This is a genomic window from Polynucleobacter sp. HIN9 (assembly GCF_030297635.1).
Lineage (GTDB): Bacteria > Pseudomonadota > Gammaproteobacteria > Burkholderiales > Burkholderiaceae > Polynucleobacter.
This window is the reverse complement of the sequence record NZ_AP028140.1, coordinates 172,069-285,393: the sequence shown is the minus strand read 5'-3', so window position 1 is coordinate 285,393 and position 113,325 is coordinate 172,069. Positions and strand designations below refer to the sequence as shown.

Annotated in this window: 118 protein-coding genes, 1 tRNA gene and 4 pseudogenes (2 of these 123 cut by a window edge); 51 read left to right on the top strand and 72 right to left on the bottom strand. The window is 48.1% G+C overall.

The annotated features are described in order from the left end of the window. From QUE62_RS01550 to QUE62_RS01525, 6 genes are all read right to left on the bottom strand, one after another. Positions 1-616, bottom strand: the 5' portion of a protein-coding gene (locus QUE62_RS01550; RefSeq protein WP_286261850.1) for a glycosyltransferase family A protein. The gene continues 275 nt to the left of window position 1, outside the view; the window shows 616 of its 891 coding nt (coding positions 1-616); it begins with the start codon at positions 614-616; its stop codon lies off the left edge, out of view. Positions 617-661: 45 nt separating this feature from the next. Further along, entirely contained in the window at positions 662-1,954 is a 1,293-nt protein-coding gene (locus tag QUE62_RS01545) for a flippase (protein ID WP_286261848.1), read from the bottom strand. Positions 1,955-1,986: 32 nt separating this feature from the next. Continuing rightward, positions 1,987-3,396 carry an O-antigen ligase family protein gene (locus tag QUE62_RS01540; RefSeq protein WP_286261845.1) on the bottom strand — a complete coding sequence of 470 codons (1,410 nt, stop codon included), beginning with the start codon at positions 3,394-3,396 and terminating at the stop codon, positions 1,987-1,989. An 8-nt stretch (positions 3,397-3,404) separates the two neighbouring features. Next, positions 3,405-4,379, bottom strand: coding sequence for a GDP-L-fucose synthase (gene fcl / locus QUE62_RS01535; protein ID WP_286261843.1), 975 nt, complete (start codon positions 4,377-4,379; stop codon positions 3,405-3,407). A 93-nt stretch (positions 4,380-4,472) separates the two neighbouring features. After that, positions 4,473-5,606 carry a GDP-mannose 4,6-dehydratase gene (gmd, locus tag QUE62_RS01530; RefSeq protein ID WP_286261841.1) on the bottom strand — a complete coding sequence of 378 codons (1,134 nt, stop codon included), beginning with the start codon at positions 5,604-5,606 and terminating at the stop codon, positions 4,473-4,475. A gap of 35 nt (positions 5,607-5,641) precedes the next feature. Beyond that, a complete protein-coding gene (locus tag QUE62_RS01525) occupies positions 5,642-7,141 on the bottom strand; it encodes a mannose-1-phosphate guanylyltransferase/mannose-6-phosphate isomerase (protein ID WP_286261839.1) in 1,500 nt (499 codons plus the stop codon). A gap of 158 nt (positions 7,142-7,299) precedes the next feature. Here QUE62_RS01525 and QUE62_RS01520 point away from each other — a divergent pair, with 158 nt between their 5' ends. Beyond that, a complete protein-coding gene (locus QUE62_RS01520) occupies positions 7,300-8,265 on the top strand; it encodes a GDP-mannose 4,6-dehydratase (protein WP_286261838.1) in 966 nt (321 codons plus the stop codon). Positions 8,266-8,313: 48 nt separating this feature from the next. Here the strand turns inward: QUE62_RS01520 and waaC are convergent, their stop codons facing one another. From waaC to QUE62_RS01490, 6 genes are all read right to left on the bottom strand, one after another. Further along, positions 8,314-9,453 carry a lipopolysaccharide heptosyltransferase I gene (gene waaC, locus QUE62_RS01515; protein WP_286261836.1) on the bottom strand — a complete coding sequence of 380 codons (1,140 nt, stop codon included), beginning with the start codon at positions 9,451-9,453 and terminating at the stop codon, positions 8,314-8,316. A gap of 75 nt (positions 9,454-9,528) precedes the next feature. After that, positions 9,529-10,101 carry a dTDP-4-dehydrorhamnose 3,5-epimerase gene (gene rfbC, locus QUE62_RS01510; RefSeq protein ID WP_286261834.1) on the bottom strand — a complete coding sequence of 191 codons (573 nt, stop codon included), beginning with the start codon at positions 10,099-10,101 and terminating at the stop codon, positions 9,529-9,531. After that, the gene (gene rfbA, locus QUE62_RS01505) at positions 10,098-11,027 is read right to left on the bottom strand and encodes a glucose-1-phosphate thymidylyltransferase RfbA (RefSeq protein WP_286261833.1); all 930 of its coding nucleotides are present in this window, start codon (positions 11,025-11,027) and stop codon (positions 10,098-10,100) included. The genes rfbC and rfbA overlap by 4 nt, the downstream gene beginning before the upstream one ends. 38 nt (positions 11,028-11,065) lie before the next feature. Then, a complete protein-coding gene (gene rfbD, locus QUE62_RS01500) occupies positions 11,066-12,031 on the bottom strand; it encodes a dTDP-4-dehydrorhamnose reductase (RefSeq protein WP_286261832.1) in 966 nt (321 codons plus the stop codon). Positions 12,032-12,052: 21 nt separating this feature from the next. Then, on the bottom strand, positions 12,053-13,111 hold the full coding sequence (rfbB, locus tag QUE62_RS01495) for a dTDP-glucose 4,6-dehydratase (RefSeq protein WP_286261830.1): 1,059 nt from the start codon (positions 13,109-13,111) through the stop codon (positions 12,053-12,055). Positions 13,112-13,142: 31 nt separating this feature from the next. Then, positions 13,143-14,081, bottom strand: coding sequence for a glycosyltransferase family protein (locus QUE62_RS01490; RefSeq protein WP_286261828.1), 939 nt, complete (start codon positions 14,079-14,081; stop codon positions 13,143-13,145). 2 nt (positions 14,082-14,083) lie between these two features. Between QUE62_RS01490 and QUE62_RS01485 the strand changes: the two genes are divergently transcribed. Then, positions 14,084-15,097, top strand: coding sequence for a glycosyltransferase family 10 domain-containing protein (locus tag QUE62_RS01485; protein WP_286261826.1), 1,014 nt, complete (start codon positions 14,084-14,086; stop codon positions 15,095-15,097). Next, entirely contained in the window at positions 15,094-16,140 is a 1,047-nt protein-coding gene (locus tag QUE62_RS01480; protein ID WP_286261824.1) for a hypothetical protein, read from the top strand. The genes QUE62_RS01485 and QUE62_RS01480 overlap by 4 nt, the downstream gene beginning before the upstream one ends. On the opposite strand, the gene QUE62_RS01475 is transcribed toward QUE62_RS01480, so the two are convergent. The 3 genes from QUE62_RS01475 to QUE62_RS01465 are packed head-to-tail and all read right to left on the bottom strand — an operon-like array spanning position 16,102 to position 19,280. After that, positions 16,102-17,028 (bottom strand): glycosyltransferase family 2 protein, encoded by a 927-nt coding sequence (locus QUE62_RS01475; protein ID WP_286261822.1) that lies wholly within the window; start codon positions 17,026-17,028, stop codon positions 16,102-16,104. The two genes, QUE62_RS01480 and QUE62_RS01475, sit on opposite strands and share 39 nt — an antisense overlap. Then, positions 17,028-17,927: a DUF6492 family protein gene (locus tag QUE62_RS01470; RefSeq protein WP_286261820.1), complete on the bottom strand. Its 900-nt coding sequence runs from the start codon at positions 17,925-17,927 to the stop codon at positions 17,028-17,030. The genes QUE62_RS01475 and QUE62_RS01470 overlap by 1 nt, the downstream gene beginning before the upstream one ends. 12 nt (positions 17,928-17,939) lie before the next feature. Beyond that, the gene (locus tag QUE62_RS01465) at positions 17,940-19,280 is read right to left on the bottom strand and encodes a glycosyltransferase family protein (RefSeq protein ID WP_286261818.1); all 1,341 of its coding nucleotides are present in this window, start codon (positions 19,278-19,280) and stop codon (positions 17,940-17,942) included. Positions 19,281-19,405: 125 nt separating this feature from the next. Between QUE62_RS01465 and QUE62_RS01460 the strand changes: the two genes are divergently transcribed. Continuing rightward, positions 19,406-20,329, top strand: coding sequence for a glycosyltransferase family 61 protein (locus tag QUE62_RS01460; RefSeq protein WP_286261817.1), 924 nt, complete (start codon positions 19,406-19,408; stop codon positions 20,327-20,329). Here the strand turns inward: QUE62_RS01460 and QUE62_RS01455 are convergent. Further along, positions 20,309-21,253 carry an aspartate carbamoyltransferase catalytic subunit gene (locus QUE62_RS01455; RefSeq protein WP_286261815.1) on the bottom strand — a complete coding sequence of 315 codons (945 nt, stop codon included), beginning with the start codon at positions 21,251-21,253 and terminating at the stop codon, positions 20,309-20,311. The genes QUE62_RS01460 and QUE62_RS01455 overlap by 21 nt on opposite strands. Before the next feature lie 2 nt (positions 21,254-21,255). After that, positions 21,256-21,768, bottom strand: a complete 513-nt coding sequence (gene pyrR / locus QUE62_RS01450; protein WP_286261813.1) for a bifunctional pyr operon transcriptional regulator/uracil phosphoribosyltransferase PyrR — start codon at positions 21,766-21,768, stop codon at positions 21,256-21,258. A gap of 384 nt (positions 21,769-22,152) precedes the next feature. Here pyrR and QUE62_RS01445 point away from each other — a divergent pair, with 384 nt between their 5' ends. Further along, positions 22,153-22,590: a rubrerythrin family protein gene (locus QUE62_RS01445; protein ID WP_108507821.1), complete on the top strand. Its 438-nt coding sequence runs from the start codon at positions 22,153-22,155 to the stop codon at positions 22,588-22,590. Between the two features lie 117 nt (positions 22,591-22,707). Here QUE62_RS01445 and QUE62_RS01440 read toward each other — a convergent pair whose 3' ends face one another. The 6 genes from QUE62_RS01440 to QUE62_RS01415 form a co-directional block, all read right to left on the bottom strand. Beyond that, positions 22,708-23,019, bottom strand: a complete 312-nt coding sequence (locus QUE62_RS01440; RefSeq protein ID WP_286261811.1) for a high-potential iron-sulfur protein — start codon at positions 23,017-23,019, stop codon at positions 22,708-22,710. Between the two features lie 133 nt (positions 23,020-23,152). Beyond that, entirely contained in the window at positions 23,153-23,917 is a 765-nt protein-coding gene (gene folE / locus QUE62_RS01435) for a GTP cyclohydrolase I (protein ID WP_286261810.1), read from the bottom strand. A 27-nt stretch (positions 23,918-23,944) separates the two neighbouring features. Further along, the gene (locus QUE62_RS01430; RefSeq protein ID WP_286261808.1) at positions 23,945-24,334 is read right to left on the bottom strand and encodes an MAPEG family protein; all 390 of its coding nucleotides are present in this window, start codon (positions 24,332-24,334) and stop codon (positions 23,945-23,947) included. Between the two features lie 9 nt (positions 24,335-24,343). Further along, entirely contained in the window at positions 24,344-24,961 is a 618-nt protein-coding gene (plsY, locus tag QUE62_RS01425; RefSeq protein ID WP_286261805.1) for a glycerol-3-phosphate 1-O-acyltransferase PlsY, read from the bottom strand. 22 nt (positions 24,962-24,983) lie between these two features. Then, positions 24,984-25,889: a site-specific tyrosine recombinase XerD gene (xerD, locus tag QUE62_RS01420; protein WP_286261803.1), complete on the bottom strand. Its 906-nt coding sequence runs from the start codon at positions 25,887-25,889 to the stop codon at positions 24,984-24,986. 3 nt (positions 25,890-25,892) lie between these two features. Then, positions 25,893-26,378 (bottom strand): YajQ family cyclic di-GMP-binding protein, encoded by a 486-nt coding sequence (locus tag QUE62_RS01415; RefSeq protein ID WP_286226946.1) that lies wholly within the window; start codon positions 26,376-26,378, stop codon positions 25,893-25,895. 91 nt (positions 26,379-26,469) lie between these two features. Here QUE62_RS01415 and murB point away from each other — a divergent pair, with 91 nt between their 5' ends. The 3 genes from murB (at position 26,470) to QUE62_RS01400 (ending at position 28,314) form a co-directional block, all read left to right on the top strand. Next, complete coding sequence (murB, locus tag QUE62_RS01410; protein ID WP_286261801.1) at positions 26,470-27,498, top strand: UDP-N-acetylmuramate dehydrogenase; 1,029 nt, start codon at positions 26,470-26,472, stop codon at positions 27,496-27,498. Between the two features lie 67 nt (positions 27,499-27,565). Further along, the gene (locus QUE62_RS01405) at positions 27,566-27,853 is read left to right on the top strand and encodes a type II toxin-antitoxin system HigB family toxin (RefSeq protein ID WP_286226944.1); all 288 of its coding nucleotides are present in this window, start codon (positions 27,566-27,568) and stop codon (positions 27,851-27,853) included. After that, positions 27,850-28,314, top strand: a complete 465-nt coding sequence (locus QUE62_RS01400) for a helix-turn-helix domain-containing protein (protein ID WP_286226943.1) — start codon at positions 27,850-27,852, stop codon at positions 28,312-28,314. The genes QUE62_RS01405 and QUE62_RS01400 overlap by 4 nt, the downstream gene beginning before the upstream one ends. A gap of 235 nt (positions 28,315-28,549) precedes the next feature. On the opposite strand, the gene xseA is transcribed toward QUE62_RS01400, so the two are convergent. Beyond that, the gene (xseA, locus tag QUE62_RS01395) at positions 28,550-29,740 is read right to left on the bottom strand and encodes an exodeoxyribonuclease VII large subunit (protein WP_286261799.1); all 1,191 of its coding nucleotides are present in this window, start codon (positions 29,738-29,740) and stop codon (positions 28,550-28,552) included. Positions 29,741-30,092: 352 nt separating this feature from the next. On the opposite strand from xseA, the gene QUE62_RS01390 reads away from it, so the two are divergent. The 6 genes from QUE62_RS01390 (at position 30,093) to adk (ending at position 34,077) form a co-directional block, all read left to right on the top strand. Beyond that, positions 30,093-30,761 (top strand): MotA/TolQ/ExbB proton channel family protein, encoded by a 669-nt coding sequence (locus QUE62_RS01390; protein WP_286261796.1) that lies wholly within the window; start codon positions 30,093-30,095, stop codon positions 30,759-30,761. After that, positions 30,758-31,222, top strand: a complete 465-nt coding sequence (locus QUE62_RS01385) for an ExbD/TolR family protein (protein ID WP_286223953.1) — start codon at positions 30,758-30,760, stop codon at positions 31,220-31,222. Before QUE62_RS01390 ends, QUE62_RS01385 begins: the two co-directional genes overlap by 4 nt. Next, entirely contained in the window at positions 31,222-32,337 is a 1,116-nt protein-coding gene (gene lpxK / locus QUE62_RS01380; RefSeq protein WP_286261794.1) for a tetraacyldisaccharide 4'-kinase, read from the top strand. Before QUE62_RS01385 ends, lpxK begins: the two co-directional genes overlap by 1 nt. Before the next feature lie 53 nt (positions 32,338-32,390). Further along, a complete protein-coding gene (locus QUE62_RS01375) occupies positions 32,391-32,582 on the top strand; it encodes a Trm112 family protein (protein ID WP_286224699.1) in 192 nt (63 codons plus the stop codon). Between the two features lie 9 nt (positions 32,583-32,591). Beyond that, positions 32,592-33,320, top strand: a complete 729-nt coding sequence (kdsB, locus tag QUE62_RS01370) for a 3-deoxy-manno-octulosonate cytidylyltransferase (RefSeq protein WP_286261792.1) — start codon at positions 32,592-32,594, stop codon at positions 33,318-33,320. Positions 33,321-33,414: 94 nt separating this feature from the next. Beyond that, positions 33,415-34,077, top strand: a complete 663-nt coding sequence (gene adk, locus QUE62_RS01365) for an adenylate kinase (protein ID WP_286261789.1) — start codon at positions 33,415-33,417, stop codon at positions 34,075-34,077. Between the two features lie 5 nt (positions 34,078-34,082). Here the strand turns inward: adk and nrdR are convergent, their stop codons facing one another. Together nrdR and glyA are read right to left on the bottom strand one after the other, a co-directional pair. Next, the gene (nrdR, locus tag QUE62_RS01360) at positions 34,083-34,529 is read right to left on the bottom strand and encodes a transcriptional regulator NrdR (RefSeq protein WP_108507803.1); all 447 of its coding nucleotides are present in this window, start codon (positions 34,527-34,529) and stop codon (positions 34,083-34,085) included. Between the two features lie 5 nt (positions 34,530-34,534). Continuing rightward, the gene (gene glyA, locus QUE62_RS01355) at positions 34,535-35,782 is read right to left on the bottom strand and encodes a serine hydroxymethyltransferase (protein ID WP_286223949.1); all 1,248 of its coding nucleotides are present in this window, start codon (positions 35,780-35,782) and stop codon (positions 34,535-34,537) included. Positions 35,783-35,886: 104 nt separating this feature from the next. On the opposite strand from glyA, the gene tolQ reads away from it, so the two are divergent. The 7 genes from tolQ (at position 35,887) to queC (ending at position 41,214) form a co-directional block, all read left to right on the top strand. Continuing rightward, positions 35,887-36,561 carry a protein TolQ gene (gene tolQ / locus QUE62_RS01350; RefSeq protein ID WP_286261788.1) on the top strand — a complete coding sequence of 225 codons (675 nt, stop codon included), beginning with the start codon at positions 35,887-35,889 and terminating at the stop codon, positions 36,559-36,561. Positions 36,562-36,566: 5 nt separating this feature from the next. Next, complete coding sequence (tolR, locus tag QUE62_RS01345) at positions 36,567-36,989, top strand: protein TolR (protein WP_286223947.1); 423 nt, start codon at positions 36,567-36,569, stop codon at positions 36,987-36,989. A gap of 12 nt (positions 36,990-37,001) precedes the next feature. Further along, a complete protein-coding gene (gene tolA, locus QUE62_RS01340; protein ID WP_286261786.1) occupies positions 37,002-37,778 on the top strand; it encodes a cell envelope integrity protein TolA in 777 nt (258 codons plus the stop codon). A 35-nt stretch (positions 37,779-37,813) separates the two neighbouring features. Then, entirely contained in the window at positions 37,814-39,112 is a 1,299-nt protein-coding gene (tolB, locus tag QUE62_RS01335; RefSeq protein WP_458574688.1) for a Tol-Pal system beta propeller repeat protein TolB, read from the top strand. Positions 39,113-39,205: 93 nt separating this feature from the next. Continuing rightward, complete coding sequence (gene pal, locus QUE62_RS01330; RefSeq protein WP_286223945.1) at positions 39,206-39,715, top strand: peptidoglycan-associated lipoprotein Pal; 510 nt, start codon at positions 39,206-39,208, stop codon at positions 39,713-39,715. A gap of 11 nt (positions 39,716-39,726) precedes the next feature. Next, positions 39,727-40,446: a tol-pal system protein YbgF gene (gene ybgF, locus QUE62_RS01325; protein ID WP_286261784.1), complete on the top strand. Its 720-nt coding sequence runs from the start codon at positions 39,727-39,729 to the stop codon at positions 40,444-40,446. 90 nt (positions 40,447-40,536) lie between these two features. Continuing rightward, entirely contained in the window at positions 40,537-41,214 is a 678-nt protein-coding gene (gene queC / locus QUE62_RS01320; RefSeq protein ID WP_286262526.1) for a 7-cyano-7-deazaguanine synthase QueC, read from the top strand. Here the strand turns inward: queC and QUE62_RS01315 are convergent. From QUE62_RS01315 to QUE62_RS01290, 6 genes are read right to left on the bottom strand one after another with little or no spacing between them, the layout of a single operon-like run. Further along, positions 41,211-41,831 carry a riboflavin synthase gene (locus tag QUE62_RS01315; RefSeq protein ID WP_286223942.1) on the bottom strand — a complete coding sequence of 207 codons (621 nt, stop codon included), beginning with the start codon at positions 41,829-41,831 and terminating at the stop codon, positions 41,211-41,213. The genes queC and QUE62_RS01315 overlap by 4 nt on opposite strands. A 34-nt stretch (positions 41,832-41,865) precedes the next feature. Beyond that, positions 41,866-42,987 carry a bifunctional diaminohydroxyphosphoribosylaminopyrimidine deaminase/5-amino-6-(5-phosphoribosylamino)uracil reductase RibD gene (gene ribD / locus QUE62_RS01310; RefSeq protein ID WP_286261782.1) on the bottom strand — a complete coding sequence of 374 codons (1,122 nt, stop codon included), beginning with the start codon at positions 42,985-42,987 and terminating at the stop codon, positions 41,866-41,868. Between the two features lie 39 nt (positions 42,988-43,026). Then, the gene (locus tag QUE62_RS01305) at positions 43,027-43,608 is read right to left on the bottom strand and encodes a GspH/FimT family pseudopilin (protein WP_286261780.1); all 582 of its coding nucleotides are present in this window, start codon (positions 43,606-43,608) and stop codon (positions 43,027-43,029) included. Next, on the bottom strand, positions 43,601-43,990 hold the full coding sequence (locus tag QUE62_RS01300; RefSeq protein ID WP_286261777.1) for a hypothetical protein: 390 nt from the start codon (positions 43,988-43,990) through the stop codon (positions 43,601-43,603). Before QUE62_RS01300 ends, QUE62_RS01305 begins: the two co-directional genes overlap by 8 nt. A 14-nt stretch (positions 43,991-44,004) precedes the next feature. Then, on the bottom strand, positions 44,005-44,655 hold the full coding sequence (locus QUE62_RS01295; RefSeq protein ID WP_286261775.1) for a hypothetical protein: 651 nt from the start codon (positions 44,653-44,655) through the stop codon (positions 44,005-44,007). Beyond that, a complete protein-coding gene (locus QUE62_RS01290; protein ID WP_286225575.1) occupies positions 44,652-44,894 on the bottom strand; it encodes a hypothetical protein in 243 nt (80 codons plus the stop codon). The genes QUE62_RS01295 and QUE62_RS01290 overlap by 4 nt, the downstream gene beginning before the upstream one ends. Positions 44,895-45,039: 145 nt before the next feature. Here QUE62_RS01290 and ribBA point away from each other — a divergent pair, with 145 nt between their 5' ends. Genes ribBA through nusB form a run of 3 tightly spaced genes read left to right on the top strand, consistent with a single transcriptional unit; the run spans position 45,040 to position 47,204 of the window. After that, a complete protein-coding gene (gene ribBA / locus QUE62_RS01285) occupies positions 45,040-46,218 on the top strand; it encodes a bifunctional 3,4-dihydroxy-2-butanone-4-phosphate synthase/GTP cyclohydrolase II (RefSeq protein WP_286226933.1) in 1,179 nt (392 codons plus the stop codon). 10 nt (positions 46,219-46,228) lie between these two features. Next, positions 46,229-46,714 carry a 6,7-dimethyl-8-ribityllumazine synthase gene (ribH, locus tag QUE62_RS01280; protein ID WP_286223935.1) on the top strand — a complete coding sequence of 162 codons (486 nt, stop codon included), beginning with the start codon at positions 46,229-46,231 and terminating at the stop codon, positions 46,712-46,714. A gap of 4 nt (positions 46,715-46,718) precedes the next feature. Then, complete coding sequence (gene nusB / locus QUE62_RS01275) at positions 46,719-47,204, top strand: transcription antitermination factor NusB (RefSeq protein ID WP_286224696.1); 486 nt, start codon at positions 46,719-46,721, stop codon at positions 47,202-47,204. Here nusB and QUE62_RS01270 read toward each other — a convergent pair. Continuing rightward, entirely contained in the window at positions 47,201-48,025 is an 825-nt protein-coding gene (locus QUE62_RS01270; protein WP_286223934.1) for a lytic transglycosylase domain-containing protein, read from the bottom strand. The two genes, nusB and QUE62_RS01270, sit on opposite strands and share 4 nt — an antisense overlap. A gap of 520 nt (positions 48,026-48,545) precedes the next feature. Between QUE62_RS01270 and QUE62_RS01265 the strand changes: the two genes are divergently transcribed. Then, entirely contained in the window at positions 48,546-50,036 is a 1,491-nt protein-coding gene (locus QUE62_RS01265; protein ID WP_286223933.1) for an NAD-dependent succinate-semialdehyde dehydrogenase, read from the top strand. Here QUE62_RS01265 and trmB read toward each other — a convergent pair. From trmB to QUE62_RS01245, 4 genes are read right to left on the bottom strand one after another with little or no spacing between them, the layout of a single operon-like run. Further along, positions 50,033-50,833 carry a tRNA (guanosine(46)-N7)-methyltransferase TrmB gene (gene trmB, locus QUE62_RS01260; RefSeq protein ID WP_286223932.1) on the bottom strand — a complete coding sequence of 267 codons (801 nt, stop codon included), beginning with the start codon at positions 50,831-50,833 and terminating at the stop codon, positions 50,033-50,035. The genes QUE62_RS01265 and trmB overlap by 4 nt on opposite strands. A gap of 6 nt (positions 50,834-50,839) precedes the next feature. Further along, positions 50,840-51,787, bottom strand: coding sequence for a UDP-glucuronic acid decarboxylase family protein (locus tag QUE62_RS01255; protein ID WP_286261773.1), 948 nt, complete (start codon positions 51,785-51,787; stop codon positions 50,840-50,842). 41 nt (positions 51,788-51,828) lie between these two features. Then, complete coding sequence (locus QUE62_RS01250) at positions 51,829-52,311, bottom strand: DUF2721 domain-containing protein (RefSeq protein ID WP_286225568.1); 483 nt, start codon at positions 52,309-52,311, stop codon at positions 51,829-51,831. Between the two features lie 18 nt (positions 52,312-52,329). Next, positions 52,330-53,175 carry an undecaprenyl-diphosphate phosphatase gene (locus tag QUE62_RS01245; RefSeq protein WP_286223929.1) on the bottom strand — a complete coding sequence of 282 codons (846 nt, stop codon included), beginning with the start codon at positions 53,173-53,175 and terminating at the stop codon, positions 52,330-52,332. 77 nt (positions 53,176-53,252) lie between these two features. On the opposite strand from QUE62_RS01245, the gene QUE62_RS01240 reads away from it, so the two are divergent. After that, on the top strand, positions 53,253-54,839 hold the full coding sequence (locus tag QUE62_RS01240) for a TolC family protein (RefSeq protein WP_286261771.1): 1,587 nt from the start codon (positions 53,253-53,255) through the stop codon (positions 54,837-54,839). A 14-nt stretch (positions 54,840-54,853) separates the two neighbouring features. Here QUE62_RS01240 and ruvX read toward each other — a convergent pair whose 3' ends face one another. The 3 genes from ruvX to QUE62_RS01225 form a co-directional block, all read right to left on the bottom strand. Then, positions 54,854-55,267: a Holliday junction resolvase RuvX gene (gene ruvX, locus QUE62_RS01235; protein ID WP_286261769.1), complete on the bottom strand. Its 414-nt coding sequence runs from the start codon at positions 55,265-55,267 to the stop codon at positions 54,854-54,856. After that, entirely contained in the window at positions 55,260-55,799 is a 540-nt protein-coding gene (locus QUE62_RS01230) for a YqgE/AlgH family protein (protein ID WP_286262525.1), read from the bottom strand. The genes ruvX and QUE62_RS01230 overlap by 8 nt, the downstream gene beginning before the upstream one ends. An 86-nt stretch (positions 55,800-55,885) precedes the next feature. Next, entirely contained in the window at positions 55,886-56,713 is an 828-nt protein-coding gene (locus QUE62_RS01225) for a YdcF family protein (protein WP_286261767.1), read from the bottom strand. Positions 56,714-56,758: 45 nt separating this feature from the next. Between QUE62_RS01225 and QUE62_RS01220 the strand changes: the two genes are divergently transcribed. Together QUE62_RS01220 and QUE62_RS01215 are read left to right on the top strand one after the other, a co-directional pair. Further along, a complete protein-coding gene (locus tag QUE62_RS01220) occupies positions 56,759-58,228 on the top strand; it encodes a cryptochrome/photolyase family protein (protein WP_286261765.1) in 1,470 nt (489 codons plus the stop codon). Positions 58,229-58,231: 3 nt separating this feature from the next. Continuing rightward, entirely contained in the window at positions 58,232-59,101 is an 870-nt protein-coding gene (locus QUE62_RS01215) for a symmetrical bis(5'-nucleosyl)-tetraphosphatase (protein ID WP_286261763.1), read from the top strand. 5 nt (positions 59,102-59,106) lie between these two features. On the opposite strand, the gene hemL is transcribed toward QUE62_RS01215, so the two are convergent. The 10 genes from hemL to QUE62_RS01165 form a co-directional block, all read right to left on the bottom strand. Further along, positions 59,107-60,399: a glutamate-1-semialdehyde 2,1-aminomutase gene (gene hemL, locus QUE62_RS01210; RefSeq protein ID WP_286261762.1), complete on the bottom strand. Its 1,293-nt coding sequence runs from the start codon at positions 60,397-60,399 to the stop codon at positions 59,107-59,109. A gap of 25 nt (positions 60,400-60,424) precedes the next feature. Next, positions 60,425-60,595, bottom strand: coding sequence for a rubredoxin (locus QUE62_RS01205; protein WP_108507762.1), 171 nt, complete (start codon positions 60,593-60,595; stop codon positions 60,425-60,427). A 30-nt stretch (positions 60,596-60,625) separates the two neighbouring features. Further along, positions 60,626-62,008, bottom strand: coding sequence for a THUMP domain-containing class I SAM-dependent RNA methyltransferase (locus QUE62_RS01200; RefSeq protein ID WP_286261760.1), 1,383 nt, complete (start codon positions 62,006-62,008; stop codon positions 60,626-60,628). Positions 62,009-62,016: 8 nt separating this feature from the next. Further along, on the bottom strand, positions 62,017-62,445 hold the full coding sequence (locus QUE62_RS01195) for a CopD family protein (protein WP_286223921.1): 429 nt from the start codon (positions 62,443-62,445) through the stop codon (positions 62,017-62,019). Between the two features lie 18 nt (positions 62,446-62,463). Beyond that, positions 62,464-63,741 carry a glutamate-5-semialdehyde dehydrogenase gene (locus QUE62_RS01190; protein ID WP_286227459.1) on the bottom strand — a complete coding sequence of 426 codons (1,278 nt, stop codon included), beginning with the start codon at positions 63,739-63,741 and terminating at the stop codon, positions 62,464-62,466. 22 nt (positions 63,742-63,763) lie between these two features. After that, entirely contained in the window at positions 63,764-64,819 is a 1,056-nt protein-coding gene (gene holA, locus QUE62_RS01185) for a DNA polymerase III subunit delta (protein WP_286223920.1), read from the bottom strand. Between the two features lie 22 nt (positions 64,820-64,841). Then, positions 64,842-65,294 carry an LPS-assembly lipoprotein LptE gene (locus QUE62_RS01180; protein ID WP_286223919.1) on the bottom strand — a complete coding sequence of 151 codons (453 nt, stop codon included), beginning with the start codon at positions 65,292-65,294 and terminating at the stop codon, positions 64,842-64,844. Positions 65,295-65,373: 79 nt separating this feature from the next. Next, positions 65,374-68,040: a leucine--tRNA ligase gene (leuS, locus tag QUE62_RS01175; protein ID WP_286261758.1), complete on the bottom strand. Its 2,667-nt coding sequence runs from the start codon at positions 68,038-68,040 to the stop codon at positions 65,374-65,376. A gap of 27 nt (positions 68,041-68,067) precedes the next feature. Beyond that, complete coding sequence (dapB, locus tag QUE62_RS01170; protein ID WP_286262524.1) at positions 68,068-68,865, bottom strand: 4-hydroxy-tetrahydrodipicolinate reductase; 798 nt, start codon at positions 68,863-68,865, stop codon at positions 68,068-68,070. 20 nt (positions 68,866-68,885) lie between these two features. Beyond that, positions 68,886-69,482, bottom strand: coding sequence for an outer membrane protein assembly factor BamE (locus tag QUE62_RS01165; RefSeq protein ID WP_286225556.1), 597 nt, complete (start codon positions 69,480-69,482; stop codon positions 68,886-68,888). 70 nt (positions 69,483-69,552) lie between these two features. Between QUE62_RS01165 and fur the strand changes: the two genes are divergently transcribed. Both fur and QUE62_RS01155 read left to right on the top strand, forming a co-directional pair. Continuing rightward, a complete protein-coding gene (fur, locus tag QUE62_RS01160; protein ID WP_286225554.1) occupies positions 69,553-70,002 on the top strand; it encodes a ferric iron uptake transcriptional regulator in 450 nt (149 codons plus the stop codon). 26 nt (positions 70,003-70,028) lie between these two features. Further along, positions 70,029-70,781 carry a 16S rRNA (uracil(1498)-N(3))-methyltransferase gene (locus QUE62_RS01155; protein WP_286223915.1) on the top strand — a complete coding sequence of 251 codons (753 nt, stop codon included), beginning with the start codon at positions 70,029-70,031 and terminating at the stop codon, positions 70,779-70,781. Here QUE62_RS01155 and QUE62_RS01150 read toward each other — a convergent pair. After that, positions 70,778-71,398, bottom strand: coding sequence for a barstar family protein (locus QUE62_RS01150; RefSeq protein WP_108509280.1), 621 nt, complete (start codon positions 71,396-71,398; stop codon positions 70,778-70,780). The genes QUE62_RS01155 and QUE62_RS01150 overlap by 4 nt on opposite strands. Positions 71,399-71,523: 125 nt before the next feature. Continuing rightward, on the bottom strand, positions 71,524-73,860 hold the full coding sequence (locus QUE62_RS01145) for an NADP-dependent malic enzyme (RefSeq protein WP_286261756.1): 2,337 nt from the start codon (positions 73,858-73,860) through the stop codon (positions 71,524-71,526). Positions 73,861-74,014: 154 nt separating this feature from the next. Between QUE62_RS01145 and thiL the strand changes: the two genes are divergently transcribed. From thiL to QUE62_RS01130, 3 genes are read left to right on the top strand one after another with little or no spacing between them, the layout of a single operon-like run. Continuing rightward, a complete protein-coding gene (thiL, locus tag QUE62_RS01140; protein WP_286261754.1) occupies positions 74,015-75,070 on the top strand; it encodes a thiamine-phosphate kinase in 1,056 nt (351 codons plus the stop codon). A gap of 6 nt (positions 75,071-75,076) precedes the next feature. Then, positions 75,077-75,619, top strand: coding sequence for a phosphatidylglycerophosphatase A family protein (locus tag QUE62_RS01135; RefSeq protein ID WP_286261752.1), 543 nt, complete (start codon positions 75,077-75,079; stop codon positions 75,617-75,619). Then, positions 75,616-76,125: a CinA family protein gene (locus tag QUE62_RS01130; RefSeq protein ID WP_286261750.1), complete on the top strand. Its 510-nt coding sequence runs from the start codon at positions 75,616-75,618 to the stop codon at positions 76,123-76,125. The genes QUE62_RS01135 and QUE62_RS01130 overlap by 4 nt, the downstream gene beginning before the upstream one ends. On the opposite strand, the gene corA is transcribed toward QUE62_RS01130, so the two are convergent. Beyond that, entirely contained in the window at positions 76,122-77,093 is a 972-nt protein-coding gene (gene corA, locus QUE62_RS01125; RefSeq protein ID WP_286223909.1) for a magnesium/cobalt transporter CorA, read from the bottom strand. The two genes, QUE62_RS01130 and corA, sit on opposite strands and share 4 nt — an antisense overlap. Positions 77,094-77,133: 40 nt before the next feature. Here corA and pyrF point away from each other — a divergent pair, with 40 nt between their 5' ends. Next, a complete protein-coding gene (gene pyrF / locus QUE62_RS01120; protein ID WP_286261748.1) occupies positions 77,134-77,991 on the top strand; it encodes an orotidine-5'-phosphate decarboxylase in 858 nt (285 codons plus the stop codon). Between the two features lie 17 nt (positions 77,992-78,008). Here the strand turns inward: pyrF and mtgA are convergent, their stop codons facing one another. From mtgA to mpl, 6 genes are read right to left on the bottom strand one after another with little or no spacing between them, the layout of a single operon-like run. Continuing rightward, a complete protein-coding gene (gene mtgA / locus QUE62_RS01115) occupies positions 78,009-78,716 on the bottom strand; it encodes a monofunctional biosynthetic peptidoglycan transglycosylase (protein ID WP_353506833.1) in 708 nt (235 codons plus the stop codon). A gap of 3 nt (positions 78,717-78,719) precedes the next feature. After that, positions 78,720-79,616, bottom strand: coding sequence for a shikimate dehydrogenase (aroE, locus tag QUE62_RS01110; RefSeq protein ID WP_286261746.1), 897 nt, complete (start codon positions 79,614-79,616; stop codon positions 78,720-78,722). Next, a complete protein-coding gene (locus QUE62_RS01105; RefSeq protein WP_286261744.1) occupies positions 79,613-80,476 on the bottom strand; it encodes an energy transducer TonB family protein in 864 nt (287 codons plus the stop codon). The genes aroE and QUE62_RS01105 overlap by 4 nt, the downstream gene beginning before the upstream one ends. Beyond that, complete coding sequence (locus QUE62_RS01100) at positions 80,473-82,467, bottom strand: ribonuclease catalytic domain-containing protein (protein WP_286261742.1); 1,995 nt, start codon at positions 82,465-82,467, stop codon at positions 80,473-80,475. The genes QUE62_RS01105 and QUE62_RS01100 overlap by 4 nt, the downstream gene beginning before the upstream one ends. Further along, positions 82,467-83,195, bottom strand: a complete 729-nt coding sequence (gene fabG / locus QUE62_RS01095; protein ID WP_286225544.1) for a 3-oxoacyl-ACP reductase FabG — start codon at positions 83,193-83,195, stop codon at positions 82,467-82,469. The genes QUE62_RS01100 and fabG overlap by 1 nt, the downstream gene beginning before the upstream one ends. Positions 83,196-83,209: 14 nt before the next feature. Further along, positions 83,210-84,619, bottom strand: coding sequence for a UDP-N-acetylmuramate:L-alanyl-gamma-D-glutamyl-meso-diaminopimelate ligase (gene mpl / locus QUE62_RS01090; protein ID WP_286261740.1), 1,410 nt, complete (start codon positions 84,617-84,619; stop codon positions 83,210-83,212). Between the two features lie 25 nt (positions 84,620-84,644). On the opposite strand from mpl, the gene QUE62_RS01085 reads away from it, so the two are divergent. The 7 genes and pseudogenes from QUE62_RS01085 to QUE62_RS01055 all read left to right on the top strand — a co-directional run bounded on the left by QUE62_RS01085 (position 84,645) and on the right by QUE62_RS01055 (position 90,251). Then, positions 84,645-85,172: a TlpA family protein disulfide reductase gene (locus QUE62_RS01085; RefSeq protein ID WP_286225542.1), complete on the top strand. Its 528-nt coding sequence runs from the start codon at positions 84,645-84,647 to the stop codon at positions 85,170-85,172. 181 nt (positions 85,173-85,353) lie between these two features. Then, entirely contained in the window at positions 85,354-85,815 is a 462-nt protein-coding gene (gene aroQ / locus QUE62_RS01080; protein WP_286225541.1) for a type II 3-dehydroquinate dehydratase, read from the top strand. A 23-nt stretch (positions 85,816-85,838) separates the two neighbouring features. Next, on the top strand, positions 85,839-86,309 hold the full coding sequence (gene accB, locus QUE62_RS01075; protein ID WP_286225540.1) for an acetyl-CoA carboxylase biotin carboxyl carrier protein: 471 nt from the start codon (positions 85,839-85,841) through the stop codon (positions 86,307-86,309). 5 nt (positions 86,310-86,314) lie between these two features. Next, positions 86,315-87,682, top strand: a complete 1,368-nt coding sequence (gene accC, locus QUE62_RS01070; RefSeq protein ID WP_286223898.1) for an acetyl-CoA carboxylase biotin carboxylase subunit — start codon at positions 86,315-86,317, stop codon at positions 87,680-87,682. Between the two features lie 14 nt (positions 87,683-87,696). Next, positions 87,697-88,623, top strand: a pseudogene (gene prmA, locus QUE62_RS01065) (50S ribosomal protein L11 methyltransferase); the annotation flags it as partial. Between the two features lie 72 nt (positions 88,624-88,695). Next, positions 88,696-89,286: a DUF3426 domain-containing protein gene (locus QUE62_RS01060; RefSeq protein WP_353506048.1), complete on the top strand. Its 591-nt coding sequence runs from the start codon at positions 88,696-88,698 to the stop codon at positions 89,284-89,286. Positions 89,287-89,294: 8 nt separating this feature from the next. Next, positions 89,295-90,251, top strand: coding sequence for a carbohydrate kinase family protein (locus tag QUE62_RS01055; protein ID WP_286225539.1), 957 nt, complete (start codon positions 89,295-89,297; stop codon positions 90,249-90,251). Between the two features lie 61 nt (positions 90,252-90,312). On the opposite strand, the pseudogene QUE62_RS01050 reads toward QUE62_RS01055, so the two are convergent. From QUE62_RS01050 to QUE62_RS01030, 5 genes and pseudogenes are all read right to left on the bottom strand, one after another. After that, positions 90,313-90,696: pseudogene (locus QUE62_RS01050) on the bottom strand (histone); the annotation flags it as partial. A 343-nt stretch (positions 90,697-91,039) separates the two neighbouring features. Continuing rightward, a complete protein-coding gene (locus QUE62_RS01045) occupies positions 91,040-92,224 on the bottom strand; it encodes a ribonucleotide-diphosphate reductase subunit beta (RefSeq protein ID WP_286261738.1) in 1,185 nt (394 codons plus the stop codon). Positions 92,225-92,267: 43 nt separating this feature from the next. Next, entirely contained in the window at positions 92,268-95,216 is a 2,949-nt protein-coding gene (locus QUE62_RS01040) for a ribonucleoside-diphosphate reductase subunit alpha (protein ID WP_286261737.1), read from the bottom strand. Positions 95,217-95,438: 222 nt separating this feature from the next. Then, positions 95,439-96,236 carry a 1,6-anhydro-N-acetylmuramyl-L-alanine amidase AmpD gene (gene ampD, locus QUE62_RS01035; protein ID WP_286225537.1) on the bottom strand — a complete coding sequence of 266 codons (798 nt, stop codon included), beginning with the start codon at positions 96,234-96,236 and terminating at the stop codon, positions 95,439-95,441. A gap of 2 nt (positions 96,237-96,238) precedes the next feature. Then, positions 96,239-97,084, bottom strand: a complete 846-nt coding sequence (locus tag QUE62_RS01030; protein WP_286225536.1) for a cytochrome C assembly family protein — start codon at positions 97,082-97,084, stop codon at positions 96,239-96,241. A gap of 20 nt (positions 97,085-97,104) precedes the next feature. Between QUE62_RS01030 and ffh the strand changes: the two genes are divergently transcribed. Then, complete coding sequence (ffh, locus tag QUE62_RS01025; RefSeq protein WP_286225535.1) at positions 97,105-98,487, top strand: signal recognition particle protein; 1,383 nt, start codon at positions 97,105-97,107, stop codon at positions 98,485-98,487. Between the two features lie 3 nt (positions 98,488-98,490). Here ffh and QUE62_RS01020 read toward each other — a convergent pair whose 3' ends face one another. Then, positions 98,491-100,233, bottom strand: a complete 1,743-nt coding sequence (locus QUE62_RS01020; RefSeq protein ID WP_286261734.1) for a proline--tRNA ligase — start codon at positions 100,231-100,233, stop codon at positions 98,491-98,493. 63 nt (positions 100,234-100,296) lie between these two features. On the opposite strand from QUE62_RS01020, the pseudogene QUE62_RS01015 reads away from it, so the two are divergent. Both QUE62_RS01015 and QUE62_RS01010 read left to right on the top strand, forming a co-directional pair. Next, positions 100,297-100,821, top strand: a pseudogene (locus QUE62_RS01015) (RNA pyrophosphohydrolase); the annotation flags it as partial. Positions 100,822-100,838: 17 nt separating this feature from the next. Then, the gene (locus QUE62_RS01010; protein ID WP_286223890.1) at positions 100,839-101,402 is read left to right on the top strand and encodes a CNP1-like family protein; all 564 of its coding nucleotides are present in this window, start codon (positions 100,839-100,841) and stop codon (positions 101,400-101,402) included. 12 nt (positions 101,403-101,414) lie between these two features. Here the strand turns inward: QUE62_RS01010 and proB are convergent. From proB to rplU, 4 genes and pseudogenes are all read right to left on the bottom strand, one after another. After that, a pseudogene (gene proB, locus QUE62_RS01005) lies at positions 101,415-102,191 on the bottom strand (glutamate 5-kinase); the annotation flags it as partial. Positions 102,192-102,196: 5 nt separating this feature from the next. After that, on the bottom strand, positions 102,197-103,264 hold the full coding sequence (gene cgtA / locus QUE62_RS01000; protein ID WP_286261732.1) for an Obg family GTPase CgtA: 1,068 nt from the start codon (positions 103,262-103,264) through the stop codon (positions 102,197-102,199). Between the two features lie 57 nt (positions 103,265-103,321). Continuing rightward, a complete protein-coding gene (rpmA, locus tag QUE62_RS00995) occupies positions 103,322-103,591 on the bottom strand; it encodes a 50S ribosomal protein L27 (protein WP_286223888.1) in 270 nt (89 codons plus the stop codon). A gap of 14 nt (positions 103,592-103,605) precedes the next feature. Beyond that, a complete protein-coding gene (gene rplU / locus QUE62_RS00990) occupies positions 103,606-103,917 on the bottom strand; it encodes a 50S ribosomal protein L21 (protein ID WP_286223887.1) in 312 nt (103 codons plus the stop codon). A 126-nt stretch (positions 103,918-104,043) separates the two neighbouring features. Here rplU and QUE62_RS00985 point away from each other — a divergent pair, with 126 nt between their 5' ends. Beyond that, positions 104,044-105,048, top strand: a complete 1,005-nt coding sequence (locus tag QUE62_RS00985) for a polyprenyl synthetase family protein (RefSeq protein WP_286261730.1) — start codon at positions 104,044-104,046, stop codon at positions 105,046-105,048. A gap of 11 nt (positions 105,049-105,059) precedes the next feature. Continuing rightward, a tRNA-Pro gene (locus QUE62_RS00980) sits at positions 105,060-105,136 on the top strand. Here the strand turns inward: QUE62_RS00980 and QUE62_RS00975 are convergent. Further along, positions 105,137-106,063 carry a glycine/sarcosine/betaine reductase selenoprotein B family protein gene (locus tag QUE62_RS00975; RefSeq protein WP_286261728.1) on the bottom strand — a complete coding sequence of 309 codons (927 nt, stop codon included), beginning with the start codon at positions 106,061-106,063 and terminating at the stop codon, positions 105,137-105,139. Positions 106,064-106,128: 65 nt separating this feature from the next. Between QUE62_RS00975 and QUE62_RS00970 the strand changes: the two genes are divergently transcribed. Beyond that, positions 106,129-106,896 carry a fumarylacetoacetate hydrolase family protein gene (locus tag QUE62_RS00970; protein ID WP_286226906.1) on the top strand — a complete coding sequence of 256 codons (768 nt, stop codon included), beginning with the start codon at positions 106,129-106,131 and terminating at the stop codon, positions 106,894-106,896. Here the strand turns inward: QUE62_RS00970 and QUE62_RS00965 are convergent, their stop codons facing one another. Next, positions 106,897-107,916, bottom strand: a complete 1,020-nt coding sequence (locus tag QUE62_RS00965) for a 2-dehydropantoate 2-reductase (protein WP_286261726.1) — start codon at positions 107,914-107,916, stop codon at positions 106,897-106,899. Positions 107,917-108,287: 371 nt separating this feature from the next. On the opposite strand from QUE62_RS00965, the gene QUE62_RS00960 reads away from it, so the two are divergent. Further along, positions 108,288-109,727 (top strand): high affinity choline transporter 1, encoded by a 1,440-nt coding sequence (locus QUE62_RS00960; protein WP_286226904.1) that lies wholly within the window; start codon positions 108,288-108,290, stop codon positions 109,725-109,727. A gap of 32 nt (positions 109,728-109,759) precedes the next feature. After that, the gene (locus QUE62_RS00955) at positions 109,760-110,710 is read left to right on the top strand and encodes a phytoene/squalene synthase family protein (protein ID WP_286261723.1); all 951 of its coding nucleotides are present in this window, start codon (positions 109,760-109,762) and stop codon (positions 110,708-110,710) included. Here QUE62_RS00955 and QUE62_RS00950 read toward each other — a convergent pair. Further along, positions 110,707-111,213: a methylated-DNA--[protein]-cysteine S-methyltransferase gene (locus tag QUE62_RS00950; protein ID WP_286225525.1), complete on the bottom strand. Its 507-nt coding sequence runs from the start codon at positions 111,211-111,213 to the stop codon at positions 110,707-110,709. The genes QUE62_RS00955 and QUE62_RS00950 overlap by 4 nt on opposite strands. Positions 111,214-111,310: 97 nt before the next feature. Here QUE62_RS00950 and QUE62_RS00945 point away from each other — a divergent pair, with 97 nt between their 5' ends. Together QUE62_RS00945 and QUE62_RS00940 are read left to right on the top strand one after the other, a co-directional pair. Next, positions 111,311-112,612 (top strand): HlyC/CorC family transporter, encoded by a 1,302-nt coding sequence (locus tag QUE62_RS00945; RefSeq protein WP_286223879.1) that lies wholly within the window; start codon positions 111,311-111,313, stop codon positions 112,610-112,612. Beyond that, positions 112,609-113,325 carry the 5' portion of a GspE/PulE family protein gene (locus tag QUE62_RS00940; protein ID WP_286261721.1) on the top strand. 384 nt of this gene lie beyond the right edge of the window, so 717 of the gene's 1,101 nt are visible here — the first part of the coding sequence; its start codon is at positions 112,609-112,611; the stop codon falls past the right edge of the window. The genes QUE62_RS00945 and QUE62_RS00940 overlap by 4 nt, the downstream gene beginning before the upstream one ends.

Below are 113,325 nucleotides of genomic sequence, written 5' to 3'. Positions count from 1 at the left end.
AGAGCATAAAGCTAACCTGATAATCCCATGTATCAATCTCATGGCCAACCACCCGATCAAAGTGGGTTTCATTAGTTTTTCGAAGCTTTGGATTACAAGTTAATGCAGAAACGTCTTGCCGATAAATCTCCCACAACCTGAGATCTGCATCGTAATACTTCCAAACCCTTCGCCAGCTCGCCCAGCCCCAGATGGATGGATAGCGCGTAAACAAATAATCCTCTTTACCCCTAACCAACTGTTGCTTGCGCAAATCCCCAAAAGCGGTTCCTGAAATTAGTCCAATGCGTTGATCGTCTCGATACCTTTCCAACAATTCATCGCAATATGAAAAAAAATCAGGATGTGGTAGGCAATCATCTTCCAAAATAATTCCCTCGGTTTCAGCTGCAAAAAACCAATCGAGAGCCTGCGAGACCGCTAATTTGCAGCCTAAATTTTTTTCATGCACGAGAGAATATACTTTACATGGCCAATCAACCTTGGAAACAATTTTTTGCACAGCCTTGCACTGATCGATTTCACCGGGCTTGCCGATGCGCGGCCCATCCAGAGAAAGATACAATCGCGACGGGCGAGCATTCCGAATTGCATCAAATACCCGTTGCGTCTGCATGGGGCGATTAAATGCCAAAAAAAGAATTGGACTACGCATGTCTGCTTATTTTTTCGAAGTAAGGCCCATTTGCATCATAAATAATTCCCTAGCAAAGATACCATTTACGAAAAAACAGGAAACAGTTTGTGCAAGGACTGCGGTTACTGCTGCTCCCTTTATACCCCAGATTGGCAAAAGAACGAGATTGCCTACAACCGATATGACAGCACCAGAGAAGGTTTGAATAATTGCCAAGTCCGATCGGCGCTGATTTAAAAGCCAAAGGCCTTGCGCCACCCCCATGAATACGGGGATAGAAGTTAGTACATAAATATTCAAAACCGGGATGGCACTGAGGTAGGTATCCCCATATAGATACTCCACCAAATAAGAAGAAAGACACCAAGTCAGCACAATGGTCACACAAGACAATAACCAAAATAGCCTAAAGACTAAAACAAGGGCTCGATTAAATAGCTTGGTTTCCTCCACTTTCTTTTGCGCAATAAAAGGTGCAATACTTGTGCAAATAATTACGGGGATCATATTCCAAATATTAGAAATCGGAATAATCGACGCATAAATTCCCAGCTCACTCTCTCCCAGCATATTTTTAATCATGAGTTGATCAACTCGCATGTAAATCACAATCGATAGGCCAGAAACTAGATAGGGCCAAGATTCTTTGAGTAGATTTTTCGCCACTTGATAATTCTGATTCCACTGACCATCACAGGGAAAGCGTTTGTAGGAGAAATATAAGGCTAGCGCAGTGAAGGCGGCCTCTAATGCAATCACACCAGCAAATGCCGCCATGGGTGCATGATTCAAAATAAGAATAATACGCAGGCTATTTGAAATAAGGTAAGAAAATGCTTTCGCAACTACCGTTCTTTTGCTTTGACTAGTTCCCTGAAACCAGAGATCAACCACATCGGCAGCCTGAAAAATTAGGCTCATACCCACTAGTCCTAAGATGGTTAATCCCTCACTATTAACCCCATGGCTCATGCAAAAAATTAGCATGGAAAGGACCCAGCACGTCAAGCCCACAATGAAGCGCAATCGAAAAATGGTGCCTAATATAAGATTTGCCTCGTAAGGGCGGCTAGAAACATCCCTAACAGCGATGCCATCTAAGCCAAGATTAGTAACTGATTGAAAAATAGCAATAAAGGCAATGTAATACGTTAGTTCGCCGAATTCAGAGGGTCCAAGGTATCGCGCAACCCATGCACCGACCAACAATCCGATGAGAGCACGCAGCACCTTATCCAAAAATAGCCAACCGCTATTTTTGAGCGCTGCTAAAACCCTTACTCTTCCGTTTAGTTTGTTACGAAGTAAAGAAGGCAAAAACCTCAACCAAAAAGGATTGGGCTGATTGTTCACTTGGTTACTCTATCCCGACCAGGAAATGAATCATCACTAATTCCAAAGGGGATCCGCAATGCCGCTAAGAGTGCCATTGCAAAGAAAAGCACTTCAATGGCATGTCCTCGACTTAACTCACCAATGGCATATAGCAGCATTAACATGAGCGATAAACTTACAATGAATACACCAAACCGTTGGCTAGGTGCGATGATCGTAAGAACCAGGATGCATACCAATGCTCCAAATAGAAATATAAATCCAGGCACCCCAAATGCAAGTGCTAATTCAATCCAGGCGCTGTGAGTTGACCCAGGGGTGGCGCCTGGAAATTTTTCTTGCAATAATCGATTAAATGGCTGGTTTAGTACGCCAATGCCAAATGGATTGGCTGGGATTAAGTGGATTCCGGCAATTCCCCATGCTACGCGCTCGTACGTATTACCAGCGACCGCCTTACCCGACTCAGCTATCGGATATCCGTAGCGCCCTGGGTTTTGCCAGTTCGGATATTTTTCAATTTGGGCAGCAATTTTTACATCCTCAATCATCGTTGACCAGCCAGTGTTAAATCGAGTCTGCTGATACGTGAGCGCAGCCAAGATCGTCACAGCGAGTGTCGTCAAGAGGATAGCACCCTTAAACTTCTGAACCAGTTGTTGCCGATTCGTTTGACCTAAAAACCAAAAAAATCCATACAATGCCCATCCAACAACACATAAAACTGCGATACCAACACCATTACGAGTATCGAATATAAAAACATACGCATAAATGGTAAGCACCATGCCAATTAAAGGCAAAAAGGTATTGCTAAAGCGAATAGCAAAACCTGAAACGCGAAGATGATCAATCCAAGCGGCGCCTAAGCCACAAAATAATAGGCTTCCCATTAAAACCCCATTAATCTTGCCAATATAGATGTAATAGCCACCGTACCAATCAACAACAAATATATTTTTTTCTAGAATGGCTCGAGATAAATACTGATAAAAGAGATAGGTAAAACTCAAGCCAATACCTAGCCAAAGTAAATTTATGGAATTGACCTTCTTGTGTAATGCAAATCCTGTAGCCATCCCCAGAACCATGGCCAAAAATGCTCTAAACCAAGTACTCTTTAGCTCTTGCAATTGGACTTCTGGAAAGGGACTCAGAATAAAGTAATGAGCAATGACCCAAACAAACAGGAGTCCCATCAAAAGAAAAGGAAGCCAGTTATATAAACGGATGTTGTCTAATAACCCCCGCTGGTAAAGACGCCACAAATAGATCAAACTGAAAATGGTGCCAACTACTAATAGGATATTTCGTAATGCAATCGTATCTTTAATGGCCCAAATACCTAAAAGGGTTGAACTCAGCAGGATTAAAGCGGACTCAAACCAACTTTGCCTAGACTTTAATTGACCAAAAAGCACCATCGTTGCTTTTAGCTCAAACGCTCAAGAAACTCTCGATAGGCAATCGCTAAGCCCTGCTCCAACCCAACTTTAGGGCTCCACCCTAGACGGTTTAATCGTTTAGAGTCCATGAGTTTGCGTGGCGATCCATCCGGTTTTGTCGGATCGAAAGTGATTTGACCTTGATAGCCAGTCGCTTTGGCAATCGCATCGGCTAATTGTGCAATGGTGATATCGCTACCAAAACCCACATTGATATGGCTTTGCATGGGCTCAGTTTGTGCCTCATAGGCTACTGGATCAAGCTGCATGACAAACACGCTGGCAGCAGCCATATCATCGACATATAAAAATTCACGCTTAGGAGCACCAGTTCCCCAAATCGTGACCTCAGGTGAGCGATTGATCTTTGCCTCATGAAAACGCCGAATGAGTGCCGGAATCACGTGACTATTTTCAGGATGGTAATTGTCCCCAGGACCATACAAATTGGTGGGCATCACCGAGCGATAGTCCACCCCATGGCTTTTGCCATACTGACGGTTGTAGCTCTCGCACATTTTGATCCCCGCAATTTTGGCAATCGCATAAGGTTCATTGGTAGGCTCGAGCTTCCCAGTCAAGAGTGCATCCTCCGCCATGGGTTGCGGGGCTAACTTGGGATAAATGCAGCTTGACCCTAAAAACAAGAGTTTTTTAACGCCGCTCATAAACGCCTGATGAATTACGTTGTTTTGCACCATCAGGTTCTCATAAATAAATTGCGCAGGATAGGTGTTATTGGCATAAATCCCGCCTACCTTGGCTGCGGCTAAATACACCTGATCGGGTTTTTCGGTCTCAAAAAAATCACGAACCGCCGCTTGATTGGTAAGATCCAATTCTTGGTGCGTGCGATAAATCAGATTGGTATACCCTTGGCGCTCTAACTCCCGCACAATGGCTGATCCCACCATCCCCCGGTGGCCCGCGATGTAGATTTTTTGCTGAAGATCGTTTGCCAAGAAGAGTCCTAAATTCGTTACGAGAGCGTTAAGTGAGTTTTTCTGATCGGTTACTTTCGCTTACTTCTCTATTACTACTCGCTTACTTTTCAATTACTTTTCCTTGCCCACTGCCACCGCATAGCCATGCTTTTTCAATAGCGCATGCTGCTTGGCTTTTTCGAGGTCATGGGTAACCATTTCTTGAATCATTTGATCCAAAGTAATTTCAGGGACCCAACCGAGCTTCTCTTTGGCCTTGGTGGGATCGCCCAGAAGAGTCTCGACTTCGGTGGGACGGTAGTAATGGGGATCGATTTGCACAATCACATCACCCACTTTCAGTGCAGGTGCCTTATCCCCCTCAATCTTTGCTACGATCGCCTTCTCGGCCTCCGCTTTGCCTTCAAATCTGAGTGTGATTCCTAACTCGTTGGCGCTCTTTTGAATGAACTCACGCACCGTATATTGCACGCCAGTCGCAATCACAAAATCATCGGGCCTCTCTTGTTGGAGCATCAACCACTGCATACGTACGTAGTCTTTGGCATGACCCCAATCGCGCAGCGCATCGATATTGCCCATGTAGAGGCATTTCTCTAAGCCTTGGGCGATATTGGCAAGGCCCCGGGTGACTTTGCGCGTGACAAAGGTTTCGCCGCGGCGTTTGGATTCATGGTTAAAGAGAATGCCATTACACGCATACATGCCGTAGGCTTCCCGGTAGTTCACGGTAATCCAGTAGGCATAGAGTTTAGCGACCGCATAAGGACTTCTTGGATAAAAGGGGGTCGTTTCCTTTTGCGGGATCTCTTGCACTAGGCCATAGAGCTCAGAGGTCGATGCTTGGTAAAAGCGGGTTTTCTTCTCTAAGCCCAAAATACGAATCGCTTCGAGCATGCGTAGCGCCCCAATCGCATCCACATCCGCCGTGTATTCGGGGGACTCAAAGGAGACCGCCACATGGCTTTGCGCACCCAGGTTATAAATTTCATCGGGCTGGGTTTGTTGGATGATCCGCACCAAATTACTAGTGTCCGTGAGATCCCCATAGTGGAGAATCAGATGAGGGTGATTGACATGCGGATCTTCGTAGAGGTGGTCAATACGCTCGGTATTAAAGAGTGAAGCGCGGCGTTTAATGCCATGCACCACATAGCCCTTCTCTAATAAAAATTCTGCAAGGTAAGAGCCGTCTTGACCAGTGATTCCGGTAATTAAAGCAACTTTGGCTTGATTCGTACTCATGGCTTCCCTCTTAACTTCATTATTCGTGTTTGAGCTTATTGTCGCCCATAGGTGTCTTCAAAGCGCACAATATCATCCTCACCCAAGTAAGAACCGGATTGAACCTCAATAATCTCCAAAGGCTCTGTGCCGGGATTGGCTAAGCGGTGGGTTTGTCCTTGGGGGATGAAAGTGCTTTGATTTTCATGCAAGGTCAAGATCTGATCACCATTGGTAATCTCGGCAATACCCTTAACCACAATCCAATGCTCAGCGCGGTGATGATGCATTTGCAGCGATAAACTCGCTCCGGGTTTAACTTGAATGCGCTTGACTTTAAAGCGCTCGCCCTCATCAACACTGTCATACCAACCCCAGGGGCGATTGACTTTGCGATGCAGGTTTTTCTCCTCACGCCCTGCTTTCTCTAAGCGACTCACAATCGCCTTGACCTCTTGGCTATTGGCGCGATTCGCTACTAAGACCGCATCGGCAGTCTCCACAATCACGAGATCGTTCACGCCCACTGCGCTTACTAAGCGCGTGCTTGAATACACCAGACTATTAGTGGTTTGATCCAAAACGGTATCGCCCCGTGTGACATTACCGGCATTATCTGGAGCGCCGACTTGCCAGACCGCATCCCAAGCACCCAGGTCATTCCAACCTGCATCCAATGGCACCATTTGAATGGGAAATCGACTACCCGGGCATTGCTCAATCACCGCATAATCAATCGACTCACTCGGAATCGCTTCAAACAAGGCCTTGTCCGGACGAATAAATACGGTACCATCGTGCGCGTCGCTGGTTTTACCATCCCATGCTTGAGTGCTTGCTTCCAAGATATCTGGGCGAAATGCCTCGAGGGCTGCAAGCCATACGCTGGCCTTGAGCACAAACATGCCACCATTCCAATAGTAGCCACCCTCCTTTAAATACTGGGTCGCGGTTGCCATATCGGGCTTTTCAACAAAACGCTCAACGGTCATACCAATATCAACTACTGCTTGAGCATTGACCTTGGCCTTGATGTACCCGTAGCCAGTCTCTGGACCAGTTGGTGTGACGCCCAAGATGGCGATTGCCCCGGATTGCGCGATCTGCAATGCGGAGTGCATCGCCAGCTCAAAAGCAGGTTGATTGGCAATCGTTTGGTCGGCTGGGGTAATGAGCAAAATGGGATCATCGCCTTGCGCCTGTGCACACAATGCTGCCAGCGTAAGCGCCGGGGCAGTGTTACGTGCTACCGGCTCGAGTAGCAACGTTGCCTTTACATCCTTTAACTCACGCAATTGATCGAGTACTAAAAACCGATGCTCTTCATTGGTGACTATTAAGGCTGGCTCTGGTTTGGCATACGACCCAATGGCTTTTTGAGCACGGCTTAGGGCTTGCTGAAAAAGGCTATGCTGGTCTTCATTACTTGAAAGAACAAGAAATTGCTTGGGAAATCCCGAGCGTGATAAGGGCCACAAACGCGTGCCCGAGCCGCCACAAAGAATGACAGGGATCACTTTAGAGCTTAGATTAGGATTGGACACAATTCGTATCATTTTTCAGAATAATCCTATTGTAAAGGGGGAAAGGGGGAAGCAAAGGCTCCCATAAGGCATCTAAGCTGCCATCCTCTGCCCCTGACTCCGAACTCTGCATGGATCCTCATGAAAACCCAGTACTGCTCGCGCTTTGGAAAAGTTCGTATCATTAGCATATGAGCAAAAAAGCCCTCATTATTGGCATCACCGGCCAAGACGGCGCCTACCTAGCGCAATACCTCTTAGGCAAAGGCTATACCGTGACCGGTTCATCGCGCGATGTGATGGCCTCCTCTTTTCATAATTTGAATATTTTGGGGATTCGCGAACAAGTCAAACTTCTTTCGGTCTCCATTAATGATTTTCGTAGCGTTTTTAATGCCATTCAAAGCTGCGATCCCGATGAGATCTACAACCTGGCTGGACAAACCTCGGTGGGGCTCTCGTTTGAACAGCCGGTCGAAGCGATCGAGAGCATCGCGATTGGCACGCTCAACATCCTAGAAGTCATTCGAGTATTAGGAAAGTCTGTGCGTTTTTACAATGCGGGCTCCAGCGAGTGTTTTGGTGATACTGGCACGACCCCCGCCAATGAAGCCACACCCTTTGCACCCCGTAGCCCCTATGCTGTTGCGAAATCAACCGCCAAGTGGCTGATTAACAGTTACCGCGAGTCTTATGCCTTATATGCTTGCACGGGGATTCTGTTTAACCACGAATCACCCTTGCGTCCAGAGCGCTTTGTCACCCAAAAAATCATTGTGGGGGCTAGCAAAATTAAAGCGGGGCTACTTCAAAAGATCCAACTGGGTAATTTAGAGATCTGCCGGGATTGGGGCTGGGCCCCAGAGTATATAGAAGCCATGTGGCTCATGATGCAGCAAGATAAGCCTGATGATTTTGTAATCGCTACGGGCCGCATGGAATCACTCACCTACTTTGTCGCTAAGGCCTTTGAGTATTTTGATTTGGATTGGCAACAGCACGTGGAAATCAATCCTGCGTTTTTCCGACCCAATGAAATTCAATACAGTGTGGGTAACCCCGAGCGCGCCATTGAACAACTGAAGTGGAAAAAGCCCACCGATATTGATGGGGTGATTGAGCGCATGTGCGCTGCTCAAGCGCAAAAGCTCGCTTAGTACGCTTGGTACGCTTGGTAGACAGTAGCCTCTCGTTACTCCGATGGATCAGATCGTTGATTGCGTGATTAATCGCTGACAAGCCGCAAGCACCTCAGCCACTTCAGGCGGATGCCCCACATCGCCGTGATTGGAAATACGCTCTGACCAATAGCCTTCGGTTTTCCACCTCGGGGAGTCGCAATAAATCTCGACCGTGGGTTTACCCAAAATAGCGGCCACATGGGTTAAACCGGTATCCACACCCACAATGAGTGTGGCGTGGGCAATGAGCGAATATGCCTCCTCAATCGAGATGGCTCTTGGAACGATTGCCCCGGGGATGTGACTTGCGATGAATTCACTCACCTGCCTTTCGCTCGTGTTCCCCCAAGGCAGTACTAATCGGTAGCCCTCTTTAGCCAATGATTTTCCTAAATCAATCCAGGACTCATTGGCCCAGCGCTTGGCGGCGCGCGCCGTGGAATGAAAACACAGCACATACTTCGCGATGGGGTCATTAGCCGCGCTCGAAAGACTCTCGAGGGATAGGGTTGGAAGATGCTTTACAAAGTCATGGGGATAAAACTGCGGTGGTTCGGCCTCGCGTTTAATGAGTGGCCAGTCCATCGCCGAACACATCACCCAACGTGCGCGATCAACCGCGTGGCACTGTTTAGGCACCTGCACTGCTTGGGTATAAAAAAAGCGTGCCAACGGCTCATAGCCTGAGTACTCGGTGGCATTCCCCAGGCCTGCAACCACCGCATGAGCTGATTTTTTTGCAAGTGCGCACACCAGCGCCGATTTGATTAAGCCTTGCGTTTCAAGAATCACATCGTAGGTCCTGGCTTGCAGTAATTGGCGCATCGCTAAAAACTCATGCCAAGTACTCCGGCTCCAAAGGCTTTTGCGCCAGCGCCGAAACGCAAGCGGAATAATTCGATCAATACCTCTAAATGTGCTCGTGGTTTCTAGGGGTTTGAGTAATGGGACATAGGCCTCTTCCACAATCCAATCGATTTGCGCATGGGGTAAGCGCTTGCGCAAATCCCAAACAATGGGCAAGGTATGGAGCACATCGCCTAAGGACGAGAGCTTGACGATCAAGATTTTGGGGCCATCCCCCTCTTGAGTGATCGATCCTACCCCATCAATCTCATGGATGGATGCGCGCTGTGACCGTTGCGTCTGCGATGAACTAGCCATGGCTCGATTATCGTATGGTTTAGTGATGGGCCTTGCTCATTTCCTTTGACACTCAGAGCGACTCGATGGATACCACTAAAACTTGGGGGCCTGCTCCCAGGATAGACCTGCCGCATCTTTAGTATTGAGCGAAACTTCTACGCCCGCTGGAATGGGCCATTGGATCGCGATGGTGGGGTCGCACCATGACAAACACACTTCACTTTTTGGATCGTAGTAATCGGTGGTTTTGTATAAAAACTCTGTGGTATCGGATAACACTAAAAAACCATGCGCAAAGCCCGGTGGAATCCACAGTTGGCGATGGTTTTGGGCACTTAATATTTCACCCACCCAGTGACCATAGGTCGCCGAGTTTTTGCGTAAGTCCACAGCCACGTCAAAGACCGAACCTGCCACCACTCGCACCAGTTTGCCTTGCGTGTGTTCGAGTTGGTAATGCATCCCTCGCAGTGTCCACTGCCGTGAGAAAGAATGGTTATCTTGCACAAACTCGACCTGAAGTCCAGTCGCGTTTGCAAAATCCTTGGCATTATAGGATTCAGTAAACCAACCGCGCTGATCCCCAAAGACCTTAGGCTCGACTATCAAGACCTCCGGGATCGCGGTGGGCTTGACGCGCAATTTCGGATTGGTATCGATGGTCATGACTTTGCTTTGGCAGACAAACCAATCGGTTGTGCACTGGTATTTAACTCATGAAGTATTTTGGATAGATACTGACCATAACTGCTTTTACTGAGTTGATTGGCTACCTTCTCCACAGCCTCTTGGCTAATCCAACCCTGTCGGTAAGCGATCTCTTCGGGGCAAGCGACCATCAAGCCTTGACGTTTTTGCAAAGTAGCAATAAAGCCCGCAGCATCCAAAAGCGAATCGTGCGTACCCGTATCGAGCCAAGCATAGCCGCGCCCCATGATTTCAACACTCAAGGCATTGTTATTGAGATAAGCACGGTTCACATCCGTAATCTCCAGCTCACCCCTGGCACTGGGTTTAATCGAAGCAGCAATATCGCATACCTGATGATCGTAAAAATAAAGGCCAGTTACCGCGTAACTACTGCGGGGCTTTACAGGTTTCTCTTCAATCGAGAGTGCCTTGTAATCTTTGTCAAACTCCACCACACCATAACGCTCGGGGTCATTGACGTGATAGGCAAATACCGTTGCCCCATCGGTTTGGGCACTCGCCCGTTGGAGCTGGTCCACGAGCTCATGTCCATAAAAAATATTGTCACCCAGCACCAAGGCACTCGGCTGATGACCGACAAAGGATTTACCCAAAATAAAGGCCTGGGCTAAACCATCGGGTGAAGGTTGGACGCAGTAAGTGATGTTCAACCCCCACTGTGAACCATCGCCTAATAGCTCTGTAAAGCGCGGCGTGTCGTGCGGAGTGGAAATCAACAAAATATCGTGAATACCAGCGAGCATCAGGGTTGATAGCGGGTAATAGACCATCGGCTTGTCATAGACGGGCATGAGTTGCTTCGAGACCGCTTGCGTGACGGGATACAAACGCGTGCCCGAGCCACCAGCCAAGATAATGCCCTTGCGATTTTTTGAATTCATCGAATTTACTGTCATCGGGAAATGCCTCTAGGAAGTCCTTAGCTGCGTTTGTGAAGCACTAAATCTTGAACATAGTCAGCGACTGGCTCTTGCCATGATTGTTGCCATTGTTGCCATTTTGTCACATCACTGCCTTTAGAGATCTGGTTCATGAGAGCATCTAAAGCAGATCGCGCCAGACGTGAGTTCATCGGTCGCGGTGCTGGTAAGGGGTACTCTGAAGCAGGGATGGCAATGATCCGATCAGGACGCAGTTTTAGATCCGCACCGGCATCTAAGGCAACCTGCACTGAAAAACAGGCCAATTCGTACCAGGTGGTTTCTCCTTGGGGGATGGCGTGGTAAAGCCCCGAGGGAAAGGATCGCAGTTGGTGGTTCTCATCAAGCACCATCGCTAGGCTAATACTCGCTAACCAAGGTGCGCTGGTGGGTACCCCATATTGATTGGCAATGACTTTGAGACTCTCACGCTCTCTAGCGAGCCGCAAAATCGTACGAATAAAGTTACCCCCATCGCCATAGACCCAACTGGTTCGCAAAATCGCAAATTGCGCTTGGGGGTTTGGATGGGCTGCAAATACTTTTTCTATTGCCTCTTCACCGGCCGCCTTGCTTTTACCGTAGACCCCCAAGGGATTGCGCGCATCACTCTCAAAGTAGGCTGTGGTTTTCGTTCCATCAAAGACGTAATCGGTGGAGTAGTGCAATAAGGTTGCGCCCTCTTTCACAGCGTATTGCGCCAGGATGGCTGGGGCATTGGCATTGATTGCATAGGCTAAATCGATTTCTTGTTCAGCCTGATCCACCGCTGTATACGCCGCGGCATTGATGATGAGGTTTGGTTTCGTTTCTCGCAAAAGGTTGGTTATGGCATCGGCGTTGCTTAAGTCACATTGCGCACGCCCCACGTAGTGAATGCGATGCTCGCCGAGCTTCTGATCTGTAAGGACGCTTTGAAAGGCTTTACCTAATTGGCCATCTTTACCAAAAACCAGAATGTTCATCGGATCAAGTGTTGATGAATGTTAGTTGTATTGCTTTTGCAGCCAATCACGATAGGCGCTACTTACCACCCCTTCCACCCAGGATGGATTCTCGAGATACCACTGGACCGTTTTACGAATCCCCGTATCAAAGGTTTCCGCGGGTCGCCAACCAAGCTCGCGCTCAATTTTGCGCGCATCAATCGCGTAGCGCCGATCGTGGCCAGGGCGGTCTTTCACAAAGGTGATTTGCTCGGCATAAGACTGTCCATCGGCTCTCGGTCTTAACTCATCCAAAATCTGGCAAATGGTTTGCACGACACTGAGATTGGTTTTCTCATTCCAACCACCAATGTTGTACGTTTCTCCAAGCGTACCGTGAGCGAGCACCGTACGAATCGCTGAGCAATGATCACTGACATAGAGCCAATCGCGCACTTGCTGACCATCACCATAAATCGGGAGAGCCTTACCATTGATCGCATTGAGAATCACCAAAGGAATCAGTTTTTCGGGGAAATGGAAGGGGCCATAGTTGTTCGAGCAATTGGTGGTCACTACTGGAAACCCATAGGTATGAAACCAGGCTCTTACCAAATGGTCGGACGCCGCTTTGGAGGCCGAATACGGGCTATTAGGCTCATAAGGATGGGTCTCTGTAAACGCTCGCGCGGTAGGCGCAAGTGAGCCATAGACCTCGTCGGTGGAGACATGATGAAAACGCAACGTTCGTTTTGCATCGTCTGGTAAGCCACTCCAGTACTCGCGCGCGCACTCGAGAAGATTAAAGGTACCCACAATATTGGTCTCAATAAAATCGGCTGGCCCATGAATTGAGCGATCCACGTGACTCTCAGCCGCAAAGTTCACAATGGCGCGCGGTTGATGCTCTTTTAAAAGTTGCGCGACCAGAGCGCGATCGCCAATATCCCCATGCACAAAAACATGACGCGAATCGTTTTTTAGCGAATCAAGTGTGGCTAAATTACCGGCATAGGTTAATTTATCGAGATTAATGATGGCTTCCGCACGGGGGTCCTTGAGCCAATCAAGCACAAAGTTGCCACCAATAAAGCCTGCTCCGCCAGTAACCAGAATCATCGCTTATTTCTATTGCTCAAAAGTTGCAAACCTAGGGTGACTTCATAAGGTCTAGGTATTTGTTAAAGCGTTTTTTGCCAAAGAGCATCTGCCCCAAGCGCTGAACTAGTTTAAGCACCCCTTTGGGTGCTTGGGGTAGTGGCGGTTCGACGGCATCGGGGTATTGCGCGCAATTAATGAGTGCGCAATTGATGTAAATCTTATAGCCTTTTTGGCGCAAGTCTTCATGAAAGGGGATGTGGTCCGCCACATCAAAGCCACCTTGGCGATCCGTGCCCGCATAGCGCCCTGCGAGAAACGCCTCACGGCGATAAATCGCCAAACCTCCAAAGGCGGAATCGACTTCAATCAACCCTGCGCGCGGATCCAGAGTCACTTGCCGCGCGGTTACTGCTAAATGTTCAGCCGGTCGATCGCCAATCACTGCTTCAAGCGCGGTTTTTTGCTGCCAACAGTCGGTCGGGCACCAATCGCGATGGCGTAGCGCCCAAATGTCATAGTACGGTCCCAATTGATTGGCGGTGATCACATCCCAGTTCTCAGGCACGCTCCAGCACTGGGCAATTTTTTCCGGGGTGATGAGGTGATTCATGCCATCCATATCCGCCATGGCAATGTAATCAATCTGCGCGTACTCTGGGTTTTGCGCTACCGCATCGATAATCGCATTACGACACAGGGCAATCCGATCAGTTCGTCTGGGATATTGCTTACTGAGCTGCCCCATACTGACGTACGAAAACTGGGGCATGGTCTTGGACAATTGCTCCAATTGCCAAACGGTCGCATCGCTCGAGTCACTCTCAATCACGAGGCACGCGCTCGTTTTAAAGTTCGCCAAACTCGCCATCAGGGTCTTAACTTCGCGCTCAATGGTGGCGGCGACATTGCGCACGGGGCCTGCCAATAAAATGGAAGACTCGGAGATAGGCTGGTGGCGAGCGCCTTGTGAGCGGTATAGTGTCATCAATAATGAAATTTGCGAATTATTATCAACCGGATCGGGTAAAAAACGCCTCGTTTGAGGTCATTGATCAACATCATACCTATAACCCGACCTTTACCAATCGGCTTTTGCGCTCCGAGTTTTTGGCGCACGGCGTGGAACTGAATAACCCCGATGTGAACCTGGGGCGAGCCATTGCCTTTCACCTGCTGCATGACGGACAAGCCATTGCCAATCTACCTGCTCCCAAATACCTCATTGCCACTGAAAATCCGATCATTTGCCCCTTCAATCGCGATCCTACCTACTTGGCCCAATTTAATGCCTTCTTTACCTGGAATCGCGATCTTTTGCACTTACCCAATGCCGTGCCGCTTCTGATTCCCAATCAAATTCACTATGAGGCAACTCCCCACTTTGACGAGCGCCCCATCTTTAGTTGCATCATTAATGCCAATAAAGCCTTTCCACCCGGCATCCCCGGGGATCTGTACCGCGAGCGTATAGCGGTGATTCGTTGGTACGAAACGCATGCGCGGGCTGATTTTGCGCTCTATGGCTTAGGCTGGGGAAAGCCCAGCCCCGCCTTTGATCGCATGGGAAAAATCAAGCGCCGCGCGCAGCGCATCGCTTCCCAACTGGTTGGCTACAAACCCTTTCCCAGCTACGCCGGTGAGATCGAAGATAAATCGGTGGTCTACCGCAAAACCAAATTTGCCTATTGCTATGAGAATGTGGCAGATTTACCCGATTACATTACTGAAAAAATCTTTGATTGCTTTTTTGCGGGTTGCGTACCGGTGTACTGGGGGTCGCAGACGATTGGTGAGCGCATACCGAGTGAGTGCTTTATTGATCGCCGGCAGTTTGCAAGCACCGCCGATGTGCATCGTTACTTAAAATCCATCGATGCCAAAACCTACGCGCGCTACCAAGAGCACATTGCCGACTTTTTAAAAAGCCCAGCCGCCATGGCCTTTGACACCACGCGCTACGTATCGATCATTCGCACTCGCATTTTGAGTGATCTCGGACAATGAATCAGCGCTACTTCATTGACTACGACAATCCCGATGCAGGGATTGGTCACTCACTCGGGTTTATTAACCGCGGCATCAAAATTGCCACGCGCCATCAATTGCAATTTGCCTATGCCAAAGAGCAACTGCGTAAATCGTCCAATACCGATTGGCGCTGGCGTCTTCGGCAAGGGCTTCGCCGGCTCCGAGGCGCTCGCGCCCATGAAACCCACAATCTTGGCGATGATCTCAATCGCATGCTAGGTCTCGCAAGCATTCTTCCGAGTCGCAGTGCGATTGAAGAGCGCATTCGCCAGGGTGAACTCAAGGTAATCGATCTTCCCCCGTTTGAAATGCACATTCCATCAAATGCGCAAATCGATGATGAAGTCTATCGCCCAGTCGATGAGTTTATTCAAGCTCACCCAGAACCCAATATCGTGTTTCGGGTGAGCAACAATCGCTTTGGCGATTACGAGTACGCGAGTACGCGGGGGTGGTTTCGTGAACTCTATGACAAGGCACGTCAAGCCGATCCGATTGCGCTTTCTTATGAGCCCGAGCGCTTTAATATTGCTCTCCACATTCGCCGCGGTGATTTATTACCGGGTCGGCAGTTCTCCGATCTCGCCACGCGCATGCTGCCCGACTCCTGGTACCTCGCTATTTTGGATCTCATTGTGAGAACGACGCATCGCCCCCTTGCGATCCACATCTTTAGTGAAGGCAAACAGGGTGTTTACCAGTCGGAGAAGGGAGAACCCTTTTCTTGGACCCAATACTTTGCCCATCGTGGTCACTCAGTGACCGAGCACATCGATACGCCCTTTTTAGAGACCTTTCACCATCTACTCTATGCCGATCTCTTCATTGGTTCCAAAAGCGGGATGTCGCACTTAGCTGGGATGCTGGGTAGCGCCGTCAAACTCGTACCAAAGCTCTGGCACTCGTATCGCGGTGCGCAGCAACTCTTCGAAGTTCCCGATGCGATTGATAGAGCGAGTGAAGAGGCGATTGCCGAATTCTTAGCGCTTAACCCACCAGGCCGCGAACGCACGCTCTAAACGGGTCAAGGGTGTCCAAAGCCCTGAACGGCGATACTGAAAGCGCGCATAAATTTCACCGCAGGCCCGATACGACATCCCTGGAAAGCGCCCTTTTAAGGCGCAAAGCAAGGTGAGCGCTGCCGGCCAACGCTCTCGCCACGGCAGCGGCTCGGGGCGCAGACTTGCATCGATTCCTAGGAGCGTCAAGTAGCGCTTTTGCACTTCAATCGTGGAGCGCTTAAATTTTTCCAGATGCACCGAGCTCGTTTGCGCAGGGTATTGCCGATAGGTCACCAGGCGCTCTCGCAAATTCAAAAAGCGAGCACCGGCAGCGGCCATTTGCACCCATAGGTAATAGTCTTCGGAGGTCAAAATCGTGGTGTCGTATTTGAAGCGTTTAAAAAGTTCAGCCCGCCCCGTCACCGCAGAGTTGCACAAGGTGCAGTAGATGGCGAGAAGCGCGCGCAAATCCGCGTCCGTAAATTTGTCTTTGGATTTTTTAACCTGTTGCGTTGCATCATCCAAGACCCACTGGGCACTGCCGCACACATCGCACCCGTTACTCTCTAACACGCGCAGCTGCGCTTCAAGCCGCATGGGGTCTGCAATATCGTCCGCGTCCATGAGTGCAATGTATTTACCCTTGGCTAAATCAATGAGGGCATTGCGGGCATAAACCACGCCGTGATTTTGGTCCGAGAGTACCTTGATGATGCGTGGATCGGTATAGCGATTAATGACCGATCGGGTTTGATCGGGGGAGCCATCCTCAAAAATTAGGAGTTCCAGATGCGTATGGGTTTGCGCGAGGATGCTCTCAATCGCTTGACCAATGTATTTCTCACTCTTAAAGGCCGGCATGATGACGCTCACGAGCGGCGTGGTCATCGCAGCTTGCGTGCTCATTAGATGAAGCTTTGCAAATAGCGCCCCACGCGCTTGATTTTTTTCAAGGCGCGCGAGAAGATCGATTTGTTGCTCGGACCAAGATCGAGGCTCAAATCCCAACTCGATTGGTAGATGACACCCAGGTAGTTTTCCTTGAGCTTCGGAATAGACTCGCCCAAGCGGCGCAAGATAAAGTAATGCCAATCGTAGTAATACACCCGAAACAATTGCTCAATGGGGTGAAGAGTAATCGCCCGAAAGTTCAAAAGCGCTTCGAGGTAAATCAAGGTCTCGGGGTGCTCGCGCGTGCACAGATCCCACAAGGTTTGTCCTCGGGGTTCTAAATAATTGGTATCGAGCGATTGCCACACGGCAGCCGACCAAATAAAGGGTGGGCAGGGGCAATAGTAGTTGGGGCCCGTGCGTCCAAAAATAGCCTTGACACGCTCGGCTTCGCTTTGCAAGTGTCGTGGCGCTTTGGCGTAGTTTCGGTTGATCGCTAGCTGGTGGTATTCCTTATTTTGGTAGATCACCGTATAGGGATTACCGTCGCTCGCGATAAAGTCGCTTTTTTGAAAGTCTTGAATAAAAATGCAATCCGAGTCCAAGCACACGTAATTCTTTGCCAGACCCAAGCGCCAAAATTCGGATTTGATGACCTGCTGCGCAAGGCCCCCCGACTTCGTCTTATCAATACCCAATGGCGCTCGTGGGTTAGCGCGCACAATCGATTCGTCGGAGACCCATTGATAGCCCTGAACGCCAATTTGACGTTCGAGCTCAGCGCGCTCGCTCTCCGAGGTGGAAATGTAAAAATCGAGCTGGTCTTTGTTGTATTGCTCAATCGATGCCAATAAATTGCGCAGACGCAAAAAGTCCTTGGAGTAGGACTTGCAATACAAAACGATGTCTTTCAAAGGCGCGCCCGCTTAGTTGTAAAGGTGACTCAAAATGGTGTGAACCGCTTGATCCACCCCAATTGGATTGTAAATCGGGGTAATGAGTTGCTGACTCTTCCAATCAAGCCAAATGCGCTCGAGCGTCATGGCAATGCCTACCGCATCGCCATCCGCGCTCAGATAGGATCCTCGCTCCGTGAGCATCTGATCGAGCTGCGGATTGCGGTGCGTGATACCCCAAATGGGGCGGCCCGCCCAGAGGTAGTCATAAAACTTCGATGGGATGTATTCCGCACACCACTCATCGTTGCCATGCAAGAGAAGAAGGATATCGGCCTGTTGCATCTTTTGCGCTACGCGTTCACGCCCCGATTGACCGGTTACCGGATCGCGCTCAAGACGACCGTGCGCCACCAAGAGATCGGAGTAATCGTATTGCTTGATTGCCTCCACGGTTAATGAATCCAAGGGTGCGCCATAAGCATGCACTTTGATAAGCTCTCGGGCCTCTGGGTATTTAGCGACTAAGGTATGCACCGCCCGCAAAATCATGGAGAGCGAGCGATCATTGGCCAAAGAACCAAAGTGGCATAGATTCAAGTAGTTGCCATAGTGGTGAGGGGTGCGCTCTGCAGCAATCGGTGGATTGGCCCCTGGCATCACCACAAAACCACGAGCATTGCCTGGGGTATTTAAATTTGGATTACGAATCTTGGCGTAATGAAGCGCCCCATCGGTAAACCACCAAACATCATCGGAATACTTGCACAATTGTTGCTCTAGATAATGGCGAAAGCGCGCATCGCGATTTTTGGGTTTTTCCATCCCAAGATCATTGGGACCTTTACGAATCACCAAGGGATCATGCACCTCGGAAATCAGTGGCAAGCCCGTAGCGCGTTTTAACCACACGCCTGCTAAGTGAGCCGACCATGCACTGCCAATCGAATAAATCACATCGACTTTGCCAGATTTGATAAGCCAATAACCACGAAGAAATGCAGGGATCGCCCAGGACCATTGACTCGAGTAACCCAAGAGGAGTTTTTCAATCGCAATGAAGGGGGCTAGGAGCACCGAAACCGTTCGAGTTGTCAGTTTATAAAACCACCCCCGTCCGTATTGATTGGCAATCCAATGGCGAAAGTCAAAGCGAAAGGCTGACGGGCCCCAGGCCAAGAACTGCTGATGAGGAAAGCGCGTATCGTGAATACCGGTAATGGCGCTCAGCACAATCGGCTGCACCCCGGCCTCTAAAAAATAAGGGATCTTATCGGTGATGGTCAGGCTCGCCGCCCGGCCGTCCATATTAAATGCATGGGTGAGCAGTAGCCAACGGCGTTGCGTGGGTGGAACGGATATTTTTTTCAACGGACTCTCTAAAAAGATCCCCTAATACCAATTGTTCTTGATGAAGTCCTTGTAAGGACTTTGAATACGAGCGAACGACTCGATTATAGTAGGCTTACTCGCTAGTCAATTCTTCAATCAACGAGATGCCTAATCTTCACCGACTCCTTGACTTTTTTCGTCCGCGCGAACGGATCTCAGCGCCCTATGTTCTACATGATCATCGACTCTATACCAAAGCACCCATTGCCATCAAGCACGATCGGATTCGCTTTGTTCGCAAAGCATTTCGTAAAGGCCCCGAACTCCAGGTCGTTGACCTACAAGGCGAATCGTTTTATTTGCTATTGATTCACGTTGATAACATCGCGCACTTTTTTCATGACGTCTTCTTTCCGCTCTACTATGTCTGGCGCACGAACAAAAAACGAATTTGCGTCTCGATTGATGGTGATCGCTTTCAACAAGAGTTTCTTGAATCGGTGATTGGTAAAGACTATTTGGTTTTTCTCGATCGCTCTCGCGTTTACCAATTTTCCGATCTGATTCTCACTCCGGAAGGTCGAGATCTCAAAATCTATCCCGACTACCTCTCGATCTGCGAGGAGATTAAAGCGATTTGTTTTGCGCGCAATGGCATTACTGAACAACGCACTAAAAATCTGCTCTACGGTCGCAATGAACTGAGTCGCAAAAATTTACTCGATATTGATCCCAAGTTTTTAAACGATCACCACATTGAGCTTGTCTACTTATCAAAACTCAGCTTTAAAGACTATTTGCAAACCTTGGCTTCGGCTAAAACCTTTACTTACATGGTAGGTGCCGGAGTCTTTAATCTATTATTTCTTGATCGCGATGTTCGCGTGCTCGAAATTAATCCACATCGCAATAACTCCTGGGCACAGATGTTTGGGCTTAGTTCACTGGTGGATTTTCAAGTGATTATCGGTCAGCGCCTCAAACCATCCTCAGCTGCAACCCAAGATGAGGCAATTCTTGACAGTCACGTCTATTTTGATGAGAGTATCGCAGCCGCAATCGCAGCTTTAGTTGCCCGCCACGATTGACATCACCGCCATCCGGACAGCAATCCCAAAAGTAACCTGTTTGAGGATGACTGATTGAGCACCATCGGCTACCGCTGAATCAATTTCAACCCCGCGATTCATGGGACCGGGATGCATCACAATCGCATCGGGTTTGGCGAGTGCTAAACGCGCAGGGGTGAGTCCAAACTGAGCAAAAAATGCAGCGCCTTCAGGAACCTTACCGGCTTCCATGCGCTCCTTTTGAATGCGTAGCGTCATCACCACATCAACGCCGCGCAGACCCTCCTCCATGCTATGAAATACTTTCACGCCCAGCAAATCCAAATCATTAGGGAGCAAACTCTCGGGGCCAATGGCGCGAATGTCGGTGCAACCCAAGGCCGTTAGTGCATGAATATTCGATTTCGCGACGCGGCTATGCACAATGTCTCCCACAATCGCGACTTTGAGTTTGGTGAAGTCCTTCTTAAAGTGGCGCATGGTGTACATGTCGAGTAAGCCCTGCGTGGGATGCTGATGGCTTCCATCACCCGCATTAATCACATGCACATAAGGTGGTACGTGATTCGCAATTTCAATCGGGGCGCGCGAGACACTGTGACGCACCACAAAAATATCGGCCTGCATCGCAATGAGATTGTCGATGGTATCCATGAGACTCTCGCCCTTGGCGGTTGATGAGGTCGAGATATCCAGATTAATCACATCCGCCGAGAGGCGCTTGGCGGCAATCTCGAAGGTTGTGCGGGTACGCGTGGAGTTTTCAAAAAAAAGATTAAAGACGCTCTTGCCCCGCAGTAGCGGCACTTTTTTCACTTCACGGGCAGGGTCGGTCACGCTCACAAACTGCTGCGCAGTATCCAAAATGTGGACGATCTGCTCTTTGGGCATACCTTCGAGCGTGAGTAAATGGGTGAGCTCGCCTGCGGAATTTGTTTGCATGGTCATGGGCGCTCCTCGAGAACGAAGCGAAAGAGTTCGTGATTGCCCTTGGTTACTTTTTCTAAGGCCAGGATTTGAGTATCTGGTAATTGGATATGCTCACCGACAAAATCAGCAGCGATCGGCAACTCCCGCCGACCCCGATCAGCGAGCACCATCAGCTCCACTGCAGCGGGCCTGCCAAAATCAAAGAGTTCATTGAGCGCAGCGCGCACGGTTCTTCCAGTAAAGAGCACATCATCGATGAGCACGATTTGAGCGCCAGTGACCTCAAAGGGGAGATGCGTTGCCATGGTGTCGGCCGATCGAATCGCTGCCAAGCCTTTTTCCGAATAATCGTCGCGATGAAACGCCACATTAATCACACCGTGCTCTGGCAAGCTCAAATCCTTGGCGAGGCGCTTAGCAATCCATGCACCGCCAATGGCGAGTCCTGCGATCTGGAAGGTTGGGTCACGTCGGAGCTTCTCCCGCAGATGATTTAGTAATTTTTGATAGAGAAGCTCAGCATCCATATTGTTTAATCGGTTGATTTGGACTGACTCACCGTTGGTTTTGAGCCAATTTTGTACTGCGCTTGACCCAATCCCAATGCACGCTATTGTATTGCTTCAAAACAGAGGTTGGGATGAAACCGACCTAAATCCAAGAGCCGCTTCTATTTTCAGGGTGTAACGCACATCTCCCAAAGAATTCAAGTGCTTACGAATACCCCCAAGGATTGATTAACTTTAACTATCCATTAAGAAAATCACTAGTTTTTTTCTATTGGATCTATACAAAAATACGATGAAACGGTCATCAAAATTTCTGATAATTACCAAGTGGACTAGTGCCGGGAGAGCCTCTCCCTTCACTGCCTCTAAATTTATAACCCATTCATTCTAAAGGAGATTTATATGGCTAAGTCGGTAAAAGGTACCAAGACTGAACAGTCGTTAAAAGAAGCATTTGCTGGTGAGTCCCAAGCCAACCGTCGTTATTTGTATTTCGCAAACCAAGCTGACATTGCTGGTGCAAACGACGTAGCAGCTGTTTTCCGCTCTACCGCCGAAGGCGAGACCGGTCACGCTCACGGTCATATGGAGTATTTGATCAATGGTGGCGCTGGCGAGCCAGGTACTGGCATGCCTGCTAAGACCGTTGCCGAAGCCCTCCAAGCAGCGATTGCTGGTGAGACCCATGAGTACACCGATATGTACCCAGGTATGGCTAAAACCGCTCGTGAAGAAGGTTTTGACGAGATTGCTGATTGGTTTGAGACTTTGGCTAAGGCTGAGCGCAGCCACGCTAACAAGTTCACCAAGACCTTAGAAGCACACTTGGCAAATTCCTAATTCGTCGTTTTTTTAGGAAAAGAAAATGGCGCTCAATTGAGCGCCATTTTTATTTGGTTCAACATCGCAAGATTATTTGGTTCAACATCGCAAGAATGTTGAAAGGCTTGTTTCGAATTAACCTGCTTTCTTAGCCCATGCTGAGCACCAGCCGGCAGCGGCCACTTGCTTACCAGCAAAAAGGCTGCAACCACCAGCAGCAGCACCAGCTTTGGCTTGGTACAGGGCGCAGTTATCGCAACGCTGCGTATTGGCGTGCTTTGGATACTTCTTGGTATCGACCTTAGTGGTATCCGCTTTGTAACCCAAGGCTTGTGCTTGTGGATCGGTCTCAGCAACCATGGCTTGTGCTTGAGCCAAGTTATTGAGTGACAAAGTGGCTGCACCGGCAGCAGACATGATCAAAAATTGACGACGTGTGTTTTTCATGGATTCTCCGTGTTCATAAAAACTGCAGATGGCATCTTAAAACATAAATCACTACTCGTCGTAGTGTTTTATAAGTAACTGATTTGATTGATTTTTTAACTGAGAATGATTCTCAAATCAATACGATGGGGTGCTATTGCTTGCCTTGCTGCTTATCCATGAGCGCTAAGAACTCTCGGCGCAAATTCGCATCTTTTAGAAATGAGCCACGCATCACACTATTGACCATCTTGGAATTGAGGTCCTTCACACCGCGCCATTGCATGCAAAAGTGATCGGCTTCCATGACAAGTGCCAATCCAGTGGGCTTCATCTTCTCTTCCAAGATATTGGCAAGCTCCACTACGGCCTCTTCCTGAATCTGCGGCCGGCACATCACCCACTCGGTAATACGAGCGTATTTGGATAAACCAATCAATGCCGTTTGTTTATCGGGTAGCACCCCAATCCACACGCGCCCCATAATCGGACACAAATGGTGCGAGCAGGCGCTCTTGACCGCAATGGGCCCAATAATCATGAGTTCATTTAAGCGACTAACATTCGGAAAACGTGTAAGACTCGGTTGCGGTGTATAGCGCCCTGTGAACACTTCATTGACATACATCTTAGCCACCCGATAGGCAGTGCCACGCGTGTTGTGATCACTCTCGGTATCAATTACTAAACTCTCAAGGACTCCTTGGAGCTTACCCGCCACTTCATCAATCAAGCCGTCGATCTCACCGGGTTCAATAAACTGCGCAATATTGTCATTCGCATGAAAGCGGGCTTTCTTTGCTTGAATACGTTTACGGATGACTTGCGAGAGTGGCGCGCCCTCTTCGCTTTTGCGACTCTTACGAGTCACTGATGTAGCGCTAGCTTTAGATGGGGTTTGTTTTATTGCGCGGGGCATAAAAGTCTCAGCGTCTTGGGTGCTGACCTAAATTTGAAAGAATAAAGCTACTGTACACGCAAATCCGATGAGCCACACGAAGGTACGCAAGTTCGCCCAGTCCATCACATAGCATGCAATATAGGCCACGCGAGCTAAAAGATAAGCAATCGCCAACACATCGATGCGCGCTTGGGGCGCTTGCAAGATCATCGCAATCGCAATCGCAACATAGAAAAAGGGTAAGGACTCAAAGGTATTGGCTTGCGCTGCATTCGCACGTGCGCGTATTCCCGTTTGCTTGGCAAGCCACTCGCGCGGTTGATTGTTGTCATAGGGATCGCTTGCAGAGTTCTCAGTGGGACCAAACTTCGCAATGCCCGCTGCAATGATCGGTAAAAACCCAGCGAGTATGACACAGATAATTGCAATGCTCATAGTGATGGCCTATTTTTTAGTGAGGCGCGTCTCCGTGCCATTGAGAAGATTTCGGATATTACTGCGATGGCGATAAATGAGGAGTGCACTCATCACGGTAATGGCTAATCCCATGGGCTGCATTCCAAATAAAAAGGTGAAATAAATCGGTGCAAAGACTGCGGCACATAAAGCGGCTAAAGATGAGTAACGCATAAAGACTGCCACAATGAGCCAGGTTCCTAAGGTGGCCAAGCCCAAGACCCAATTAATCGCAAATAAGATCCCTGCGGCTGTGGCCACACCCTTACCCCCTTTAAAGCGATGAAAGATCGGATAGAGGTGTCCGATAAAGACGGTAATCGCCACCAGTCCTAGGAGAATATTGACGCTTGTTTGACTGGGGTCGCCTAAGACTACGCGTGCGATCGTCACCGCGAGCCACCCTTTGGCCGCATCCCCAATCAAGGTGAGCGCAGCGGCTACTTTATTGCCAGTTCGTAAGACATTAGTAGCGCCTGGATTTTTAGAACCATGGGTATAGGGGTCCGGCAAACCCATCGCACGACTGACAACCACCGCAAACGAGATCGACCCCAGCAAATACGCTACCGGGATCAACCAAAAATACTTTATCAACTCGTCCATAAATCAATACTAGCGGATTTGATTAAGAGCCACGCGGATGGTGGGTGGCGTGTAAGGATTTGAGACGCTCACGGGCCACATGGGTATAAATTTGGGTGGTGGAGATATCTGCGTGCCCCAACAAGAGTTGCACCACGCGCAAATCAGCTCCATGGTTTAAGAGATGGGTGGCAAACGCATGACGCAAAGTATGGGGTGAGAGCGCCACTTGAATGCCAGCCAGACTCGCATAGCGTTTGATGATGAACCAAAACGCTTGACGGGTTAATCCAGTCCCCGTGCGGCGCCCCACAAAAACCTCTTGGCAGTTTTTTCCTTCCAAAAGAATGGGTCGGGCTTCTTGAAGGTATTGACGCAACCACTGCCCTGCTTCACCACCAAAAGGGACGATACGCTCTTTGCCACCTTTACCGTTAACCACCCGCACGACCCCTTCATTGAGTCCCAACGATACAGTTTTGAGTGACACAATTTCTGAGACTCGTAAGCCGCTCGCGTACATCAGCTCGAGCATGGTGCGATCGCGTAATCCCAGGGGCTCTTCAATATTGGGGGCATTCAGTAGCGCAATGACCTGATCTTCACTCAAGACCTTGGGGAAACGCTGTGCTTGCTTCGCGGCACGTAATTTTGCACAGGGGTCTTCTTTGACATAACCAAGACGCAGTGCGTGGCGATAAAAGCGCTTAAAGACGGTTAGGCGCCGATTGGCCGTGGTGGCTTTATCGCTTCGCTTTGCTGCCATGTATGCGGTGAGGTCCGCTTCTTGCACGTGATAAAGATCGCTGGGATTTTTTTGCCCACCTAACCAAGTGGCAAATAAAGTGAGATCACGCCGGTAGGCACTAAGCGTATTTTTTGAAAGTCCATCTTCAAGCCAACAGGCATCACAAAACTGATCGATCGCATTTTGAGATGCCAAAACCACAAATTAGTCGCGAAAATTGTTAAACGCCAGAGGGGCTTCGCTTGCTTCTTTTCGCAGCAATGCCATCGCAGTCTGCAAATCATCGCGCTTGGCACCAGTCACGCGCACCGCATCACCTTGAATACTCGCTTGCACTTTTATCTTGCTGTCTTTAATGATGCGTACGATCTTTTTGGCAAGTTCTTGCTCGATGCCTTTTAAGAGTTTCATGGTTTGCTTACGCTTATCGCCTGACATCGTTTCGGTCTTATCGTCTTTTAAAAACCGTACGTCCACATTGCGTTTAGCCATTTTGCTAAAGAGTACATCGCGCACTTGTCCTAACTTGAAGTCATCGTCGGCAAACAAAATGAGTTCGTTATCTTTTTGCTCGACGCGCGCGTCTGAACCTTTAAAGTCAAAGCGGTTCGCAATTTCTTTATTGGCTTGCTCCACGGCATTTTTGAGCTCCACGACATTGGGTTCGCACACAGTATCAAATGACGGCATTTACCTCTCCAAACGAATGTTGTAATCATGACGGTTTTGCTATTTTTAGACCAATTTCGTTCTTCCTGCAAAACCCGAATAAGATTGTGGCATGAACTTTGATTGCAAGCCACTCGCCAATTACTCCTTGGAGGATCGTAATACCTTAGGCTTTGATGTGGTGGCCGAGTGGGCGTTGCCCATTACCCAAGCTGAGCAAATCCCCGCTGCGATTCTCTGGGCCAGAAATGCGGGGCTACCCCATCGCGTTCTTGGAGGAGGTAGTAACGTTGTTTTACCCGACCAATTACAAGGAGTCACCCTCCTCATAGACATCAATTTCATCGAGGTTCTAGAGAATCGTGATTCAAATACACGATTGCGGGTAGGGGCCGGGGTGAGCTGGCATGCCTTCGTTCGTTGGACCTTGGATCAAAACTATCGCGGCCTTGAAAACCTTGCCTTGATCCCGGGCACGGTTGGCGCAGCGCCCATCCAAAATATTGGCGCCTATGGGGTTGAAGTCAAAGAGTACATCGAGGCGGTGGAGGCCTATGATTGCCAAACTAATCAGTGGGTCAGCCTATCCAAGAAAGATTGCCGCTTTGCCTATCGGCACAGTATGTTTAAAGATGAACCGAATCGCTTTGTGATCACAGCGGTAATTTTTGATCTGCCCAAGGTATGGCAACCGCGCGTGTCATATGCCGATCTCACCAACCATTTTGCTAATCGCGCAGTTGATTCAATTACTGCCTATGAAATCTTTGATGCGGTGTGTGCCATCCGCGCTCAAAAATTACCGGACCCTAAGGTGATTGGTAATGTGGGTAGTTTTTTTCAAAATCCTGTGATTTCCAACCAGCAATTGCAATTCCTTAAAGAACAATTTCCACAGATTGTGAGTTATCCAGAATCGGCTACGCATAGCAAGTTAGCAGCCGGTTGGCTCATCGATCAATGCGGCTTCAAAGGGATGCAACTGGGTAATGTGGGGGTTCACAACAAACAGGCCCTGGTTCTTACCCATCGGGGTGGCGGGAATGCAGGGGAACTGCTTGGTCTTGCGGAGCAGATTCAGAAAAAGGTGAAAGAGACCTTCGGAGTCGACCTGATTCCTGAACCAATCTTTTTTAATTAATCCGATTCTTTTTTCATGGGCTAAATATTCTTCTTTCTTTTTATTGCATTTTGCAATAAAATGGGTGATGCGCGTCATTTCCAATAAACGAATCATTGAGTTTTCAGCAAACCACCCAGATGCCCTTAAACCCTTACAAAGTTGGAGAAGAATTATTGAATCCCAGTCATTCGACAATTACTCTCAACTAAAGTCTATTTTTGGCTCAATGGATAAAGTTGAAGATTTAATTGTTTTTGATATTTGCGGAAATCGCTATCGATTAATTACTTTTATAAGTTTTCTAAAACAAATTTGTTACATTAAGCAGATTCTTACCCATGCCATTTACGATAAGGGACGGTGGAAGAAATGAACATGCTCGAATTAGAAAATGCTTGGCAACAACTTAGCAAAACTGTTGCCCTTTCTCCCATTCATAACCGAAAAGACTATGAGCGTATGGTATTGCTCGCCGACCATCTATCGGATGCGATTGGCTGCTCAAAAAAGCATTCCCTACTAAACCTTTTTGAGATCGTATGTGAATTGATTCGCTCGTATGAAAGAGAACATTTCCCAATCGATCAAGCTAAACCTCAAGAAATTCTTAAGTTTTTGATGGATCAACACGGGCTTCGACAGTCGGATCTACCTGAAATTGGTAACCAAAGCGTTATATCCCAGATTCTATCTGGAGCGAGAAAACTAAACCTTCGTCAAGTTAAAGCGATTTCGAAGCGCTTCGGTATTTCGCCTAATGTTTTGATTGAGCAGCCCATCAAAAAATCTACGATATCGATAAGAGTGGCGAGCAAACAAAAGTTGAAGGTTTAAGGATAAATCTGCATCTTCTTAAAATCTTGAGCCGACAAATGCCATTTTTCGCCATTATTCGCCAAAAGATGAATAAGAGACTGGCTTTTGGCAGGTTCCTGATTTTGATTGAAGTCCATATTAAAGAAAGCTTTAAATTTCAACTTTCAAATTAAAGTTCTCTTTAATTTGACAGACTCCATATTGGAACAATCAAGGGTCCACCCTCCAGCCCAACAGAAAATGGATTAGTTATCTATTTTTTAAAGGCAACTTGTATCTTGCCTTCTGCAAGCCAAAGCTGATACCGCTCATCCTCTCGAATATCACTGGGTTGACGTGCAGCTTTTTGGTTTTGATCCAAAATCACTGCGTAACCCCGCTCGAGCGTGCGTTGCGGATTGAGGGTTTCAAGCTGAGTAAGCCAATGTGCCTGATTGCGTTTCAGGCTCTCTAGATACATGCGTACACCTTGAGACAAACGTTGCCGCCATTGCTCAATTTGCTCGCGCATGCGCTCCGGGTTTGGTAAAGCGTGCTTGAGTCTTAGGCTGATTTGATCGAGTGTTTGAGCTTCGCGCTCGAGGCGTTGCTCCAGACGCTGAGTGATCGTGTCTTGATAGCTCTTCAGTTCTTGTAAGAGTTGCTCTCGTTTTGGGGTGGCTAATTCAGCAGCACCGGTTGGTGTCGGGGCTCGTAGGTCCGCCACAAAATCGGCAATCGTGAAATCGGTTTCGTGCCCCACCCCGCTGATGATTGGTATATCCGAACTGGCAATAGCGTGTGCCAACTGCTCGTCATTAAACGCCCATAAATCCTCAATGCTGCCACCGCCACGCACCAGAAGAATCACCTCAGCCAAGCCATCATCATTAGCCTTTTGAATGGCGTTAACGATCCCAACAGGAGCATCCGCACCCTGAACCAACGTTGGATAAATGTAGATGGGAATGTGCGGCGCACGACGCGCTAAGGTGGTGAGCACATCTTTCAAGGCCGCGGCTTGTGTTGAAGTCACAATTGCAATTGCCTTGGGATGAGTCGGGATTGCGCGTTTACGCTCTTCGTCAAATAAACCCGCCTTCGCTAACTTATCTTTGAGTTTCAGGAATGCTTCGTAAAGACCTCCACGGCCAGCTTTACGCAAAGCATGAATCGTTAGCTGCACATCACCGCGGGGCACATACATGCTGACCGAGGCACTGACCTCCACTTGATCCCCAGATTGGGGCATAAATCCAACTTGCAGATTTTTTCCCCGAAACATCACACAACGAATTTGACCTTCTTCATCCTTGAGTGAGAAATACCAATGCCCGCTGTCATAGGCTTTGAAGTTCGACACCTCCCCGCTAACCATGACAAACTCGAATTGTTCGGTCAAAGACTTAGCAATGGCGCGGTTTAAATCGCCAACGCTCAGAATCGGGCTTGATTTTTCCGTCATTTATTTGTCACTTTCCAGTAACTATATGGGCTTGCGGGTCGCGACATATCCACAAGCCTTGGCTGGCCGAAATAGTAAGAAAGTTAGTGAATACTCGCTCTTTATCAACGTCGCTTTCATCCAACATTAAATTTGCAAGTAATTGATTTAAATGCATATTTTTATCATTTGAATGGACTGATCTTTAGGCATAAATCAAGGACTTACACCACCCATCAAGGACTTAGGGTGGACTTTGCTCAAAGTTTTGCACAGAGTTATCCACAAGCCAGCATAAATGCCCGTGGTTCGATGAAACTGGCTTTCTTGATGAAATAGAGTCACCGGCTTTTTTGGGCTTTTCTGAATTTGCATGAAAATACCGTTCATGTATTCCATCTTAATCGCTGCTGGCTGGCCAATCTGGCCACTTCTTGCTATATCCATTCTCGGCTTAGCCATTTTGCTTGAACGCTGCTGGTATTTGCGCAAAACCCACATTGTTCGCAAACAGTCGATTGAAGAGGCCTTTGCTGCCACACCGACTCTGGCCAATGATCCCAACTTCATTAATCACCTCACGAGTTCCTCCCCGATTGGCGGACTATTGGCTGGTGTCTTACGTGAACATGCCCTGGGGCACTCGGCCGAGGTTGCCATCGAAGAGCTCCAGATCCTCGCCCAAAACCTTTGGACCAAATTAGATCGCTACTTAGGGGCACTCGCCACAATCGCCACTGTTGCCCCACTGCTGGGCCTCTTTGGCACTGTGGTTGGCATGATTGAGATCTTTGGTAGCCAAGGTGGCACGATTGGTAGTGCAGTGAATGCCGCAAGCGTTGGAGCGACCAATCCGCAGCAATTAGCACACGGCATCTCGATTGCGCTCTACAACACCGCGTTTGGTCTTTTAATTGCAATCCCAGCATTGGCTGGATGGCGGATCTTACGCGCAGTGGCTGATCAACGCCAACGTGAGTGCGAGGAATGCACTCGGCAGTTATTTAAGAAGTTGTACCCACAATCTTCCTCATCTTCATGAGCTGGCTCGACACCTCGCACAAAAGCTCCTCTCGCTTTGGCATGCATTTGGGTCGCTCATCCCGCTCGTTTTCCTATGCCGAACCTGAAATCAATCTAATTGCCTTCATTGACGTCCTCTTGGTCATTCTGATCTTTTTGATGATTTCCACCACGTTTACGAAGTTTCAAGAAATTGCGATTACCTTGCCAACAGCCTCGGGTGTCGAGACAGTCGATTCAGCGCGTGAGATTAATATTGCGGTGAGTAGTGATGGCCGCTTTGCTCTCAATGGCAAGGTCATGAATCGCGCTCAATTAGGTAGCGCTCTCAAGCAAATGAATACCGCTCCTGAGCGAAACCTACGCATTAGTATCGATGCCGATGCTCGCGCACCACATCAAGCCGTGATGACGGTATTGGAATTGGCGCGTGATGCGGGCCTACCGAACATCGCCTTTAGTAGTCAAGCGAAAAAATAATGCTCTTTAAAACTGCGCCGCGCTTTTGGGAAAAGACTTCTTTATCTCAATCGCCCATTCGCGCACTTATCGATCGCTTCATCAGTCTTGTTTTACTGCCCTTGGCGTGGCTTTATGGCCTTGCTATTTGGATCAAGCAGCTGGTCGTGGACTCCGAGCTATTGCACACCCTTGGGATCTATCGCGCTGCGCCAGTTCCCATCATCATCGTGGGTAATATTCGGGTGGGGGGCACGGGAAAAACTCCACTCGTGATTGCGCTTGCCAATGAATTAGTCGAACGTGGCTTTAAGCCTGGCGTGATTAGTCGTGGCTATCAACCCCATACTCGCTCATCACCCTCGCAACCCACACTTGTTGATCGTGCTAGTAAGCCCAATCAAGTTGGTGATGAACCCGTGTTGATGGCGCAACGCATTCATGACTGCGTGCCAATATGGGTCTATCGCAAACGTAAAGCCTGCATTGATGCTCTTTTACAGTCCGATCCCCAGGTCAATGTGATCATTAGTGACGATGGTTTACAGCATGCGGCCTTAGTACGTTGGCCTGCACGCGAAGGTGGGCGTGATTTGGAGTTGGTCGTTGAGGACGAACGTGGGGATGGTAATGGCAGACTCTTGCCCGCTGGGCCATTACGCGAGAGTGCTAAGCGTGAGCGCGATGCAACCATCACTATTAGCGAATCCCCTCCCCCAAACGACCCGTTTCCCAGCTCTCGCGAACTACACTTGAGTCCAACGATCGATAGTGCGTATCCACTGCACCGGCCCAATGAGCCTATTAGCTTTGCCCACATGCTCAGTCGCTTAGTTGGACTCAAAGTTGGCGCACTCGCCGCCATTGGTAATCCAAAGAAGTTTTTTAATGCACTGACCAAACTAGGGGTCCACCTTGATCAAAGCCTCGCGCTACCCGATCATGCACCGGTTCACCACAATGATCTCAAATCACTTGCTGTAGATCTCATCCTAATCACCGAAAAAGATGCGGTTAAATGCGCTGGAATTGAGGATTCTCGCATCTGGGTTGTTCCGATGCGCTTAGAGATCCCATCCGAGTTTAGTCATTGGGTGCAAGAGGTCATCACGCGGCCCAATCCCTATCGCAAATAGGTAGTCCTATTGGGCTATGATGAGTACATGGCAATAATTGAGGTGCTGAGATGATGAACAAAAATTTACTCGATATTGTGGTGTGTCCCATTTGTAAGAGTTCGCTGCATTTGGATGAAGAAAAACACGAGCTCATTTGCAAAGTCGATAAACTTGCTTACCCAATTCGCGATGACATTCCGGTCATGCTAGTTGATGAAGCGCGCAGTCTCAGTTCTGAAGAAGCTGCTGCTCTTTCTAAATAATTACTTGCGATGACCGTATTTACCGTTGTAATCCCGGCACGTTTAGCATCGACACGGCTTGAGCGCAAAGCGCTTGCGGATCTGGGTGGTAAGCCGATGGTAGTACGCGTAGCCGAACGTGCTCAACAATCGAAAGCAAAACAAATTTTGGTTGCCACCGATGCCGTTGAGATTGAAGCTGCCTGCCATGCGGCGGGATTCAATGTCCTCATGACTCGCGCTGATCATCCAAGCGGTACTGATCGGATTGCGGAGGTTGCCTCTCGCTTAGGCCTGGATGACGAGGCACTGATTGTGAACGTACAAGGGGATGAGCCTTTAATTCCGGTGGAACTCATCAATCAAGTCACTGATACATTAGCAGCAAATCCGCAATGCGTCATGAGTACAGCAGCCGTGGCCATTCAAAATGTTGAAGAAATTACCAATCCCAATGCGGTGAAAGTAGTCCTCAATCAACAACGCGAGGCCTTGTACTTCTCGCGAGCAGCTGTGCCCTACGATCGCACTCAATCGTCACCCACTTACTATCGCCATATCGGTATCTATGCCTACCGCGTAGGTTTTCTAAAAAAGTATGCTCAACTTGCAACCTCGCCATTAGAGGTCGCAGAGTCTTTAGAACAGTTGCGTGCGCTCTGGCACGGCTACCGTATCGCAGTACACCTCGTCTCCGAATTGCCACCAGCCGGTGTAGACACCCCCGAAGATCTTGCGCGGGTGCGTGCCTTCTTTTAAGGGATTTCGCTAAGAAGCAGGTCCCAATAAATCTGCCCTAAGTCGGTGCAATCAATTAGACTATAGGGAATGAAAAAATAAGACAGGGGATGACATGCGCTTAATTTTGCTAGGTGCTCCAGGTGCGGGCAAGGGAACGCAAGCTCAATTTATTTGTGAGAAATTTGGTATTCCGCAAATCTCCACTGGCGATATGTTGCGCGCTGCAGTCAAAGCGGGTACCCCCCTCGGAATCGCTGCCAAGAAAATCATGGATGCGGGCGGCCTGGTTTCTGACGACATCATTATTGGCCTCGTCAAAGATCGCTTAACCCAGCCGGATTGCCATAAAGGTTATTTATTTGATGGTTTTCCCAGAACCATCCCGCAAGCGCAAGCCATGAAAGATGCGGCGGTGCCGATTGACTATGTGCTTGAGATCGATGTGCCTTTTGATGCCATTATTGAACGTATGAGTGGTCGCCGTGTGCACCCTGCTTCTGGTCGCTCGTATCACATCAAATTTAATCCTCCAAAAGTAGACGGCAAAGATGATGTAACGGGTGAGCCACTTATTCAGCGCGATGACGATCAAGAGGTAACCGTAAAAAAACGTCTACAGGTCTACACCGATCAAACACGCCCACTAGTGGACTACTACTCAAAGTGGGCAAGCGAGCCAGTAAGCTCTGGGGTTAAGGCGCCTGCCTATCGCAAGGTATCAGGCACGGGTTCGGTGGACGATATCACCAAAGCAATCTTTGCAGCGTTGCAGTAAGTTTTTTACTTTAGCTCTTTGAGAGCGCTCTCAAACGACTCGAGATCGGCAAAGCTACGATAGACCGATGCAAAGCGGATGTAGGCGACTTTATCTAAGCGCTTAAGTTCACGCATGACCAGTTCACCAACCCGCTCGCTAGGGATTTCTTTTTCGCCGGATGCCATCAGTTTCTCTTCGATGCGTCCGATCGCATCATCAACTGCATCCGAGGAAACCGGGCGTTTGCGCAATGCCAAACGAATTGAACTTACTAACTTCTCATGGCTGTACTCCACGCGACTGCCATTTTTTTTCACAATGGCCGGCAGACTTAATTCAGCCCGCTCGTAAGTGGTGAAGCGCTTATCGCACGATGCACAGCGCCTGCGGCGTCTGACCGAATCGCCCTCATCCGATACCCGGGTATCCATCACCTGGGTATCGTCACTATGGCAAAACGGGCAACGCATGGGGCTTAATTTCCGTAGACGGGGAAACGTTTAGTAAGCGCATTCACTTGCTCGCGCACCTTTGCCAAATGATTGGCATCATTCGGATGATCGAGCACATCCGCAATTAGTTGCCCCACTTGCTTGGCTTCGGCCTCTTTAAAGCCACGCGTGGTCATGGCGGGTGAGCCCAAGCGAATCCCACTCGTCACCATCGGTTTCTCAGGATCGTTGGGAATCGCATTTTTGTTCACGGTAATGTGAGCAGCGCCTAATGCGGCCTCGGCTTCCTTACCGGTAATTTTCTTCGCACGTAGATCGACGAGCATCACGTGCGACTCCGTTCTACCCGAGACAATCCGTAGGCCCCGCTCAATCAACGAATTTGCTAAGGCTTGCGCATTGGCAATTACCTGCTTTTGATAGTCTTTAAAGCTGGGCTCCAAGGCTTCTTTAAACGCCACCGCCTTTGCCGCAATCACGTGCATTAGCGGCCCACCTTGCATACCTGGAAATACCGCAGAGTTAATGGCTTTCTCATGCTCAGCTTTCATGAGAATGATGCCACCGCGTGGACCACGTAGACTCTTGTGCGTCGTTGAGGTCACCACGTCGGCATAAGGCACTGGATTGGGGTACACACCTGCAGCGATCAATCCTGCGTAGTGCGCCATATCGACCATAAAAATAGCGCCGATCTCTTTGGCTACTTTTGCAAAGCGCTCAAAATCAATCTGCAAAGAATAAGCGGACGCACCAGCAATGATGAGTTTTGGTTTTTTCTCACGCGCTAAGCGCTCCATTTGCTCGTAATCAATCGCTTCGTTTTGATCGAGTCCATAGGAGATCGCGTTAAACCATTTACCGCTCATATTAAGGGCCATACCATGCGATAAATGTCCGCCCTCAGCAAGGCTCATGCCCATAAAGGTATCGCCAGGCTTCAGAAAGGCCAAGAAAACCGCTTGATTAGCCGATGCTCCGCAATGGGGTTGCACATTGGCGGCGTCGGCTCCAAACAATTTCTTGACTCGATCGATCGCCAATTGCTCAGCCACATCGACAAACTCACAGCCACCGTAATAGCGCTTGCCGGGATAACCCTCAGCATATTTGTTGGTTAATTGCGAGCCCTGAGCGGCCATCACTGCAGGCGAAGTATAGTTTTCAGAGGCGATGAGCTCAATATGCTCCTCTTGACGACGGTTCTCGTTTTGGATGCTAGTCCATAACTCAGGGTCAATGTGCGCTAAAGTGTGCTGACGATCAAACATAGTGGCTTCCTAATTAATCACAAATCAATACCAAAATACGACAATTAAATTGCGGCAATCCAGTGAGGATTGGCTAAAATTACCCTCCATAATACAAAGTCCTTATGAACCCTACTGAAGACCTTTCTATTCTGACCCTGGTTCTCAACGCCAGCATCTTGGTTCAAGCGGTGATGGTATTGCTCTTGAGCCTCTCTGTGGCCTCGTGGACCATCATTTTTCGAAAGGGCTCAAACTTACGCGCAGCGCGCCGTGAGACGGAGCGCTTTGAGCGTGATTTTTGGGCGGGTGGCGACTTACAAACCTTATTTGAGGCTGCCCAGCGCAAAATGAGTAGCGCTGGTACCCAAATCAATGCAGCAGTTTTAGAGCGCATCTTCGCTGCCGGGATGCAGGAGTTTTTAAAGGCCAAAGAAATCGATGCGGCACGGCGCGCGATGAAAGCCGCCTATCAACGCGAGATGGATCGCCTTGAAGCCAATTTGCCCTTTCTAGCATCCGTTGGCTCAGTATCTCCTTACATTGGACTCCTCGGAACAGTCTGGGGGATCATGCACGCCTTTCGCGGTTTGGCCAATGTGCAACAAGCGACTCTTGCGTCTGTGGCCCCAGGCATTGCAGAAGCGCTGGTAGCTACTGCGATCGGATTATTTGCAGCCATCCCTGCGGTCGTGGCTTATAACCGTTACTCCACCGATATTGATCGCCTCTCGATTCATTTTGAATCCTTTATCGAAGAGTTCACGAATATTTTGCAACGTCAAGGCGCTCGCCTCTAATCATCATGGCTAGCCGCTCATCCTTTCGCTCCTCTCGTCGGAAAGCGATTGCGGACATTAATGTGGTCCCCTACATCGATGTGATGTTGGTGCTCTTAGTCATCTTTATGGTGACCGCCCCACTCGTTAACCCCGGAGTGGTCAATCTTCCAACGGTGGGAGGCGCCAAGGTTCAAGCCCTACCCCCAGTCTTTATTACGATTGGCGCTGATGAGGCCATTACGATTCGTAAAGAGGGTGAAAGCGCACAAACCATTTCTAAATTGGAGCTCGGCGCCTTTGCGCGCTCCCAAGCCGAGAAATCTGCCGAGCAACCGGTTGTTCTAGCGGCCGATAAATCCATCAAATACGAAGTGGTGATGGATGTGATGTCTCGCTTAAAAGAAAATGGTGTTAAACGCGTGGGATTGGCGGTTCGTAGTCAGTAATGATGAGTCAGCATGAGTAGCGCAACCCTTAATGCCTCGTGGCAGTTTCATGCGGATCGCGAACCAGGAACCACCAAAGCGCTTGTACTCTCATTAGGGGCCCATCTTTTTCTGATTACTCTCCTTGCTTTAGGGATTCATTGGAAAACGAGTTCCAGCCCTGCTGGTGTTGAGGTTGAGCTCTGGGATGCAAGCGTTCCACCCCCAAGTGTTACACCCGCCCCCATAATGGATGTAAAGCCCGAAGCGGCTGAGATCGTTATTAAGAAAACCAAACCACCGCCTGAGCCACCCAAAGAGGCAGTAAGAAAACCCGAGCCCAAGCCTGAGAAAAAAGCAGAATCCAAGCCACCCGAGAAAAAGGCTGACCCTAAAGAAGATGCGGCTGCTAAAAAAGCTGCCGCTGCTGCGGAGAAAGCACGCCTGGATCAATTGGCCCGTTTAAAAGCAGCTGCAGGTGCTGAAGGCGGTAGTGGCGGCAAAGTGGGTGATGGCGTCGGTGCGGGCGGTAATGCCCCACCCGGCTACGCCGATCGGGTACGCAAGAAAATTAAACCCCTCATCGTCTTTAATACTGAGTCCACCAGCGGTAATCCAACGGTGGTGGTATTGGTTGATCTCGCTCCCGATGGCATGATTTTGAAACGGACCGTGACCTCGCCCAGCACCGATCCAGCCTGGGATCGTGCGGTCCTAATTGCGATTGATCGTGCCGAGAGCCTACCGCGTGACGAAAACGGCAAAATCCCGATGCGTCAAATCAAATTAACCTTTAAACCAAAAGATTAATTCAGGGTTCATAACAAGCGTCTAGAATATTGATCATGATATTCCAGCGCTTATGCACCATTCCCCTACTGGCACTTGGCATCATCATGGGGCTTTTCATCAACCCCGCGCATGCTCAAATGAATATTGAGATCAAGGGTGTTGGCCAAACCCTCTATCCGATTGCGGTTTCCCGATTTAAAGATGAGGACAAATTACCGGTCAAGATTTCTGATGTGATTCGCCAAAATCTCACACGTAGTGGTTACTTCCGAAATGTCGAGCTTGGCAATGGAGTCGAAGACGATCAAGTTGTTCCTAACTTCAAAACGTGGGCGGCGCGCGGCGCTGATGCCTTGGCAGTTGGGTCGGTCACCCAAAAATCCCCAGGGCAGTATGAGGTTCGTTACCGCTTATACGACATTCGTAAGGGCGAGAGTCTTAATGGATTAATTGTTTCAGCCAGTGAAGATAACTTGCGCCTAGCAGCCCACAAAATTTCAGATGACATCATTTTCAAACTCTTGGGTGAGCGCGGCGTATTCTCCACCCGTCTGTCATATGTCATGAAAGAGGGTAAGCGCTATCGCTTAGTCATCTCGGATGCCGATGGTCAGAATATGCGCAACGCGCTCAATAGTAGTGAGCCCATCATTTCTGTAGCGTGGTCGCCCGATGGTCAAAAGATCGCTTATGTATCCTTTGAAGATCGCAAGCCCATCGTTTATGTGCATGAGCTGGCGACAGGCCGTCGCATTGTTCTCTCCAATGAGCGCGGCAACAACAGCGCCCCATCCTGGGCTCCCGACGGCAAAAGCCTAGCAATCTCACTCTCCAAAGATGGCAATACGCAAATCTATCGAGTCAATGCCGATGGCAGTAATCTAAGGCGCCTCACACAAGGCAATACGATTGATACCGAGCCACAGTTTTCTCCCGACGGTAAATTTATTTATTTCACGAGCGATCGTGGCGGCAATCCACAAATTTATCGGATGAGTGCCGATGGAGAGCGCGGCGAACCAGCTAGACGAATCACCTTTAAGCAACCCTATGCAACCTCAGCGCGTATCTCACCCGATGGTAAGTACTTGGCTTACATCGGCGGTGCAGGCGGCGGCTTCAAGCTCTTTTTAATGAATCTCCTCACGGGTGATAGCACTCCAATGACCGATACCAGCTTTGATGAGTCCCCAAGTTTTGCGGCCAACGGTCGCTATATTCTGTACTCAACCCAAGTCGGGGGTAAAAAAGTATTAGCAGCGGTTTCGGTTGATGGCTATGTCAAACAAATATTAAGTGTTCCAGGATCCGATGTACGTCAACCATCCTGGGGACCATTTATGGATCGCTAATCGGTTTTAGTGATGCATGATCCGAGGCATAATAGTGGTCAGTATGTAATTCATCGGTTTACGAAGACCATCAATTTATTCGAGGGAGAGCGCATGAAAACCACATCACCCCAGCGTCGCTTAGTACTAACCAGCATTTTGGGAGGCATTGGCTTACTCAGTGCGTGCTCGTCGGGCGTTAAATTAGATGATGTCAGTACCATGAAAACCCAAGAGGCCAAGAGTAGCAATATTGCTTCTCAGCCATGGAATGACCCTAAGAGCCCGCTCTTTCAGCGCAGCATCTATTTTGACTTTGATGAATACACCATCAAACCCCAATATCAAAATATGCTACAAGCCGGAGCCGCTTTCTTAAAACAAAACCCCCAACAAAAGATCATGATTCAGGGCAATACCGATGATCGTGGTACTGCCGAATATAACCTCGCTCTTGGTCAACGACGCTCAGATGCCGTTCGTAAAGCACTCGCAGCGCTGGGCGTACCCGATAGCCAAATGGAGGCCGTAAGTCTTGGTAAAGAAAAACCCAAAGCAGAGGGTAACACCGAAGCTGCATGGGCTGAGAACCGTCGCGCTGACATCATTTACATCACCAAATAAGAGCAAATCGCTTGACCGCTATCTCCAGATTTACTCGCACCGCTCTTACGATTGCATTGGGGGCATTACTTTCAAGTAATGCGTGGGCGATCTTCTCGGATGACGAGGCTCGCAAAGCAATCCTAGAGATGCGCAAATCGGTTCAAGCCTCGCAAGGCGCGATTCTGGATTTACAAAATCAAATCGAGAAACTGCGTACAGAAAACGCCCAACTACGCGGCCAAATCGAGACCTTGCAAAAGCAAACGGAAGATCTCACCAAGAATCAAAAAACCTACTATCAAGATTTAGATAATCGCCTGACTCGATTTGAACCTCAAACCGTCGAGGTGGAAGGTGTGACTGGTGTGGTTCAACCTGGTGAGCGGTCTGCATATGAAGAAGCGCTCAATGCATTTCAGAACAATCAGCTCAAAAAAGCCGATACCGATCTCAATGCGTTTATCCGGAAATACCCATCTAGCCCTTATTTACCCCTTGCACTCTTTTGGTCCGGTAATACCAAGTACGCACTGAAGGATTACAACGGCTCCATCAATCAATTACAAACTTTGATTACCCGCTTCCCAGGCCATCAACGGGTTCCCCCAGCAATGCTCACGCTTGGCAATGCCAATCTTGAGTCGGGGAAGAAAGCGGTGGCCAAAAAGGTCCTAAGCGATCTAATTACCAAATACCCAGACTCTGAGGCTGCCAAAGAAGCAAAGTCGATTGTTGCCAATATCAAGTAAGTAAATCCTGGATTTCTAATTTTGGACTTTTCTGCTCTCCGGCATTCGTTTACTCCAGCACAGGCACGCTCTCCCAATAGCCCTGCAGTCATTCTGTTCTCTGGCGGTTTGGACTCCACGACTATTCTGGCGCTTGCCAAACAACTCGGCTATCGCTGTTATGCCCTCTCAGTTCATTACGGCCAAAAGCACTCGTCTGAGTTAGATGCTGCAAAACGGATTGCCCAGTCGTTCGGTATTGAGCGCCATGAAGTTATCCACCTGGATCTTGCCCGCTTTGGTGGGTCCGCCCTCACTGACGAGATGCTGCGTGTTCCAACCGAGGGCGATCCAAAGACAACAGACATCCCGATTACCTATGTACCCGCTCGCAACACCATCATGCTCTCGATGGCCCTAGCCTGGGCCGAGTCTCTAGGCAGTATTGATGTGTTCTATGGTGCTAATGCAGTGGATTACTCTGGGTATCCAGATTGTCGGCCTGAGTATGTGAAGTCCTTCGAAACCATGGCGAACTTAGCCACAAAAGCTGGGGTCGAATCTACTAATGAGCAGCACCGATTTCGGATCCACGCGCCCATCATTTCCATGAGTAAGGCCCAGATCATTCAACTGGGTCAGTCCTTAGGAATCGACTACAGCCAAACCGTTTCGTGCTATCAAGCCAATCAAGAAGGTCAAGCCTGCGGCGTTTGTGAATCGTGTCAACTTCGTAAAGTAGGATTTAAAGAGGCTGGGGTAGCCGATCCAACGAGATATCAGTATTAAGTTGAGTCTTTACTAAGCATGCGCGCCACATAACGCGCGATCAGATCCACTTCCAAGTTAACGTGATCGCCTACCTTGAGTTGGCCAAGGGTGGTGTGATCCAGGGTATGAGGAATGATGTTAATTTCAATGGGGCATTGAGATTGATCTTTGGGCCCCGCTTGATTGACCGTTAGCGATACGCCATTGACTACTATCGATCCTTTGTAGGCCAGATAAGGGGCCAATGATTGCGGGGCATCGATTACTAATTTCCATGAGCCATAGGCATCGCCTTGAACGGGGGTAAATGATTGAACCGTACCTATTCCATCGACATGGCCACTGACCAAGTGGCCTCCGAGACGATCATTAAATCGTAGAGCCTTTTCTAGATTCACAGAACCAAGTTTGTCGAGTCCTGTTGTTTTTGAGATCGACTCCTTAGAAACATCCACTTCAAAGGCGTTGGCTTGCATAGTCGTAACCGTCATGCAGGCGCCATTAAGGGCGATGCTATCCCCGATCGCCACATCATCAAGATAGTTAGCAGGGGTTGTGACGGTTAAATGGAGGCCATCCCCTTTGGGAGCGAGATGGGTAATTTCACCAATCGCGGTAATGATTCCAGTAAACATGAATGCACTATATCAGTTTGGAGAGCAGTAAATACTATGGGCGTACAGCACGAATGCGCAGGTCATCTCCGATCAAAGTGTGCTCCATAATCTTCCAAGCACTGCGCTCAGAGAGCTCTTGAAGCGGTCCAATATTGGCCATTCCCAGGCCCTCACCCAAAAAGCAGGGCGCCTGATAGATGAGTAGCTCATCGACACAGCCCTCACGAATGAGTGAACCATTTAATTTGTAACCTGCTTCAACATGCACTTCATTAATCTCACGCTCTTTAGCCAAATACGCAAGGAGTTTAGGTAAGTCCACCTTACCCTTTGCATTCGCAAGTTGCACTACTTCAATACCGCGCTCCGCCAACTCTTTTTGGGTTTTCTGTAAGTGGCTTAGCTCTGGATTAGCACAAACGATGATGGCATTCGCATCACATAGCACCTTAGCTCCTAACGGAATCTCCAATTGCGAATCCACAATCACTCGTAATGGCTGACGCTGAGTGCTCACCTCACGTACCGTGAGAGCTGGATCATCTTCCCTGACCGTACCCACCCCCGAAAGAATGGCGCATGCTTGGGCCCGCCAATGATGACCATCGGCACGCGCAGCTGGTCCTGTAATCCACTGACTCTTACCATTGAGTAGCGCAGTACGACCATCCAAACTCGATGCAATCTTCATGCGCATATATGAAAGACCCTGGGTCATGCGTTTGATAAATCCAGGATTTAGTAAGGCCGCTTCATGCGCCATTAAACCAAGATCCACCTGAATGCCATGCTCTTGTAAGCTTGCGATACCCTGCCCCGAGACCTTGGGATTGGGATCTTGCATGGCAATGACCACGCGCTGTGGAGAAAGTTTTATCAGCGCATCACAACACGGGGGTGTGCGACCAGTATGCGAACAAGGTTCCAACGTGACATAAAACGTACTGGCAGCAAAATCAGCGTCACCTGCTCCCAACCGTCGTGCATTAGCGATCGCCTCAATCTCAGCGTGCTGAGACCCCACTTGCTGGGTAAATCCTTTACCCAAAATCTGCTCACCCTTGGTGATCACGCAACCCACCCGTGGATTGGGGTTAGAAAGGTACAGCGCCTTATTGGCCTCTTCAAGTGCTAGGGCCATCATCTGCTGATCAAGTGAACTAAATTGGGTCATAGTGCTATTAAACCCGATTTATTGATATGACTAAATACACTAACAACCCAGCCCTTTTGGATTCGTTGCAGAATTTGGGTTACATATACGCCAGCGGCCACTTGCTGCCAAGATGACATGACGCTGCAGGGATGTGTTCTTGATGTGAGCAAAAATCAAGCGATTAGCGACAAAGCCGCCATGTTTTGATTTCGCCCCGCCCGCAGGATTAAATCGAATCTGACTTTGGCCAGAATGTGGATCCATAAACCCCTTGGAATGAATCGCAATATTGGCAGGTAAGGAATGTCGGACAATCTTTTCTGGCGAGCCATTTATATCAAGGCCCTCAAGCTGCCAACCTGAATTCCAATTCGCTTCATCATCATTCCTTGCTCTTGGCTTTAAGAGCATATCGCGACCCCCATAGAGAGCGCGCTGTCTTGCAAACTGTGCGAGGTAAATGAACTGGCGCGCCGCATGCTCGAGCTCTCGCTCATAGAACTGATTTTGGATTTGAGGAACCCCAAACATCAGCAGCAAACTGATGAGCGCGATGACCACCATCAATTCCAATAAGGTATACCCCCGCTCCCCATACCCTCGCGAGTGAAATGAATAATATTCTTGTCCTCTACTCATAGATTAGCTGCCAATTGATGCGGCTGAGGTGTTGGCTGGAGATTTGATAACGAAGCATGCTACGAAGCCGAATTCCTTGACCAACTTCCATCTCGACTAGTAGCGTATTTTTCATTGGATGTTTCTGTTGATGGACTATTTGTGTTGCACTCATGAGCTTTAGTCGACAGCCCTCCGAACCTAATACATCGAGGTCCTCCTGCGACGAATTAGGCTCATGAATCAATGATCTTCTAAGCTGATCTTCACACTGGGTTGAGAGCGCTTCCGCTCTCTCAAACTGGGACAGATATTGGACCTGGGTCGCTTGCGATTGAATCTCAAGGGCGATCACCGACTCTAACTGGGCTACCGCCCATGCCAGATAAAGTAAAAGACTCATCACCCAAAGCAATATCATGGGTTATAAATGCCATGGCGCTTACTAATGTAGCGCGTCTGCTCGATGACCCGCGTTGGGTTATTTGACCCTCCATGGGGTTGTACGCGCAGAGTAATGCCAACCAGGCCGCTTGGGGTCCGAGAGATAGTAGGCGCTTGGCTCAGTGAATGTGCTCTTACCCAGTTAATCTGCAAGGACTGAACCTTACTCAGAATTTCACCCTGATGTAACCGACCTTGACGATCGACGCTCTGACACATCAGCGTCTGGGTTCGAGAATCATGCCGACTGGGTTCTACATAAAACCGCTGATAGGCCTGTTGTTTGATAGTGCGTTCGAGTGCTAAAGGATTACCCATGCAGTCATACCCTAATTTGTCCGGAATATCTTGGGTAAGCACAATGGCATCAGAACCGCGAGAAGAGCCGCCTTTTTGGATGGTGATTGGGTTTGCTGTCAATGAATTCTGCATTGAGCTAGATTGATACCCCGCACCTTGAATCGCTCGACTGATTAACTCCAGTGAGCGATCCATATTCTGTTGTAGCAAAACTCGATCCTCGAGCTGAGCGTGATGAGTAAGTACTTGATGAACTAACCATGCAGATGGCAAAAGCAAAATAGCGCTGAGTGTGAGTGCTGTTAAGCACGCTAGTAGGCTCATTGTTTTGATCGAGGCGAATTTTTTGGTTGCTGGCTTTTGAATCGATTCAAATAAATTGCAATCTCATGCTGGTTCTTCCGATGAATCCATGCGGCATGGGACTTCTCTAATTGAATAGACTTCATGACGAGTTTTGAATAAACCGTGTGGGCGACCCTAATACTGCCCACGATAAGGGCCATCGCAATCAAAAGCTCAAATAAGACCATTCCAGATTCGGGTAAATGGTCATCGTTCATTAGGATTCTCCTGAAGTGGCTGATCCCCAAGATTGTTCATAAATCCACAGGGCTTCACCATCAGCCTCTTCTGAAAATCCTGTTGTAGAGCCCTACAAAGAGCAAGAAGGCTTAAAATGACGCTCTATTTGCAAATTCCACAACCATGCCAAACTCACTATTACCAGCCATTAGCCCCGTTCATGAGATCGTGGCCGACCTTCGTGCTGGCAAGATGATCATCTTGGTTGATGAAGAAGACCGTGAAAATGAAGGTGATTTAGTTCTTGCCGCTGATCACGTCAGTGCTGAGGCCATTAACTTCATGGCCAAGCATGGTCGCGGTCTCATTTGCCTCACCCTCACGAAAGAGCGTTGCCAGCAATTAAACCTGCCTCTGATGGTTCGAGACAATGGCACTGCCCTAGGTACAAACTTCACGGTTTCGATTGAAGCCGCCAGTGGCGTAACGACTGGGATCTCAGCAGCTGATCGAGCACGCACCATCCAGGCCGCAGTTGCCCCAAATGCCAAACCAGCCGACTTGGTTCAGCCAGGTCACGTCTTTCCTTTAATGGCTCAACCTGGAGGTGTCTTAATTCGCTCTGGCCACACGGAAGCCGGTTGTGATTTAGCAAGTCTTGCTGGTTGCTCGCCCACTGCCGTGATTTGCGAAATCATGAAAGACGATGGCAGTATGGCACGCTTGCCCGATCTCATCGAATTTGCTAAAGAGCATCAACTCAAGATTGGAACGATTGCGGATCTGATTCAGTATCGCAGTCAAACAGAGAGTATTGTGTTGCGCGAAGGCGTGCGCGAGTTTGCCAGCCCTTGGGGTCGATTTACGGGTGTAGTGTATCGAGATACGCCGAGTAACTGCTTACACCTTGCACTGGTTCAAGGAGACCCGCAGTCCGCTGAAGAATCGATTGTGCGGGTTCATGAACCGGTTACTGTTTTGGATCTTTTGGATATTGATCAATCCACGCATTCCTGGCCTTTAAGTAAAGCCCTACAAGTGATCACCAATTCACCCTGCGGCGTTGCTGTTTTACTTAATGCTGCAGGAGTTGCTGCTCCCAACGAGCTCAAATGGCTCTCACAGTTTGAGAAGTTAACTCAATTGGACCAAGGTTCCAATCACAAAACTTCAAAACCACCCGGTCAATCCGGTACGGAGCGAAAAACCGATTTCCGTAGTTACGGAATTGGGGCACAAATACTTAAAGACTTGGGTGTGCGCAAAATGCGTTTACTAGCCAACTCCTCTAGAGTACCGAGTTTGTCTGGCTATCAGTTAGAAATTATTGATCACATCCCCTACACACCAATCTCATCTTGAGGAATAGCGCATGAACGACATCGATGTCTTTGAGGCTGACTTAAATGGTCAAGACCTAAGGGTGGCAATTGTGCAAGCTCGTTTTAATGAAGAGCACTGCAAAGCGCTATCGGAAGCCTGCATTACTGAGTTACTCAATTTAGGTGTTGCTCATCAAGACATTCAACTTGTTACAGTACCTGGTGCCTTAGAGATTGGCTTTGCCCTCTCCCAACTTGCGAAGACCCACGAGTTTGATGCCATGATTGCCCTGGGCGCTGTGATTCGGGGAGAAACCTACCACTTTGAATTAGTCTCTAATGAATCTGCGAGCGCCATTACTCGCATTAGTTTGGATCACGACATTCCGATTGCCAATGGGGTGCTAACGTGCGATACCGATGATCAAGCATTTGCACGCACCCTTGAAAAGGGTCGTGATTGTGCCCGCGCCGCGGTTGAAATGGCTAATCTCGCCCTAGCAATCAATCCTGATCTCGATATTGAGTCAGCGTAATTACATGACGGCTGGATCGACCCAAAACCCAAAGCGCTCGCTCACGCCGCGAAGGCGTGCCCGCGAGTATGCCTTGCAGGGCATCTATCAGTATTTGGTGATTCAAAAGGCGGGCGAGCTAAGCGATGCCCCCTTAACAATCAGTGCGATCACAAAACAACTTGGCGAAGATCCGGCATTTAAAAAATGTCAGGGTGATTTATTTTCCAGCATCTTCAAGGGGGTGGTCGGCCAGCACCAAGAACTTGATGCACTCATTATTCCGGAGTTGGATCGACCCTTGGCTGAACTATCACCAGTAGAGCATGCTGCCATGCTGATCGGTACCTATGAGTTAGCTGCTGATCTATCGGTACCCTACAAGGTTGCAATTAATGAAGCTGTGGAGTTAGCAAAAACCTTTGGTGGCACCGATGGCCATAAATACGTCAATGGGGTTTTGGATCAGCTTGCCCAAAAACTGCGGCAAGCTGAAATCGCAGCAGATTAAACGTTACCGCCTAAGCGGCGCGCAACGTTACGCAACTCTTCGCGCTCTGTGAATACCTTATGGGTATAGGTACCAATCCCGCTAGCTGCATTGGGGGCGCCCAAATAACTCTTTAAACCATCCTCAAGCGATCCAGCGCGAGCGATACAAGCCTTCAAAATCAGAGCCCCCACCCGAATGTTCGCCTCAGGGATAAAGGCCGCTAAGGGGCCGCCATAGGGCTCAAATTTCTCTTGATGGACATGGGTTCGAACCTGCATTAATCCTTGTGCACCCGCACGGCTCTCAGCGCGCGGGTTTAGGCTAGATTCCGTCGCCATCACCGCCAAGATGAGGGTGGGGTCTAAGTTGACCTCTTTACTCACCATCATGGCTTGATTGACATAGAAAAGAGTGTCTTCTAAAGAAATCCGAAACTTTTTAGCTAAATGCTCCGCCACCGCGCGACGCTCATTCTCAGATCGCAATATAGAGCGATCAATTGCACTTAAGTCGACCAAATGTCCTGGGATTTGCGATGCGGGTCCCGCAATAGAAGGGATGCTCTGAGGATTTGAGCTCCAAAATTTGAGCTGATTAGACGACTCATCAGCCGTTAAGATTTCAGCGCTATCCGCCCCAAGAATCAGTGCACGGGCCTCTGCAGGAACTAAGTAGTGGGCAAGATCAAATATTCCAGCACCGGTGCGGGGGCCAAGCAACCAAACAGCAAGAATAGCGGCAACCATAAATGCAAAAAGGCGTTGTATGAGCCTAGCTAAGGATGCAGAGGCCAAGTGCTGTTCAATCCCAATTGTCTTTGGCAAATTAAATGGTTTCATTGCTTGGGTCACACACAATACAAAGAATCTAAATAACTAGACTCAATTTATATTGCAGTGCAACAACTGTTAAACATGCCGAATCTTAGAAACCCCTATATAACCTGTCAAGAATAAAGAAATGATTTTATATATCAATTAATTCATATTATCGGTTTAAACCCTAATATGATGCGCTACTGAATATAAAAAGATCAATTAAAACAATGATTTAATTAAGTTAGTCAACACTCATTCCTCATCATGAAAAAAACATTTATTCGGGGCATATTTTCATATTTTGGAAAAAAACACATACCACTCTAACTACCTATAGGCTGTCAACTGAGTCATATCCACTATTGGTAGTAGTTTTTAGAAATCAGCATTCGCTCCATAGGCAATACGATTGGCGGATCTATTTTTGTATGTCTAGAGTCAAGCACCCCTCCTTCTGGAGCCAATCATTGCCAATAATCTTCCACTACGGTTGGGATTACACTAAGCCATCGAGATACCACCCACTTAAAAGAAGAACATCATGAACGCCCCCAATTCAACGATTGATATCCGCAAACTCCTCAAAAACCCCAGTCTTTTTCATGAAGATGCTTTTATCAACGGCCAGTGGGTGAAAGCGTCAGGGAACGCTCGATTTGCCGTTTCCAATCCCGCCAATGGCGCAATTATTGCTGAGGTTGCCAATTTGAACGTCTCCGATGCCCAAGAAGCGATCTCTGCTGCCGAGCTAGCTCTCAATGCCTGGAAGGGGAAGCTGGCCAAAGAGCGTGCCCAGGTCATGCGCAAGTGGTTTGAGTTAATTTTGGCGAATGCGGATGATCTCGCCACCCTCATGACACTTGAACAAGGCAAACCCCTTGCCGAAGCTAAGGGGGAAGTGGTCTACGGCGCCTCCTTTGTGGAATGGTTTGCCGAAGAAGCCAAACGAGTCATGGGCGCCATTCCAGCAACCACTTGGAGTGATAAGCGCACCATTGTTTTAAAGCAAGCCATTGGGGTCTGTGTTGCCATTACCCCATGGAACTTTCCGATTGCCATGATTACTCGCAAAATCGCTCCGGCAATGGCAGCCGGATGTACTATCGTGATTAAGCCTGCAGAACAAACGCCGCTGTCAGCGCTCGCAATTGCGGAACTAGCGAATCAAGCAGGGGTCCCGCAAGGGGTCATTAATATCGTGACCGCCGATGCTGAGCAATCCATTGCGGTTGGTAAGGTCCTCTGCGAATCCCCAACCGTTCGCCATTTATCCTTTACCGGCTCTACAGAGGTGGGTCGTATTCTTATGGCGCAATGTGCTCCAACGATCAAGAAGCTCTCCTTAGAGCTTGGTGGTCATGCGCCTTTCATTGTGTTTGACGATGCCGATATTGATGCTGCCGTATCGGGCGCAATGAGCTCCAAATACCGAAATGCCGGGCAAACTTGTGTTTGCGCCAACCGGTTTTATGTACATAAAAAAGTGCACGATGCGTTTGTAGAAAAGTTAGCCCTTGCAACCAAAGCAATCAAAATTGGAAACGGTCTAGAGCAAGGCGTTTCTCAAGGGCCTCTCATCGACCAAGCGGCCATTGAAAAGGTGGAGCGACATGTAGCGGATGCAATTAGCAAAGGGGCGCGACTTGTAATTGGCGGTAAACGTGCAAGTTTGGGTGGAACGTTTTATGAACCAACGGTTCTTACCAATGTAACCAATAGCATGCTCATTACCCATGAAGAAACCTTTGGTCCAGTTGCACCGGTCATACCATTTGAGAATGATGATGAAGTGATTCGACTGGCCAATAGCAGTCAATTTGGTCTAGCGTCTTACTTTTACAGTCGGGATATTGGTCGGGTTTGGAAGGTCGCTGAAGCGCTCGAATTTGGCATGGTGGGAGTCAATACCGGACTGATCTCAAATGAGGTAGCCCCATTTGGGGGAGTCAAGCAATCTGGCTTAGGCCGCGAGGGTAGCTCTTGGGGAGTCGACGAGTACCTTGAAATGAAATACGTATGCATGGGGCTTTAAGTCTCACGCTTACGATAGAGCAAATCCCAAACCCCGTGGCCTAATTTGAGACCACGATTCTCAAATTTGGTCTGCGGGCGATACGAGGGCTTATCGACAAAACCCTCATGCATCCCCTGTAACTGCTCCGCCGTCCAATCAATACCACCAATAGTTTGATCCTGATCGATGCCGAGAATGGCTCCTAAGCGAACTTTTTGAGTGGATTGATTTCGTAACAGAGGATGGTGATTGAGAACTAAGAGCATTTGCTCCGCGTAATGCTGCCAATCCGTTGCCAGGTGAAGATAGCCATTAGGCTTCAATCGGGAAACGAGTAGTTCTACAAATTCTTTTTGAATTAAGCGACGTTTATGATGACGCGTTTTATGCCATGGATCTGGAAAGAAAATGTGAACCCCATCCAAAGAATTGGGTGCAATCATCCGCTCGAGTATCTCAACAGCATCATGGGAAATTAAGCGAAGATTGTGAAGATCCAACTCACCAATGCGTTTAAGAAGTGCGCCAACCCCGGGCTCATGAACTTCAAGACCTAAAAATATATCGTTGGGACGAGCTTGCGCAATCTGAGCGGTGGACTCACCCATGCCAAAGCCGATCTCGACAATGCGCAGAGCATTCTGATACGACGGACCAAATACTGACCAATCAAATAATGCATCTTGAAACGGTAGTAAAAATTGACCACCTAAAGTTGCGATCGCATGCTCTTGGGCACTTGTAGTGCGTCCTGCTCTACGAACAAAGGAGCGAATTTTTCTATGAGGATGATTTGATGGCAGGAATTTATCCATGCCTTTTTATTTCAATAGAACTCGAAAATAAGCAATCGTTTCTTTCAGGCCATCCTCAAGGGATACCTTGGGCTCCCACCCTAATTTGGCTTTAGCTAAATCAATATTGGGCTGACGCTGCTTCGGATCATCCGATGGCAATGGTTGATGAATAATCTTGGATTTACTGCCAGAAAGCTTGAGAACCATCTCGGCAAGCTCGAGCATGGTGAACTCTCCGGGGTTGCCAATATTAACGGGGCCAGTAAAACCCTTCTCTGAGTTCATCATTCTGACCATGGCGTCGATTAGGTCATCGACATAGCAAAAACTTCGGGTCTGAGAACCGTCTCCATAAATCGTGATGTCTTTACCTTGCAAGGCCTGTACGATAAAGTTACTCACGACCCGGCCATCATTGGGATGCATCTTTGGGCCATAGGTGTTGAAGATACGGACCACTTTGATATCGGTTTGGTGTTGGCGAAAGTAGTCAAAAAATAGGGTTTCAGCACAGCGCTTACCCTCGTCATAACAGGACCGAATGCCAATCGGATTCACCCTACCCCAATAGCCCTCGGGTTGAGGATGCACCTCTGGATCACCATAGACCTCACTCGTAGAGGCTTGCAAAATACGTGCTCTCGTGCGCTTCGCCAAACCCAGCATATTAATGGCGCCATGTACGCTAGTTTTGGTGGTTTGCACGGGATCGTATTGGTAATGCACTGGAGAGGCGGGACACGCCAAGTTATAGATCTGATTGACCTCGACATACAAAGGAAAGGTCACATCATGGCGCATGATCTCCAAATTAGGGTTACCCATCAAGTGCGCAAGGTTCTGTTTGTTGCCAGTAAAAAAGTTATCCACTACCAAAACATCATTACCCTCACGTAGTAAGCGCTCAGTCAAGTGAGAGCCCAAAAAGCCAGCGCCACCAGTGATGAGGATTTTGCTTTGATTGATTGACATAGATATCTTTCAGAAATTTTAGGTTACTGCGAATTTTATTCCTAGGGCCTTTTAGGCTTTTGAGATAGTTCTTGCGCAGGCATATCCCAACTTGTCGAGCGATAGGCAAATACAACCTCAACCAAGATCAGCGTTAGAGAAACCACAAATGAGACTAAGCCTGCAACAAATGTGATCAAAACATAACCTACGTTGACCAATTTTCCTGCACCGGTTTGCACTAAAAATAGCTCAAGAACCGTCAGAGAAATTAAAACACCCGCCAAGACATCAAAAAAAATGGCCAGAGTGCATAACCTTCCTCTGGTCTTGAACTCATCAATTTCTTTCTCATAATGCGTCTTCAGCTTTTGACTAAGCTGCTGATCGCCATATAGCTGGTTCTGGATAAAACGCATCCGATCTACATTACGAGCCAGCCTCGCTGTGATCGCAGCAACTAAGGTAGCGACGGCTGTTAGGAGAAAGACAGGTGCTAAGGCCAGCTGAATATTGGCCTGTATAGCATCAATTGAAAGGTTCATATTTTTACTCTGCAACTATCAATTAGACCAAGCGACAAGACCGGTGTACGAGGTCACCAAAACTAAAACGCCAAAAATAATACGATACCAAGCAAAGGGGATAAAGTTGTGATGCGCAACATAATGAATCAGCCAGCGCACACAAATGAATGCTGAGATAAAGGCTGCGACAAAACCAACTAAAAGGGTAGGCGCAAAATCAGCAAAACCAAATACTTGGGGCGAGTTTGCAATCTTGAGTAACTCATACGCAGTTGCCCCACCAATGACCGGGATTGCTAAAAAGAAGGAGAATTCAGTTGCAACGGCTCGCGGCAATCCAAAGAGCATCCCACCAATAATTGTTGCTCCTGAACGTGAGGTGCCTGGTACCAGAGCCGCGCATTGTGCCAGTCCAACCTTTAAAGCATCGAGTGCAGTCAACTGATCAATGCTATCGATTTTCCTTATGGTTGATGCTTTAGTTTGGCGATACTCCGCCCAGAAGATCACAAAGGCCCCCGCAATGAATGCGCTTGCCACAGGGACTGGTGAAAACAGATGAGTCTTAATGAACTTACCAAAAATCAGACCAAGCCCCATGGCCGGGATACAGGCAATCACCACATGCAAAACAAACTTTTGTGATTGTTTACTAGAAAAAAAGGTATTGGTCACCTTGAATAAGCGCTCACGGTACTCCCAGCACACCGCCAAAATGGCACCGAACTGAATGATGATTTCAAAAGCCTTACCACGCTCATCATTAAAATTTAAGAGATCCCCCACCAAGATTAAATGCCCAGTACTCGAAATAGGTAAAAACTCGGTTAAGCCCTCAACAACCCCGAGAATGAGAGCTTTGAATAAAAGTAATGGTTCCATAAGTATCAATACTAAAGCCTTAAATCCCTAAACTCATCAATTTGGCGTTTGGGCTTAAACTTCGGATCATGCATTCAATGAAACGGTTCCCATTAATTACCCTCATTGGACTGGCTGGATGGATAGTATCTAGCCAGGTACTTTCACAATCGAATCAGCAGCCAACCTCTAATCAAGGCTCCGTCACCGTAACACCGGCAAATAATGCATTACCCAAGACCTTAAGTCCTCAAGACCTTCTAAGGCTCGAAGCACCACCACAAACAGCTATTCCAATCCCACCGATTTCATCGAACCTAACGGATCCCCAAAACCGTAAGGCGCTCGATGGCCGTACTTTGGATCTCCTTACCCTGTATCAAGAGGCTGCATTTAATGATCCAGTGATTAATAGTGCACGCTTTAATTTAGCAGCCCGAAAAGAGCTCTACTGGCAGGGGTTATCCGTATTGCTACCACAGGTTTCAGCTAATCCAACTGCTACTCGGTTTTTCCAGCACGGAGAGGGTAATAACCGAGTATATGATCAGCGTAGCTATACCCTTACGCTAACCCAACCGGTCTTTAACTTAAGTGGGGTGCAGCTATTTAAACAAGGAGAGCTTAATAGCAAAATCTCTGATCTTCAGTTTTATCAAGCTCAGCAAGATTTGGTCATTCGAGTATCGCAAGCCTACTTTGATGTATTAACAGCTCAAGACAATGTTGAGCTTTTCAAGAGCAAAAAAGAGTTAATCCGTCAACAACTTCAGGCTGCAAAGGCCAAGTTTGAGATTGGCTCGGCTACGATCGTCGATGCCAATGATGCCCAGGCACGCTTTGATGTCGCAAATGCTCAAGAGATTGCTGCACATGCAGACCTAGTCGTTAAACGCGGAGTTCTCGAACAGCTGATTGGCCACCCGGTCAAGCACATTAAACCAATGGCAAAGGATGTTTCGATTGCTGGGGTGGTGGCTGATCCAAGGGCCCGCAACAAGGATATCAAAGGAGTACCAATTGCAGAAAGTGTCAGCCCCAAACTACCCCCAGGACAAGCATTGGAGGACTGGATTACCCAATCCGAAAACGCCAACTATGGAGTACTGGCTGGTCAACTCAGTGTGCAATTAGCCGAGAGTGTATATAAAGGCTCTCTCGCTGCAAACTATCCAAGCGTTAACTTTGTGGGGACTGCGGGTTTTAATCAATCGAATGGTTCTGCTCTGAACTTTAACCCACTCCCTACACAAAATATTTATAACAACACTTTAGCATTACAAATGACACTACCAATCGTGTCGGGCGGATTTAATATGTCCGTTATCCGCCAAAACGCAGCACTTTTTGATAAGTCGAAGGCAGATTACGACAATCTACGACGCACCGCTGCGCAGGCAACCCGTCAAGCCTTTACGGGATTCTATGGTGGTTTGGCTACTGTTAAAGCACTGGAAGCCGCCGAGAAGTCATCGGCCATAGCCGTTGAATCGAGTAAATTAGGTTACAACGTCGGTACCCTCATTAACATCGATGTCTTAATTGCCTTAGATACGCTCTTTACCACTCGGGCCTCTCTCTACAAGGCCCGCTATGACACGATTATGAACGCATTGCGCTTGAAAGCTCAGGCCGCTAATTTATCCGATGAGGATTTGATTGCAATTAATGCATTACTGCGCTAGTGATTAATCAGGAGTTAACTGCGCTCGCGAAAGAACTGCTCTATAAGCAATCCAGCCGCATGCGAATCTAGAGCCCCCTGATACTGGGTGTCTTGTTCTAATAACACTGAGGAATAGCGCTCATCCACATAATGGATGGGCTTACCAAATTGCTTAGCAAGCTGTTGGCCAAACGAGCGTGAGCGTTTGGTCATCGCATGTTCAGCACCATCCGGATGCAATGGTAAACCCACCACCAGGCAACTCGGTTGCCACTCATTAATTAAGTCTTGAATTTTTTGATATGTTTGATTGGGCTTGATATTTTGGATTACATCCAAAGCTTGAGCACTTCTGGTCAGCGAATTGCCAACCGCCACCCCAATCCGCTTAGTGCCGTAATCAAATCCCAAAACAATTGTTATGGAATTCGAAGCATCATTAGGCATGCCCCGCTTCTCCAGAAAGGCTTGCTAGATCAAAGCCCAAAACCTGCATTGCCTTTTGATAACGATCGGTATATGGCGTATCAAAAATAATCGTTTGCATTTGATTATTTGGGATGGCGATATTGATCCACCCATTGAGCGAAATCTCCTCTTCGAGCTGTCCTGCACCCCACCCCGCATACCCTAGTGTCATCAGAAACTTCTCAGGTCCAGAACCATTCGCTACCGCCTCAAGAACATCTTTAGATGTGGTCATAGTGAGACCATCTGCAATGATTAATGAAGATGAGTACTTCTCCGCAAGATCAGTGGGATGCAGCACAAATCCTCGTTCGACCTGAACGGGTCCACCAAAATAAACCGGCTGGTCAAGTAATGGTGCGATTTCAAGCTTCAGCTCGATTTTCTCAAACAGGGTTGAGAGCACAATATCGGTCGGACGATTAACCACCAGTCCCATAGCACCTTTGTCGCTATGTTCTAAAAGATACACCAAGGAACCTGAAAAATTTTCGTCCAGCATACCCGGCATGGCTAACAAGAACTGGTTAGCAAAGGAACTGAATGAGGGGAAGGCATTGGCTTGGCTCACAACCCATTCTAGCAAGCCTCAGGAATTCAGAAAAGTGATATTTTTCCAGTCAATTGATAAGCTCCAATCCCAATATATTCATGCAATAACTTATTCCACAGAAATGCGCCTTCGGTTAAATCAAATTCGCGCCATTGCAAGTTATTCGCTGTTTGGTAATCCACTGGTACGGCAATTACTGGAATACCTTGCTTTTCAAAGATTTTTACAGAGCGATACATATGACTCGCGGAGGTGACTAATAGCCACGGTTTTAACTGTTGGCCTGGAGATTGTGGATAAATGGCATCGATAATCTTTTTGGAATAAACCGCATTTTCATAAGTATTGCGGGATTGATTCTCGTAAAAGGCAGTGGTGTTTGTACTATCGGCAAGCCCTTGTTCTTGAATCAATTGTTTAAACGCATCCGCCTCTGACAACCCTCTTGGATTTACTCTTCCCGAAAAACCGCTAAAGATAAATGGCTTATCAGGATACTTTCGAATGAGCTCTAGTCCCTTCGTAACACGCTCGGCCGATGATTTAAGAGATATCTCACCACGATCAACGGCAACATCTTCGCCCTCGATAGCCCCACCCAAAATAATGATCCCTGCAAATTGGTCGGGATTGAGATTCTGAATCGATGGTTTGGGAACGGCATTTTCCAGAATGCGGATCAAAGACTCAGGAATAGGCATATACCCCACGCCCAGGAAGCCAATGACTGCAAATGCCAAAAGACGATTGGTGAAGACGGGCTTGCGAATGGTAAGAAAAAACCATGCCAGAAGGGTAGCCGAGAAAATCAGGTTTAAAGGCTCAATTAGGAATTGAACAATCTTCGAAGTAATAAAAAATAGGCTATCCATGAGGGCATCATAATCAAAATCGCATTCCCGAATAAGATAGAGCCTATGACAAGTGCATTGGTATGGCTTCGACGTGATTTACGCCTATATGATCAGGCGGCTCTTCATCACGCCCTAAAACAGTATCAACAGGTCTGGGTCTGTTTTATCTTTGACACCTCGATCCTTACCCCCCTACTCTCTATAGGTCAGGGTTTTGATCGCAGGGTGGATTTCATTTGGCAAACGATTGAAGATCTAGATAAAACGCTAAGAGCTCGAGGAAGCGGGATCATTGCCCGTCATGGTGACCCGACCGAACTGATCCCTGCCCTAGCGAGACAACTTGATGCACAAGCAGTCTTTACCAACCATGACTATGAACCCACGGCAATTTCACGCGATGAGGCCATCGCACAAACGCTTGCGAAGAATGGCGTTGCGTTCCAGCATTTTAAGGATCAGGTTATTTTTGAGAAGACTGAAGTCTTAACTAACTCTGAAACTGTATTCTCGGTCTTTACTCCGTATAAAAATGCATGGCTTAAGAAACTAAACCCCTCAGACCTTGAGCCCTTCGTCTGCGATCTCCCTAATGCTGGCTTACAGGGTCGATATGCCCCCATTCCCAAGAGCATTGATACCGGCATCCCTTCGCTGGAATCCATGGGATTTAGACCGACAGGCATAGAAAAGTATCTACCCCCAAGTCAGAGGGGTGCTGAGCTCTTTTTGGGTGACTTTCTAAAACGAATTGATCAATACAACATTGGCCGAGACTTCCCAGCAACCAAAGGCGTCAGCTACCTCTCTACATACTTGCGCTTTGGTCTTCTATCAATCCGTGGCTTGGTTCGCGAGGCTCATCGTCGAATGCTTGCAAGCAGTCTTGGTGCAAGCACATGGCTGAGTGAGCTCATATGGCGGGACTTTTATTTCATGATTTTGGCCAATCACCCTCGCCTTGCCGATGGCGAATCATTTAAGCCCGACTATGACAAGATTGTTTGGGAGCAAGGTCCCAAAGCACAAAAATTGTTTAAGGCCTGGTGCGATGGACAAACTGGCTATCCATTAGTCGATGCGGCTATGCATCAACTCAATCAATCGGGCTATATGCACAATCGCTTACGCATGGTCGTGGCTAGTTTTTTATGTAAAGACCTCGGCATCGATTGGCGCTGGGGTGAGCAGTACTTTGCGGAGCATCTGAACGATTTTGAGTTTGCCTCTAATAACGGTGGCTGGCAATGGGCCTCGTCTTCTGGATGTGATGCTCAGCCCTACTTCCGTATCTTTAACCCCATTACCCAGTCTGAGCGCTTTGATGGTGAAGGAAAATTTATCCGCCGCTACATTCCTGCTCTTGAAAAGCTATCCAATAAATCAATCCATGCGCCCTGGCTTGCAGGGCAACTTGAGCTCGAGGCCGCTGGCATCGTATTGGGTAAAGACTACCCAAGCCCAATCGTCGATCATGATGAAGCCCGCAAGGCGACCTTGATTCGCTATAACGTTGTGAAAAAAGTGGCTTGAGTAATGACGCGCGTCTTTGCGATTGGTGATGTACAGGGTTGCTTAAGGCCCCTTAATCAACTCATCAAGAAACTCCCCCATGGCTCTAAATTCATTTTTCTGGGGGATCTCGTCAACCGTGGCCCAGATTCGCTGGGTACCTTGCGGCGACTCAAGCAACTTCAGGAAGAGGGGGTTGCCGAGTGTATTTTGGGTAATCATGATCTGAACTTATTGGCGTGTGATGCAGGACTTCGTGATACCAAGCCTCTTGATACGATCGATGATATTTTGGCTGCACCTGATCGTCGTGAGCTCATCGATTGGTTGAGATGCCGTCCCATGGCACTGAGTAATGGCAAGGTCTTACTGGTGCACGCAGGGGTGCTACCCCAATGGAGCATTAAGAAAACTTTATCTTTGGCTCATGAGGTGGAGATTGCACTACGCCATAAAAACTATCGAGATTTTTTATCCCAAATGTATGGCAACACCCCAAATCGCTGGAATCCAAAATTATCTGGATTTGATCGTTTGCGTTTAATCACCAATACCCTAACCCGGATTCGGTTTTGTACTCCTCAGGGCGAAATGGAGTTCAAAAGCAAAGAGGGATTAGAAAATGGTCCAGCTGGATATATCCCATGGTTTGAAGCGCCTGATCGTAAAACAAAATCGATCCCTATTGTCTTTGGTCACTGGTCAACGCTTGGCCTACTCAATCGCCAAGGGGTGATCGGAATTGATACTGGCTGCGTATGGGGCGGTACTCTAACTGCAATCGATCTTGACCACTTGGAAAGAATGAACCCCAAGGCTTTAACTGAGGATTCCAAATCGCTTACGATTAAGACAGTCAGTGTGGCGGGCTATGATCACCCGCTACGGATGTGAGCGTATTAAATCTTCTGAAACGATTGCTGAGCTGCACGAATAATCTCATCAACCACTGCGTTATCGTGTGCAATCGATGTAAATCCAGCCTCATAGGCGGATGGAGCAAGGTAAACACCTTCGTCCAACATCGCATGAAAGAAGCGTTTGAAAGCTTCAATATCGGTTTTGGTCACTGCTTCGTATGAAATTGGTACCGTCTGTGAAAAATAGAAGCCAAACATTCCACCAACACTGTCGACCGAGAATGGAATCTTAGCTCGATTGGCTTCTTGCTGCAATCCCGCCATTAATTTTTTGGTTTGTTCGGTCAAGCATTCAAAAAACCCGGGTCGCGAGATGATCTCCAAGGTCTTCGCCCCTGCAGCTACTGCAACGGGATTGCCAGATAAGGTGCCTGCCTGATAAACATTACCCAAGGGAGCGAGCTTCGCCATAATCTCCCGCTTACCTCCAAATGCTGCCATGGGCATACCGCCACCCATGACTTTGCCCAGACAAGTTAAATCCGGCTGAATGCCATGCAAGGATTGGGTGCCGCCCAAGGCTACCCGAAATCCCGTCATCACCTCGTCGTAAATCAATACGGCGCCATACTGCTGGGTGAGCGAACGAACCGCCTTGACAAACTCGGGAGTCGCACGAATTAAGTTCATATTGCCAGCAATCGGTTCCAAAATTAATGCAGCGACCTGATCACCATGGCGCTTGAAGGCCTCTTCTAGAGCACCAACGTCGTTATAGGGCAGCACTAAGGTATGCCTCACTAAATCCTGAGGTACACCACCCGATGAAGGTGCATTCTTTGTGGAATCGGCAAAAGTGAGCAAACCAGAACCGGCTTTGACCAACAGGCTATCCGCATGGCCGTGGTAACAGCCCTCAAACTTAATAATCAAATCACGATTGGTATAGCCGCGGGCTAAACGCAAGGCACTCATGGTCGCTTCAGTGCCGCTCGACACTAAACGAATTTGCTCGATTGCTGGCATTAACTCACAAATACGCTCAGCAAGATCAATCTCCCCTGCGGTCGGGGCACCATAGCTAAAACTCTGAGTTGCGGCACGCTGCACTGCTTCCACTACTTCTGGGTTCGCATGCCCAACAATCATGGGCCCCCATGACATGATGAGATCAACATAGCGCTTATCGTCGGCGTCCCAAAAATAAGGGCCTTCTGCACGCTTGATAAAACGCGGGGTACCCCCCACTTGCCGAAATGCCCTCACTGGAGAGTTCACGCCACCTGGAATCGTTTTCTGGGCACGTGTAAAGAGTTGATCGTTTTGGCTCATGGCATTCATTAAAAAGTCTAATTCATTAAATGACGCACATCTCAAAATCATCTTTGCGCGCACCACACTCGGGGCACGACCAGTTCATGGGAACATCTTTCCACAAGGTTCCAGGCGCAATGCCATCATCCGGACAACCTTTGGCTTCATCGTAGATCCAGCCGCAGATCAGGCACATATAGGTTTTATATTCCATTTGTTATTTCTTTCAGATTGAAATCTTATTTTACGATTTCTGGGCATCGCTTCGCCCCCGAATCTCAAACTTGAAGAGTCTGCATTCCAAGGGGCCATTAAATAATGGGGTGCGTTTGGACTCTTTCATGCGTAAATGGCCCGGTAAGCCCATATCTGCAGTGAGAACAAAGATCTCCCAACCTGCAAAATGGTCTTTCAGTTGCTTACTAAACTGATCGAGTAGCATTGCAAACTTCGGATCGATCGGCTCTTTTAATAAAGGCTCTCGGCTCGTACGTCGTTTTTGCATGTATGCAGCCTTGCTATCACCAAAGACATGGGGTCGATCAGAGTCGCCACCCTTCATAGCTAGGCGCTCTCCATAAGGTGGATTAAATACCATCACCCCTTTTTGCCCTTCGCTTAAATCAATATTGGGCCTAATCGCGATAGCATCCAATTGTCGAACCACAGGCAATCCAGGCAACTGCGCGCGTTGCCAATTTGCCTTACACATGGCAATCATTTTCTCGTTGATATCGCTGCCACTAATTGCAATGGTGTCTTTCTGATGCCGATGCATTTCCGTCTTCGCAGCATCGCAAAGTGTTTGCCAGTTCTTTTTTTCCAGGGAGCTCAAAAAGGGCTTGAGTCGCAAAAAGCCAAAGCCACTTTGCATAACCGATAGCTTCCACGATACGGCTATATTTTGATCGGATGAGCCAAGTATGCGCGCTCGCAGCGCCCCCGCTGGAATATGAAAGGCTATCTGGGCAGCCTCAATCAAAAAGGTGCCGCTTCCGCACATGGGGTCATAAAGCGGCATTGCAGCTTGCCAGTTGGTCAATCGCAAAATCCCAGCAGCGAGATTCTCTTTAAGAGGCGCTTCACCCTTTTCCTCCCGCCAGCCGCGTTTGAACAAAGGCTCACCCGAGGTATCCAAATAGATGGTGGCATGTTGTTGCGTCAAATGAACCTGAATCCGCACATCGGGATTCACTGTATCAATATTCGGGCGCCCACCCGTTTGCTCGCGCAAACGATCAACAATCGCATCTTTGATTCGCAAAGTAGCAAAGTTCAAACTCTTTAGAGGCGATCGTTGTGCGGTGATATCGACCCGAAGCGTTTGATTCGAGGAAAACCAATCTTCCCAACCAATCGCTTTTACTTGATGATAAAGATCATCCTCGGATTTATAGGGTCCGTCGGTCATCTTTAGCAAAACACGACTGGCAATCCGTGAATGCAGATTCATTGCCATTGCTAAGGCAAGCGGTCCCTCAACCCCCATTCCGCCGGTTAAGCTTGACGGGGCTGGGTCAACCGATGATCGCCCCAATGCTTTTATCTCAGGTCGAGCAACAATCTCCTCGAGCTCTTGGGCTAAAACTGCCTCAAGTCCGCCCGGACAAACAATAAAAAATTTCACAATGAGGATCAGCTCGGCTTAATGACTACTAGAGCAGTGACTACCAACATCAGCAAAACTGGAGCCTCATTAAACCATCTAAACCACACGTGGCTTTTGGTATTTTGCTTTTGAACAAATTGCTTAAGGAGACGCTTACATTGCAAATGGTAGCCAATCACAATCAGCACTAATAACACCTTCACATGCATCCAGATCGAGCCGCGGCCAACTCCGTAATACAGCCACAAAATGAGTCCCAAAGCGACCGCTGGCATCATCAGGATGGTCATAAAACGGTAGAGTCGTTGTGCCATACCGATTAAACGTTCATAGGCGATATCGTTAGTTTCTTGTGCCAGATTTACAAAGATACGGGGTAAATAAAAAAGCCCAGCAAACCATGAGGCAATTAAAACGATGTGCAGGGTTTTAGCCCAAAGGTAACCATCAAACATAGAGTCTCTTTATCAAAATTACTGACGTATTTCACCGTGGCCCATCACCACGTACTTCAACGAGGTCAGCCCCTCAAGACCAACGGGGCCACGCGCATGCAACTTATCGTTGGAGATCCCAATCTCGGCACCCAAGCCATACTCAAAGCCATCTGCAAATCGGGTGCTGGTATTGACCATCACACTCGCACTATCGACTTCTCGCAAGAAACGATTGGCATGCTCTTGATTTTGGGTAATGATCGCATCCGTGTGCTTACTACCATAATGCTCAATATGATCCATTGCCTCATCAAGACTCTCAACAGTCTTAATCGATAAGATCGGCGCCAGATACTCTGTGCGCCAATCTTCCTCAGTCGCATCGACCAAGTTAGCAAATTGATTCGATTCAAGTAAGGAGCGGGTCTTTGGATCCACACGCAATTCCACGCCTTTGTCTTGATAAATTCGGCAAAGCTTGGGTAAAACCTGAGGTGCGATCTTGCCATGAACGAGTAGAGTTTCCATCGCATTGCAAGGAGCATAGCGCTGGGTCTTGGCGTTATCACATACTTTAATCGCTAAATCGATATCCGCAGCCTCATCTATAAAGGTATGGCAAATTCCATCGAGGTGTTTGATCATGGGCACTCGGCCATCTTGCATCAGGCGCGCAATCAAACTCTTCCCGCCGCGAGGCACAATCACATCAATGTGCTCGGTCATAGTGATCATTTTTCCGACGGCAGCCCTATCAGTTGTTTGGATCACTTGCACGGCATTGGCTGGCAACTGAGCGGCAGCCAGGCCCTCCTGAATTAATCCAGCTAAAAATGTATTGGAGTCAATTGCCTCCGATCCACCTCGCAAAATGACAGCATTTCCTGACTTTAAGCATAGAGCTGCCGCATCAATCGTGACATTGGGACGGGACTCGTAAATAATGCCAATCACACCAAGGGGTACACGCATTTGCCCAATCAAAATACCTGAGGGTTGCTGTTTAAAGGGGGTAATCTGACCGATTGGATCCTCCAGGGTGACGATTTGCTCAAGACCCAAGGCCATGGTCTCAATTGATTTCTCGGTCATGGTCAAACGATCCACAAATGCAGCGTCATGACCAGCGGCCTTAGCCCGCTCCACATCACGGGCATTGGCCGCCAGAATCTTTGCGACATCCCTACGAATAGCCTTCGCAATATTGCTTAATGCCTGATTCTTTTGCTCAGAACTGGCTCTGGCCATCGCCCTTGAAGCGAGGCGAGCTTGCTGACCAATGGTCAGCATCATTTGCTCAATCGTTTGGTTCATCTCATTTGCCATAGTTGATACTCTAACGCAATAAACTCCCAACAAGTCGCAAACCATCCCAAGGATTAGCTGGAAGATCTCGAACCCATAGACCCTTTGCCTGCTTATCTAAATTAGCCGCAAGTATTAGAGCTTGTTTGAGTTTCTTGGGTTGAATGCGCTTGAGTGCCATCGGGTAGAGCTTCTCGCGCTTTCCCCAAATGCGGTAATTACGCATGATGGTTGGCAAACTCTCCCCTGCAGTAAGCGCAGTCTGGGCCCGATTAAGCGTTCTTAGCTCATCGCTAATTCCCCACAGAATTAGAGGCAAGGGCTCACCCTCACCTTGTAGGCCATCTACCATTCGATTCAGACGTGCCGCATCACCAGACAGTAGTGCCTCTGTCAGCTCAAATAGATCATAGCGAGCAACTTTGAGAACCGCAGCACGAATTTGCTCATCGGTAATCACTCCGCTGGGATACAAAAGTCCCAGCTTCTGAATTTCTTGATGGGCAGCGATCAAGTTACCTTCAACCTGATCGGCCATCCATTGCAAACTGCGCAGCCCCGCTTCCCCAGGTTCAACGGATTGCGACTGCAGTGACATTCGCTTAGCAATCCATTGGGGTAATTGACTTCGTTCAATCGAATCAATCTGGACCGCCATCCCGGCCTCATCTAACGCCACAAACCAAGCAGAGCCCTTGGTTTTCAGATCAAGACGCGGAAGCTGAATGCACATAATCACGTCAGGCACTGAGCCGGCTGATCCTAGAGAAGTGGCAAAGTTTTTCAGTACATCCGCCCCCTCGCGACCAGGTTTGCCAGTGGGCATACGCAGTTCCACAAAGCGCTTATCGCCAAACAGGGACATGGATTGCCCGATACTTAATAACGATGGCCAATCAAAGTAGCGATCCTGAACCATTACATCGCGCTCAGTAAATCCTTGGGTTTTGGCAAATGCCCTGAGGCTGTCCACAGCCTCCATCATCAGAAGTGGCTCATCCCCCGAAAAAACATATAAGGGATGAAGGCTCTGGGAACCCTTCGCTAGACCAGCCAAATGAATCTGGAAGGCATCACTTTTGATCATTGAAATCGATCAAATAGAAAATTTATTTACTCACCCGACCTAGGGTGGCAATGCGACGCAAGATCTGCAGCGCCAAATCAGAACGCATGCTCTCTAAAAATTGTTGTTGCTGGATATCGGCAGACAATACAGTTGCCACAGTGAAATCGAGATCCCGTATCACATAGATATCGGATTCTGGAATGACTTCGGCACCCGTATTATCAAAAGCGCGGAACACGACCCGATTATTGAGTCGATACGCAGAAATCTGACCCGTCGAGGTATAGGTCAAAATTTGCCGAGTACTATCTTCGCTCACAATATCCAGAATCAAATCGGCATCCTTACCCGAGGTGACTACCTTTGCATTTGTTCCTGTCGAAATAATGCGCTCGAGGTCAAAACGTAATTGGGGCGATGGTCGCCCTGAAATCAAAATCGATTTATAGGGAATAGTGACAGAGCCACGTAAACGAAAACCACATGCAGACAATCCAAAAACTGTTATGAAGCCAAAAAGGCTACTTCTTAGCAGCAGGCGACGATTGAAATTATGAGGTACGCTCATCTGCTTATGCAACCACATTCACCAAGCGACCGGGAACCACAATGATCTTCTTGGGCGCCGCACCGTTTAAGAGTCGCAAAACAGGCTCTGACTGCAAGCTAATGGCCTCAATCGCGTCCTTTGAAGCATCAGCTGGCACCTTAATTTGGCCTCGGTGTTTGCCATTAATTTGCAACACCAACTCAATCTCCGACTGAATCAAAGCAGACTCATCCACTTGCGGCCAAGGTGCATCCAATAAAGAGCCAAAGTGCTTGGCAAATCCAAGGTCTTCCCACAACGCATAGGTGCAGTGTGGAACAACGGGATACAAAATGCGTAGCAAAATTCCGAGTGATTCCGAAAGCACTTCAGGGCGAATCGAATTTACATCCTGATTTAACTTAAAGGGCTCTAACACATTCAACATCTTCATAGCTGCCGAGACCACGGTGTTGTATTGACGACGCTGATAGTCAAAGTTTGCCTGCCTCAAAATCGTATGCACTTCAAAGCGCAGCTCTTTTTCGTTAGCATTGAGATCGCTTGGAAGGGACGAATGTACTGCTTGTAAAGATTCCGCTTGCGAACTCGCATAGCTCCATAAACGACGCAGGAACCGAGAAGCACCCTCCACGCCTGCACCGGACCATTCAAGTTGCTGCTCGGGTGGCGCAGCAAACATCGTGAAGAGCCGTGCCGTATCAGCGCCATACTGATCAATCAGGGCTTGCGGATCAACGCCATTATTTTTGCTTTTGGCCATCTTCTCAACACCACCGATATTGACTGGTGAGCCATCCTTGATGAGCTTAGCTGCAATGGGTCGTCCCTTCTCATCAAGATCAAGATCGACATCAGCAGGATTAACCCATTGCTTTTTGCCACTCGAATCTTCTTTATAGAAGGTTTCGTTAAGAACCATCCCCTGCGTGAGGAGATTTAGAAAAGGCTCATCAAAACGCACCAAACCTAAATCGCGCATCACCTTGGTCCAAAACCGAGCGTACAGCAGATGCAAGATCGCATGCTCAATTCCGCCAATGTATTGATCCATTGGCATCCAATAGTCATTACGAGAGTCCACCATACTTTTTGCATCGGGACCGGTATAGCGCATGAAATACCATGAAGAATCCACAAAGGTGTCCATGGTGTCGGTCTCACGCCGTGCAGGCTTACCGCACTTCGGACAATCGACTTTTAAAAAATCTTCGCGTTTATTGAGAGGATTACCAGAACCATCTGGCACGCAGTCTTCGGGCAAGACCACAGGTAAATCCGACTCAGGAACTGGCACTTCGCCACAATCAGTGCAGTGGATCATGGGGATTGGAGTCCCCCAATAACGCTGTCGAGAGATACCCCAATCGCGCAAGCGATAGGTCGTTTTTAGCTCACCAAGACCTCGCTCTTTCAGATCCTTGGCAACGGCCTGCACAGCATCTGGGTGTGATAAGCCGTCATAGGGCCCGCTGTAAATGCACTCGGTGTTCTCTTTTTGTGCATACCACTCTTGCCAGTGCGAGGTATTAAAAAGATCGGTTACCCCTTTAACAGCAATCACCTGCTTAATAGGCAAATGGTATTTATTAGCAAAGGCAAAGTCACGCTCATCATGGGCGGGAACTCCCATCACTGCACCATCGCCATACGACATCAGTACGTAATTACCAACCCACAGCGGAATTGGCTCATTGGTTAAGGGATGGGTCACATACAAACCGGTTGGCATGCCCTCTTTTTCTTGGGTCGCCAGATCGGCTTCAATCACACTCCCGGTTTTGCAACGTTCAATGAATTGCGCTAATGCTGGATTGGTTTGTGCCGCCTTGGCCGCCAAAGGATGTTCGGCAGCAACCGCGCAAAATGTAACGCCCATGATGGTATCAGCGCGCGTCGTGAACACATACATCTTGCCATCGTTAATGAAACGGCCGGCATCATCCTGAACTTGATGAGTAAATGCGAAGCGTACTCCATGACTCTTACCAATCCAGTTTTGCTGCATGATCTTGACGCGCTCAGGCCACGCTAGATCATCGAGTCCAGTTAATAACTCTTCAGCATACGCAGTAATATTGAGGTAATACCCGGGAATCTCACGCTTTTCAACCAAAGCACCCGAGCGCCAACCACGCCCATCAATCACTTGCTCATTAGCTAAAACGGTTTGATCTACCGGATCCCAGTTGACGGTTTGGGTTTTACGATAAGCAATGCCTTTTTCAAGCATCTTCAAAAATAGCCACTGGTTCCAACGGTAGTAATCAGGCTTGCAGGTTGCAATCTCCCGCGACCAATCAATTGCCAGCCCCATCGCTGCCATCTGGCCGCGCATGTAATCAATATTTTGATAGGTCCATTGTGCGGGCGGCACATTATTCTGAAGTGCGGCATTCTCGGCCGGCATCCCAAATGCGTCCCAACCCATCGGCATTAAGACGTTGTAGCCTTGCATGCGCAGTTGGCGCGCCATCACATCATTAATGGTGTAGTTGCGCACATGACCCATGTGCAACTTACCGGAGGGATAAGGCAGCATCGAACAGGCATAGAACTTTGGCTTTAATTGACCGGTAGGTGTCTTTGCATCTTCAGACACGCGATAGACATCATTCGCTTGCCACTCATTGTGCGCGCGCGCTTCAATACTCCGAAAATCGTAATCCTTAGCCTGATGTTTATCCATTAATTATTCTTGTTGTTAGGGATTAAATTATTTGAGGCCCAAGACGTCTTGCATATCAAACCAGCCCTTAGGTTGGTTTTGCAAAAAAGCAGCGGCTCGTAAGGCGCCCTCGGCATACGATTGACGGCTTGTGGAGCGATGACTAATTTCGATCCGCTCGCCCTCGCCGGCAAAGATCACGGTGTGATCACCCACGATATCGCCACCCCGTATGGTTGCAAAACCAATGGTGCCTGGCTTACGCTCACCAGTGTGACCCTCACGGGCATACACCGCCAGATCAGCTAGGGAATGACCTTGGGCCTTGGCAATCACCTCACCCATTTTGATGGCCGTTCCTGAAGGTGCATCCACTTTGTGCCGATGATGCGCTTCCACAATTTCGATGTCATACCCCTGGTTAAGCAACTGGGCGGCGACTTGCAAAATTTTGAGGGTAGCATTCACCCCCACGCTCATATTAGGCGCAAATACGATGGCAATAGTGTCGGTCGCACCGCGAAGCTGTTGCAATTGCTCAGTAGTAAAACCAGTCGTGCCAATAATCATTTTGACGCCTGCCCGCTTCGCAGCCTCAACATGCAATAGAGTTCCTTCGGGCCTTGTGAAATCAATTAAATACTCGGCACCCGCTAATCCTTTGGCTAAATCAGACGTAATCAAGACATTGGTTTGTTGACCTAAAAATGCTCCCGCATCCGTTCCTAATAAGGGGCAACTAGGATGCTCAAGAGCACCGGTTAATTGCGCATTGGATGATCTCAAAATCGTGTCGATGAGCATTTTGCCCATTTTTCCGGTTGCGCCCGCAACTGCAAATTTCATTGGCATCGCTAGCTCTCTAATTAATTTTTAACAGGGGTGATCACCACATCAGGCTGCGGTGTTGGGACCGGCAAATTATTAGGCTGGCTAATCACCATCACTTCAGGGGGTGGCCTCTTTACTGGCTTGGGTGGTTTATTTTTACCCGTTAGCACTTCCCAAAAACTGCGCTTCTCCCGCGCATAGTTGTCAATCTCGGCCACAAGCTCTACTTCAGTAGGTAAGGCATCGCCATCAAACTTCACGAGCTTATCGCCTTCAAAAAATAATGTGACGCGTCTCTCCTTACCGATGGTCTGACCCTCGCGCTTAAATTCAAATACATAATCCCAGCGATTGGCATGAAAATAGCTTGCTAGTAATGGTGTGCCCATAATTTGGCGCACCTGCTCTCGACTCATGCCTACTTTTAATTGAGCATATTGCTCACTGGAAATAAAGTTGCCTTGAACCACATCGGGGACATACGGCTGGAAAATAGTATTCATCCAAGCTCGCTGAGTATTGTCAACCGCCGAGGTACACGCACCCAAACCAAGACAGGCGCACAACACGATCAACATCCGTGATGCAAAAGCTCGATTTGGCTTGCGGCAAGTAAAAATGCTAATCTGCATGGGTTAACAGTTCAACGTATCATTAAGTATCTGATTTTAGCGCCCAAACCTGCCAATCGAGCCAAATCGTATGAGCCAAAACGCCACCCCCACCGACCTCCGTGAAATCGGTCTAAAAGTCACGGCGCCTCGGATGAAAGTCCTTGAGTTTTTTCAGGAAAACGCGGATTCGCACTTTAGTGCCGAAGAGGTCTACATGGCACTTGTGAAGGATAACTCCGATATCGGCTTAGCCACGGTCTATCGCGTTTTAACCCAATTTGAGCAAGCCGGAATCCTGTTAAGAAGCCATTTTGAGTCGAGCAAGGGGGATAGCCGAGCCATTTATGAGCTTAATGAAGGAAATCATCACGACCATCTTGTGTGCCTTGACTGTGGTCATGTCGAGGAGTTTGTGGATTCGGCCATTGAAAAACGCCAAAACGAAATTGCCAAATCCCTCGGGTTTAAGCTCCAAGAGCATTCTCTGGCGATGTACGGTCATTGCCAGAAAAAGAACTGTCGCAATAAGAAAAAGTAATTGATCCAATTACTCACTGAGCTTGTATGCCACAGTTCTACCTAGCGGGTGATTGGGCCCAATCTAATCTACCAAAACAACTTCTACCAGTTGATAATGATTTAGCCCATCACTTGCGCGTTCGTCGTATCGGAGCAGATGATGTATTCACTGTGTTTGATGGTAAAGGCCATACCGCGGTAGGAAGAGTCTCCAGAACGAACGAAACCTATTCCCAGATTGAAATTGAACAAATCCAAGAAGATCGCCAGCGCGAGCTCCCTTATCGCATAGACCTAATTCAGGGACTTGCCAGCGGTGACAAAATGGATTGGGTCATCGAGAAAGCTGTTGAAACGGGGGCGACAAGCATCACCCCCATTGAGTGTGAACGCTCGGTGGTCAAACTCAAACATGACTCAAAGCGACTAGAAAAACGTCTGCTTCATTGGCAGGCAATCGCGCAAGCGGCGTGTGAGCAATGTGATCGCAGCGTCATTCCAGAAGTTAACGCAATCCAACATCCTCGGGATGCATTCAAACAAAGTGTGGCTGGGTTAAAAATCCTTTTGAGCACAACGACCACCGATTCGCTGCATCAATTTCTAAATCGGCATCCACCCCAAAGCATTGCACTTGCGATTGGTCCAGAGGGAGGGTTTTGCCCTGAGGAAGAGGAATATGCCAAACAGGCTGGTTTTACCGCCTTATCACTTGGTCCACGCATTCTACGAACAGAAACGGCTGGGATCGTTACGATCTCAGCCGTAGAGAGTATTTGGAGCTTAAAGACGAGTTAAGCGAACGAGTAAAAGACTCGATATGGGACGCGGCGCTCTGACCAAAACTCAACGGCATCGCGGAACACATCCAGGAGAGTCTCCCTGGCTTCTTTGTCAAACTTTTGAGTGCAAGGCAAACCTTCGAGGACCACCACAAAACCTGGCTGAGGACCAGCTTTGTCAACCAAGGTTGTCAGAGCATCCAATAGGGGATCAAAGTTTTTAGCCTGCTGCTTGGTAAACATATAGGCGTTCGCGATTGCTTCGAGCACCTCACCCTTGGTATTGGCATTGGTGCAACTCGCATACACAAAGTGCTGTCCAAGTTCAGTGGCAGCCTCAGCTAGGTCACTAGTTCTGAATGCACGAATCGATTGCACGATATTGGGGCGCACACTGCGCAACATTGCTGGGGGACCGGCATCCCTCATAGCCAAAGCAGCACGCCAAGAAGCTGTCACTTTTTTTCCCAGGTCTTGATTGGCAGCATAGGTCTGAAGACGCGACAGACCACCTTGGGCATAAATGCTCGCCGCCGAGATCTCGCGATCGGCTTGATCATTTCTGTCCCAATTTTCTGCGCGGCTGTGATCTTCGACGCTTGCTGAAGTAATGTTTTCAGGAAGAATATTCATGATGGATAGTAGATTACCCTTATCCCGCCCCTAAATCAAGCCTAATCCAAGAACTAATTTGATAAGTTATTGATTTTTATCAATAATTTAAAAGTGAGCGACTACTTACTAAGTATATTTCCCTTTTAAAATAAGCCCTTGGATTGAGTGGCGGCCTCTACAACCGCAAGTGTGCTCACATTGACAATCCGACGCACCGTGGCCGCCGGAGTCAAAATATGAATCGGTTTTGCAACCCCGAGCAAAAGTGGTCCGATTGCAACACCATTTCCAGCGGCAGTTTTCAATAAGTTATAAGAAATATTGGCGGCATCAATATTGGGCAAGACCAATAAATTGGCCTCTCCACGCAAGCTTGAGTTTGTAATCGCACCAGCCCGAATTTCCGGGTCCAGCGCACAATCACCGTGCATTTCACCATCCACCTCAAGCTCAGGAGCAGCTTTTTGCAAAATCGCCAATACCTCACGCATTTTTGCAGCCGATGGCGCATCACTGGAACCAAAGTTCGAATGCGAAAGTAAGGCAACTTTCGGGGTCATACCCAACTTGCGCATCTCGCTCGCAGCTAAGAGTGTGATTTCAGCTAGCTCGGCAGCGCTTGGATCAATATTGACATGGGTATCTACCAAGAAGACTTGGCGATTCGGCAGTATCAGCCCCGACATTGCTCCATACACTGTCGCACCCGGTTCATGACCGATGACCTCATCAATGTATTTCAAGTGCATGGCAGTGTTGCTGATCGTGCCGCAAATCATGCCATCCGCCTGCCCTTTTTTGAGGAGAATAGAGCCAATTAAAGTATTGCGGCGGCGCATCTCGAGCTTCGCGAAGGACTCGGTCACCCCCTTGCGCTCAGTGAGTTGCAAATAAGTTTGCCAAAAATCACGATAGCGCACATCACTTTCCGGATTGACGATCTCGATATCCACGCCTGATTTCATGCGCAGGCCGTATTTCTCGATGCGATGCTCAATCACCGATGGACGCCCAATGAGGATGGGGTTCACCAAACTTTCGTCGAGCATGATTTGCACGGCACGCATCACACGTTCATCCTCACCCTCACAAAAGACAATCCGTTTTTGCTCCATCGGAATCTTCTTCGCAATCCCAAACAAGGGTTTCATGACTGTGCCCGAGTGATACACAAACTGCTGCAATTGATCTTTGTAAAGAGCAAAATCTTTGATGGGTCGACTTGCAACTCCGCAGTCCATGGCGGCCTTCGCAACGGCTGGTGCAATTACCGTAATTAGGCGCGGATCAAACGGTTTCGGAATTAAATAATCAGGGCCAAAAGCCAAGTTCTCGCTACTGTAAACCGCCGCCACCACATCACTTTGTTCTGCTTGAGCTAATTCAGCAATTGCCTTCACTGCCGCGATTTCCATCTCAGTGGTAATGGTGGTTGCCCCAACATCCAAAGCCCCGCGAAAGATGAATGGGAAGCACAGGACGTTGTTCACTTGATTGGGGTAATCCGTTCGCCCAGTTGCCATTACGGCATCGGGACGAACTAGCTTGACCTCCTCCGGCAAGATCTCAGGGGTTGGATTTGCTAAGGCAAACACAAGTGGCTTATCTGCCATTTTGGCAACCATCTCGGACTTTAAAACTCCACCAGCCGATAAGCCCAAAAATACATCAGCCCCTTCAATCACATCGCCTAAGGTGCGCTTGTCGGTCTTTTGCGCAAATGGTGTTTTTTGCGGATCCATGAGCTCAGTGCGGCCCTCATAAACCACACCGACAATATCGGTTACCCAGATATTGCTCTTAGGTAAGCCAAGATGAACCAATAACTCCAAACAGGCCAGCGCGGCCGCGCCGGCACCGGATGTCACTAACTTAACCTTCGTAATATCTTTACCAACAACTTTTAGACCATTGAGAATCGCTGCTGCCACCACAATGGCTGTGCCATGTTGATCATCATGAAAGACTGGAATCTTCATGCGCTCACGGAGTTTGCGCTCAACCAAGAAGCAATCCGGGGCCTTAATATCCTCGAGGTTAATTCCGCCAAAAGTCGGCTCTAGGGCAGCAATTACTTCAACTAATTTATCGGGATCGCTTTCGTTGACCTCGATATCAAACACATCAATCCCAGCAAACTTTTTAAAAAGTACCGCCTTGCCTTCCATCACCGGCTTACTGGCGAGTGCGCCAATATCACCCAAACCCAACACGGCCGTACCGTTGGTGACCACCCCAACTAAATTACCACGAGCGGTATAGCGAAATGCAGTGGCAGGGTCTCGTTTGATTTCTTCACAAGCCGCTGCTACACCTGGCGTGTAAGCCAAAGAAAGGTCACGTTGATTGGTTAATTGCTTGGTGGGGGCAATTGATATTTTGCCGGGGACCGGAAACTCGTGGTACTTAAGGGCAGCCTCACGCAAAGCCTTAATTTGCTCTTCTTTATTTTGATTAGGTTTATTGCCAGATTGACTCATAGGGTTCCACGGGTAATGAAATAAAAGGGCTTGGAGCCTTAAACAGGAATGCTAAAAGCTCTATTCTATTCCTCTGAAGACTGTCCCTTTGAATGCCCTCTTGAATGGCAGGTCTTGTAAGAATGGGGCTTTAAAGCCCGCCTACAATATAAGGATGACGAAGCAATTCCTTCAAAACCCGCCATCTGATACCCACCAACTCGGGGAATTTGAGTTAATTCGCGATATTTTCAAGACGCGCGCTTTGCAAATGATGAGAGCTAAACCGCAACATGCTCCGCTTCTTGGCATTGGTGATGATGGGGCATTGATTGCCTGTCATCCAAACGAGGAAGTGGTCATCACAACCGATATGTTGGTAGCTGATCGGCACTTCTTTGCGGATACCGACCCTTACCTCGTCGGGAAAAAATCCCTAGCAGTGAACTTATCGGATCTTGCCGCAATGGGTGCTAAGCCGACCGGATTTACTCTGGCGCTCGCCTTACCGAAACAAAAGCAAGCATGGCTACATGGATTTGCGAATGGTCTTTTTGACTTAGCCGATCTATTTGATTGCCACCTAATTGGCGGCGATACCTGTCAAGGGCCATTAACGATTAGCATCACGGCTTTTGGTGTGGTTCCAAATGGACAAGCGATTAAACGATCGGGCGCTCAGGTGGGCGACTTCATTTGGGTCTCTGGTGCACTGGGCGATGCTCGTCTAGCACTCGGATGCATTCGTAAAGAATGGTCTTTGGATCTAGGCGCCGAAGAACTCAATCAGATCAATCAACGCCTTCATTCACCGCTGCCCCGAGTGGCACTCGGAATTGCTCTACGTGAAATCGCAACGGCAGCCTTAGATGTGTCAGATGGATTATTAGGCGATTTGCGACACATTTTGGAATCATCCCATGTGAGCGCCAAAATTAACGTGGACGCCTTGCCTCGCTCACCGGTGTTGCGTCGGCAAGATCAGGCAATTCAGTATCAATGCGCAGCCTCTGGTGGCGATGACTATGAGCTTTGCTTTACTGCAAACCCAGATCAACATGACAAGATTGCGAGTCTCTCAAGAGAACTCGGACTCCCTTTGACTTGTATCGGCCAAATTACCGAAGTCCAGAATGAAAGTTTGCTGATACTCGAGGATAGTGAGGGCATGCCACTAAGCCCCGAGAAATCCCAAGCGCTGCTGAGATCTTTTGATCACTTTCGAGATTAGAGATTGATGAAAGCAACTCGCCACCCATCATTAAATTGGATGCTGGGATCCGTGCATCGGGTATTTGGTATCGGCTTTGGGATCGGCCTTGCTCCAATTGCTCCAGGCACGGCTGGCACCCTGCTTGCCTGGGCTTTGTTTTTGATCCTAAACGCAGTTCTTTCAACAACGGCTATGTTTGTTTTACTTAGCCTTGGAACGCTTTATGGACTATGGGCTTGCGGTCAATGCAGCCACGATCTAGAGCGCCCCGATGATGGCTCGATTGTTTGGGATGAAATCATCTCCTTTGCTTGGATCCTATTGTTGATTGGATCCAATAATCTATGGGTACAAGCAATCGCATTTTTAATCTTTCGATTTTTTGATGCCGCCAAACCATGGCCCATCAATCGCGTCGATCAATACTTTAAGAAAAACTGGATCCATCAAGAACATATCAACCCATCGCAGATCATCAAACATGGTTTTGGAATCATGATTGACGATCTCATTGCCGCTTTCTTTACTATTTTGATCGTGATGCTTGGAATACACTGGCTAATATGAAATCATCCATCACCCCACTGGTTCAACAATTAGCTCAAACTTTGTTAGCTAAAGGTCTCAAGATTGCCTCAGCCGAGTCATGCACTGGAGGTTTATTGGCTGCACACCTCACGAGCCTTACTGGATCCAGCGACTGGTTTGAGCGGGGCTTTATCACCTACAGCAATCAAGCGAAAGAAGAAAGTATTGGCGTATCAAAGGAGTTGATCGAACAATATGGGGCCGTGAGTGAAGAGGTTGCAAAGGCTATGGCCAAAGGCGCTCTCAACCATAGCCTAGCCCAAGTTAGTGTTGCTGTTACTGGAATTGCTGGGCCAGGTGGAGGGGGTGCGAATAAACCCGTCGGGATGGTTTGCTTTGCTTGGGGAATGCGAGTGGCTGATCAGATCCAAACCCGCTCACAAACGAAACAATTTAGCGGTGATCGTCAGAGCATTCGGGAGCAGGCTTGCGTTTACGCGATCGAGTCACTCCTTGTGCAACTCACTGCAAGCGAGTCCCGCTAATTTGACTTCAACCAGCCTTTGTGGCGGAAGTAGCCCAAAGGAATCATTGCCGAGATGATCATGGTAATGATTGCCAGTGGGTAGCCCCAAGTCTCTTTGAGTTCAGGCATGTACTCAAAGTTCATACCCCAAATGCTTGCCAATAAGGTTGGGGGCATTAAGGCGACCGAGACCACCGAGAAGATCTTAATGATTTTGCTTTGGTTCAGACTAATAAAGCCAACCGTCGCATCCATCAAGAAGTTAATCTTGTCAAATAAGAATGCTGTGTGATTCTCTAGAGAATCAATGTCTCGCAAAATTTGACGCGCTTCTTCTTGCTGTTCGTCGGACAATAATTTGCTTCGCATCAGAAATGACAGTGCGCGCCGCGTATCCATGACATTGCGACGAATTCGGCCGTTGGTATCTTCTTCAGTGGCAATCGTCTCAAGAACTTCTGCTGCGTCGGCGTCGGTGATCGTTTCCGACAAAACACGTTTACCCGCGCGCTCAAGATTTTCATAAACCTCCTCAAGTGCATCGGCCGAGTATTCGGCATCGGTGGAGTACAGATCAAGGAGTACATCCTTCGCATTACTGACCGAACCCGGACGCAAACGCGCCCGCAAGCGTACCAAACGGAACACTGGTAAATCTTCATCGTGGATCGAAAACAACACCTGATTGGTCAGGACGAACGCCACCCTCACGTTGCGTGATGTATCTTCTTCGTCTAGCAAAAAGTCGGTGCGAATATGCAGATGCCCATCGTCTGCCTCAAAATAGCGTGCAGACGCCTCCAGGTCCCCAAGATCGTCCAACTCAGGCAGTTGAACGGCAAAAGCCTCTTTAATCCAAAGCAGCTCTTCCTCTTCAGGGTCAATCACATCAATCCAAATTGGATTGTGGTGTTGGAGCAGTTCATTGCGATCTTCGACTTGCTCTTGCGATAGACGGCCGTTTTGTAGGACGAACAAGTTGATCATGGTGAACTCCCGACGAATGCGCTAGTTTATCCTATGCACTATGAATCGTTCATTACATTTGGTAAAAAATTCGGGGTCCTTTCGGGATCAGATCGAGGCTGCCTGGGCATCCCAGGGCAGCATGCTCTGCCTAGGTCTAGACCCCGATCCCCAGCGCTTCCCGCCCAGCATAGGCAAAGGCCCCAAAGCCATCCTCAATTTTTGTAAAGAAATTGCGGATTCATGTGCTGACCTGGTGTGTGCATTTAAACCACAGTTTGCGTACTTTGCCTCCCAACGAGCAGAGGACCAACTGGAAGACCTGATCGCCCACCTCAAAAGATCCTACCCACAGATCCCCATTATTTTGGATGCCAAACGGGGTGATATTGGGAGCACCGCCGAACATTACGCATTAGAAGCGTTTGAGCGTTATGGGGCCGATGCCGTGACGGTCAATCCATACATGGGTAAAGACTCGATCGAACCCTATCTTCAGCACTCGGGCAAAGGGGTCATCATCTTGTGCCGTACCTCCAATCCAGGCGGGTCCGATATACAAAACCTTCCCATCAACAGCAACCAAGCAGTGTTTGAACGCGTTGCACACCTTGCCAAAGAGTGGGATCAAGCGGGTCAAATTGCACTTGTGGTGGGAGCCACCTTTCCCCAAGAAATCGCCCGAGTTCGAGCCATCGTCGACGCCATGCCCTTACTCATCCCTGGAATCGGGGCGCAAGGCGGGGATATTGAAGCGACGGTTGCTGCGGGGCAAGTAGCGAATAAACCCGGAACGGGAATGATGATTAACTCATCGCGCGCCATTTTGTATGCGAGCAACGGAAAGGACTTTGCAGAAGCTGCCAGAAAAGTAGCAATAGCAACCCGTGATGCGATTCGATCTGCGCAGGCCAAATAAAAAGATGCTTGGTATTACTAGCGGTTTTTAGGCAAAGCTACACGATCCATATTCTCTAAAATAAATTGTTGGCGTAGGCCAAAATCAATACTCCCGCGTTTGCAGTACTTACTTTTATCAAAACATTTTGGCGCTGGTAAAGCAGATGCTAATGCGGCTGCCTGTTCGCGACTAATATTTTTTGGATTAGTCACATAGTAGTGAGAAGTCGCTGCACCAATCCCAAAAAACCCCTCACCCCATTCAACGGAATTCATATAAATCTCAAACATCCGCTGTTTGGAAAGCATCAACTCTAAAAGTCCGGTAATGACTAGCTCCTGTACTTTACGTAGGTAGTTTTTTTCAGAGGAAAGAAATAAATTCTTGGCCAATTGCTGTGTGATTGTGGAGCCGCCGCGCACCACCTTGCTGCCGCCTTTTTGGTTTCGCTCCCAGGCTTTTTGCATATCCTCAACACGAACCCCGCTATGTTTAAAAAAGATATCGTCTTCACTTACCAGAATCGCCCGCTTTAAATCATTGCTGATCTGCTCGTACGAAACCCAACGATGCTGGATTGGGCAGCTCAGATTCCAGTGACAAAGACGCCAACGTTCCGCCCTCTGAAATGCTGTACTGCTTGGATTCATGAATGCCCATAGACCAATTTGGATCACAAAGTAAAACTGCAAACCGATCAGTCCCCAAGCCATGCATTTGAGGAAATATATGACCCATGACATGATTTAAGCGTACCGAAGCTGTGCAATAACAGCCCGAGTATCTAAACATTTGATGTCCACTTGACGCCACTGACTAAAGGCAACGGCAGCTTGCTCTACCAACATTCCCAAGCCGTCACTGATCCGACAGCCGCGCTGCAAGGCTTGCTCCATAAATACCGTGGTTTTACCGTATACCAAATCATACGCAAAGCAACCAGGGCAAAACACGTGATCTGCCGCTAATGTGCTTAAAGGACTTTGGTCCTCGAGTCCAGCTGAGCTCGAATTAATCACAAGTGAGAATGCAGGGGTCGTTTGATCCTCCAATTGAGCGATGCTGCTTGCCATTAACTCCACGTCAAGCTCTGTTGCTAAAGACTGAAATATCGACACGAGCTCGTGAGCTTTTTGAGCTGTGCGATTGGCAATCCAAATCCGTTTGGGCTTTTGGTTTAGCAGTGGCTCAATGATCCCGCGACTTGCACCACCTGCCCCCACAATCAGGACATCTGCTTCACAAATGGCAACCCCTTGAGAAAGCAGATCAGCCACTAACCCAGCACCATCGGTGTTATCGCCCCAGAGTACTCCGTCTTTTTGCCAGACTGTATTTACGGCACCTGCTAAGCGAGCACGGCTAGTCAATTGTTTGCATAACTGATAGGCATCCAATTTAAACGGAATGGTGACGCTTGCACCCTTACCACCAAGGACAAAAAATTGGGTGAGCATTGCTGCAAATCCATCCACTGACGGCTGAATCCTTAAATAATCCATTTCTTGCTGGGTTTGTATCGCAAACCGCTCATGAATTAAGGGAGACTTGCTATGCCCAATCGGGTTACCAAATACCGCATAAATATTTTTGCTAACAAAACGATTTGGCTTCAGCTCAGTCAAAAAGGGATAGTGACTCATGGTTTGGCACCCCTTAATTCCAGTCGATTGCCAGATTGATCTTTCAAATCGCGTGTGAACTCAAACGTTGAAACCCAATCCAAAACATCGATCTGCTGACGCATCTCACTTGGAAACGCTCCGAACGGAGCGGCGGCGCGCACAATCGCCACTGCTTGACGATCAAGCTCTGGAATACCGGATGAGTGACTTACTTCAATACCCTCACGCCCTTTGACGTTATTAGTAATTCGACCCTCTGCATCAACACTAACAGTTAACACCAAGCTACCATACAACGGCCGACCCTGGACGCGAGGAAAAAAAGTATTGCCATAGGCTTCAATCTTTTGACGCATACCATCATAGTAATATGCAAACGCAACCGTTTTGGTACTGCTTGCACTAAGGACCGCGCGACGTGGAAGACGACCCTCAGGGCTAAGTCGTCTAGCAAGCTCGGCTTCCAACGCATTGGTCTGAGAGAGCTGTTTAGATTCTTCGCCCGATCGCATTCCACTGGCCTGTTTTTTATCGGTATCTAATTTGGATAACAATTGCTTTTGGCGCTTCTCAAGTGCCTCTAACTTAGCATCGGCACCCAAGTGGGCGCGGTGCAATGCACTCGCATCCTCCCGAATAGTTAGGCCCCCACCATCCAAATTAGCCTGTGCTAATTTCTGTGCTTTTTGAGGAGGCGCGGGGCTTGATGCATTCACGAGCACAATACTCAATGGTGTATTGAAACGCCTCTCGGTTTCTGGCGGATTGAACCAGCGCTGACTCAATAGGGCAAGGTGAACCAGCAGAGATATGGCTAATGCGATCCATAGCGGCTTAATAGACCGACTCACCTCAAATGAATGCAGAGCCAGTCTCATTCTGGTAAATCCCCTTCTACCTCAGCACTAACTTCACTCGGGCTGGTTTCCAGCTCAAGCACACGGGCCTTAGCAGATAGGTCTAAAAGATCTATATCCATAACTTCGATCTTAGCGCGGGTGAGACGAGGATGACTCGCCAATTCAGGGATGGGTAAATGCAGTGGAATAGGCTCAAGCCGCGACATACCCTCTTTCAGATGACGTGCGTAGATTGAATGGGGCAATCCAGCCTGCGCCAACCAACGCAAGCACCAATAGCGCTCCATGCGTGACTGATATTCCCCGTACTGAAGATATACCGTATCGAAATCAGCGGCAATTCCCATGATCTCCGAGTCTTTTGGAGGAAAGGGAGCTGTCATCTTCGCTGTTACGCCATTTCGAATCATGGCAATCAATTGCCATTGATTTACAAGATCTGCATACCGACGTAATGGCGAGGTACACCACGCATAACAATCAACACCCAAGCCCTCATGAGGGCCAGGGGTGGTTTGCATCCGTGTACGCTGAGGACCCCAACCTTTCTGGGTGCGGAATAGCGCCGGTAAACCATGCTCAGCTAGCGCTTGTCCCCAAATCTGATTACATAAGATCATGCATTCGGCCACGATGGTATCCAAAATCGAACCTCGAACACGAGGCTCAATCACGATTTCATTGCTTGACGAAGTGATCTTGAAATTGAAATCACGGATTAAAGCATTTGGATCAGCTTGACCCAAGACCTCCGCTCGCAAGCCGTCTTTGACACGCTGCTCTTGACGTTTTTGATGCTCATTTTGAGCCAAAGCCCACAATCGAGTCAGCGCTTCGTGATGCGGCAACGATGAGTTCTCTTGGGCCAAGAAGGCTTCGTCAACTAGTGGTTCCCAATCGTCTAAGCGAAGATTAGTTTCAATCGGCACTAACTCGAGAGCACTTTGCACAGGCGTCTGGGTTCGTTGGCCAGAGGCATCTATCTCAAGATATAAAGAAATGGCAGGATGGGCTGAGCCTGCATCTAAAGAGAAATACTGAACAAACTGCTTTGGCAACATGGTAATTTTGTCACCCGGGAAATAAACCGTTGACATTCGTTGACGCGCAACTTGATCAAAACGATCGCCCTTTTGAATCAGCAAACCAGGTGCTGCAATATGAATACCCAATCGATATAGACCACTACCGATAGGCGTTAATGACAAGGCATCATCGATTTCTGTTGTGCTTGCATCATCAATTGAAAATGCTTTCACTTGGGCAGTCGGCAAGCCGGCAATGGCCTTTTCAAATTCTTCTGGTGTAAATTGAAAATCGCTTGCGAAGCCTGTCCCTTTCGGAAAATGCGCTTGCACAAATTGGCCATGATGGTAAGACTGCGGGGAATCCAAAGCACCACAGCGCATCAGCAAACGCGCCGGATGTTCTCCTGTCTGTTCACAAGCCCCATGAAAAGCTTTGTATGCCAAGCTATTTTTATCTGGACGGAACAGCAAGCTATTCACCTGCGAATGCAAAGCATCTGGCAGCCTTCCTTCAATCAGTTCTTCCTGCCATGCTTGTTGTTGTAGAAGCTCTCTTTGCCTGCGCTCAATTGCCGCTAATCCCGCCTGCAGTTGCTCGAGTAGTGCCCGCATAAAGACGCCTCGCCCCTTGCGTCGAAAGTAAACAGGAGCTCCTTGCAATGCAATCGCTAAACCGATTAATTGGGGAGTACTTATGGTGTCCCCAAAATACTCTTTGGCAATTGTCTGGAAAAAAAATTCTTGGTCGGGCGCGCAATCCCATAGAAGTTGTAAATCAATTGTTGCAGCAATACCATGCGCTTCTTCAAGAACTTCTTGAGGATTCGCAAGATCAAATTGCAGCCATACCTCTTTAGCCTTTAGCTTGAGATGCTTGCCTGATAAAGCGCTTGCCTGCCATGACTGAGTCTCTCCAGACCCTGAGGATGACAAGACGGTCGCGATTCGCAGCTCACCGCCTTCTTCATATAGCAAATGCATTAAAGCGAAATCCCGCCACTAGCCTCGATGGTTACACCATTGACATAACTGGCTTCATCGCTCGCTAGAAATAGATACACATTCGCCATTTCCTCGGGAGTGCCTAAGCGCGCCATCCACGAACGCTGCTCAATACTTTGCAAAATGTTCTCGGGCATCGCCTTGACCATCTCGGTTGCAATAAATCCAGGACACACAGCATTCACCCGAATCCCTTTTTGCCCGAACTCACGGGCCCAGGTTTTGGTAAATCCAATCACGCCAAATTTAGTTGCAGAGTAATTGGTTTGACCAAAATTACCGTAGATACCGACCACACTTGAGGCATTGACGATCGCGCCCTTTTTTGCTTCTAGCATATGGGGAACCACCAATTGGGTGCAATTAAAAACGCCTTTGAGATTAACATCGATCACTGCATCAAATTGCTCTTCGGTCATTTTCACCAAGCGGGCATCTTGAGTAATTCCTGCGTTGTTAATCAATATATCAATGCGATGATGTTTGGCGATGATGTCGTCAACCGCACGCTGAATACTGGCTCGATCGGTGACATCCAACACATAGGGCTCCGCATGCTTGAGTTGGCCGACGGCGTCCATTACCGCAGCTTCATTTAGATCGGCCAACATGACCTTGGCTCCCTCCTCGGCAAACCGTTTAGCAGTTGCAAAACCAATTCCTTTGGCTGCTCCAGTAATGAGTGCCACTTTGTTTCGTAAACGCATACCAATTCCTCTAATTAGGGATTCAGGCGCTCTAAGCGAGCCAGAATTTTTTGATGAACACCGCCAAAGCCACCATTGCTCATCACCAAAATATGATCATGGGGTTTAGCTTCACCACATACCGCTTCAACTAAGCGCCCAAGATCATGAAAGCTTTTCGCCTTAGACCCCAATGGCGCGATCGATTCTTGCAAATCCCAACCTAGGGCATCTTTGCCACTAATTGCTCCATAGGCAAATACCAAATCGGCTTCTCTCAAGCTATCCGGAAGCTGAGACTTCATAACTCCAAGCTTCATGGTGTTGGAGCGCGGCTCAAGCACCGCCAGAATTCGTGCCTCACCCACTTGTTTACGTAATCCATCAATAGTGGTAGCAATTGCCGTTGGATGATGGGCAAAATCATCGTATACACGAATCTGATGTTGCTCACCAATGAGCTCTAGGCGTCGTTTGACATTTTTGAACTCTGCCAAAGCAAAAGCAGATTCTTCTGGGGTGATGCCGATATGATGGGCAGCCGCAATCGCTGCTAGCGCATTGAGTTGATTATGAACGCCCATCACTCCAGAGCCTTCAGCCCAATGAACCTCTGTGCATTTCTTGCCCTGATAAAAGACTGCAAAATCAGCGCCGCGTTTACCAGCCGCATTCTCAATATCTTCTAACGCCCAATCGCAGTCACCGTAACCAAACCGTTCGACGGGAGACCACACACCACGTTCGAGTACGCGATCCAATGACTGTTGTGAACCATTGGCAAGCACCAAACCGGTTTGCGGAATGGTTCGGACTAAATGATGAAATTGGGTTTCAATCGCAGCCAAATCGCTAAAGATATCCGCATGATCAAACTCGAGGTTATTGAGAATCGCAGTTCGGGGCCGATAGTGCACAAACTTACTGCGCTTATCAAAAAAAGCGGTGTCGTACTCATCCGCCTCGATCACAAAATAGTTCCCATCACCTAAGCGCGCTGATACTGAAAAGTTCAATGGCACACCACCAATTAAATATCCGGGTTTACGGTGATTACGCTCCAAAATCCAGGTGAGCATGGCCGTCGTTGTAGTTTTGCCATGCGTTCCAGCAACAGCCAAGACATGCCTACCTGATAAAACTTGCTCGCCAAGCCACTGAGGGGCCGAGGTATATGGCAAGCCCTGATTCAAAATCTCCTCGAGCAGGGGGTTTCCCCTAGAGACCACGTTCCCAATCAGAAATAAATCGGGTTTCGATTTAAATTCACGTAGTTGATCGGGGGAGTATCCTTCGATTAATTGAATACCTTGGGCTTCGAGCTGGGTACTCATTGGTGGATAAACATTTGCATCACATCCGGTTACCTCATGACCGGCCTGCCTGGCAATTGCCGCGATTCCACCCATGAAGGTGCCACAAATGCCCAAGATATGAATATGCATGCGTGGATTTTAGCTAAGGAGAGTCATGAACCGTCGTCATTTTCTAATTGGAAGTGTGGTCGCAATTGTTGCCGCAGTAGCAGGCGCTTTTATTGCCAATCGCAGAACTGCCCTCCAATCTGCCTCCCAAGAGGCAGTCAAAGCTCTTTTTGAACGCGAATGGTTCTCTCCAGACCAAAAGCCCATTTCAACCCAAGATTGGAGAAATAAGGTTTTGGTCATCAATTTTTGGGCCTCCTGGTGCCCGCCATGCGTTGAAGAAATGCCCGCCTTAGACAAAGTTCAAGGGGAATATGATCCTAAAAAGATGCTAATTGTCGGTATCGGTATCGATTCACCCTCGAATATTCGTCAATTTATTGAAACTACCATTATTTCTTATCCCATTGTTTTAGGTGGACTTGGTGGCAACGACATCAACAAAATGCTAGGAAACCCATCGGGAGCCCTACCCTTCACGGTAGTGATCAATGCCAAAGGGGATATCACAGGTAGAAAATTAGGCAAGATCAGCGAAGATGAGCTTAGAAAGCTTATTAAAGACGCAATTTAATTAAAATTAGCTACTTTTAGACCAATATTGAAAATGGCTTAGACGGCCATTTTTCGTTCAATTCTTAAAAAAACGGTCAATTTCTAGGTATTCCAAGCTCTTGGGGGTATACTGCTTCTTACGTTAATTTTCTGGATTTATCGCCAAATTAATCGATATTTTTCAATAACTGTAGCGATCTATGCCTACTAACCATTCAAATTCCTCTGTTTTGCTTCTAAATGGTCCTAATTTAAACCTTCTCGGCACTAGAGAGCCTGAGGTTTATGGCAAAACAACCCTTGAAGACATTACGAAGCGCATGGCCGAGCTTGCTAAAAATGCCGGAATTTCGCTGGAAAGCTTTCAAAGCAATCATGAGGGTGAACTAATTGATCGAGTTCAGAAGGCAAAAAAGGATGGTATTGGTTTCATCATCATTAATCCAGGTGGATTTACTCACACCAGCGTTGCCCTGCGCGATGCTTTAGCTGGTGTAGCGATCCCTTTTATTGAAGTGCACCTCTCGAATATTCACCAGCGTGAAGAATTTCGCAAACATTCTTATTTTTCAGACCTAGCCATGGGCGTGATTTGCGGTCTAGGCGCCCAGGGTTATGAACTGGCATTGGCAGCAATTCAGAACAAACTGGCTTCTCATTAAAAATCATTACAACGAGGTTTGGCATGGACTTACGAAAACTCAAAACCCTGATCGACTTAGTTTCTGAATCTGGAATCTCCGAACTAGAGGTGAGCGAAGGTGAAGACAAAGTCAAGATTGTGAATGCTCGCCATTCTGGCTCCGTTGCAAATGCTCCCGCAGCGACGCCCATGGGTACCATGGTCGTACCAGCACCGATCCAACCCGAAGTTCCAACTGCCTCGGTTGTTGCTACCCCACAAGCAAGTGCCGCGCCAGAGGGGTTCGTACAGAAGTCCCCGATGGTAGGAACCTTTTATCGCTCCCCCAATCCTGAGGCACCTGCTTTCGTGAATGTGGGCGATACCGTAACTGTTGGTCAAACCTTATGCATTATTGAAGCCATGAAGCTTCTCAATGAAATTGAATCGGAGAAAGCAGGGGTAATCAAACAAATCCTGTGCGAGAACGGTCAAGGCGTTGAATTTGACCAACCGCTATTCGTCATCGCCTAATCGCCATGTTTGACAAAATACTGATCGCCAATCGTGGCGAAATTGCGCTGCGAATTCAACGAGCCTGCCGAGAATTGGGCATTAAAACGGTCGTGGTGTATTCCACGGCAGATAAAGATGCGAAATACGTAAAGCTTGCTGATGAGGCGGTTTGCATTGGACCGGCACCCTCGACCCAAAGCTATCTGAACATGCCAGCAATTATTTCTGCGGCTGAAGTCACCGATGCCGAAGCCATTCATCCAGGCTATGGATTTCTCTCAGAGAATGCGGATTTTGCTGAGCGGGTTGAAAAGTCTGGGTTTGCGTTTATCGGCCCGAGACCGGAGTCGATCCGCTTGATGGGCGACAAGGTCTCGGCTAAAAATGCCATGATTAAGGCAGGGGTTCCCTGCGTTCCCGGATCAGCCGGCGCTTTACCCACTGACAATCCAAAAGAAATTCTGGCGACCGCCAAGCGTGTAGGCTACCCCGTCATTATCAAAGCGGCTGGTGGTGGCGGAGGGCGCGGTATGCGTGTGGTTCACACCGAAGCAGCCCTGATTAGTGCCGTGAACATGACCCGTGAGGAAGCGGGACGCGCCTTTGGTAATCCCGAAGTCTATATGGAGAAGTTTTTAGAGCGCCCAAGGCACGTGGAAATTCAAGTCTTAGCAGATACCCATGGGAATGCGGTTTGGCTGGGTGAGCGAGACTGCTCGATGCAGCGTCGCCACCAAAAAGTGATTGAAGAGGCACCGGCTCCAGGAATCGATCGCAAACTAATTGCCAAGATTGGAGAACGCTGTGCTGATGCCTGTAAAAAGATAGGCTATCGCGGTGCTGGCACCTTTGAATTTCTCTATGAAAAGGGTGAGTTCTTTTTCATTGAGATGAACACCCGCGTGCAAGTGGAGCACCCGGTAACCGAAATGATCACTGGGATTGATATTGTTCAAGAGCAAATCAAGATTGCAGCCGGTCAAAAACTAGGCTTTCGGCAACGCGATATCGTCTTTAAGGGCCATGCGATTGAATGTCGCTTAAATGCGGAGGATCCCTTTAAGTTCACTCCCAGCCCAGGTCGAATTCAATCATGGCATATGCCTGGCGGCCCGGGTATTCGCGTTGACTCGCATGCCTATAGCGGGTATCTGGTGCCCCCGAACTATGATTCGATGATCGGTAAGTTAATTGCCTATGGGGCTACACGTGAGCAAGCAATTCGTCGCATGCGGATTGCCCTCTCCGAAATGGTGATCGATGGCATTCTCACTAACGTGCCCCTGCATCGCGAGCTGATGCTCGACTCAAAATTTGTAGAGGGCGGCACGAGCATTCATTACCTTGAACAACGCCTTGAGGAGCAATCTGCGACTCGTGGTGAAAAGTAGGCTTTCTTAAGCCAATGTCGTACCGCGAGTTCCAATTTACGGTCGTTGCTGAAATTGCTGAACCCTTGGGCGATGCGCTCATGGAACTTGGGGCGCTCTCGGTTTCGGTCGAGGATGCTACAGCGGGCGGCTATGACGAAAACCCCCTGTATGGCGAGCCAGGACTATCGCCCGAAGTGCAAGCTTGGGATTTATCCGTTGTTAAAGCACTCTTTGATCAAGGCTTCGAAACCAGCAAGGAAGAATTAGCCAGCATTCTTTTAGAGGCTGGATTTGCGGTTCAAACACCTATTGAATCGCTTGTGGCTGACCAAGATTGGGTGTCGATGACACAAAATCAATTCGACCCGATTCATATTGGTAAACGTATTTGGATTGTCCCTTCGTGGCATCAAAAACCGTCTGAACCAGACGCAATCTGCCTGGCAGTTGACCCTGGCCTTGCATTCGGTACCGGCAGTCACCCCACCACTCGACTATGCCTTGAATGGCTTGAGCAATACAGCAAGAACCCTGTTTGCAAAAGTCAAAGTGTGCTGGATTATGGCTGTGGCTCTGGCATCTTGGCCATCGCTGCCAAAAAACTGGGCTTTCAGACCGTATTTGGAACCGATATTGACCCACAGGCCATTGAATCGGCGCGTACGAATGCGCAACAAAACGAAACCTCTATTGAGTTTCAGTTACCCGACGATATTGATGCCACGATTGGGTCCCGCCCTTTTGATGTCGTGATTGCCAATATTTTAGCCAACCCCTTACAAGTTTTAGCGCCTGCTCTCATCGCACGCGTAAAGGATGGTGGGCAATTAATCCTTTCGGGCATCCTAGAGCGCCAAGCGCAAGAGGTCATCGATTGCTATCAGCTCCATATTCCGCTGTCGATCTGGAGGTCCACGGAGGGCTGGGTTTGCCTACATGGCCAAAAGCCGGTCTCTAAGCAAGATCGGGTTCCGAATCTGCGTTCGATTGAGGATGTCTCAAAGCCCAATCGCTCAATTGTTAGCGCTCCCATGACAAAACATGGGGGGTTTCATCTACGCAAACTTTTGATCACTGTTGGCATATTAATGATGATCGGCTTCCTAGTCGCAATGAGCCTTTGGCGTGTGCCAATTTTGCATTTTTTTGCACCCAACCTAGATAAAAACCCCAACCTAATTGCCTTACGTAGCTTTGAATTGCTACAAACTGTTGATCGGGGAATTTGCGAAGTCTTGCCCTGTGACCAGAGGGCTGTAATTGATTTCACGGCCTGGCGCTTTCTACTTGCCAATCTCGGAATGGATGACAGTAAGCGCGGCATTGAGGTTCAATCCATTTTGCAAATCGAGCTACAAAATCGTTTATTGGTCCCAGTTGCAATCCCCCATTTGGAGCTAACGCTTAGCGACGCCGATGAAAAAACTATTGCTCGTATTCTGATGAGCCCTGAGGAGTGGCTCCCCAAAACCTGGCAAAGCGCCCATCCCAGCTTTTTACTAACGGGAGCGCCACCTAAAGAACTATTTAACCTATCGCTACCCTTGCAGCTTCCAGCGAATGCTGCGGGTTATCGCTTACGTGTAGCATATCCATCCTCCACCCAACCCCCATCCCTATAGAGAACTTTATGGCAAGTATTATTTGTGGTTCCATTGCGTATGACACCATCATGACCTTTGAGGGTCGCTTCCAGGATCAAATTCTTCCAGAACAAATCCATATTCTGAACGTCGCCTTCTTAGTTCCTAGCATGCGCCGAGAATTTGGCGGATGCGCTGGCAATATTGGCTATAACCTCCAACTGCTTGGCGGCAAACCAATGATCATGGCGACCGTGGGGGCAGATGCAGATCCCTACCTCACCCATCTCGAGAGAATTGGGATGAGCCGCCAGTTCATTAAAAAACTCGATCAAGCCTTTACGGCTCAAGCGATGATTACTACCGATCTTGCCAATAACCAGATCACCGCCTTTCATCCTGGAGCCATGAATGACTCCCACTTAAATCGTGTCGATGACTGTGTGGCTAGTCTAGATCAAAAGGATCAACACATCGGTATCGTTGCCCCCGATGGCCGAATTGGCATGTGGGAGCATTGCCATCAATTTGCGGAGGCGAAGATTCCATTTATTTTTGATCCAGGCCAAGGGTTGCCAATGTTTAACGGCCAAGAACTGCTTGAGCTCGTCGATTTAGCCGCCTATGTGGCTGTAAACGACTATGAGGGTGAAATGCTGTGCCAGCGTACCGGCTTATCCCTAAACGAGCTGGCAAGTCGCCTCGACGCCTTAATCGTGACGAAAGGAGCTCAAGGAGCGCAGATTCATGCACAAGGCAAAGTCATTGATATCCCCGCAGTTCCCGCTGAGAAGATTGCGGATCCAACCGGTTGTGGTGATGCATTCCGGGGAGGTCTGCTGTATGGCCTTGAAAAAGGTTTGGATTGGGAGACAACCGGACGCTTAGCCAGCCTCATGGGATCGATCAAAATTGCGCATCAAGGGCCTCAAAACCATCAACCCACTCGCAAGGAAATTAGCGATCGCTTCAAAGCAGCTTTTGGTACTGCTATCGCTCTCTAAATAAAAATGGGGTCCCGAAGGACCCCATCCAGACTACTTCAACTATCCACTAAGCCTAGGCTTAGGGACGGCTGCCTGTAGGAAATGGCCAAGCCGCAGCCGGATTCAGCGCAGTTTGCGCTGGAGCAGCAACGGCGGGCTTAGCCGCGGGCTTTTTTACAGAAGCACCTTTCTTGGCAGCAGGCCTTTTCTTGGCTGCTTTTTTAGCAGGCTTTTTCTTGGCAGCTTTTTTCTTTTTAGCAGCAGGACGCTTTTTAGCTACTTTTTTCTTAGCAGCTTTTTTAGCGGCAGGCTTCTTCGCTGCTTTTTTAGCAGCTGGCTTCTTAGCGGCAGCTTTCTTAGCAGCTGGGCGCTTCTTCGCAGCAGCTTTCTTAGCAGCTGGTTTCTTAGCAGCTACTTTTTTCTTAGCAGCTGGTTTCTTTGCAGCAGACTTCTTTTTGGCGATTGCCATAGTGATTCTCCTTCACGTGTGAGGATTAGAACAAACTACTGATTAAGAAAACCCGACCATGACTCCACGTTACGCCTTGCGGTGCACCATGGGAAACGAGCGAGCTATTCATCGGCGCGCGGCTTACTGCATGGTGCTGCACGCTAATGAATCCTGGAAAAAAAGCTGCAGCCCTTGCGGGAAGCAGCTTTTCAAAGAGGGTAGAAAAAATTGGGAAGAAAGCCCGGTCACCCTGTTTCAAGGGTTTTCGCATTTTTGCCAGTTTCAAGCGACTACTAATACTAATCAACCGAACTATCTCCTATATTGCCGGAGGAAGCGCTGGTCTAGCTTTTTGTTACTCCCAACTCAGCGCACCACCGGTTTGATACTCAATCACTCTGGTCTCAAAAAAGTTTCTCTCTTTTTTCAGATCTATCATTTCTGACATCCATGGAAATGGATTCTCTTCATTTGGATACATCGCGTCAAGTCCTATTTGCATACAACGACGATTGCAGATGAAGCGCAGGTAGCTTTTGAACATGGGAGCATTCAATCCAAGCACCCCTCTTGGCATCGTATCTTCAGCGTAGCGATACTCTAATTCAACCGCTTTTTCGAAGATGCCGCGAATCTCTTCTTTGAACGCGGAAGTCCATAACTGCGGGTTCTCCAGCTTGATTTGGTTGATCAAATCGATACCAAAATTGCAATGCATCGACTCATCACGCAAGATGTATTGATACTGCTCCGCTGCCCCCATCATTTTGTTTTGACGGCCCATCGCAAGGATTTGCGTAAAACCAACATAAAAGAATAAACCTTCCATCACGCAGGCAAAAACAATCAGGGAGCGCAATAGCTTTTGATCGTTTTCAAGAGTACCGGTCTTAAAAGCGGGATCGGTGAGTACATCAATAAACGGAATCAAGAACTCGTCTTTGTCCCGAATCGAGGGGACCTCATGGTAAGCATTGAAGATTTCGGCTTGATCCAGACCCAAGGACTCAACAATGTACTGGTAGGCATGGGTGTGGATAGCCTCTTCAAAAGCCTGGCGCAATAAATACTGACGGCACTCTGGAGCCGTAATCTGGCGATAGGTTCCCAATACGATGTTATTCGCTGCCAAGGAGTCCGCGGTTACAAAGAAACCTAAATTACGCTTAATAATGCGACGCTCATCTTCGGTCAGGCCATTAGGGTCTTTCCAAAGCGCAATATCGCGATTCATATTGATTTCTTGGGGCATCCAGTGGTTAGCGCAGCCGGCTAGGTACTTCTCCCAAGCCCATTTGTACTTGAAGGGAACTAACTGATTAACGTCTGTCGTACCGTTAATGACTCGCTTATCTGCCACATTAACCCGACGCTCAGTGGCATCGGCTACTGATTTTGCTGCCGCTTGCACCGGAGGAGCAACCGCAACCTGGTCGGCTACAGGGGCAACTTGCACTGGCGGAACGGCCATTGGCGAGGGTGGCGGCACAAACCCTGCCTTAGCAAGGGCTGGAGCGACTTCTTCATCCCAGTTCAACATACTATTCTCCTAATTCCTATTTGTTCTAATGTTCTCATCGAGCTTATTGACAAGCTTCACATTCCTCAAACCCCGGATCGCCAGGACGCATCGTGCAAACCGGGCCATCCGCAGCAACTGCCCCTGCGGTACTCACTGCCCCACTAGAGACTGCATTGAGTTGACCTGTGGCGACCGTTGATTTCTCAACATGGGTCGCTGCCATGGTCCGCAAGTAATAGGTGGTTTTTAATCCCCGAATCCAGGCCAACTTATAGGTGTCGTCCAACTTCTTACCGGATGCGCCGGCCATATAGATATTGAGCGATTGAGCTTGATCGATCCACTTTTGGCGACGTGAAGCAGCCTCAACCAACCAGCTTGGCTCAACCTCAAAGGCAGTCGCATACAAATCGCGCAGATCTTGGGGAACACGATCAATTTTAGACAGAGTACCGTCAAAATACTTCAAATCGGCAATCATGACCTCATCCCATAGACCGCGATCTTTCAAATCCCGCACCAAATAATCATTTACGACGGTGAACTCACCAGAAAGATTGGATTTCACAAACAAATTCTGGAATGTGGGCTCAATGCAGGCCGAGACACCAATAATATTCGAGATCGTTGCAGTTGGGGCAATTGCGACGCAATTGGAGTTACGCATACCGTATTGCTTAATTTGAGCACGGAGTGCATTCCAATCCATGGTGCTTGACTGATCTACCTCAACATAACCACCGCGCTCCTCTTGGAGCATCTTAAGGGTATCTTGGGGCAAAATGCCGCGATCCCACAGCGATCCTTGATAACTGCTGTAGGTGCCACGCTCCTTAGCAAGCTCACTCGATGCCTGATATGCGTAATAGCAAACCGCTTCCATCGAGGTATCAGCAAACTTGACCGCCGCCTCACTCGCGTAGGGGATGCGTTGCATGTGCAGGCAATCTTGGAAGCCCATAATCCCAAGACCAACTGGTCGATGCTTCATATTGGAGTTACGAGCCTTCGCAACCGCATAGTAATTGATATCGATCACGTTATCGAGCATGCGCATCGCGGTCTGGATGGTCTTCTTGAGTTTGGCATGGTCAAGCACCATTTGACCGTCGGCATCAGTGGTCATATGAGCGGTGAGATTGACTGAGCCTAGATTACAAACGGCAATTTCAGTCTCATTAGTGTTGAGGGTGATTTCAGTGCACAAATTGGATGAATGCACCACGCCTACATGCTGTTGAGGGCTACGAATATTGCAAGGATCTTTGTAGGTAATCCAAGGATGGCCGGTCTCAAATAGCATGGCCAACATCTTGCGCCATAACTGAACTGCAGGGATCTTCTTCGATGGCTTAATTTCGCCGGCCTCAGCACGCTTTTCATAGGCGATATAAGCCTGCTCAAAGGCTTTGCCATACTTGTCGTGCAAATCGGGGGTGCTTGATGGAGAAAATAAAGTCCACTCACCGTTTTCCATCACCCGCTTCATAAATAAATCTGGGATCCAGTTGGAAGTGTTCATATCGTGGGTGCGGCGGCGATCGTCACCGGTATTCTTACGAAGCTCCAAAAACTCCTCGATATCCAAGTGCCAGGTCTCCAAGTAGGCGCAAACCGCACCCTTGCGCTTGCCGCCTTGGTTTACGGCTACAGCGGTATCGTTCACAACCTTTAGGAATGGAACAACACCCTGCGACTTACCATTGGTGCCCTTAATATGGCTGCCCAAGGCGCGCACATTGGTCCAGTCATTGCCCAAACCACCAGCAAACTTCGATAACAAGGCATTCTCTTTCAAGGCCTCGTAAATGCCATCCAAGTCATCATCGACCGTGGTGAGGTAGCAACTCGATAGCTGCGAGCGCAGAGTTGCTGAGTTAAACAGGGTTGGGGTGCTCGACATGAAGTCAAAGGTAGAAAGAACCTCATAAAACTCAATCGCACGACGCTCACGCTCTGGCTCATTTAAAGCCAAGCCCATTGCCACGCGCATGAAAAATGCCTGCGGCATCTCAATCCGATGGTCTTCAATATGCAAGAAGTAACGGTCATAGAGGGTTTGGAGACCCAAATAATTGAATTGCAAATCCCGATCGGCATTGAGTGCTGCCGAGATTTTGCTCAGGTCAAACTCTAAAAGGCGGGGGTCCAGTAGCTCCGCCTCAATTCCCTTACGAATAAATTGGGGGAAATAATTCGGATACTCAGACTGCATATCGCCTTGCAAGACCTCACGCCCCAGAATTTCTTTCCGAATCACATGCATCAAAATACGAGCGGTCACCTGGCTATACGCAGGGTCTTTTTCGATCAGGGTGCGCGATGCCAAAATAGCCGAGTCATAGACTTGAGCCATGGGAACACCGTCATAGAGATTCTTGATGGTCTCGGTCATGATGGGGTTAGCATCAATGTGGTTACCCAATCCCTCGCATGCCGCCTCAATCACACTGCGCAAAGCAGCCACGTTTAGGGGCTTAGTAACACCGTTATCGTTCACTTGAACAGAAGGCAGACTTGGGTCGGCAACCTGCTCTTGGGCCGCGCTTTGCTGCGCAGCACGTTCCTGGTTGCGCTTTTCGCGATAAAGCACGTAAGCCCGAGCAACGTTATGCTCACCACTACGCATCAAGGCCAATTCAACCTGATCCTGAATATCTTCAATATGAAAGGTTCCGCCATTGGGACGGCTGCGCAATAGCGCACGAACCACGTTTTGGGTCAATTGCTCAACTTGCTCACGAATCCGTGCTGAAGCTGCGCCCTGACCACCATTGACCGCCAAAAATGCTTTGGTCACAGCAATGGCAATTTTCGAGGGCTCAAAAGCAACTACCGAACCATTACGACGAATGATTTTGTAGTCTGAAAGCTGGGTGGTTTGAGCAAGACCTACACCACCGGCCACATAGTTGGCGGATGGGGTTTGAGTCAAATTACCGACGGGGCTAACGCCTCCATGACTCGTGGTACCTGCTTGGCCAGCTGCTTGAGGATCGGCGAAGGTCATATTGCTCCTGCTATATATATGTATTTATTGGAAAAAAGACAAATTTGTAACAAAAACACTAGATGTAGTGGTTTTGAATCGTTCTGGATACTAAGTATAGGTAAATATTTTAAATTAGGTAAGCTCTTTTTTTCAGAATTTATTAGTAATTTCCCTATTTTTGATAGAAATGAAATCTTCAAAAAAGCGATGTAAGCGACCGCTTACCTGATGGAGAAATAGCTAGCGGACTTCAACCCCGAAGGGCAATTGTTCCTTACTTAGGTTTGCCAATCGTTGTATTCGCACCCAATCAAATGATTTGCCTGGGTCGGTCTTGCGGTCGGGCGCAATATCGCTATGTCCCGCAAACTGCAAGTTGGAAAAATTCTTTGCTAAGAAGTCAATCAGCTGGGCAAGGGCTGTGTATTGCTCATTGGTAAAGGCTGATTCGCCATCCCCTATTAACTCAATACCAATAGAAAAGTCGTTGCAACGCTCCCGCTCAAAAAATTGAGACGCGCCTGCATGCCAAGCCCGTTTATGAACCGATACCAGCTGAATGACCTGTCCATCACGATCAATCAAGAAATGGCTTGAAACCTTCTGATGCGCAATTTGCTCAAAATAAGGATGGGTGCGCGCATCTAACTTGTTTTGAAAAAAATCAATAATGCGATCACGACCAAATTGACCGGGGGGCAAACTAATATGATGAATGACCACCAAATCCGGTTTAATTGAAGCGGGTCGTTCATCAAAGTTAGGAGAAGCTCGCCACTGCGCCCTACCCCACCAACCCTTTTGACTTAAGCTATCGCGATGATCGGCGCAACAGTAATAGCGCCCATCCCATGCAATCGCATCATCTTCAGGCAAGTGAAGGTCGCAATACGAACAAGAAACCATACGCTTGGGCTTTAACTGAGAGGGCGGTGCTGACCTCGGCTCCAAAGCCTTTTCTTGATCGTGCTTTTTCTTAAGCACCAACCACCAATAGGCAAAGGCCAAGCCCAAGCCAAGCAAAATCCATTTCAGCAAAATTAAGTTCTCTGCAAAATCACTTCGGCAACAAAGCGAGTGCCTACATAGGTCAACAACAGGGCCACAAATCCACCTAAAACCCAGCGCACTGCTGTTGGACCTCGTAAACCAACCCGTAGGCGTGCAACCACTAAACCGCTAAACAAGAGCCACGATAAGAGTGCAAATACCGTTTTATGGTCAAAGACTAGTGGTTTACCAAACAGCTCTTGTGAGAAAAATAAACCAGAGAAGACGGTCATACTTAATAGCGCATAACCGACGTAGAGCAAACGGAACAAGAAACTCTCCATCGTCAATAATGGCGGCAGACTTTCAATCCAGGTCGGCGCACCGCCCATACCATTGGCCATACCCTTGCGCAAAGCCCGATCTTGTAAGTTCATTAATACCGCAAGCATCGCTGATAGGCTAAAAAATCCTACCGCAAAGGTTGCAACGATAAAGTGCGCCTTAAACCAAGGATCAGCGACGGCACGCTGAGAAATGACCGACCCTGGAAAGAGATCGGGCAGGATCGCACAAAACATCGCCATGCTGATGGTCATCAGCCGCAAGCTGGAAATGGGTAAGAAAAAGCTCTGAATCCAGTAAAAACTGAGTCCCACCCAAGCCATCAGGGAGAGATCTTGCGCAAAGCCAAATACAAAGCGCTCACCATTAAAAATCGACTCGTACAACAGGATTCCGTGAATGATCAACACGATCAGAATCAAAATTTGGACCAAGCCAATAAAAAATGGGGTCTCAGGGCGCCTTTGGTCGCGATAACCCAAAACAATAATCAGCAAGAGATAAAGTAAGGATGGCAACCAGCCAAATCCTGAGTAACCTAAAATAGTCATTTCGAAAGTCTAATCGATAAATGCTTGAGAATCTGACCGACCGCCTAAGTCGTGTGGTTAAAACCATGCGGGGTCAAGCTCGCCTGACAGAAAACAATACGGCCGACATGCTGCGCGAGATTCGTCTCGCCTTACTAGAGGCTGACGTTGCCCTGCCGGTGGTAAAGAGTCTCATGGAGCAAATCAAGTTCAAGGCACTTGGTGAGGATGTGGTGGGCAGTCTCACCCCTGGTCAAGCCTTGGTGGGGGTTGTGCAACGCGAGCTAGCTCTCATCATGGGTGGGACTGAAGAAGAGTCTGGGAAATTAAATCTAGCCACCCAACCTCCTGCGGTCATCTTGATGGCTGGTTTGCAAGGTGCTGGTAAAACAACCTCGGCAGCCAAACTTGCTAAGTTCTTGCAAGAAAAGTTAAAGAAAAAGGTTTTGACTGTTTCGTGCGACGTGTATCGTCCGGCCGCGATCGAGCAGTTAAAAACGGTTAGCGCTCAAGTTGGAGCGGATTTCTTTCCAAGCTCACCTGACCAAAAGCCCATTGAGATTGCCAATGCGGCGCTCGATTGGGCTAAACGCCATTATCACGATGTTTTAATTGTTGACACGGCAGGTCGTTTAGGAATTGACGAACAAATGATGCAAGAGATTAAGTCTTTGCATGCGAGTCTCAAACCGATTGAAACTCTTTTTGTGGTCGATGCCATGCTTGGTCAAGACGCTGTTAATACCGCGCGAGCTTTTCATGAGGCATTACCCCTGAGCGGCGTCATTCTGACCAAACTGGATGGTGATTCCCGCGGGGGTGCAGCGCTATCGGTTCGTCATATTACCGGCGTGCCCATCAAATTTATTGGCGTTGCAGAAAAAATGGATGGGCTGGAGGCCTTTGATGCGCAGCGCATGACCAACCGCATCCTTGGTATGGGCGATATCTTGGCCTTGGTCGAGCAAGCCCAGCAAACTGTTGATGTTGCGCAAGCCCAAAAGATTGCTAACAAAATACAAAAAGGTGGTTTTGATCTTAGTGACTTCCGAGAGCAAATTAAGCAAATGCAAAACATGGGGGGCATGGCCAATCTGCTCGATAAACTACCCAGCCAAATTGCGCAACAGGCTAGTAAAGCGAACTTAGGAATGGCTGATAAGCAAATGAAGCATATGCAAGGGATCATTGATAGCATGACCCCGCAAGAGCGTGCCAAACCGGAGCTACTCAAGGCGAGTCGTAAGCGTCGCATTGCCGCCGGCGCAGGAGTTCAAGTTCAAGAGGTCAATCGCCTCTTGGCGCAATTTGAACAAATGCAAGGCATGATGAAGCAAATGAAAGGCGGCAAGATGGCCAAGATGATGAGCTCGCTTGCTGCCCGTGGCGCCGCCAAAGGACTCGGCGGGCTGTTCAAAAAATAGAGCTTAAATCAAATTATTTTTTGCGGTATTGATCGCAGCAATAATCGTTTGCGCAATCGACTGGAACGGTATTAATTGAGCGGCACTTTCACGTCGCCCCTGAAACTCCACTTGACCCTCTTTCAGGCCGCGCTCGCCAATCACGACACGATAAGGCACACCAATCAACTCCCAGTCTGCAAACATCGCACCTGGACGTTCACCGCGATCATCTAAAACAACATCCACGCCAGCAGCAAGAAGCTCTTGATGAAGATGATTAGCAGCTTCACGCACTGCATCGGATTTATCGTAGCCCACAGGACAAATCACAACCTCAAATGGGGCCATGGAAATCGGCCAAACAATTCCACGCTCATCGTGACCCTGCTCAATCGCAGCGCCTAATAAACGGGTTACGCCTATTCCGTAACAGCCCATCACCATTGGCTGAGCTTTACCATTTTCATCAAGATAGGTGCACTTCATCGCTTCGGAATATCGGGTACCCAATTGAAAGACATGGCCCACTTCAATGCCACGACAAATCTCAAGAGTTCCTTTTCCATCTGGCGAAGGATCTCCGGCCACTGCATTACGCACATCGGCTACCAAAGGCTCAGGAACGTCGCGCCCCCAATTGACACCAGTCAAGTGATAGCCTTCGGCATTGGCACCACAGACAAAGTCGCTCATATTTGCCACAGTGCGATCAGCAATCACTTGAACTGAAGCTGGCAGACCAACCGGACCTAAGTAACCCACTGGAGAACCGCATGCCGCCAGGATTTCAGCATCGGTGGCAAACCGGAAGGCACTTAAACCAGGGACCTTATTAACCTTGATTTCATTGAGCTCATGATCAGCCCTGAGCAACACCATGAATAATTTGGCGGGTCCAGCGTCTTGATCAACTGCCAACACTAGGGATTTAATAGTATTAGACAGATCGATCTTGAGAAACTGCGCAACATCTTCGCAACGCTTTTGATCTGGCGTTGCCACTTTTTGCATACTTTCTTTTGGAGCGGCTCGGTGTGCAATAAGAGCAACCGATTCAGCAGCTTCTAAATTGGCAGCGTAATCTGAATTAGGGCAATAAACAATCGCATCTTCGCCTGTATCGGCAATCACATGAAATTCTTGGCTGCCCGACCCTCCGATCGCACCATTATCAGCAGCGACGGCTCGAAACTGTAAACCCATGCGTTGAAAGATTCGGACGTAGGCATCAAACATGAGCGCGTAAGACTTTTTCAAGCCTGCCTGATCACGATCAAATGAATAAGCATCCTTCATGCTGAACTCACGACCCCGCATGATCCCAAAACGGGGGCGACGCTCATCACGAAACTTCGTCTGGATTTGATAAAAGTTAACGGGCAACTGCTTGTAGCTCCTAATCTCCGAGCGCGCAAGATCAGTGATCACCTCTTCGGAGGTTGGCTGAATCAGATAATCGCGCTCATGGCGATCTTGAATGCGCAACAACTCGGGACCCATTTTTTTCCAACGACCCGTCTCTTGCCATAACTCAGCGGGTTGAACGATCGGCATCAGAAGCTCGATGGCTCCGGCGCGATTCATTTCTTCCCGAATAATGTTCTCGACCTTCCGAATTACCTTGAGCCCGAGAGGGAGATAGTTATAAATTCCAGCACTTAATTTACGGATTAGCCCAGCGCGCACCATCAGTTGGTGAGACACAATCTCCGCATCTGCTGGAGCCTCTTTTAGGGTTGCAAGAAAGGTTTGTGAAGCTTTCATGAGTGACTATAATCAAATCGTTGATTTTAAAGGATTAAAGATTAGGGACTAAAAGGTACGATTATGCTTGACCGTGAAGGCTATCGACCTAATGTTGGCATTGTGCTTCTCAATGCTCGCAACGAAGTATTTTGGGGTAAACGAATTGGACAACATTCTTGGCAATTTCCACAAGGAGGAATTGCGCACGGAGAAAGTCCAGAAGAAGCAATGTATCGCGAACTCCATGAAGAGGTGGGTCTTTTTCCTCACCATGTCGAGATCATTGGGCGCACCCGTGATTGGATTCGCTACGATGTGCCCGAGGAGTTCTTACGCCGCCAAATGAATCACCGTCATCAGCGTGTCGCTTATAAGGGTCAAAAACAAATTTGGTTCTTACTGCGAATGCTAGGCCAAGACCATGAGATTCAACTACGAGCCACAGGGCATCCTGAGTTTGATGCCTGGCGCTGGCATCCATATTGGATTGAGCTCGACACTGTGATTGATTTCAAGCGCGAGGTCTATCAACTTGCACTCTCTGAACTCGCCCGGTTTATTGTCACCACCAACCAAATGCAACAATTAGTCTGGGGGGCACCATTACACGCCTCGCACCCTTCATGAATAAACTTCAGTTTCTCTTGCTTGCATCATCAGTTACGGTACTGAGTGCCTGTTTTTCGGATCCCTTGGCCGACGGGACTGATCCGTTTGCACCAACAGTATTTAAGGAAGGGGAAACACCCATGCCCTTAAATCCGCCTAATAAAAAATATTTGATACCTTTCTCAGTATCGCAAACCACTATTTTCAAGTTTGCCGTTGATACCGAATCCATCAAGATTGGAAACGACGGCGTTACCCGCTACATTGTGGTGATTACCAATCCCAGTGGTGGTCAAAATGCTTACTTTGAAGGAATACGGTGCGATACGTTTCAGTGGCGGTTATATGGCACTCTTGAAGCCAATCAGCAATGGCGTGCCAATCCTTTAGGTAGCTGGTTAGCCATTAAGGACAATGTTCCAAATCGCTATCAGGCAGCTTTGGCTCAGGGTGCTTTTTGCAATCTAGCGACCCAAGAAAAAAGTTACGCCAAGGTTGTGAAGTCTCTCGACCCCAATAACTTTTTGGGGATCACTGCTCCCGTCGGATCCGAAGCAGAGCTACCGACTCTGCGCTAATTAGGCCTTACTCAGCAAGGTTCCAATCGACTCGCCCTGATACAGGCGTACTAATACATTTGGCTCACGGCCAGAGGCAATCACCGTACTCGCCCCGGTTTCTACCGCTGTTTTGGCTGCCAACACTTTTGTAAGCATTCCGCCTTTACCCAAATCACTACCAGCACCTCCAGCCATCCGCTCTAATGAAGGGTCGCCTGCGATTGCAAAATCAACCATCGTGGCAGTGGCATCTTTACGAGGATCGGCGGTGTATAGCCCACCCTGATCCGTCAAAATGACTAGGGCGTCGGCGTGTACCAAATTAACGACGAGTGCCGCCAAACTATCGTTATCACCAAATTTAATTTCATCGGTAACTACCGTATCGTTCTCATTAATGATCGGCACAACACCTAAAGACAGTAGTGTTTGCAAGGTTGCCTTTGCATTTGCATGACGCTGCGCATTAGCCAAGTCAGCATTCGTTAATAGAACCTGTGCAGTATGTACGCCAAATTTTGCAAAGCATGATTCGTAAACTTGCACCAAACCCATTTGCCCAACTGCGGCAGCTGCTTGCAGCTGATGAATTTCTTGAGGGCGGACAGCCCAGGATAAGCGCTGCATGCCCTCGGCGATGGCACCTGAACTCACCATCAACACCTGGCAGCCCTGCTTGAGTAAATTAGATACTTGCTCAGCCCAAGTAGCAATCGCAGTTCGATCTAGCCCTTCGCCATTATTGGTCACCAAGGTAGATCCAACCTTCACAACAATTCGTTTTGCTTCTGAAATCGTTTTTTTCATCGTTATTACTCGTCTAAAAAACGGGGGTCTTCAGCACGCTCTTCCTCTAGGTCGCGATCTTTGCGAAGTCCGTCCAAATAATCTTGAATCGCATAACAAAGGCGATCGCAACCTTCGCCAGTAAGGGCAGAGACCTCAAATACGGGACCCTGCCATTCAAAACGTTTTAAGAAATCTGCGATGGTTTGCTCTCGATCCTCAGGCTGCAGCATATCGACCTTATTCAATACAAGCCAACGTGGCTTTTGATATAAGGCTTCATCGTATTTGCGCAGCTCATTGACAATCGCCTTGGCATCAGCGACCACGTCGACATTCTCATCAAAGGGGGCGATATCAACCAGGTGCAGGAGCACACCGGTGCGCTGTAGATGCCTTAAGAATCGGTGACCAAGACCAGCGCCCTCAGCAGCACCCTCGATGAGTCCTGGAATATCCGCAATCACAAAGCTGCGTTCATTACCAACCCGCACCACTCCCAAATTAGGATGTAAAGTGGTGAACGGGTAATCTGCAATCTTGGGGCGCGCATTAGATACAGCGGTAATCAAAGTAGATTTACCAGCATTGGGCATCCCCAATAAACCCACATCGGCCAACACTTTTAATTCCAACTTTAATTTGCGGCGCTCACCTGGTTTGCCATTAGTCTTCTGACGTGGGGCACGGTTGGTACTACTTTTAAAGTGAATATTGCCCCAGCCACCAACACCTCCTTGGGCAAGGCAAATTCGCTCCCCATGTTTAGTCAAGTCAGCAACTACTTCGTTGGTTTCTGAATCCGAAATAATGGTTCCAACTGGCATTCGTAACTCAATATCGTCACCAGCACGGCCATAGCAATCCGATCCACGCCCAGGCTCACCATTTTTAGCCGTATGCGTTTTGGAATACCGGTAATCAATTAAGGTATTGATGTTACGATCCCCAATCGCATAAACACTGCCCCCGCGACCGCCATCGCCACCATCTGGGCCACCAAACTCGATGAATTTCTCGCGGCGCATTGAGGCGCTGCCGGCACCACCATTACCAGCAATCACTTCAATTTTGGCTTCGTCTATGAATTTCATAAATAAAAAGGCCTCGCAATCTGCGAGGCCTGTTTCTGTTGATTAATTAAATCTCAGTCAGGCCGCTGATGAACGAGGCAATACTGAAACTTGCGCTTTCTTCATTGCGCCTTTAACTCCAAACTCTACTTGTCCATCAATCAAAGCAAATAAGGTGTGGTCTTTGCCCATTCCAACATTGACGCCGGGATGAACTTTGGTGCCACGCTGACGAATAATAATTCCGCCAGCATTGATTGCTTGACCGCCATAGACTTTCACGCCTAAGCGTTTTGATTCTGAGTCACGACCGTTGCGTGTTGAGCCGCCGCCTTTTTTCTGTGCCATCTTTCTCTCCTAACTCAGGCCTTAATCGACTTAATCAGAATCTCTGTGTAATTCTGACGATGGCCCTGATGTTTTTGATAATGCTTACGACGACGCATCTTAAAGATTTTCACTTTATCGTGACGTCCCTGGGAGACTACAGTAGCCATCACAGCGGCACCATTAACCAAGGGATCGCCAACTTTGAGCGATGAGCCCTCGCCTACGGCGAGAACTTGGTCAAGAGTAATGTCGCTGCCGATGTCCGCTGGTATCTGTTCTATTTTCAATTTTTCGCCAGCAGCAACTTTATACTGTTTGCCACCGGTTTTTATGACCGCGTACATGGTTAAACCTCTCAAAAAATACTGCAAATAATTACAAATCAACTTAATTCGAAGCATGATTCCTTTAAAAGTCGGTGACTTACAGAAAATCTGCCACTTTGAGCTGAGCCAAGTATTATATCTTGGATGAATAACACTGTCAAAAACAATCACTTAGGGCAAATTTTGGCCCCCATCAGCCCTGATTTACAGGCTTTGGACGAGGTCATTCGCCGTCGACTTGCCTCGGAAGTAGTTCTAATTGACCAAATCTCGTCTTACATCATTCAATCGGGGGGAAAGCGGGTCCGCCCCGCTCTTCTCTTATTAATGGCTAAAGCTCTAGCCAACGGCAAGGAAATTCCCCATGCTTTGGAGCTAGCCGCGGTGGTTGAATTTATTCATACCGCCACCCTGCTCCACGATGACGTTGTAGATGAATCCACCATGCGCCGCGGTAAACAAACCGCTAACGCCGCCTTCGGAAATGCTGCGAGTGTGCTGGTGGGTGATTTCCTATACTCGCGAGCTTTCCAAATGATGGTCGCCCCCAATGACATTCGAGTGATGCAAATTCTCTCGGACGCTACCAACACAATTGCCGAAGGTGAAGTCTTACAGCTTCTCAATATGAATGACCCTGAGGTCGATGAGTCTAGCTATCTTCAGGTGATTCGTTATAAGACCGCAAAATTATTTGAGGCATCGGCTGAACTCGGCGCTCTAATTGCACAAGCAAGCGATATCGAGCGCGAACTCGCAGCCGCATTTGGGCGCCATATTGGCACCGCCTTCCAGCTGATGGATGATCTACTGGACTACACCGCAGATCCCAATGAAATGGGTAAGAATGTGGGCGATGATTTACGTGAAGGTAAACCAACCCTCCCACTGATTTATCTCATGGAAAAAGGTAGCACCGATCAACAACTACTGGCTCGGGAAGCAATCTCACAAAACGAGGAGCTACCAGATGATGTGTTTGATCAAATCCTGCAAGGCATCTACTGCTCTGGCGCCTTAGAGTACACCCAAGACGCTGCGAGGCGCGAGGTTGATTTAGCCCTCAATACGATTAAGGATTTCCCACAAAATCCAGCCAGCGAATCCTTGCGCGCTTTATGCGAGTACTCGCTAATTCGTCAGGGATAAAATAGTCAATACGGAATGTAGCGCAGTCTGGTAGCGCACCTCGTTCGGGACGAGGGGGTCGGAGGTTCGAATCCTCTCATTCCGACCACTATCGCCCAGTTGTCTTTTGCCGAATCTCTTTTGCCGCTAGCCTTGCTGCTTCGGCCTCAGAGCGCAAAGATTCAATTTCCTGCTTTGTTAAACGCTCAATATTCATGTAGTCTAATTTCCAACGAGGATCCTCACTCCAGCGCAAGGCACTTTGCACAGTGGTTCGCGGTCCTGGAGCAACCTCAAGCAAATCAAGGGCTAAATTAAAAATAATGTGCTGTGATTGTGGGTCTTGAGGTCTTGCTGCTGCATTGCCCAAGGGAAAATCATTAAACACGAAGCGCGGGACACCACAGAACTCCACAATATCTTTAGCAGCTCCAATAATGATCGTTGGAATGCCTGCCTCCTCAAGAAAGCGTGCTAACAATGAAATACTTTGATGACAAATGGGGCAATTAGGAACCAAGATAGCGACGTCCACTCCATCGACTTGGCACATTTGCAGAATGCGGGGCGCATCGCTTTCTAAAGTGTGACGTTGACTTCGGTTAGTTGGCAGGCCATAGAATCGATCTGCTAAGTTTCCAATTCGTTGCTCAGCCACTGCTTGTCTAGCGGCATTCAACGGAAACCAGCAGGCCATCTCGGATAAATTCGCATGCTTTCGATCTATACCCACATGCGCAATCCGTAAATCAGGGTTGACTGTGCTTGGCATTGCATAGGGCTCATAAAACTTTGCCTGTGCGTTGTATGGAGCACCAGGCCCCTGATCTCCCTTTGAAGGATCATACGGAACTGCGGTTGTAATTAAAGCCAATGTCGAGGCTTTTAATGACTTTTTTAAGGGGGTAAATGGCACATTGCTGTAATGCGCCCAAACATAGGGATTGTCATAACCAAGTGCCAGATAGTATGAGCGTGTACGTTGAATATATGGAATTGCGCTGTCGAACTCGGGGGCAAAAGACAGTTCTGGCATTTTTTAGAGTGACTCGGTGGTAATTGATAAGATCATGGTAATCATATACAAAGGAGAACGGTACTATGGCACAGTGGTTACGCTACACGCATCAAGGCAATGTTGGATTTGGACAGTTACAAGGCGATCAAATTGCTGTTTATGTCGGCGATTTATTTGCTAACCCCAAAGCAACTGGTGAATTCCTCAAGGTTGCGGATGTGACACTTGAGATACCCTGCGTTCCAAGTAAATTTATTGCCCTAGTGGATAACTTTCATGCCTTGGTCACCAAGCTTGAGCACACCGTTCCAGATGAGCCTTTGTATTTCTTAAAAGCAAGTAATTCCTTTCTAGCGGCGGGACAAACCATCCAAGTGCCGAAATCCTATGCAGGAAAGGTTATTTATGAAGGTGAACTTGGGATTGTGATTGGGACAAAATGCCATGGGGTGAGCGTTGCCGATGCCGCTCAATTTATTTTTGGCTATACCTGTGTCAATGATGTCACCGCCATCGAGATTTTGAATCGCAACCCTGGTTACGCTCAATGGAGCCGTTCAAAGAGCTTTGATACTTTTGGCGTATTTGGACCGACCATCACAACCGATGTGGATCCCATGGGCTTATCGATTAAAACAATCCTTAACGATCAAGAACGTCAGAACTATCCAATGAGCGATATCGTTTTTACGCCCGCTCAATTAGTCAGCCTTATTTCACAAGACATGACCCTCATGCCAGGCGACGTGATTGCCTGTGGAACCTCCGTAGGCGTCGGCTCCATGAAGCCAGGCAGTCAGGTCAGTATCGTGATCGATGGCGTTGGGCGCCTTGATAATCGCTTTGAATAATTAATATCCAGCGGCTACTGGTAATACAAGATTTCCCTTGGCATCCTGCACGTTTTGATCTAGATACTTCGTCAGAGCATAAACGGTATTCAAGCAGGGTGTCGGGGTTCCTGTAATCTCACCTAACTCAATTACAGAGCCCAACAAAGCGTCGATTTCCAATGAACGACCAGCCTCCAAATCTTGCAACATCGAAGTTTTGTGTTTGCCGACTTTTTCAGCACCAGCGATACGTCGCTCAATATCGACACGGAAAGTAACGCCAAGCTTTTCAGCAATCGCTTGCGCTTCGGCCATCATATTGCGCGCTAGCTCTTTCGTCAGAGGGAAGCGGCAAATGCCTTCCAAAGTACCGTGAGTTAAAGCGCTAATTGGATTGAATGTGAGGTTACCCCAAAGCTTTAACCAAATTTCAGCACGAATATCATCCAAGATGGGTGATTTAAACCCTGCAGCCCCCATCACATCTGAAATTTTCTGAATACGTTCCGTGGACTTGCCATCCAACTCGCCGAGCGGGAAACGCACACCCTCGACATGTCGAATAACACCAGGACCTTGTGTAATAGTCGCAGGATATACAACGCAACCAATAATATTGTCGGGATTAATCGCCCGCATGACAACACCGCCTGGATCAACGGTATCGACGGGATGATCCTTGTACTTGCTACTGAGTTTCTGAAAATACCACCATGGAATTCCGTTTTGCATTGGAATTAATATAGTGTCGGGCCCTAGAACCGATACTAGATCATCAATGACAGGTTCCACTTGATGGGCTTTCACTGCCAAAATAATGACATCCTGTTTTGGTAAACCGCGTAGATTTTCAACAGCCTTTACCTTCGCAATGATGGGTTCAGGATGCTCATCGGTAATTAAGGCAAGTCCTCGTTCTTCAATCGCTCGCAATGTAGCGCCACGCGCCATCACCGTTACGTCGTTACCAGAATTTGCCAACATAACCGCTAAATAGCCGCCAATTGCGCCGCCACCACCAATGACACAGATTTTCATGAACACTCCAATTTAAATATGATGATTGGTAATAGTACGATATTTTTTAGGGCTATTAGGATTTCCTTTAATGTTCCTCTTGCCAAATTTATCCAAAAATACCACTCACTTTGTAGCGACCATCCTCAAAAAAGATCAACTCTTTTATAAGACTTAGACGCCACTGGTACTTTTAATGAATCGCCAATCAAATTTGATCTTTAAATAAGCGCAGATCTTGATAGGTTTCAATACCTTAGGCCGTATTTTCCTGATTCAGGAAGGCGAGATAATCCCCACCTATAATCAGGGCTTGCTAGTGAATGGGCCCTAATGGGGTGGTCTAAAGACCATCCAATGATCAATCTATTTTGTCGAAAGAGGACGGTGCGATGCTGCTTTGGTTCGTAATTGCTTATCTCGGCATTTCAATTGCGATTGGTTTGTACGCCGCCACCAAAGTTCACAATGCCAGAGACTACATCACAGCTGGCCGAAATTTACCCATGGCTTTTGTTCTGGCGATGGTCTTTGCTACTTGGTTTGGCGCCGAGACCGTTCTTGGCATTTCGGCAACCTTTTTAGAAGAGGGATTTCGAGGACTTATTTCCGACCCTCTTGGGGCCTCGCTCTGCTTAATTCTGTTCGGACTGGTCTTTGCAAAACCCTTGTATCGACTAAATCTCATCACCCTTGGCGACTATTTCCGATTTCGCTACAACCGCCAGACCGAGTTGCTAATCTCCATTTGCATCATCGTTTCCTATCTTGGCTGGGTATCCGCTCAAATTTCGGCCTTAGGGCTAACCTTTAATGTTTTGTCGAACGATTTAATTTCAATCAGCGATGGCATGCTCATTGGTGCTGGCGTTGTTTTGGTCTATACCTTGTTTGGTGGGATGTGGTCAGTGGCACTCACAACCTTTGTTCAAATGATTGTGATTGTGATCGGGCTTTTATTGGTTGCCAGTAATGCTGCTGATCAAGCTGGTGGAGTTGCTACTGTGATTGCTAAGGCTAGCGCAGAGGGTAAATTTAATTTCTTGCCGACACTAGACCCAATCGATATGCTTGGCTGGATCGCGGCATTGCTAACTATTGCACTAGGCTCCATTCCACAACAAGACGTTTTTCAACGAGTCAATGCAGCCAAAAATGAGTCAATCGCAGTATGGGCTACTACCTTAGGCGGTGTGGCCTATTTCTTTTTTGCTAGTGTGCCACTTTTCTTGGCTTACACCGCCAATATCATCGATCCACAAATGGTCGAGAAATTTCTAGCGAGCGACTCTCAAATGATTTTACCCACCCTGATCCTCAGCCATATGCCTTTTTTTATGCAGGTGGTTTTCTTTGGGGCGCTGATCTCGGTCATCATGAGTACCGCGTCTGGAACCTTACTTGCACCATCAGTGACCTTTACAGAAAATATCCTGAAGGGTTTTTATCATCACATGACGGATAAGCAATTCCTTTGGGCAACGCGCTTGACCGTATTTGTATTTGCGAGCATTGTGACCTTTTACGCGATTGCGACTGAGGCCAAAATCCACACCATGGTTGAAAATGCTTACCGTATTACGCTAGCGGGCGCATTTGTACCACTGGTTGCTGGCCTATTCTGGAAGAAAGCGAGCGATCTCGGTGCCTTGCTTGCGATTACCTTTGGCTTAAGCATGTGGCTCTTACTGGAAATCATGGGTATTGAGGAGCCGGTTGAGCCGCAGTTAATCGGCCTACTAGCCAGTCTGATTGGCATGATTCTAGGAAGTTCAATTGCCCCGCGTTCGCCAGCGAGCGCTACAAATCAACTAAGTAAAGGTCAGCATTAATTACCGACTTCCATTCGAAAGCCAAACCCCGCATGTCCGCTTTATCTGCTGATGAACTTTACCAACGCTCGATTCTTGAATCAGTATCTAGAACGTTTGCGCTGACCATTCCGTTATTACCCCCAAATCTAGAAAAGGTGGTTGGCAATACCTATTTACTCTGTCGCATTATCGATACGATTGAAGATGCATCCTGCATGGATGCAATGACCAAACAAGATTTGTCAGCCAGTTTTGTTAAAACGGTTCTGGGCGAACAAAATCCTAAACAATTTACCGATCAATGCGTAATCGCTCTAGCAGAGCATAGCAATCTAGATGAAAAAGATCTAATTCAAAATATTCCTCGGGTATTACGGGTACTCGATAGTTGCGACATACAACAACGCCAAGCGGTTGCTCGTTGTATTCAAATCATGTCAGATGGAATGAGCTATTTTCATACCCGTCAAAATCCTCGCGGCTTGGAGAGCTTATCTGAGTTTGAAAAGTATTGTTATGTAGTTGCTGGGGTCGTTGGTGAAATGCTAACCACCGTATTTACCTTACATTCGCCAGCTTTTGCAAAAGCGATTTCACAAAACGAGCACTTAGCAATTTCGTTTGGTCAAGCCCTGCAAATGACTAATATTCTCAAAGACTCTCCGGAAGACCGAGCGCGCGGTGTTTCATGGAAGCCAATTGGGATCGGTGAGACGGATTTACTGGTGATCGCTCACCAAAAACTTGAAGATGCTCTTCATTACATTCATTACATTCCAAAGTCAGAGCTCGGAATTCGGCGCTTTTGCTTTCTTGCCTTTGGCCTAGCTGTGCTAACCCTTAAACAAATTGCACTGCGTCATCACAGCCATATATCAATCGAAGCAAAATTAACTCGGTCGCAAGTGAGTCACTTTTATGTCTTTACCAAACTTGCCGTTCACAGTGACTGGCTGATGGACATCTTTTTCAGAATCCAAGCTAGGTCCCTGAAGGCTTAATCCCTGATGGCATTTTCATGGCCTAATAGCCATTCTTTAATTCTTAAATAGGGTCCGTTAGCCTCACCCACAAACCCACCAATACCTGCTTTTGATAGGACGCGATGGCAGGGAATAATTAGCGGATAGTAATTCGCGGCGCAAGCGCCACCAACTGCTCTAGGGCCTGATTTAACCTGAGTGGCGAGTTCGCCATAAGTCATAGTTTGTCCATTCGGAATAGATTGGATGGCGGACCAAACACGTTGTTGAAAAACGCTGCCCTGAGTTTTGATTGGCAAATCAAAGAGAAAATAAGGATCGTCGAAATAAGCCTCTATTTGCTCTTTGGCATCTCTTGCTAACTCATTGAGGGGTCGACTAACTTTGTCTAAATGACTGAGGTATTGAACGTAGCTAATCATTAGGGATGAATCAACGATTTCGGTACGAATTCGCAATCCGCCAAATGGGGCACGCATCACGCAGTGCTGAACATGCCCTGTCAAGCTTGACTTTACCAAGAAAAGGTCCTTTCTGACATCAAAATCAATTGATCTTGATAGTCTAAATATTCAGTATTTGCTATATTGCTTATCTGTGCTTTTCTTGAAAGTGTAGATGGATTCGTTTTTTGATTCTTGGCCCCTTTGGGCACAAGCTGCGCTGGTTGTCTTTTTGCTCGCCCTCTCTGGATTTTTCTCGATGGCTGAGACCAGTATGGTGGCAAGCAACCGGCATCGCTTACGCGCGATGGCAAACAGTGGTCATGCTGGCGCTGCTTTAACCCAAAAACTACTGAAGCGCATTGATACCCTCTTGTCTGTTTTGTTGATTGTCAACAATCTAATCAATACCATTTTGCCAATTTTGGTCACTGGTATTGCGCTGCATTTATTTGGCACTAATGGACTAGTGATTTCAATCGCTACTCTAACCGTCGCGTTTTTAATCATCATCTTTAGTGAAATTACTCCTAAGGTCATTGGTGCCGCATTTGCAGAAAAGATATCGGCCAATATTGGTTGGGTAATTTACCCTCTGACAATCTTATTGAAACCCCTGCTATGGGTTGTGAACTCTTTTGTTTCAGGGTTAATGGGCCTCATGGGTTTAAACCGAAAAGAGGCAGCATTGCAAACGATGAGTACTGAAGAACTCAGAAGTCTTGTTCTGGAATCAAGTCACTTTATTTCAAATCAGCATCGCAGTATCTTGCTCAATCTATTTAATCTTGAAAATATCTCGGTCGATGATGTAATGACACCCCGAGCCAAGATGGAGATATTGGATTTGTCGCGACCCATCGACGAGGTCATTGGACAACTGGAAACCTGCTACCACAACAAATTACCCGTATGCGAGGGGGATCCCGAAAAAATTATCGGTATCCTTTCGGTTAAAAAAGCGCTTTCTTTACTCGGTAACGACGAGCTAAGCCACAGCGACTTTCGAGAACTCTTAAGCGAACCCTACTTCATTCCCGAGGGTACCCCAGTCATGCAACAGATGCAGTTTTTTCAAGAAAATCGGCAGCGCTTGAGTCTGGTGGTGGATGAATACGGCAGTGTTCAGGGCTTATTAACATTTGAAGATATTGTGGAGGAGCTCATCGGCGAGTTCACGACCTCCTTTCCGGGAGTGGTTTCCCAAGACGAATGGTCTGATGATGGCTCTTATTTAGCCAATGGAAGCGCAAATTTGCGCGACCTCAATCGTTTATTAGGATTACAGCTCCCCGTCGATGGGCCCCGAACACTCAATGGACTCATTCTGGAAGAGCTTGAAGAAATTCCGGATCATGACCTCAGTGTCAAAGTTGGGGGGGTGGTGATGGAAATAATTCAATTTGATGATCAAGGGATTAAAACGGTGAAACTACACAAACCGTCACCCGAAGAGCCAAGTCTATCGGCGCCTTGATTCAAACTGTCTCAAATACCCAGAATCCATCCCGCAAGCCACTCGAAGAATCTGATCACCATATCATTCGTCTGTGGCAAGAAATTGCTTTATCTGCTGTTAATGAAGATGCGAGCGATATCCATATCGAAGCACAGCAAAATGCGTGTGTCGTTCGCTTTCGTATTCATGGTGATTTATATCTTTTTAGGTCTTACCCAAAAACAGATCATATTCGATTGATTACGCGCATCAAAATTCTAGCGAAGCTGGATATTGCTGAACAACGCCTACCGCAAGATGGTCGACTAACAATTAGCAGTGGCGACGTAATGAGTCATGAAATTGATTGCCGGGTCTCCACAATGCCAACTTTGTTTGGTGAAAAGGCGGTCATTCGACTTCTCAGAACAACTAATTCTGAATTAGATATTGACCATATTGGCTTGACTGACTCCCAGCTGGATATTGTCAAACGATGCTTAAATCGGCGGCACGGCTTGATTTTGGTATGCGGCCCAACGGGTAGCGGCAAAACACGAACGCTGTATAGCTTTCTTCATTATCTAAATCAACCCCATCTCAATCTTTGTAGCGTCGAGGACCCAATTGAAATCCGCCTACAAGGGGTAAATCAAATTGCATATCACCCAAAGGCTGGGCTCCATTTCGACGCCATCATTCGCGCCCTCCTACGACAAGATCCTGATGTCATGATGATTGGTGAAATCCGT

Excerpts from the sequence above, each read along its gene's own strand:
- QUE62_RS01540 (WP_286261845.1), bottom strand. The coding sequence starts at position 3,396 with ATGGTGCTTTTTGGTCAATTAAAGTCTAGGCAAAGTTGGTTTGAGTCC.
- gmd (WP_286261841.1), bottom strand. The coding sequence starts at position 5,606 with ATGAGTACGAATCAAGCCAAAGTTGCTTTAATTACCGGAATCACTGGT.
- QUE62_RS01525 (WP_286261839.1), bottom strand. The coding sequence starts at position 7,141 with ATGATACGAATTGTGTCCAATCCTAATCTAAGCTCTAAAGTGATCCCT.
- QUE62_RS01520 (WP_286261838.1), top strand. The coding sequence starts at position 7,300 with ATGAGCAAAAAAGCCCTCATTATTGGCATCACCGGCCAAGACGGCGCC.
- waaC (WP_286261836.1), bottom strand. The coding sequence starts at position 9,453 with ATGGCTAGTTCATCGCAGACGCAACGGTCACAGCGCGCATCCATCCAT.
- rfbC (WP_286261834.1), bottom strand. The coding sequence starts at position 10,101 with ATGACCATCGATACCAATCCGAAATTGCGCGTCAAGCCCACCGCGATC.
- rfbA (WP_286261833.1), bottom strand. The coding sequence starts at position 11,027 with ATGAATTCAAAAAATCGCAAGGGCATTATCTTGGCTGGTGGCTCGGGC.
- rfbD (WP_286261832.1), bottom strand. The coding sequence starts at position 12,031 with ATGAACATTCTGGTTTTTGGTAAAGATGGCCAATTAGGTAAAGCCTTT.
- rfbB (WP_286261830.1), bottom strand. The coding sequence starts at position 13,111 with ATGATTCTGGTTACTGGCGGAGCAGGCTTTATTGGTGGCAACTTTGTG.
- QUE62_RS01485 (WP_286261826.1), top strand. The coding sequence starts at position 14,084 with ATGAAATTTGCGAATTATTATCAACCGGATCGGGTAAAAAACGCCTCG.
- QUE62_RS01480 (WP_286261824.1), top strand. The coding sequence starts at position 15,094 with ATGAATCAGCGCTACTTCATTGACTACGACAATCCCGATGCAGGGATT.
- QUE62_RS01475 (WP_286261822.1), bottom strand. The coding sequence starts at position 17,028 with ATGAGCACGCAAGCTGCGATGACCACGCCGCTCGTGAGCGTCATCATG.
- QUE62_RS01460 (WP_286261817.1), top strand. The coding sequence starts at position 19,406 with ATGCCTAATCTTCACCGACTCCTTGACTTTTTTCGTCCGCGCGAACGG.
- QUE62_RS01455 (WP_286261815.1), bottom strand. The coding sequence starts at position 21,253 with ATGCAAACAAATTCCGCAGGCGAGCTCACCCATTTACTCACGCTCGAA.
- pyrR (WP_286261813.1), bottom strand. The coding sequence starts at position 21,768 with ATGGATGCTGAGCTTCTCTATCAAAAATTACTAAATCATCTGCGGGAG.
- QUE62_RS01445 (WP_108507821.1), top strand. The coding sequence starts at position 22,153 with ATGGCTAAGTCGGTAAAAGGTACCAAGACTGAACAGTCGTTAAAAGAA.
- QUE62_RS01440 (WP_286261811.1), bottom strand. The coding sequence starts at position 23,019 with ATGAAAAACACACGTCGTCAATTTTTGATCATGTCTGCTGCCGGTGCA.
- folE (WP_286261810.1), bottom strand. The coding sequence starts at position 23,917 with ATGCCCCGCGCAATAAAACAAACCCCATCTAAAGCTAGCGCTACATCA.
- QUE62_RS01430 (WP_286261808.1), bottom strand. The coding sequence starts at position 24,334 with ATGAGCATTGCAATTATCTGTGTCATACTCGCTGGGTTTTTACCGATC.
- plsY (WP_286261805.1), bottom strand. The coding sequence starts at position 24,961 with ATGGACGAGTTGATAAAGTATTTTTGGTTGATCCCGGTAGCGTATTTG.
- QUE62_RS01415 (WP_286226946.1), bottom strand. The coding sequence starts at position 26,378 with ATGCCGTCATTTGATACTGTGTGCGAACCCAATGTCGTGGAGCTCAAA.
- murB (WP_286261801.1), top strand. The coding sequence starts at position 26,470 with ATGAACTTTGATTGCAAGCCACTCGCCAATTACTCCTTGGAGGATCGT.
- QUE62_RS01405 (WP_286226944.1), top strand. The coding sequence starts at position 27,566 with ATGCGCGTCATTTCCAATAAACGAATCATTGAGTTTTCAGCAAACCAC.
- QUE62_RS01400 (WP_286226943.1), top strand. The coding sequence starts at position 27,850 with ATGAACATGCTCGAATTAGAAAATGCTTGGCAACAACTTAGCAAAACT.
- xseA (WP_286261799.1), bottom strand. The coding sequence starts at position 29,740 with ATGACGGAAAAATCAAGCCCGATTCTGAGCGTTGGCGATTTAAACCGC.
- QUE62_RS01390 (WP_286261796.1), top strand. The coding sequence starts at position 30,093 with ATGAAAATACCGTTCATGTATTCCATCTTAATCGCTGCTGGCTGGCCA.
- QUE62_RS01385 (WP_286223953.1), top strand. The coding sequence starts at position 30,758 with ATGAGCTGGCTCGACACCTCGCACAAAAGCTCCTCTCGCTTTGGCATG.
- lpxK (WP_286261794.1), top strand. The coding sequence starts at position 31,222 with ATGCTCTTTAAAACTGCGCCGCGCTTTTGGGAAAAGACTTCTTTATCT.
- QUE62_RS01375 (WP_286224699.1), top strand. The coding sequence starts at position 32,391 with ATGAACAAAAATTTACTCGATATTGTGGTGTGTCCCATTTGTAAGAGT.
- kdsB (WP_286261792.1), top strand. The coding sequence starts at position 32,592 with ATGACCGTATTTACCGTTGTAATCCCGGCACGTTTAGCATCGACACGG.
- adk (WP_286261789.1), top strand. The coding sequence starts at position 33,415 with ATGCGCTTAATTTTGCTAGGTGCTCCAGGTGCGGGCAAGGGAACGCAA.
- nrdR (WP_108507803.1), bottom strand. The coding sequence starts at position 34,529 with ATGCGTTGCCCGTTTTGCCATAGTGACGATACCCAGGTGATGGATACC.
- glyA (WP_286223949.1), bottom strand. The coding sequence starts at position 35,782 with ATGTTTGATCGTCAGCACACTTTAGCGCACATTGACCCTGAGTTATGG.
- tolQ (WP_286261788.1), top strand. The coding sequence starts at position 35,887 with ATGAACCCTACTGAAGACCTTTCTATTCTGACCCTGGTTCTCAACGCC.
- tolR (WP_286223947.1), top strand. The coding sequence starts at position 36,567 with ATGGCTAGCCGCTCATCCTTTCGCTCCTCTCGTCGGAAAGCGATTGCG.
- tolA (WP_286261786.1), top strand. The coding sequence starts at position 37,002 with ATGAGTAGCGCAACCCTTAATGCCTCGTGGCAGTTTCATGCGGATCGC.
- tolB (WP_458574688.1), top strand. The coding sequence starts at position 37,814 with ATGATATTCCAGCGCTTATGCACCATTCCCCTACTGGCACTTGGCATC.
- pal (WP_286223945.1), top strand. The coding sequence starts at position 39,206 with ATGAAAACCACATCACCCCAGCGTCGCTTAGTACTAACCAGCATTTTG.
- QUE62_RS01315 (WP_286223942.1), bottom strand. The coding sequence starts at position 41,831 with ATGTTTACTGGAATCATTACCGCGATTGGTGAAATTACCCATCTCGCT.
- ribD (WP_286261782.1), bottom strand. The coding sequence starts at position 42,987 with ATGACCCAATTTAGTTCACTTGATCAGCAGATGATGGCCCTAGCACTT.
- QUE62_RS01305 (WP_286261780.1), bottom strand. The coding sequence starts at position 43,608 with ATGAGTAGAGGACAAGAATATTATTCATTTCACTCGCGAGGGTATGGG.
- QUE62_RS01300 (WP_286261777.1), bottom strand. The coding sequence starts at position 43,990 with ATGAGTCTTTTACTTTATCTGGCATGGGCGGTAGCCCAGTTAGAGTCG.
- QUE62_RS01295 (WP_286261775.1), bottom strand. The coding sequence starts at position 44,655 with ATGAGCCTACTAGCGTGCTTAACAGCACTCACACTCAGCGCTATTTTG.
- QUE62_RS01290 (WP_286225575.1), bottom strand. The coding sequence starts at position 44,894 with ATGAACGATGACCATTTACCCGAATCTGGAATGGTCTTATTTGAGCTT.
- ribBA (WP_286226933.1), top strand. The coding sequence starts at position 45,040 with ATGCCAAACTCACTATTACCAGCCATTAGCCCCGTTCATGAGATCGTG.
- ribH (WP_286223935.1), top strand. The coding sequence starts at position 46,229 with ATGAACGACATCGATGTCTTTGAGGCTGACTTAAATGGTCAAGACCTA.
- nusB (WP_286224696.1), top strand. The coding sequence starts at position 46,719 with ATGACGGCTGGATCGACCCAAAACCCAAAGCGCTCGCTCACGCCGCGA.
- QUE62_RS01270 (WP_286223934.1), bottom strand. The coding sequence starts at position 48,025 with ATGAAACCATTTAATTTGCCAAAGACAATTGGGATTGAACAGCACTTG.
- QUE62_RS01265 (WP_286223933.1), top strand. The coding sequence starts at position 48,546 with ATGAACGCCCCCAATTCAACGATTGATATCCGCAAACTCCTCAAAAAC.
- trmB (WP_286223932.1), bottom strand. The coding sequence starts at position 50,833 with ATGGATAAATTCCTGCCATCAAATCATCCTCATAGAAAAATTCGCTCC.
- QUE62_RS01255 (WP_286261773.1), bottom strand. The coding sequence starts at position 51,787 with ATGTCAATCAATCAAAGCAAAATCCTCATCACTGGTGGCGCTGGCTTT.
- QUE62_RS01250 (WP_286225568.1), bottom strand. The coding sequence starts at position 52,311 with ATGAACCTTTCAATTGATGCTATACAGGCCAATATTCAGCTGGCCTTA.
- QUE62_RS01245 (WP_286223929.1), bottom strand. The coding sequence starts at position 53,175 with ATGGAACCATTACTTTTATTCAAAGCTCTCATTCTCGGGGTTGTTGAG.
- QUE62_RS01240 (WP_286261771.1), top strand. The coding sequence starts at position 53,253 with ATGAAACGGTTCCCATTAATTACCCTCATTGGACTGGCTGGATGGATA.
- ruvX (WP_286261769.1), bottom strand. The coding sequence starts at position 55,267 with ATGCCTAATGATGCTTCGAATTCCATAACAATTGTTTTGGGATTTGAT.
- QUE62_RS01230 (WP_286262525.1), bottom strand. The coding sequence starts at position 55,799 with ATGCCGGGTATGCTGGACGAAAATTTTTCAGGTTCCTTGGTGTATCTT.
- QUE62_RS01225 (WP_286261767.1), bottom strand. The coding sequence starts at position 56,713 with ATGGATAGCCTATTTTTTATTACTTCGAAGATTGTTCAATTCCTAATT.
- QUE62_RS01220 (WP_286261765.1), top strand. The coding sequence starts at position 56,759 with ATGACAAGTGCATTGGTATGGCTTCGACGTGATTTACGCCTATATGAT.
- QUE62_RS01215 (WP_286261763.1), top strand. The coding sequence starts at position 58,232 with ATGACGCGCGTCTTTGCGATTGGTGATGTACAGGGTTGCTTAAGGCCC.
- hemL (WP_286261762.1), bottom strand. The coding sequence starts at position 60,399 with ATGAGCCAAAACGATCAACTCTTTACACGTGCCCAGAAAACGATTCCA.
- QUE62_RS01205 (WP_108507762.1), bottom strand. The coding sequence starts at position 60,595 with ATGGAATATAAAACCTATATGTGCCTGATCTGCGGCTGGATCTACGAT.
- QUE62_RS01195 (WP_286223921.1), bottom strand. The coding sequence starts at position 62,445 with ATGTTTGATGGTTACCTTTGGGCTAAAACCCTGCACATCGTTTTAATT.
- QUE62_RS01190 (WP_286227459.1), bottom strand. The coding sequence starts at position 63,741 with ATGAACCAAACGATTGAGCAAATGATGCTGACCATTGGTCAGCAAGCT.
- holA (WP_286223920.1), bottom strand. The coding sequence starts at position 64,819 with ATGATCAAAAGTGATGCCTTCCAGATTCATTTGGCTGGTCTAGCGAAG.
- leuS (WP_286261758.1), bottom strand. The coding sequence starts at position 68,040 with ATGGATAAACATCAGGCTAAGGATTACGATTTTCGGAGTATTGAAGCG.
- dapB (WP_286262524.1), bottom strand. The coding sequence starts at position 68,865 with ATGAAATTTGCAGTTGCGGGCGCAACCGGAAAAATGGGCAAAATGCTC.
- QUE62_RS01165 (WP_286225556.1), bottom strand. The coding sequence starts at position 69,482 with ATGCAGATTAGCATTTTTACTTGCCGCAAGCCAAATCGAGCTTTTGCA.
- fur (WP_286225554.1), top strand. The coding sequence starts at position 69,553 with ATGAGCCAAAACGCCACCCCCACCGACCTCCGTGAAATCGGTCTAAAA.
- QUE62_RS01155 (WP_286223915.1), top strand. The coding sequence starts at position 70,029 with ATGCCACAGTTCTACCTAGCGGGTGATTGGGCCCAATCTAATCTACCA.
- QUE62_RS01150 (WP_108509280.1), bottom strand. The coding sequence starts at position 71,398 with ATGAATATTCTTCCTGAAAACATTACTTCAGCAAGCGTCGAAGATCAC.
- QUE62_RS01145 (WP_286261756.1), bottom strand. The coding sequence starts at position 73,860 with ATGAGTCAATCTGGCAATAAACCTAATCAAAATAAAGAAGAGCAAATT.
- thiL (WP_286261754.1), top strand. The coding sequence starts at position 74,015 with ATGACGAAGCAATTCCTTCAAAACCCGCCATCTGATACCCACCAACTC.
- QUE62_RS01135 (WP_286261752.1), top strand. The coding sequence starts at position 75,077 with ATGAAAGCAACTCGCCACCCATCATTAAATTGGATGCTGGGATCCGTG.
- QUE62_RS01130 (WP_286261750.1), top strand. The coding sequence starts at position 75,616 with ATGAAATCATCCATCACCCCACTGGTTCAACAATTAGCTCAAACTTTG.
- corA (WP_286223909.1), bottom strand. The coding sequence starts at position 77,093 with ATGATCAACTTGTTCGTCCTACAAAACGGCCGTCTATCGCAAGAGCAA.
- pyrF (WP_286261748.1), top strand. The coding sequence starts at position 77,134 with ATGAATCGTTCATTACATTTGGTAAAAAATTCGGGGTCCTTTCGGGAT.
- mtgA (WP_353506833.1), bottom strand. The coding sequence starts at position 78,716 with ATGTCATGGGTCATATATTTCCTCAAATGCATGGCTTGGGGACTGATC.
- aroE (WP_286261746.1), bottom strand. The coding sequence starts at position 79,616 with ATGAGTCACTATCCCTTTTTGACTGAGCTGAAGCCAAATCGTTTTGTT.
- QUE62_RS01105 (WP_286261744.1), bottom strand. The coding sequence starts at position 80,476 with ATGAGACTGGCTCTGCATTCATTTGAGGTGAGTCGGTCTATTAAGCCG.
- QUE62_RS01100 (WP_286261742.1), bottom strand. The coding sequence starts at position 82,467 with ATGCATTTGCTATATGAAGAAGGCGGTGAGCTGCGAATCGCGACCGTC.
- fabG (WP_286225544.1), bottom strand. The coding sequence starts at position 83,195 with ATGCGTTTACGAAACAAAGTGGCACTCATTACTGGAGCAGCCAAAGGA.
- mpl (WP_286261740.1), bottom strand. The coding sequence starts at position 84,619 with ATGCATATTCATATCTTGGGCATTTGTGGCACCTTCATGGGTGGAATC.
- QUE62_RS01085 (WP_286225542.1), top strand. The coding sequence starts at position 84,645 with ATGAACCGTCGTCATTTTCTAATTGGAAGTGTGGTCGCAATTGTTGCC.
- aroQ (WP_286225541.1), top strand. The coding sequence starts at position 85,354 with ATGCCTACTAACCATTCAAATTCCTCTGTTTTGCTTCTAAATGGTCCT.
- accB (WP_286225540.1), top strand. The coding sequence starts at position 85,839 with ATGGACTTACGAAAACTCAAAACCCTGATCGACTTAGTTTCTGAATCT.
- accC (WP_286223898.1), top strand. The coding sequence starts at position 86,315 with ATGTTTGACAAAATACTGATCGCCAATCGTGGCGAAATTGCGCTGCGA.
- QUE62_RS01060 (WP_353506048.1), top strand. The coding sequence starts at position 88,696 with ATGACAAAACATGGGGGGTTTCATCTACGCAAACTTTTGATCACTGTT.
- QUE62_RS01055 (WP_286225539.1), top strand. The coding sequence starts at position 89,295 with ATGGCAAGTATTATTTGTGGTTCCATTGCGTATGACACCATCATGACC.
- QUE62_RS01045 (WP_286261738.1), bottom strand. The coding sequence starts at position 92,224 with ATGTTGAACTGGGATGAAGAAGTCGCTCCAGCCCTTGCTAAGGCAGGG.
- QUE62_RS01040 (WP_286261737.1), bottom strand. The coding sequence starts at position 95,216 with ATGACCTTCGCCGATCCTCAAGCAGCTGGCCAAGCAGGTACCACGAGT.
- QUE62_RS01030 (WP_286225536.1), bottom strand. The coding sequence starts at position 97,084 with ATGACTATTTTAGGTTACTCAGGATTTGGCTGGTTGCCATCCTTACTT.
- ffh (WP_286225535.1), top strand. The coding sequence starts at position 97,105 with ATGCTTGAGAATCTGACCGACCGCCTAAGTCGTGTGGTTAAAACCATG.
- QUE62_RS01020 (WP_286261734.1), bottom strand. The coding sequence starts at position 100,233 with ATGAAAGCTTCACAAACCTTTCTTGCAACCCTAAAAGAGGCTCCAGCA.
- QUE62_RS01010 (WP_286223890.1), top strand. The coding sequence starts at position 100,839 with ATGAATAAACTTCAGTTTCTCTTGCTTGCATCATCAGTTACGGTACTG.
- cgtA (WP_286261732.1), bottom strand. The coding sequence starts at position 103,264 with ATGAAATTCATAGACGAAGCCAAAATTGAAGTGATTGCTGGTAATGGT.
- rpmA (WP_286223888.1), bottom strand. The coding sequence starts at position 103,591 with ATGGCACAGAAAAAAGGCGGCGGCTCAACACGCAACGGTCGTGACTCA.
- rplU (WP_286223887.1), bottom strand. The coding sequence starts at position 103,917 with ATGTACGCGGTCATAAAAACCGGTGGCAAACAGTATAAAGTTGCTGCT.
- QUE62_RS00985 (WP_286261730.1), top strand. The coding sequence starts at position 104,044 with ATGAATAACACTGTCAAAAACAATCACTTAGGGCAAATTTTGGCCCCC.
- QUE62_RS00975 (WP_286261728.1), bottom strand. The coding sequence starts at position 106,063 with ATGCCAGAACTGTCTTTTGCCCCCGAGTTCGACAGCGCAATTCCATAT.
- QUE62_RS00970 (WP_286226906.1), top strand. The coding sequence starts at position 106,129 with ATGGCACAGTGGTTACGCTACACGCATCAAGGCAATGTTGGATTTGGA.
- QUE62_RS00965 (WP_286261726.1), bottom strand. The coding sequence starts at position 107,916 with ATGAAAATCTGTGTCATTGGTGGTGGCGGCGCAATTGGCGGCTATTTA.
- QUE62_RS00960 (WP_286226904.1), top strand. The coding sequence starts at position 108,288 with ATGCTGCTTTGGTTCGTAATTGCTTATCTCGGCATTTCAATTGCGATT.
- QUE62_RS00955 (WP_286261723.1), top strand. The coding sequence starts at position 109,760 with ATGTCCGCTTTATCTGCTGATGAACTTTACCAACGCTCGATTCTTGAA.
- QUE62_RS00945 (WP_286223879.1), top strand. The coding sequence starts at position 111,311 with ATGGATTCGTTTTTTGATTCTTGGCCCCTTTGGGCACAAGCTGCGCTG.